This window comes from Kribbella qitaiheensis, assembly GCF_042657745.1.
GTDB lineage: Bacteria > Actinomycetota > Actinomycetes > Propionibacteriales > Kribbellaceae > Kribbella > Kribbella qitaiheensis.
The window spans coordinates 55,743-164,271 of sequence record NZ_JBHSKE010000057.1; the positions used below are offsets into that span (position 1 = coordinate 55,743).

General features: G+C 68.6%; 114 protein-coding genes and 1 tRNA gene (1 of these 115 running past the window's edge). 60 read left to right on the forward strand and 55 right to left on the reverse strand.

Going from position 1 to position 108,529, the window contains the following annotated elements; translation table 11 throughout:
* From ACFPJ1_RS33610 to ACFPJ1_RS33625, 4 genes are all read right to left on the reverse strand, one after another.
* Positions 1-472 carry the 5' portion of a bestrophin-like domain gene (locus ACFPJ1_RS33610; RefSeq protein ID WP_380110218.1) on the reverse strand. 365 nt of this gene lie to the left of the window's left edge, so only the first 472 of its 837 coding nucleotides appear in the window; its start codon is at positions 470-472; its stop codon lies off the left edge, out of view.
* Between the two features lie 163 nt (positions 473-635).
* Complete coding sequence (locus ACFPJ1_RS33615; RefSeq protein WP_380110220.1) at positions 636-989, reverse strand: ArsR/SmtB family transcription factor; 354 nt, start codon at positions 987-989, stop codon at positions 636-638.
* Between the two features lie 188 nt (positions 990-1,177).
* Positions 1,178-1,873 carry a DUF998 domain-containing protein gene (locus ACFPJ1_RS33620; RefSeq protein ID WP_380110222.1) on the reverse strand — a complete coding sequence of 232 codons (696 nt, stop codon included), beginning with the start codon at positions 1,871-1,873 and terminating at the stop codon, positions 1,178-1,180.
* 56 nt (positions 1,874-1,929) lie between these two features.
* The gene (locus ACFPJ1_RS33625) at positions 1,930-3,522 is read right to left on the reverse strand and encodes an HD domain-containing phosphohydrolase (RefSeq protein WP_380110224.1); all 1,593 of its coding nucleotides are present in this window, start codon (positions 3,520-3,522) and stop codon (positions 1,930-1,932) included.
* 110 nt (positions 3,523-3,632) lie between these two features.
* On the opposite strand from ACFPJ1_RS33625, the gene ACFPJ1_RS33630 reads away from it, so the two are divergent.
* The 4 genes from ACFPJ1_RS33630 (at position 3,633) to bfr (ending at position 5,677) form a co-directional block, all read left to right on the forward strand.
* Positions 3,633-4,277, forward strand: a complete 645-nt coding sequence (locus tag ACFPJ1_RS33630; RefSeq protein ID WP_380110225.1) for a hypothetical protein — start codon at positions 3,633-3,635, stop codon at positions 4,275-4,277.
* 108 nt (positions 4,278-4,385) lie between these two features.
* On the forward strand, positions 4,386-4,916 hold the full coding sequence (locus ACFPJ1_RS33635; RefSeq protein ID WP_380110227.1) for a DinB family protein: 531 nt from the start codon (positions 4,386-4,388) through the stop codon (positions 4,914-4,916).
* A 76-nt stretch (positions 4,917-4,992) separates the two neighbouring features.
* Positions 4,993-5,202: a (2Fe-2S)-binding protein gene (locus ACFPJ1_RS33640; RefSeq protein WP_380110228.1), complete on the forward strand. Its 210-nt coding sequence runs from the start codon at positions 4,993-4,995 to the stop codon at positions 5,200-5,202.
* Positions 5,189-5,677 carry a bacterioferritin gene (bfr, locus tag ACFPJ1_RS33645; protein ID WP_380110230.1) on the forward strand — a complete coding sequence of 163 codons (489 nt, stop codon included), beginning with the start codon at positions 5,189-5,191 and terminating at the stop codon, positions 5,675-5,677. The genes ACFPJ1_RS33640 and bfr overlap by 14 nt, the downstream gene beginning before the upstream one ends.
* A gap of 36 nt (positions 5,678-5,713) precedes the next feature.
* Here bfr and ACFPJ1_RS33650 read toward each other — a convergent pair whose 3' ends face one another.
* Positions 5,714-7,081 (reverse strand): FAD-binding oxidoreductase, encoded by a 1,368-nt coding sequence (locus ACFPJ1_RS33650; protein WP_380110232.1) that lies wholly within the window; start codon positions 7,079-7,081, stop codon positions 5,714-5,716.
* Positions 7,082-7,239: 158 nt separating this feature from the next.
* Between ACFPJ1_RS33650 and ACFPJ1_RS33655 the strand changes: the two genes are divergently transcribed.
* Positions 7,240-7,938, forward strand: coding sequence for a winged helix-turn-helix transcriptional regulator (locus tag ACFPJ1_RS33655; protein WP_380110234.1), 699 nt, complete (start codon positions 7,240-7,242; stop codon positions 7,936-7,938).
* 104 nt (positions 7,939-8,042) lie between these two features.
* Here ACFPJ1_RS33655 and ACFPJ1_RS33660 read toward each other — a convergent pair whose 3' ends face one another.
* Positions 8,043-10,343, reverse strand: coding sequence for a CDP-alcohol phosphatidyltransferase family protein (locus ACFPJ1_RS33660; protein WP_380110237.1), 2,301 nt, complete (start codon positions 10,341-10,343; stop codon positions 8,043-8,045).
* 76 nt (positions 10,344-10,419) lie between these two features.
* Here ACFPJ1_RS33660 and ACFPJ1_RS33665 point away from each other — a divergent pair, with 76 nt between their 5' ends.
* From ACFPJ1_RS33665 to ACFPJ1_RS33690, 6 genes are read left to right on the forward strand one after another with little or no spacing between them, the layout of a single operon-like run.
* Positions 10,420-11,400 (forward strand): zinc-dependent alcohol dehydrogenase, encoded by a 981-nt coding sequence (locus ACFPJ1_RS33665; RefSeq protein WP_380110238.1) that lies wholly within the window; start codon positions 10,420-10,422, stop codon positions 11,398-11,400.
* Positions 11,401-11,405: 5 nt separating this feature from the next.
* Entirely contained in the window at positions 11,406-11,804 is a 399-nt protein-coding gene (locus ACFPJ1_RS33670; RefSeq protein WP_380110240.1) for a 6-pyruvoyl trahydropterin synthase family protein, read from the forward strand.
* Positions 11,801-12,835: a glycosyltransferase family 4 protein gene (locus ACFPJ1_RS33675; protein WP_380110241.1), complete on the forward strand. Its 1,035-nt coding sequence runs from the start codon at positions 11,801-11,803 to the stop codon at positions 12,833-12,835. The genes ACFPJ1_RS33670 and ACFPJ1_RS33675 overlap by 4 nt, the downstream gene beginning before the upstream one ends.
* A 4-nt stretch (positions 12,836-12,839) precedes the next feature.
* Complete coding sequence (locus ACFPJ1_RS33680; protein WP_380110242.1) at positions 12,840-13,874, forward strand: lysylphosphatidylglycerol synthase transmembrane domain-containing protein; 1,035 nt, start codon at positions 12,840-12,842, stop codon at positions 13,872-13,874.
* Positions 13,867-14,562 (forward strand): RibD family protein, encoded by a 696-nt coding sequence (locus tag ACFPJ1_RS33685; RefSeq protein WP_380110243.1) that lies wholly within the window; start codon positions 13,867-13,869, stop codon positions 14,560-14,562. Before ACFPJ1_RS33680 ends, ACFPJ1_RS33685 begins: the two co-directional genes overlap by 8 nt.
* A gap of 11 nt (positions 14,563-14,573) precedes the next feature.
* A complete protein-coding gene (locus ACFPJ1_RS33690; RefSeq protein ID WP_465261095.1) occupies positions 14,574-15,233 on the forward strand; it encodes a GTP cyclohydrolase II in 660 nt (219 codons plus the stop codon).
* Between the two features lie 44 nt (positions 15,234-15,277).
* Here ACFPJ1_RS33690 and ACFPJ1_RS33695 read toward each other — a convergent pair whose 3' ends face one another.
* From ACFPJ1_RS33695 to ACFPJ1_RS33705, 3 genes are all read right to left on the reverse strand, one after another.
* Entirely contained in the window at positions 15,278-16,102 is an 825-nt protein-coding gene (locus ACFPJ1_RS33695) for a class I SAM-dependent methyltransferase (RefSeq protein ID WP_380110246.1), read from the reverse strand.
* A 350-nt stretch (positions 16,103-16,452) separates the two neighbouring features.
* On the reverse strand, positions 16,453-18,450 hold the full coding sequence (locus ACFPJ1_RS33700; RefSeq protein WP_380110248.1) for a hypothetical protein: 1,998 nt from the start codon (positions 18,448-18,450) through the stop codon (positions 16,453-16,455).
* Between the two features lie 339 nt (positions 18,451-18,789).
* Positions 18,790-19,149 carry a YciI family protein gene (locus tag ACFPJ1_RS33705; RefSeq protein WP_380110251.1) on the reverse strand — a complete coding sequence of 120 codons (360 nt, stop codon included), beginning with the start codon at positions 19,147-19,149 and terminating at the stop codon, positions 18,790-18,792.
* Positions 19,150-19,708: 559 nt separating this feature from the next.
* On the opposite strand from ACFPJ1_RS33705, the gene ACFPJ1_RS33710 reads away from it, so the two are divergent.
* Positions 19,709-20,221, forward strand: a complete 513-nt coding sequence (locus ACFPJ1_RS33710) for a hypothetical protein (RefSeq protein ID WP_380110252.1) — start codon at positions 19,709-19,711, stop codon at positions 20,219-20,221.
* Between the two features lie 257 nt (positions 20,222-20,478).
* Here ACFPJ1_RS33710 and ACFPJ1_RS33715 read toward each other — a convergent pair whose 3' ends face one another.
* Positions 20,479-21,066: a hypothetical protein gene (locus tag ACFPJ1_RS33715; protein WP_380110254.1), complete on the reverse strand. Its 588-nt coding sequence runs from the start codon at positions 21,064-21,066 to the stop codon at positions 20,479-20,481.
* 178 nt (positions 21,067-21,244) lie between these two features.
* On the opposite strand from ACFPJ1_RS33715, the gene ACFPJ1_RS33720 reads away from it, so the two are divergent.
* Positions 21,245-22,006 carry a class I SAM-dependent methyltransferase gene (locus ACFPJ1_RS33720; protein ID WP_380110256.1) on the forward strand — a complete coding sequence of 254 codons (762 nt, stop codon included), beginning with the start codon at positions 21,245-21,247 and terminating at the stop codon, positions 22,004-22,006.
* Positions 22,007-22,051: 45 nt separating this feature from the next.
* Here the strand turns inward: ACFPJ1_RS33720 and msrA are convergent, their stop codons facing one another.
* Entirely contained in the window at positions 22,052-22,705 is a 654-nt protein-coding gene (gene msrA, locus ACFPJ1_RS33725) for a peptide-methionine (S)-S-oxide reductase MsrA (RefSeq protein WP_380110258.1), read from the reverse strand.
* 87 nt (positions 22,706-22,792) lie between these two features.
* Positions 22,793-24,232, reverse strand: coding sequence for a MocR-like transcription factor YczR (yczR, locus tag ACFPJ1_RS33730; protein WP_380110259.1), 1,440 nt, complete (start codon positions 24,230-24,232; stop codon positions 22,793-22,795).
* A 62-nt stretch (positions 24,233-24,294) separates the two neighbouring features.
* On the opposite strand from yczR, the gene yczE reads away from it, so the two are divergent.
* Positions 24,295-25,008, forward strand: coding sequence for a membrane protein YczE (gene yczE / locus ACFPJ1_RS33735; protein WP_380110262.1), 714 nt, complete (start codon positions 24,295-24,297; stop codon positions 25,006-25,008).
* On the opposite strand, the gene ACFPJ1_RS33740 is transcribed toward yczE, so the two are convergent.
* The gene (locus ACFPJ1_RS33740; protein WP_380110264.1) at positions 24,950-27,115 is read right to left on the reverse strand and encodes an MMPL family transporter; all 2,166 of its coding nucleotides are present in this window, start codon (positions 27,113-27,115) and stop codon (positions 24,950-24,952) included. The two genes, yczE and ACFPJ1_RS33740, sit on opposite strands and share 59 nt — an antisense overlap.
* An 89-nt stretch (positions 27,116-27,204) precedes the next feature.
* On the opposite strand from ACFPJ1_RS33740, the gene ACFPJ1_RS33745 reads away from it, so the two are divergent.
* Positions 27,205-27,819, forward strand: coding sequence for a TetR/AcrR family transcriptional regulator (locus ACFPJ1_RS33745; RefSeq protein ID WP_380110266.1), 615 nt, complete (start codon positions 27,205-27,207; stop codon positions 27,817-27,819).
* A gap of 71 nt (positions 27,820-27,890) precedes the next feature.
* On the opposite strand, the gene ACFPJ1_RS33750 is transcribed toward ACFPJ1_RS33745, so the two are convergent.
* Entirely contained in the window at positions 27,891-28,955 is a 1,065-nt protein-coding gene (locus ACFPJ1_RS33750) for a hypothetical protein (protein ID WP_380110268.1), read from the reverse strand.
* Between the two features lie 8 nt (positions 28,956-28,963).
* On the reverse strand, positions 28,964-29,545 hold the full coding sequence (locus ACFPJ1_RS33755) for a hypothetical protein (protein ID WP_380110269.1): 582 nt from the start codon (positions 29,543-29,545) through the stop codon (positions 28,964-28,966).
* 159 nt (positions 29,546-29,704) lie between these two features.
* On the opposite strand from ACFPJ1_RS33755, the gene ACFPJ1_RS33760 reads away from it, so the two are divergent.
* The 3 genes from ACFPJ1_RS33760 to ACFPJ1_RS33770 are packed head-to-tail and all read left to right on the forward strand — an operon-like array spanning position 29,705 to position 33,545.
* Positions 29,705-30,859, forward strand: coding sequence for a cystathionine gamma-synthase (locus ACFPJ1_RS33760; protein ID WP_380110271.1), 1,155 nt, complete (start codon positions 29,705-29,707; stop codon positions 30,857-30,859).
* Positions 30,860-30,862: 3 nt separating this feature from the next.
* Positions 30,863-32,236: a glutamate mutase L gene (locus tag ACFPJ1_RS33765; RefSeq protein ID WP_380110274.1), complete on the forward strand. Its 1,374-nt coding sequence runs from the start codon at positions 30,863-30,865 to the stop codon at positions 32,234-32,236.
* A gap of 31 nt (positions 32,237-32,267) precedes the next feature.
* The gene (locus ACFPJ1_RS33770; protein ID WP_380110276.1) at positions 32,268-33,545 is read left to right on the forward strand and encodes an AI-2E family transporter; all 1,278 of its coding nucleotides are present in this window, start codon (positions 32,268-32,270) and stop codon (positions 33,543-33,545) included.
* Here ACFPJ1_RS33770 and ACFPJ1_RS33775 read toward each other — a convergent pair.
* The 3 genes from ACFPJ1_RS33775 to ACFPJ1_RS33785 all read right to left on the reverse strand — a co-directional run bounded on the left by ACFPJ1_RS33775 (position 33,537) and on the right by ACFPJ1_RS33785 (position 36,264).
* The gene (locus ACFPJ1_RS33775; RefSeq protein WP_380110278.1) at positions 33,537-34,031 is read right to left on the reverse strand and encodes a hemerythrin domain-containing protein; all 495 of its coding nucleotides are present in this window, start codon (positions 34,029-34,031) and stop codon (positions 33,537-33,539) included. The two genes, ACFPJ1_RS33770 and ACFPJ1_RS33775, sit on opposite strands and share 9 nt — an antisense overlap.
* 80 nt (positions 34,032-34,111) lie before the next feature.
* Positions 34,112-35,722, reverse strand: a complete 1,611-nt coding sequence (locus tag ACFPJ1_RS33780) for an MDR family MFS transporter (protein WP_380110280.1) — start codon at positions 35,720-35,722, stop codon at positions 34,112-34,114.
* Positions 35,719-36,264, reverse strand: a complete 546-nt coding sequence (locus ACFPJ1_RS33785) for a MarR family winged helix-turn-helix transcriptional regulator (RefSeq protein WP_380110281.1) — start codon at positions 36,262-36,264, stop codon at positions 35,719-35,721. The genes ACFPJ1_RS33780 and ACFPJ1_RS33785 overlap by 4 nt, the downstream gene beginning before the upstream one ends.
* 204 nt (positions 36,265-36,468) lie before the next feature.
* Between ACFPJ1_RS33785 and ACFPJ1_RS33790 the strand changes: the two genes are divergently transcribed.
* From ACFPJ1_RS33790 to ACFPJ1_RS33810, 5 genes are all read left to right on the forward strand, one after another.
* Positions 36,469-37,227 (forward strand): SDR family oxidoreductase, encoded by a 759-nt coding sequence (locus ACFPJ1_RS33790; RefSeq protein WP_380110283.1) that lies wholly within the window; start codon positions 36,469-36,471, stop codon positions 37,225-37,227.
* 80 nt (positions 37,228-37,307) lie between these two features.
* Positions 37,308-38,312, forward strand: a complete 1,005-nt coding sequence (locus tag ACFPJ1_RS33795; protein WP_380110285.1) for a hypothetical protein — start codon at positions 37,308-37,310, stop codon at positions 38,310-38,312.
* Positions 38,313-38,412: 100 nt separating this feature from the next.
* Positions 38,413-39,360 carry an ABC transporter ATP-binding protein gene (locus ACFPJ1_RS33800; protein ID WP_380110287.1) on the forward strand — a complete coding sequence of 316 codons (948 nt, stop codon included), beginning with the start codon at positions 38,413-38,415 and terminating at the stop codon, positions 39,358-39,360.
* A complete protein-coding gene (locus tag ACFPJ1_RS33805) occupies positions 39,360-40,145 on the forward strand; it encodes an ABC transporter permease (protein ID WP_380110290.1) in 786 nt (261 codons plus the stop codon). The genes ACFPJ1_RS33800 and ACFPJ1_RS33805 overlap by 1 nt, the downstream gene beginning before the upstream one ends.
* Positions 40,145-40,948 (forward strand): ABC transporter permease, encoded by an 804-nt coding sequence (locus tag ACFPJ1_RS33810; RefSeq protein WP_380110291.1) that lies wholly within the window; start codon positions 40,145-40,147, stop codon positions 40,946-40,948. Before ACFPJ1_RS33805 ends, ACFPJ1_RS33810 begins: the two co-directional genes overlap by 1 nt.
* A 4-nt stretch (positions 40,949-40,952) precedes the next feature.
* Here the strand turns inward: ACFPJ1_RS33810 and ACFPJ1_RS33815 are convergent, their stop codons facing one another.
* Together ACFPJ1_RS33815 and ACFPJ1_RS33820 are read right to left on the reverse strand one after the other, a co-directional pair.
* Complete coding sequence (locus ACFPJ1_RS33815; RefSeq protein ID WP_380110293.1) at positions 40,953-42,227, reverse strand: aminoglycoside phosphotransferase family protein; 1,275 nt, start codon at positions 42,225-42,227, stop codon at positions 40,953-40,955.
* Between the two features lie 39 nt (positions 42,228-42,266).
* A complete protein-coding gene (locus tag ACFPJ1_RS33820) occupies positions 42,267-43,211 on the reverse strand; it encodes an aldo/keto reductase (protein WP_380110295.1) in 945 nt (314 codons plus the stop codon).
* A 39-nt stretch (positions 43,212-43,250) separates the two neighbouring features.
* On the opposite strand from ACFPJ1_RS33820, the gene ilvA reads away from it, so the two are divergent.
* On the forward strand, positions 43,251-44,456 hold the full coding sequence (gene ilvA / locus ACFPJ1_RS33825; protein ID WP_380110297.1) for a threonine ammonia-lyase: 1,206 nt from the start codon (positions 43,251-43,253) through the stop codon (positions 44,454-44,456).
* Positions 44,457-44,467: 11 nt separating this feature from the next.
* Here the strand turns inward: ilvA and ACFPJ1_RS33830 are convergent, their stop codons facing one another.
* Positions 44,468-44,902 carry a MarR family winged helix-turn-helix transcriptional regulator gene (locus ACFPJ1_RS33830; RefSeq protein ID WP_380110298.1) on the reverse strand — a complete coding sequence of 145 codons (435 nt, stop codon included), beginning with the start codon at positions 44,900-44,902 and terminating at the stop codon, positions 44,468-44,470.
* An 88-nt stretch (positions 44,903-44,990) separates the two neighbouring features.
* On the opposite strand from ACFPJ1_RS33830, the gene ACFPJ1_RS33835 reads away from it, so the two are divergent.
* Both ACFPJ1_RS33835 and ACFPJ1_RS33840 read left to right on the forward strand, forming a co-directional pair.
* A complete protein-coding gene (locus tag ACFPJ1_RS33835) occupies positions 44,991-46,490 on the forward strand; it encodes an MFS transporter (RefSeq protein WP_380110300.1) in 1,500 nt (499 codons plus the stop codon).
* 273 nt (positions 46,491-46,763) lie between these two features.
* On the forward strand, positions 46,764-47,909 hold the full coding sequence (locus tag ACFPJ1_RS33840; protein ID WP_380110301.1) for a hypothetical protein: 1,146 nt from the start codon (positions 46,764-46,766) through the stop codon (positions 47,907-47,909).
* A 144-nt stretch (positions 47,910-48,053) separates the two neighbouring features.
* Here ACFPJ1_RS33840 and ACFPJ1_RS33845 read toward each other — a convergent pair whose 3' ends face one another.
* Positions 48,054-49,328, reverse strand: a complete 1,275-nt coding sequence (locus ACFPJ1_RS33845; protein WP_380110303.1) for an MFS transporter — start codon at positions 49,326-49,328, stop codon at positions 48,054-48,056.
* Between the two features lie 226 nt (positions 49,329-49,554).
* Here ACFPJ1_RS33845 and ACFPJ1_RS33850 point away from each other — a divergent pair, with 226 nt between their 5' ends.
* Positions 49,555-50,577, forward strand: a complete 1,023-nt coding sequence (locus tag ACFPJ1_RS33850; RefSeq protein ID WP_380110305.1) for an ATP-binding cassette domain-containing protein — start codon at positions 49,555-49,557, stop codon at positions 50,575-50,577.
* On the forward strand, positions 50,574-51,413 hold the full coding sequence (locus ACFPJ1_RS33855; protein ID WP_380110307.1) for an ABC transporter permease: 840 nt from the start codon (positions 50,574-50,576) through the stop codon (positions 51,411-51,413). The genes ACFPJ1_RS33850 and ACFPJ1_RS33855 overlap by 4 nt, the downstream gene beginning before the upstream one ends.
* A 452-nt stretch (positions 51,414-51,865) precedes the next feature.
* On the opposite strand, the gene greA is transcribed toward ACFPJ1_RS33855, so the two are convergent.
* Positions 51,866-52,378 (reverse strand): transcription elongation factor GreA, encoded by a 513-nt coding sequence (greA, locus tag ACFPJ1_RS33860; RefSeq protein ID WP_380110309.1) that lies wholly within the window; start codon positions 52,376-52,378, stop codon positions 51,866-51,868.
* A 254-nt stretch (positions 52,379-52,632) separates the two neighbouring features.
* The gene (locus ACFPJ1_RS33865; protein ID WP_380110311.1) at positions 52,633-53,073 is read right to left on the reverse strand and encodes a DUF4307 domain-containing protein; all 441 of its coding nucleotides are present in this window, start codon (positions 53,071-53,073) and stop codon (positions 52,633-52,635) included.
* 35 nt (positions 53,074-53,108) lie between these two features.
* Between ACFPJ1_RS33865 and mca the strand changes: the two genes are divergently transcribed.
* From mca to ACFPJ1_RS33880, 3 genes are all read left to right on the forward strand, one after another.
* Positions 53,109-53,972 carry a mycothiol conjugate amidase Mca gene (mca, locus tag ACFPJ1_RS33870; RefSeq protein ID WP_380110313.1) on the forward strand — a complete coding sequence of 288 codons (864 nt, stop codon included), beginning with the start codon at positions 53,109-53,111 and terminating at the stop codon, positions 53,970-53,972.
* A 31-nt stretch (positions 53,973-54,003) separates the two neighbouring features.
* Entirely contained in the window at positions 54,004-54,348 is a 345-nt protein-coding gene (locus ACFPJ1_RS33875; protein WP_380110314.1) for a hypothetical protein, read from the forward strand.
* A 178-nt stretch (positions 54,349-54,526) separates the two neighbouring features.
* Entirely contained in the window at positions 54,527-55,555 is a 1,029-nt protein-coding gene (locus ACFPJ1_RS33880) for a copper resistance D family protein (protein WP_380110316.1), read from the forward strand.
* Between the two features lie 57 nt (positions 55,556-55,612).
* Here the strand turns inward: ACFPJ1_RS33880 and ACFPJ1_RS33885 are convergent, their stop codons facing one another.
* The 4 genes from ACFPJ1_RS33885 to ACFPJ1_RS33900 form a co-directional block, all read right to left on the reverse strand.
* Complete coding sequence (locus ACFPJ1_RS33885; protein ID WP_380110318.1) at positions 55,613-56,968, reverse strand: dipeptidase; 1,356 nt, start codon at positions 56,966-56,968, stop codon at positions 55,613-55,615.
* A gap of 6 nt (positions 56,969-56,974) precedes the next feature.
* Complete coding sequence (locus tag ACFPJ1_RS33890; RefSeq protein ID WP_380110321.1) at positions 56,975-57,418, reverse strand: hypothetical protein; 444 nt, start codon at positions 57,416-57,418, stop codon at positions 56,975-56,977.
* The gene (locus ACFPJ1_RS33895) at positions 57,415-58,875 is read right to left on the reverse strand and encodes an APC family permease (RefSeq protein WP_380110322.1); all 1,461 of its coding nucleotides are present in this window, start codon (positions 58,873-58,875) and stop codon (positions 57,415-57,417) included. The genes ACFPJ1_RS33890 and ACFPJ1_RS33895 overlap by 4 nt, the downstream gene beginning before the upstream one ends.
* Before the next feature lie 369 nt (positions 58,876-59,244).
* Positions 59,245-60,381: a M24 family metallopeptidase gene (locus ACFPJ1_RS33900; RefSeq protein WP_380110325.1), complete on the reverse strand. Its 1,137-nt coding sequence runs from the start codon at positions 60,379-60,381 to the stop codon at positions 59,245-59,247.
* Between the two features lie 184 nt (positions 60,382-60,565).
* On the opposite strand from ACFPJ1_RS33900, the gene ACFPJ1_RS33905 reads away from it, so the two are divergent.
* Positions 60,566-62,539 (forward strand): thioredoxin domain-containing protein, encoded by a 1,974-nt coding sequence (locus tag ACFPJ1_RS33905; RefSeq protein WP_380110421.1) that lies wholly within the window; start codon positions 60,566-60,568, stop codon positions 62,537-62,539.
* A gap of 251 nt (positions 62,540-62,790) precedes the next feature.
* Complete coding sequence (locus ACFPJ1_RS33910; RefSeq protein ID WP_380110326.1) at positions 62,791-64,836, forward strand: M4 family metallopeptidase; 2,046 nt, start codon at positions 62,791-62,793, stop codon at positions 64,834-64,836.
* 230 nt (positions 64,837-65,066) lie between these two features.
* Here the strand turns inward: ACFPJ1_RS33910 and ACFPJ1_RS33915 are convergent, their stop codons facing one another.
* A complete protein-coding gene (locus ACFPJ1_RS33915; RefSeq protein ID WP_380110328.1) occupies positions 65,067-65,585 on the reverse strand; it encodes a hypothetical protein in 519 nt (172 codons plus the stop codon).
* A gap of 44 nt (positions 65,586-65,629) precedes the next feature.
* On the opposite strand from ACFPJ1_RS33915, the gene ACFPJ1_RS33920 reads away from it, so the two are divergent.
* Positions 65,630-66,100 (forward strand): nitroreductase family deazaflavin-dependent oxidoreductase, encoded by a 471-nt coding sequence (locus ACFPJ1_RS33920; protein WP_380110330.1) that lies wholly within the window; start codon positions 65,630-65,632, stop codon positions 66,098-66,100.
* On the opposite strand, the gene ACFPJ1_RS33925 is transcribed toward ACFPJ1_RS33920, so the two are convergent.
* Complete coding sequence (locus ACFPJ1_RS33925) at positions 66,093-67,277, reverse strand: phosphotransferase (protein WP_380110332.1); 1,185 nt, start codon at positions 67,275-67,277, stop codon at positions 66,093-66,095. The genes ACFPJ1_RS33920 and ACFPJ1_RS33925 overlap by 8 nt on opposite strands.
* Before the next feature lie 139 nt (positions 67,278-67,416).
* On the opposite strand from ACFPJ1_RS33925, the gene ACFPJ1_RS33930 reads away from it, so the two are divergent.
* Positions 67,417-67,902: a MarR family winged helix-turn-helix transcriptional regulator gene (locus ACFPJ1_RS33930; RefSeq protein ID WP_380110334.1), complete on the forward strand. Its 486-nt coding sequence runs from the start codon at positions 67,417-67,419 to the stop codon at positions 67,900-67,902.
* Positions 67,903-67,943: 41 nt separating this feature from the next.
* Here ACFPJ1_RS33930 and trhA read toward each other — a convergent pair whose 3' ends face one another.
* Positions 67,944-68,648: a PAQR family membrane homeostasis protein TrhA gene (gene trhA / locus ACFPJ1_RS33935; protein ID WP_380110336.1), complete on the reverse strand. Its 705-nt coding sequence runs from the start codon at positions 68,646-68,648 to the stop codon at positions 67,944-67,946.
* 216 nt (positions 68,649-68,864) lie between these two features.
* On the opposite strand from trhA, the gene ACFPJ1_RS33940 reads away from it, so the two are divergent.
* The 3 genes from ACFPJ1_RS33940 to ACFPJ1_RS33950 all read left to right on the forward strand — a co-directional run bounded on the left by ACFPJ1_RS33940 (position 68,865) and on the right by ACFPJ1_RS33950 (position 73,295).
* Positions 68,865-69,644: an isoprenyl transferase gene (locus ACFPJ1_RS33940; protein ID WP_380110337.1), complete on the forward strand. Its 780-nt coding sequence runs from the start codon at positions 68,865-68,867 to the stop codon at positions 69,642-69,644.
* A gap of 1,446 nt (positions 69,645-71,090) precedes the next feature.
* The gene (locus ACFPJ1_RS33945; protein ID WP_380110339.1) at positions 71,091-72,425 is read left to right on the forward strand and encodes a PhoH family protein; all 1,335 of its coding nucleotides are present in this window, start codon (positions 71,091-71,093) and stop codon (positions 72,423-72,425) included.
* A gap of 171 nt (positions 72,426-72,596) precedes the next feature.
* Entirely contained in the window at positions 72,597-73,295 is a 699-nt protein-coding gene (locus ACFPJ1_RS33950; RefSeq protein ID WP_380110341.1) for an aggregation-promoting factor C-terminal-like domain-containing protein, read from the forward strand.
* Between the two features lie 57 nt (positions 73,296-73,352).
* Here ACFPJ1_RS33950 and ACFPJ1_RS33955 read toward each other — a convergent pair whose 3' ends face one another.
* Positions 73,353-74,207, reverse strand: a complete 855-nt coding sequence (locus ACFPJ1_RS33955) for a hypothetical protein (RefSeq protein WP_380110342.1) — start codon at positions 74,205-74,207, stop codon at positions 73,353-73,355.
* 254 nt (positions 74,208-74,461) lie between these two features.
* Here ACFPJ1_RS33955 and ACFPJ1_RS33960 point away from each other — a divergent pair, with 254 nt between their 5' ends.
* Entirely contained in the window at positions 74,462-75,160 is a 699-nt protein-coding gene (locus ACFPJ1_RS33960) for a spermidine synthase (protein WP_380110344.1), read from the forward strand.
* On the opposite strand, the gene ACFPJ1_RS33965 is transcribed toward ACFPJ1_RS33960, so the two are convergent.
* Positions 75,145-75,537, reverse strand: a complete 393-nt coding sequence (locus tag ACFPJ1_RS33965; protein ID WP_380110346.1) for a DUF3224 domain-containing protein — start codon at positions 75,535-75,537, stop codon at positions 75,145-75,147. The genes ACFPJ1_RS33960 and ACFPJ1_RS33965 overlap by 16 nt on opposite strands.
* A gap of 103 nt (positions 75,538-75,640) precedes the next feature.
* Between ACFPJ1_RS33965 and ACFPJ1_RS33970 the strand changes: the two genes are divergently transcribed.
* The 4 genes from ACFPJ1_RS33970 to ACFPJ1_RS33985 all read left to right on the forward strand — a co-directional run bounded on the left by ACFPJ1_RS33970 (position 75,641) and on the right by ACFPJ1_RS33985 (position 78,560).
* Complete coding sequence (locus tag ACFPJ1_RS33970; protein ID WP_380110348.1) at positions 75,641-77,044, forward strand: class II fumarate hydratase; 1,404 nt, start codon at positions 75,641-75,643, stop codon at positions 77,042-77,044.
* Positions 77,041-77,733 (forward strand): ribonuclease FAU-1 family protein, encoded by a 693-nt coding sequence (locus tag ACFPJ1_RS33975; protein WP_380110351.1) that lies wholly within the window; start codon positions 77,041-77,043, stop codon positions 77,731-77,733. The genes ACFPJ1_RS33970 and ACFPJ1_RS33975 overlap by 4 nt, the downstream gene beginning before the upstream one ends.
* 196 nt (positions 77,734-77,929) lie before the next feature.
* Positions 77,930-78,334: a hypothetical protein gene (locus ACFPJ1_RS33980; protein ID WP_380110354.1), complete on the forward strand. Its 405-nt coding sequence runs from the start codon at positions 77,930-77,932 to the stop codon at positions 78,332-78,334.
* 64 nt (positions 78,335-78,398) lie between these two features.
* Entirely contained in the window at positions 78,399-78,560 is a 162-nt protein-coding gene (locus ACFPJ1_RS33985) for a hypothetical protein (RefSeq protein WP_380110356.1), read from the forward strand.
* Between the two features lie 128 nt (positions 78,561-78,688).
* Here ACFPJ1_RS33985 and ACFPJ1_RS33990 read toward each other — a convergent pair whose 3' ends face one another.
* Together ACFPJ1_RS33990 and ACFPJ1_RS33995 are read right to left on the reverse strand one after the other, a co-directional pair.
* The gene (locus tag ACFPJ1_RS33990; RefSeq protein WP_380110360.1) at positions 78,689-79,114 is read right to left on the reverse strand and encodes a nitroreductase/quinone reductase family protein; all 426 of its coding nucleotides are present in this window, start codon (positions 79,112-79,114) and stop codon (positions 78,689-78,691) included.
* Between the two features lie 149 nt (positions 79,115-79,263).
* On the reverse strand, positions 79,264-80,934 hold the full coding sequence (locus tag ACFPJ1_RS33995) for a fumarate hydratase (protein WP_380110363.1): 1,671 nt from the start codon (positions 80,932-80,934) through the stop codon (positions 79,264-79,266).
* A 194-nt stretch (positions 80,935-81,128) separates the two neighbouring features.
* Here ACFPJ1_RS33995 and ACFPJ1_RS34000 point away from each other — a divergent pair, with 194 nt between their 5' ends.
* On the forward strand, positions 81,129-81,827 hold the full coding sequence (locus tag ACFPJ1_RS34000) for a DUF1707 SHOCT-like domain-containing protein (protein ID WP_380110365.1): 699 nt from the start codon (positions 81,129-81,131) through the stop codon (positions 81,825-81,827).
* Positions 81,828-81,866: 39 nt separating this feature from the next.
* Here the strand turns inward: ACFPJ1_RS34000 and ACFPJ1_RS34005 are convergent, their stop codons facing one another.
* From ACFPJ1_RS34005 to glpX, 4 genes are read right to left on the reverse strand one after another with little or no spacing between them, the layout of a single operon-like run.
* Entirely contained in the window at positions 81,867-82,361 is a 495-nt protein-coding gene (locus ACFPJ1_RS34005) for a hypothetical protein (RefSeq protein ID WP_380110367.1), read from the reverse strand.
* Positions 82,362-82,418: 57 nt separating this feature from the next.
* Positions 82,419-82,919, reverse strand: coding sequence for a hypothetical protein (locus ACFPJ1_RS34010; protein WP_380110369.1), 501 nt, complete (start codon positions 82,917-82,919; stop codon positions 82,419-82,421).
* Between the two features lie 2 nt (positions 82,920-82,921).
* A complete protein-coding gene (locus ACFPJ1_RS34015; RefSeq protein WP_380110371.1) occupies positions 82,922-83,881 on the reverse strand; it encodes a carbohydrate kinase family protein in 960 nt (319 codons plus the stop codon).
* Complete coding sequence (glpX, locus tag ACFPJ1_RS34020) at positions 83,878-84,912, reverse strand: class II fructose-bisphosphatase (protein ID WP_380110373.1); 1,035 nt, start codon at positions 84,910-84,912, stop codon at positions 83,878-83,880. The genes ACFPJ1_RS34015 and glpX overlap by 4 nt, the downstream gene beginning before the upstream one ends.
* A gap of 62 nt (positions 84,913-84,974) precedes the next feature.
* Here glpX and ACFPJ1_RS34025 point away from each other — a divergent pair, with 62 nt between their 5' ends.
* Both ACFPJ1_RS34025 and ACFPJ1_RS34030 read left to right on the forward strand, forming a co-directional pair.
* Positions 84,975-85,559: a DUF4245 domain-containing protein gene (locus tag ACFPJ1_RS34025; RefSeq protein WP_380110375.1), complete on the forward strand. Its 585-nt coding sequence runs from the start codon at positions 84,975-84,977 to the stop codon at positions 85,557-85,559.
* A gap of 116 nt (positions 85,560-85,675) precedes the next feature.
* Positions 85,676-86,347, forward strand: coding sequence for a nucleotidyltransferase family protein (locus ACFPJ1_RS34030; protein ID WP_380110377.1), 672 nt, complete (start codon positions 85,676-85,678; stop codon positions 86,345-86,347).
* Between the two features lie 20 nt (positions 86,348-86,367).
* Here ACFPJ1_RS34030 and ACFPJ1_RS34035 read toward each other — a convergent pair whose 3' ends face one another.
* A complete protein-coding gene (locus ACFPJ1_RS34035) occupies positions 86,368-87,462 on the reverse strand; it encodes an alpha/beta hydrolase-fold protein (protein ID WP_380110378.1) in 1,095 nt (364 codons plus the stop codon).
* An 81-nt stretch (positions 87,463-87,543) separates the two neighbouring features.
* Between ACFPJ1_RS34035 and ACFPJ1_RS34040 the strand changes: the two genes are divergently transcribed.
* Entirely contained in the window at positions 87,544-88,098 is a 555-nt protein-coding gene (locus ACFPJ1_RS34040; protein WP_380110381.1) for a TetR/AcrR family transcriptional regulator, read from the forward strand.
* A gap of 4 nt (positions 88,099-88,102) precedes the next feature.
* Here ACFPJ1_RS34040 and ACFPJ1_RS34045 read toward each other — a convergent pair whose 3' ends face one another.
* Together ACFPJ1_RS34045 and ACFPJ1_RS34050 are read right to left on the reverse strand one after the other, a co-directional pair.
* On the reverse strand, positions 88,103-88,423 hold the full coding sequence (locus tag ACFPJ1_RS34045) for a DMT family transporter (RefSeq protein ID WP_380110383.1): 321 nt from the start codon (positions 88,421-88,423) through the stop codon (positions 88,103-88,105).
* Positions 88,423-89,022, reverse strand: a complete 600-nt coding sequence (locus ACFPJ1_RS34050) for a flavodoxin family protein (RefSeq protein ID WP_380110386.1) — start codon at positions 89,020-89,022, stop codon at positions 88,423-88,425. The genes ACFPJ1_RS34045 and ACFPJ1_RS34050 overlap by 1 nt, the downstream gene beginning before the upstream one ends.
* 57 nt (positions 89,023-89,079) lie before the next feature.
* Between ACFPJ1_RS34050 and ACFPJ1_RS34055 the strand changes: the two genes are divergently transcribed.
* Positions 89,080-89,724, forward strand: a complete 645-nt coding sequence (locus ACFPJ1_RS34055) for a TetR/AcrR family transcriptional regulator (RefSeq protein WP_380110388.1) — start codon at positions 89,080-89,082, stop codon at positions 89,722-89,724.
* Here the strand turns inward: ACFPJ1_RS34055 and ACFPJ1_RS34060 are convergent.
* From ACFPJ1_RS34060 to xseA, 3 genes are read right to left on the reverse strand one after another with little or no spacing between them, the layout of a single operon-like run.
* A complete protein-coding gene (locus ACFPJ1_RS34060; RefSeq protein ID WP_380110390.1) occupies positions 89,665-90,276 on the reverse strand; it encodes a GNAT family N-acetyltransferase in 612 nt (203 codons plus the stop codon). The two genes, ACFPJ1_RS34055 and ACFPJ1_RS34060, sit on opposite strands and share 60 nt — an antisense overlap.
* A gap of 2 nt (positions 90,277-90,278) precedes the next feature.
* The gene (locus tag ACFPJ1_RS34065) at positions 90,279-90,494 is read right to left on the reverse strand and encodes an exodeoxyribonuclease VII small subunit (protein ID WP_132194565.1); all 216 of its coding nucleotides are present in this window, start codon (positions 90,492-90,494) and stop codon (positions 90,279-90,281) included.
* The gene (gene xseA, locus ACFPJ1_RS34070; protein ID WP_380110392.1) at positions 90,491-91,717 is read right to left on the reverse strand and encodes an exodeoxyribonuclease VII large subunit; all 1,227 of its coding nucleotides are present in this window, start codon (positions 91,715-91,717) and stop codon (positions 90,491-90,493) included. The genes ACFPJ1_RS34065 and xseA overlap by 4 nt, the downstream gene beginning before the upstream one ends.
* 419 nt (positions 91,718-92,136) lie before the next feature.
* On the opposite strand from xseA, the gene ACFPJ1_RS34075 reads away from it, so the two are divergent.
* Positions 92,137-92,210, forward strand: a tRNA-Met gene (locus tag ACFPJ1_RS34075).
* Between the two features lie 125 nt (positions 92,211-92,335).
* Positions 92,336-93,367 (forward strand): 4-hydroxy-3-methylbut-2-enyl diphosphate reductase, encoded by a 1,032-nt coding sequence (locus ACFPJ1_RS34080; RefSeq protein WP_380110395.1) that lies wholly within the window; start codon positions 92,336-92,338, stop codon positions 93,365-93,367.
* A gap of 16 nt (positions 93,368-93,383) precedes the next feature.
* Here ACFPJ1_RS34080 and ACFPJ1_RS34085 read toward each other — a convergent pair whose 3' ends face one another.
* The 6 genes from ACFPJ1_RS34085 to ACFPJ1_RS34110 form a co-directional block, all read right to left on the reverse strand.
* Positions 93,384-93,935 carry a DUF1269 domain-containing protein gene (locus ACFPJ1_RS34085; RefSeq protein ID WP_380110397.1) on the reverse strand — a complete coding sequence of 184 codons (552 nt, stop codon included), beginning with the start codon at positions 93,933-93,935 and terminating at the stop codon, positions 93,384-93,386.
* A gap of 107 nt (positions 93,936-94,042) precedes the next feature.
* Complete coding sequence (locus ACFPJ1_RS34090; RefSeq protein ID WP_380110399.1) at positions 94,043-95,158, reverse strand: aromatic ring-hydroxylating oxygenase subunit alpha; 1,116 nt, start codon at positions 95,156-95,158, stop codon at positions 94,043-94,045.
* Positions 95,159-95,165: 7 nt separating this feature from the next.
* Positions 95,166-95,615 carry an SRPBCC domain-containing protein gene (locus ACFPJ1_RS34095; RefSeq protein ID WP_380110400.1) on the reverse strand — a complete coding sequence of 150 codons (450 nt, stop codon included), beginning with the start codon at positions 95,613-95,615 and terminating at the stop codon, positions 95,166-95,168.
* Positions 95,612-95,989, reverse strand: a complete 378-nt coding sequence (locus ACFPJ1_RS34100; protein WP_380110401.1) for an ArsR/SmtB family transcription factor — start codon at positions 95,987-95,989, stop codon at positions 95,612-95,614. Before ACFPJ1_RS34100 ends, ACFPJ1_RS34095 begins: the two co-directional genes overlap by 4 nt.
* A 137-nt stretch (positions 95,990-96,126) precedes the next feature.
* The gene (locus ACFPJ1_RS34105; RefSeq protein ID WP_380110402.1) at positions 96,127-97,317 is read right to left on the reverse strand and encodes a glycoside hydrolase family 64 protein; all 1,191 of its coding nucleotides are present in this window, start codon (positions 97,315-97,317) and stop codon (positions 96,127-96,129) included.
* Between the two features lie 336 nt (positions 97,318-97,653).
* A complete protein-coding gene (locus ACFPJ1_RS34110; RefSeq protein WP_380110403.1) occupies positions 97,654-98,874 on the reverse strand; it encodes a DNA recombination protein RmuC in 1,221 nt (406 codons plus the stop codon).
* 130 nt (positions 98,875-99,004) lie between these two features.
* On the opposite strand from ACFPJ1_RS34110, the gene ACFPJ1_RS34115 reads away from it, so the two are divergent.
* Positions 99,005-99,301, forward strand: coding sequence for a hypothetical protein (locus ACFPJ1_RS34115; RefSeq protein WP_380110404.1), 297 nt, complete (start codon positions 99,005-99,007; stop codon positions 99,299-99,301).
* Positions 99,302-99,314: 13 nt separating this feature from the next.
* Here the strand turns inward: ACFPJ1_RS34115 and ACFPJ1_RS34120 are convergent, their stop codons facing one another.
* Together ACFPJ1_RS34120 and ACFPJ1_RS34125 are read right to left on the reverse strand one after the other, a co-directional pair.
* Complete coding sequence (locus tag ACFPJ1_RS34120; RefSeq protein WP_380110405.1) at positions 99,315-100,106, reverse strand: polysaccharide deacetylase family protein; 792 nt, start codon at positions 100,104-100,106, stop codon at positions 99,315-99,317.
* Between the two features lie 58 nt (positions 100,107-100,164).
* Positions 100,165-101,043 (reverse strand): DUF817 domain-containing protein, encoded by an 879-nt coding sequence (locus ACFPJ1_RS34125; RefSeq protein WP_380110407.1) that lies wholly within the window; start codon positions 101,041-101,043, stop codon positions 100,165-100,167.
* Between the two features lie 109 nt (positions 101,044-101,152).
* Here ACFPJ1_RS34125 and ACFPJ1_RS34130 point away from each other — a divergent pair, with 109 nt between their 5' ends.
* From ACFPJ1_RS34130 to ACFPJ1_RS34150, 5 genes are all read left to right on the forward strand, one after another.
* Positions 101,153-101,680, forward strand: coding sequence for a GNAT family N-acetyltransferase (locus ACFPJ1_RS34130; RefSeq protein WP_380110408.1), 528 nt, complete (start codon positions 101,153-101,155; stop codon positions 101,678-101,680).
* A 111-nt stretch (positions 101,681-101,791) separates the two neighbouring features.
* The gene (ychF, locus tag ACFPJ1_RS34135; RefSeq protein ID WP_380110409.1) at positions 101,792-102,868 is read left to right on the forward strand and encodes a redox-regulated ATPase YchF; all 1,077 of its coding nucleotides are present in this window, start codon (positions 101,792-101,794) and stop codon (positions 102,866-102,868) included.
* Positions 102,869-102,961: 93 nt separating this feature from the next.
* Positions 102,962-103,285 carry a hypothetical protein gene (locus ACFPJ1_RS34140; RefSeq protein WP_380110411.1) on the forward strand — a complete coding sequence of 108 codons (324 nt, stop codon included), beginning with the start codon at positions 102,962-102,964 and terminating at the stop codon, positions 103,283-103,285.
* Between the two features lie 187 nt (positions 103,286-103,472).
* The gene (locus ACFPJ1_RS34145) at positions 103,473-104,279 is read left to right on the forward strand and encodes an SGNH/GDSL hydrolase family protein (protein ID WP_380110412.1); all 807 of its coding nucleotides are present in this window, start codon (positions 103,473-103,475) and stop codon (positions 104,277-104,279) included.
* A gap of 83 nt (positions 104,280-104,362) precedes the next feature.
* The gene (locus ACFPJ1_RS34150; protein WP_380110413.1) at positions 104,363-104,635 is read left to right on the forward strand and encodes a MafI family immunity protein; all 273 of its coding nucleotides are present in this window, start codon (positions 104,363-104,365) and stop codon (positions 104,633-104,635) included.
* 71 nt (positions 104,636-104,706) lie between these two features.
* Here ACFPJ1_RS34150 and ACFPJ1_RS34155 read toward each other — a convergent pair whose 3' ends face one another.
* Complete coding sequence (locus ACFPJ1_RS34155) at positions 104,707-105,033, reverse strand: hypothetical protein (RefSeq protein ID WP_380110414.1); 327 nt, start codon at positions 105,031-105,033, stop codon at positions 104,707-104,709.
* Between the two features lie 107 nt (positions 105,034-105,140).
* Here ACFPJ1_RS34155 and ACFPJ1_RS34160 point away from each other — a divergent pair, with 107 nt between their 5' ends.
* Together ACFPJ1_RS34160 and ACFPJ1_RS34165 are read left to right on the forward strand one after the other, a co-directional pair.
* Positions 105,141-105,428: a hypothetical protein gene (locus tag ACFPJ1_RS34160; protein WP_380110415.1), complete on the forward strand. Its 288-nt coding sequence runs from the start codon at positions 105,141-105,143 to the stop codon at positions 105,426-105,428.
* 112 nt (positions 105,429-105,540) lie between these two features.
* A complete protein-coding gene (locus ACFPJ1_RS34165; RefSeq protein ID WP_380110416.1) occupies positions 105,541-105,906 on the forward strand; it encodes a hypothetical protein in 366 nt (121 codons plus the stop codon).
* Positions 105,907-105,993: 87 nt separating this feature from the next.
* On the opposite strand, the gene ACFPJ1_RS34170 is transcribed toward ACFPJ1_RS34165, so the two are convergent.
* Positions 105,994-106,236: a hypothetical protein gene (locus tag ACFPJ1_RS34170; protein ID WP_380110417.1), complete on the reverse strand. Its 243-nt coding sequence runs from the start codon at positions 106,234-106,236 to the stop codon at positions 105,994-105,996.
* A 449-nt stretch (positions 106,237-106,685) separates the two neighbouring features.
* On the opposite strand from ACFPJ1_RS34170, the gene ACFPJ1_RS34175 reads away from it, so the two are divergent.
* Positions 106,686-107,960, forward strand: a complete 1,275-nt coding sequence (locus ACFPJ1_RS34175; RefSeq protein WP_380110418.1) for an endonuclease/exonuclease/phosphatase family protein — start codon at positions 106,686-106,688, stop codon at positions 107,958-107,960.
* Between the two features lie 344 nt (positions 107,961-108,304).
* On the forward strand, positions 108,305-108,436 hold the full coding sequence (locus tag ACFPJ1_RS34180) for a DUF6881 domain-containing protein (RefSeq protein WP_380110422.1): 132 nt from the start codon (positions 108,305-108,307) through the stop codon (positions 108,434-108,436).
* The last annotated feature ends 93 nt before the right edge of the window (positions 108,437-108,529 follow it).

Consider the following 108,529-nt stretch of genomic DNA (forward strand, 5'->3'; position numbering starts at 1 on the left):
AGCGGTCGTAGGCCGACTGCTCGGTAGCTGTCTTCGGATCGGTTGCCTTGAGCGTGCGGAACATCTCAGCTCCCCACGGATTGATCGAGTCGCCGAGTGTGCCGTGCTCGAGGGCGCTCCACTCGAGCCCGACGACCGATCGCGCGTAGCAGACGAGCTGGCCGGTCAGTTGCTCAGAACTGTCCTTGGGCATGTACTGCGCTGTCTCGACCTGCTGCGCCAGGATGGTCGCCTCCGTCTCGGCGCCCGAACGCGACTGGTCGTAGGAGTCGAACGCGAGAAAGATGATGAACCCGAGGAGCACCGAGAAACCGGTGGCCAGCACCCCGAAGACACCTGACGCACGGTCACCGTCGCTGAAGTAACTACCTTCCGGCGCACGTCGCCGTACGACGAGCATCAGCGTGACGGTGATCGCGGCGACACCTATCACGACGAGTGCGCCGAGGACGAGGTTCAAGTCGACCTCCACGAGCCTGAGGGTCCCGCCGCCTGCCGCCGGTTTGCCTCACCGTAGAGCCCAACTTGCGCAACCTGCGTCATCCCTCCGGGAGGATTCCTGTGCGCATGAGGAAGAGGACGCCACCCGCAGGTGACGCCCTCTGTCAGTCGATGAGCTGAGCCATTAGCCGGGGCTAGCCGCCCTGCTTGCCGGTCGCGATGCTGACCTCGTTACCCACGTTCTGCTCGTCGGCTGCGCTCAGCACCGCCTGCAGCAGGCCGGGGAAGCGCGCGTCCAGGTCGTCGCTCCGCAGCGTCACGTAGCACCGGGTGCCCTCCTGGCGGGTGTGGGTGAGGCCGGCGGTCCGCAGTACGCGCAGATGATGGCTGAGGGTGGAGTTCGCGATGGGGGCTCGCAAGACTCCCCACCCGCGCTCCTGACCGTCCGACAGCACCCGGATCAGCCCGACCCGTATCGGGTCGCTGAGCGCCGCCATCACCTCGGTGAGGGTGATGTCGGCCTGGTCGGGGTGGTGCGTGTTCCGCATGGGATCAATGCTAGCTTCATCGATGATTGACGAACATCGAAGAAAGGATTCGATCGTCAACATCTCGAGCACCTACGGCTGGACTACCTGGCCTCCGAGGTGAGCGAGCTAGAGGGCAGGGATTGGCGATCGGCCAGACGGTAGAAGGCTCTGCTCGTCGTGACGGCTGAACTCGCCGGACTAGCCGATCAACGCCGACCGGTTGCGACCTGCAGCAGCCTGATCGAGAGGACGATGCGGCAGGGGAACAGGACGGCGATGACCAGCACTCGCTGATACAAGCCGGCCCAGTCGTGCAGGGGAGCGCCATCCGGCATCACGAGTCCGCCGCCGACGAGGATGCCGATGACGGCGACAATTCCGGCAGCGAGCGTGTACGTCGCGAGGCTCCGCCACCTTGGGTCACGCGCAACTCGACGCGACACGACGATCAGCCCGACCGCGCTTGTCATGAAGAACATGAACCCGGCGACGATGTGGCCGCCCGGGTCGTACGTCACGCCGGCGGCGTCCTGCCGCAGCGGGAAGATCGCGGCGAGCAGAAGGCCGATCCCGCTGATGAACAGCAACGCGGGCCCGGCGATACCCGCCCTCGTCCGCCGCAGGCCGCGGTGCAGTCCCAGTGCGAAGGCAATCGTGAGCACGCCGAACACGACGAAGTTGACCTGCTGAACCCATCCGTTGGGTCCGGCCTCCAGCGCGCTGACCGGCTCAGCGAGCCGGTCGTACTCGCTCCTGCGGAAAGCCTCCTGGGCCAAGAATGTCGCTGTGAACAGAACAGGGCCGATGATGCCGGCCCAGGCCGACAAAGAGACGGACCGTTCGTGGAGACGGCCGGCGGCCGCCTCTTGGTTTCGCGTGTGCGCTTCCTGCATAGCACTCATGACCGCCTCCGTTCGACGGCATCCGGCCGATCTGCCGGGTGCTCTCGACGGCGACGCTACGGACGGCCGTCAGTTCGAACCATCGGGAGTTCTCCCCATGCGGCGAGACCGTGCTGCATCGCGAACACGGTGGCAGCAGCTCGGGTCGAGATGCCGATCTTGGCGTACGCGTTCTGGATATGGCGGTCCGCCGTCTTGGCCGAGATCCCGAGCAGACGCGCGATCTGCTTTGTCTGCAAGCCGCGAGCGAGTAACCCGACGACCTCGGCCTCTCGCTCGGTCAACCCCGCGGGCCGCGCGACACGCAGTACTCGATGCCCGGCGGCCTCGAGTACTACGGCGACGCTGTCGGCGTCCAGCCGCCCGGCGCGCGCCTCTTGGCCGAGCAGGTCAGCTGCCTGGTCCGGCCTCAGCGAAGTGCGGTGCGGACGCGGCTCCGTCATTGCGTGGTACATGTCAGCGGCGGCGAGCAGGCGCGCCGGTGGCGTGAGGGCAGTCGCTGTCGCCGCGCGGTGGTAGCCGGTACCGTCGAGCCGCTCGTGGTGGAACGTCGCCACCGGCACCAGAGCTGCGAGAAATGGCGATCGGCACAGCACGCGTTCGGAGTGGTATGCGTGCAGCCTGACCTGTTCCCACTCGTGCGACGACAACGGCCCGGCCTTCTGCCAGATGAGGACGGAGACAGCGACGCGCCCAACGTCGTGGACGAGCGCCGCCCGCCGAGTCGCCGTCACGTCGTCAGGTGGAAATCCGCACCGCTGTGCCGCGGCCGCGGCCAGCTCCGCGACACCCGCAGAGTGACCGACCAGGTACTTCGATGCCAGATCGGCGAAGTCGCCCATCGCCGCGAGCGCCCAGTCGATCGCCTCGCCCTGCAACGTCATACGAGGAGTAGGTTCGGCCGCGAGTACGTCGTCCCATGCGGACCGCTCGTCATCGAGCGCCAGGATGTCCGTCGCCTGATCCGCCAGTACCGCGGCTATCGCGGGGTCGAAGGCGCCGCCGGCTCGCTCCCGGACGACGCGTGCGGCATGGTCGACGCCACCGATCATCCGCTGCAGAGCGGCGTCGCGAGCCACGTGGATGATCCGTAACGGGAGCGCGATCTCCTCGCCCCGCAGGCCGGCCAGGCCTTTTCCGTCCCAGCGCTCGGTGAAGTGGACGAACAGTTGTCGCACTTCGGGCGACATGCCGAACCGTTCGCTCAGGAGATGGGCGACCTCGCAAAGCGCGGCGATGTGACGACGATGCCCCCGAATCGCCAGCGGAAGCCGGCCGGCCGCCTGCAGCGCGCGGACAGGCATCGCGCTGTCTGGATCGGCCAACGCCCGCAGGATGCCGGCCACCGTCTGTGCGGGGCTCCCGAACATCGCCGCGTTGAAGTTCATGAGCAGATCACCCTTGAACAACTCGGCGCTGATCTCGGCGTCCACCGTGCACCCGACATAGAACAGCAGACATCCGTAGTAGGTCTGCGACGCGGTCGCGGAGTCGACCCCCAGCCGATCGGCAAGCCGCATCGCGAACTGGGTGCTCTGCAGGCCGTGCTCGAGCGGAAGCCCCATGCCGAGATCCGTCGCCAGGCACAGTGACCCGATCACCTCAGCGGTCCGAACCTCATCCTGGATCCGGCCCGGCTCCCCAACCACAAATCGACCGTACTGCGTCCCCAACTGTCAGCACAGCCCATCCGAAGGCACTGCTGCTGGTAGCGATACCAGCAGGCGATAGCGGCCTGAGCACTATGTAAGGTGCCGCAGTGGGTAGCCTTGAGGTTGTTCCGGCGGAGCGTGCGCGGGACTTAATCGGTGCAGCTTTGCAGCCGGTTGTCGCGGACTTTGAGCATGTTCGCGGTCTGGTGTGGTCCAAGCCGTTGTCTGCCGGGATCCGAGCTGTCCTCGACGTCCAGGCACTTAGAGGTGGACAGTTCGACATCAGATACGGCGTGTGCTGCGACTGGGTGCCGCACCGGCACAGCGACACGTACAGCTGGCATCGGACGCTCAAGCAGACACGACTGGATCTGTGGGTCGATCACTTCACGGTGGATGCTGAACGGCGGCAGTGGATCTCGAGGCTCGAGGGCGAAAGGCAGGTAAGACGCCAGGCCGCGAAGGCTGTGCGGCAGGTCGCCGAGCCCGCGGCCGCTTGGTGGGACGCGACCGGGAGCGAAGCCGGCGTGTTGTCAGAGGCGTATCGGCAAGCGGCCAACGCGTTCGATATTCACGAACCCCGAGCCCGCTTGGTGGTCGCCTTCACCCACGCTCGACTGGGCGATCTGCCCGCAGCGCAGCGGGAACTCGCACTCGCTGTCCCTACTTCGGAAACTCGCCGTTCCAACGATCTCAACGGCAGGCTCACAGAAATTGCCGCTGTCCACCCGTCGAGCGATGCAGGCTCCTGATCCACCGGCGCGGCGTCCCGGTGTTGCTGTGGCAGCGGGGTTCGCAACGCCTCGGATCCGCGGTTGTAGAGGTCAGAAGCTGGCCGCTATGGCTCTTAGGCTGAGTGCATGACAGCGAACGAGCAGATCGTGACCGGTGAGCGCGCCGACATCCTCGACTTCCTGACCAAGCACCGCTACTTCCTGCGCCACACGGCCGCAGGTCTCTCCGCCGAGCAGGCGAACACCCGCAGTACCGTGAGTGCGCTGACGGTCGGCGGCCTGATCAAGCACGTCTCTGAAGTCGAGCGGAATTGGGCCGACTTCGCCCAGACGGGCGGCGGCAAGGACACGCCTGAGGAGATTGAGTACACCCCGGAGCGGATCGCCCAGTGGGAGAACCAGTTCCGCCTCGCCGAGGGCGAGACGCTGGCCGGCGTACTGGCCGAGTACGAGAAGGTCGCAGCGGCGACCGACGACCTCGTCCGCACCCTTGATCTCGACACCAGCTACGAACTCCCGGCTGCCCCTTGGCAGCCCCCGGGCGTCTTCTGGACGGTCCGCCGGGTCTTCCTCCACATCGCCGCCGAAACCGCCCAGCACGCCGGCCACGCCGACATCATCCGAGAAACAATCGACGGCCAGAAGAGCATGGGCTGACCCAGCCAACGCTGGGACGGGGATCACGCTGTCACGAACGTGACTGGCCCAGGCCCGTTAGGGTAGCCTTCCCTGCATGATTGTCTGCCACTGCGAGGTCGTCAGCGACCGGGAGGTCCGCGAGAGCATCGACTGCGGCGCTCGCACGCTCGCGCAGGTGTGCGGGGCGACCGGGGCCGGGCGGAACTGTGGCGGTTGCGTCTTCTCGTTGAAGCGGTTGTTGTGCCAGCATGGGAGGTCGGTCTCGGCAACCTCGTTCACGGAGGTGGCAAGTGCAACCGGTTAACCCACGGGTCGTCGTACTGCTCAACGACGCGCTGACACTCGAGCTGACGGTGATCAACGGGTACTTCCTGGAGGCCAGGATGCTCGACAACTGGGGATTCGGCCGGCTGGGCAAGGCCTTCTACGACCTGTCCATCGATGAGATGAACGACGCCGACGCGCTGATCAACCGCATCCTGTTGTTCGACGGTCACCCGAACCTGCAGAAGCTCGGAGCCGTGACAGTCGGCGAGGACGCCCAGGAGATGCTCCGGCTGGGCCTCGAGGGCGAGCTCGCCGCAGTGGCGCAGTTCAACGCGGCCGCGAAGGAGTGCCACGACCTCGGCGACCACGGCACCGCCGCGGTGTTGGAGGAGATGGTCCGCGACGAGGAGAAGCACGTGGACTGGTTCGAGAGTCAGCTCGACGCGATCGAGCGGGTCGGCGTCCAGCAGTACCTCGCCCAGCAGATCGAGCCGGGGAAGTCACCCGGCTGAACCGCCTCCCGAGCTGAACCGCGAAGGGGGCCACCCTCAAGCAGGGCTGATGTTCTTGTTGTGGTGGAACGCGTTGTCGGGGTCGTACTTGGCCTTGATCTCGGCGACGCGCCGGTAGGTGTGATCCCCGTAGGCCTCTCGAATGCGACTGGCGTCGTCGTCGGCATCAAGGAAGTTGACGTACACGCCCGCACGATCCGGTTCGAGGGCTTCGAGGAACCGCCGCGCCCACGCGGTCTCGGCGGCGGCGTGCTCGCCGGGCTCGTCAGGCAGCCACACTGCGTCGACGATCAAGTTGTGGGCCACGTCGCGACCAGCAAAGGCGGTGGCTTCGCGGGGAACTCGCGCGACTGCGCCGCCCATGTGAAACATCGCCGTGTACGACCGGGGCGAATTGGCGGCGAAGGCGTGATCGGCGATGGCGGCAATGGCGTTGTCGGAGAGGCCGGCGAGGCTCGTGGATTTCCAGTAGTAGTGCCATCCGTGGGGGACGGTGTCGTCTGTGGCGGCCTGGTGGGCGACGTACGGCGTTGGCGCGAGCAGGTCTACGAGCGGCGTCCCGAGCCGGCGGAGGGCCTGCACCGCACGTTCGCCATCTTCCACGGCGCCGGCGTAGCAGGAGATGACGGCGATCGCCGGCTGCCAGTGCAGGTCCTCGGGGATGGCTGGTAGTGGGGGTACGGTGCCGAGCCTGACCACCGTGCCGAGCTCGTCGGGGGCTTCGGCGGCGAAGTCGCGATAGAAGCGCAGCACGTCGACGGTGTCATCGGCCGCCCAGAAGACGGGTCCGGCCACCACGCTCGGGCCGAGGTGATGCAGAGCGAACCGGAACGAGGTGACGACGCCGAAGTTGCCGCCACCGCCTCGCAGAGCCCAGAACAGATCGGGGTGTTCGTCGGTCGACGCCCGGACGATGCTGCCATCGGCGGTGACCACCTCGGCGGCCGACAGGTTGTCGATGCTGAGCCCGTGTTTGCGCATGAGGAAGCCGATGCCACCGCCGAGGGTGAGCCCGGCGACGCCGGTGTGGCCCACGATGCCGCCGGTGGTGGCCAGACCGTGGGCCTGGGTCTCGTGGTCGACGTCGCCCCACAGGGCACCACCCTGCACCCGGGCCGTGCGCCCGACGGGGTCGACCCACACGGCCCGCATCGTCGAGAGGTCGATGACGATCCCGTCGTCGCACACCGCGGTGCCGGCCACGTTGTGGCCCCCGCCCCGTACAGCGATCTCCAGGTCGTGGTCGCGGGCGAAGCGCACGGCCGCGGCCACGTCGCCGGTCCCGCTGCACCGGGCGATCAGCCGGGGGCGCCGGGCGATGGCACCGTTCCACACGGCTCGGGCGGTGTCGTAGTCCGCGTGGTCAGCGGTGATCAGCTGGCCCCGGAACCCGTCGATCTCCATGGCTGTTACCTCCTCGCTCGGGTAGCCGACTTACTCGGTGGCCGATGTCGTCATCGGCCCTTCCGCTGTCGACAGCCCCATCGCATCGCCATCGGCCACGGCGGTGAAGTCAAGAATCTGGACTTCACCGCCGAAGGCAGCGGCGCGACACTGGCGTCGTGAGGACATACGGCCAGTACTGCCCCATCGCTCGTGGCGCCGAGATCTTCGCCGAGCGCTGGACGCCGTTGATCATCCGCAACCTGTATCTGGGGTGCGGCAGCTTCGGTGAGATCCTGGAGGGCGCGCCCGGGCTCTCCCGCACCATGCTCTCGCAGCGGCTCAAGCAGCTCGAACGATTCGGCATCGTCGAGTCAGCACCCAAGCCGGACGGGCGCGGGCGCCATTACGAGCTCGCACCCGCGGGTCACGACCTCTTCAAGGTCTGCGTGTCGCTCGGCGAGTGGGGAGCCGCCTGGCTCGAGATCGCCCCCGAGCACCTCGATCCCTTTGTGGCCCTGTGGTCGATGTGCAACATGCTCCACCGAGACCGGCTCCCGGGTCGGCGCGTCGTCGTCCGCTTCGACTTCACCGGCCGCCAACGCCCCGAACGGTACTGGCTGCTGATCGAGCACGGCGACACCGAGATCTGCAAGACGTACCCCGGCCTCGACGAGGACCTCTACATCACGGCGGAAGCCGAAGCCTTCGTCAAATGGCACGCAGGCCAGCTCAGCTGGGCCGAAGCCACCCGCAACCGCCGCATCCAACTCCACGGCCCCTCGTCGCTCGTCCGAGCCTTCCCCACCTGGAACGCCCGCAGCGCCTTCGCCCACATCAAGCCGGTCTCCCCGACCGCTCCGAGCTCGGCAGCCTGACACCTTCAACCCGACGGGGGTGATTCGTTGGGTGAACAATCGACGGCACTAGCGGGCCCCTGGTTCAGATCCGCTCACGGATATGCCGAGGAGGTGGGCGAGGGCTAGGGGCCGTAGGCGGTGAGGAACCGGTCCCGGAAGGTATCCATCGGCAAGACCGGTGCGCCGTCGCCCGGCCGCAGCCCGTCTCGCCAGCCCCAGTCCGCTACCCGATCCGTCACGGCCGGGTCGGCGGCGATGATGCTCACCGGCACGTCGTGGCTCGCCCCAGCGCCGGAGACGATGCTGGCAGGCTGGTGGTCGCCGAGGACGACGAGCACCAGGTTGCGGTCGTGGAGCTGCTGCACGAACGAGGTCAGGGAGTCGAGCGAGTAGGCGATGGATTGTGCGTAGGCGGCCTTCACTCGGTCCGGCTCCCGCCACACGTCGTCCGGCGAGTCGCCTTCGGCCGGCATCGGGTCGAAGACTGAGCCGTCGCCGACCCGGCTCCAGTCGACGAGCCGGGGGAGCGGTGCCCAGGGCGTGTGGCTGGAGACCAGGTCGACCTCGGCCATGACGGGAGCGCGGTTCCGCTTCCCCAGCTCCAGGCGCTGGAGCGCGGCCAGGGTGTACTGGTCAGGCATCGAGGCGTAGCTGAACGACGGCCCGGCGTACCCCACGTTCCGGCGGTCGTAGACCTGGTCGTAGTGGTAGTACGCCTTCGCCACCGACCAGTCCTCCTCGTTGGACGGTACGTCGGCGACGGTCCGCCAGCCCGCGCGACCGAACGCGTCGGTGAGGGTGAGCCGGTCGCGGGTGACGAGATGGTCGTACCGTCGCTGGCTGTTCACCCAGAGCCCGGACTGCAGGCTGGAGTGTGCCAGCCAGCTGAGGCCGCCGAAGGTCGGCGAGGTGAGGAAGCCGCTGCGCGAGGAGAATCCGGCCTGCTGCAGCCGCCTGTCCCCCGCATCGAGCGCCGACTGGACCACAGGAGAGTCGAGCGCGGTGCGTCCGTAGCTCTCGACGAAGACCAGTAGCACATCCTTGCCCCTCAGGCGGGTCAGCAAGTCGTTGCTTGGGGTGTTGCGGAAGGGATCCTGCTCGAGCGACCGTTCGAACTCCTGCTGGTCGTTGAAGTCCTCACGGACCTGCGTTGCGAGCCGAGCCGCGGCGGCTGAGGCGATGTGTCCGGCCGGCTCCGGCTGGACGCCGATCAGTGCGGGAACCAGCGCGATCACGGCCAGGACGGCGACGATCCGGATCGACGGCCGCCGGTTTCTCGCCACGAGCCGAGTCAGTCGCAACGCCGAGAGCGCCAGCAGGCCGAGCAGGGCCACGCAGAGCAGCGCGGCTCCGATGAGAACTGCGAGGGCGCCTACGCGGCCGATCGAGTCGCCGAGCAGGCCCAGCGCGGAGCCGGCGTACCCCGTGTCGTAGACGGGGTGGAAGGGGCGGTCGAAGGCGAAGTAGAAGCCTCTGTCGAGCAGCCGCACGATCGCGAGCGCCCCGACGAGGAGACCGCCGCCCACTGCGAGGATCCGCGCGAGTCTCGGCGGCAGCATCAGTACGAGGACGACGAACACCAGGCCCTCGACCGGGATCCGGAGGAAGGCGGCGGGCGATAGGTCGCCGGTGTGGTCCGGCACGAGGAGGGCAGCCCAGATCAGGAGCACCGCCAGCACCGACGTCACGGTGGCACGAGGGCCGGGCGGGCTTCCGGCCAGGCGCCACAGCCCCCAGATGTGACGGCCGAACGACTCGGCCAGCAGCCCCAGCGCGATCAGCAGCACCACGGTGGTCACGGCATCGGGCAGGATGCCGGCCGCCGCGAGGGTCAGCGCGATGCCCTGGATCGCGGCGACTACCTTGGCCCAGTAGCGGGGCGGGAGCGAACCGCGCAGCCACGGGAGCGCCCAACCGGCGGCCACGAACACGTAGCGGGCCGCACCGATCGCGAGAACCCACCAGCCCGCCGTAGGTGCGACGTACACGCTCAGGACCAGAATGAGGAACGCGTCGACCTCCATGTCGAAGCGCGCCCCGAACGCCGAGGCGGTGCCGGTACGCCGAGCGATCCGGCCGTCGATCCCGTCGAGGACCAGCGCCACCGTCGAGAGCGCCACGAGGGGCGCCACCCGTGCCTGGCCACCGAAGGAGTCCGCCGTGAGCGCCGCGACCCCACAGACGAGGACCGCGCGAGCCAGTGTCACTTTGTCCGCCGGCGCCAGCCCGTCACGCCGGTGACGCGCCATCGCGCGGGCGAGTAGGGCGGCAAGGCCGGCTCCGCAGGCAACGCCGGTCGCCCAGCCGGCGGCATCGAGGCCGGTGGTCGCCGCGAGTACACCGAGGAGCGCGAGCAGGCAGAGGAACCCTGCGAGCGGGCCGGTCTGGACCCGGCCGCGCACCCGACCCTGGACCTGATGCACGGTGCCTCCGTATCTAGGGGTACGACAGTCACACGACAAATGCCATGCTTCGGTTCATCGGAGAAGGAGGCTGCAGGTGCCTACAGAAGCACGCGCGTTCTGGATCCGCGAACCCGGCCGGGGCGAGATCCGCCCGGTCCGGCTGCCGGAGCCAGGCCCGGGCGAGGTGCTGGTGCGCACGCTGCGGTCCGGGGTGAGCCGGGGCACCGAGGCGCTGGTGTTCCGCGGCGGCGTACCGGCGACCCAGTACGACGCGATGCGGGCCCCGTTCCAGGAGGGGGACTTCCCCGGCCCGGTGAAGTACGGCTACCTCAACGTCGGCATCGTCGAGTGGGGTCCGGACGAGCTGCGCGGGCGCACCGTCTTCTGTCTGTTCCCCCACCAGACGGCATACGTCGTACCCATCGAGGCCGTGACAGTGGTCCCGGACGAGGTCCCACCGGAGCGGGCCGTTCTCGCCGGGACGGTGGAGACCGCGGTCAACGCACTGTGGGACGCCGCGCCACTGGTCGGCGACAGAATCACGGTGGTCGGCGCCGGCATGGTGGGGTGCTGCGTCGCCCGGCTGGTCGGTGGCATACCAGGAGCGAAGGTGACCCTCGTGGACGTCGACGAGACGCGCGCGGACACCGCGACCGCCCTCGGCGTCGACTTCGCGTTGCCCGAGGACGCGGCCGGGGGTCAGGACCTGGTGATGCACGCCAGCGCGACGTCCACCGGGTTGCAGCTCTCCCTGGACCTGCTCGCCGCGGAAGGCACGGTCGTCGATCTCAGCTGGTATGGCGACCGGAAGGTCCAGCTGTCCCTCGGTGGCGCATTCCACTCTGGCCGCCTGGGCATCCGGGCCAGCCAGGTCGGCGTCGTCGCGGCGGCTCGACGTGGACGGCGTACCACCGCCGAGCGGCTCGCGCTCGCGCTGGACCTGCTCCGGGACCCGGCCTTCGACGCGCTGCTCACCGGCGCATCCCGTTTCGACGAGCTGCCCGAGGTGATGGCCCGACTGGCCGCCGGTCAGCTGCCCGCGCTCTGCCACACGCTGACCTACGACGAAGGGTAGGACCGATGTTCAGTGTCACCGTCCGCGACCACATGATGATCGCGCACAGCCTCCGCGGCGAGGTGTTCGGCCCAGCGCAGCGCCTGCACGGAGCGACGTACGTCGTGGACGCGACCTTCGCCCGGGAGGAGCTCGACTCCGACGACATCGTGGTGGACATCGGCCTGGCCGCCGAGGAGTTGCACAGCGCTCTTGCGGACCTCAACTACCGCAACCTCGACGAGGTGCCCGAGCTGGCCGGCCGCAACACCACCACGGAGGTTCTCGCCAGGCTGATCGCGGACCGGCTCGCCGACCGTGTCGCGGCGGGTGGGCTCGGGGAGTCCGCGAGCGGGTTGGCCCGGATCGGAGTGACGCTGCGCGAGTCGCACATTGCCTCGGCGGGCTACGAGCGGTCGTTGTGACAGAGGTGCACGTCGTGGTCCCGGGCGGGATCGACAACCCGCGGCGGCCGAGCGGTGGCAACGTGTACGACCGCCGGGTCTGTCGCGGGCTCGTGGCGCTCGGCTGGTCGGTCCACGAGCACGCAGTGCCCGGCCAGTGGCCCCGTCCTGACGCGGCGGCCCGCATGGCCGTGGCTGCGGCGCTGGCCCGGGTGACGGACGGCGGACAGGTGTTGGTCGACGGCCTGGTGGCGAGCGTGGTCCCGGAGGTGCTGGAGCCGGAGGCCGACCGGCTGCGGCTCGTCGTACTCATGCACATGCCACGGGACGAGCCGCGCGAGGTCGCGGCGCTGTCGGCGGCGTCCGCGATCGTGACGACGAGCGACTGGACCCGACGGTGGCTGCTCGACCACTACGCGCTGCCCGAGGATCGTATGTACGTCGTGCCGCCGGGCGTCGACGTCGCCGACGTTGCACCGCCTTCGCAGTCCGGCGGGCGGCTGCTCTGTGTCGGAGCCATCACCCCGGTCAAGGGCCACGACCTCCTGCTCGATGCGTTGGCCACGATCGACGACCTGGTCTGGCAATGCGCATGCGTCGGCTCACTGGACCTCGACGGGGAGTTCGTCGACGTGCTGCGCCGCCAGGCCGAGGTCAGGGGCCTCGGCGAGCGGCTGTACTTCACTGGCCCGCTCACGGGCGCAGAACTCGAGCGCGCCTACGCGGAGGCGGACGCGCTGGTGCTGGCCTCGCACGCCGAGACCTACGGCATGGTCGTCACTGAGGCGCTCGCCCGCGGGCTGCCGGTCGTGGCCACGGAGGTCGGTGGGGTGCCGGAGGCTCTCGGCCACGCCGCCGACGGCAGCCGGCCCGGCCTGCTGGTCGCGCCGGGCGACCCACAGGCTCTCGCGCAGGCGCTGTGTCGCTGGCTGGGCGACCCCCGAGAGCGCGCGCGGCTCCGCGCGGCGGCCAGGTCCCGGCGACTGACGCTCTCCGACTGGTCGCAGACCTCGCGCGAGCTGTCGGCCGTGCTGACGGAAGTCGCCGGGTGACCGGATGAACCAGCAGCCGGAGACCGCCGTGTCACTGTTAAGGGGACCAATCAGGAGATGGGAGCCCGCTATCAGCAGACGCATCTGGAGCTGGACACGCCTGGCGGGCGGCGCCGCGATCCTCGCCGTCCTCGTTTGGCGGGTGGGCGCCGGCCCGTTGGTGGACGGGCTCCGACTGACGACCGGGTGGGCGCTCGCCGCCGCCCTGGCGATCACGTCGCTGACCACGTTGTGCTGTGCGTGGCGCTGGCGGCTGATCGCGGGCGGGCTCGGCGTTGGGATGCCGCTGAGGACCGCGGTGGCTGCGTACTACCGGTCCCAATTCCTCAACGCCACGCTGCCCGGCGGAGTGGTGGGCGACGTCCACCGAGCCGTGCGCCACGGGCGCGACCTCGGCCACCTGGGCCGGAGCCTGCGGGCAGTCGCGTGGGAGCGGGCGTCGGGGCAGGCGGTACAGCTGTTTCTGACCGTGGGCGTGTTGCTCCTGCTGCCCTTGCGCTCAGGCTCGCTTCTTCTCCTGGTCGCCTTTCCGGTCGCGGTCGTCGCCGGTGTCGCGCTGGTCGCCGTAGCTCTGCGCCTGAACCCACGTCGTCTCCCGGCCCGGATCGCACGCGCCGTCACTACCGACCTCCACGACGCGGTCCTCGCGCGGCGGGCCTGGCCGGGCATCCTGCTCGCCTCCGCCGTCGCCGTGCTCGGCCACGCCGCCATGTTCCTGGTCGCAGTGCGGGCGACCGGGACGGACGTGCCGCTGGGTCGGTTGCTGCCACTGGCACTCGTCGTGCTGATGGCCTCGGCGGTGCCGACGAACATCGCTGGCTGGGGCCCGCGCGAGGGCGCGGCCGCATGGGCGTTCGGGTCGGTCGGGCTGAGCGCGGCGGCGGGCGTCACCGTTGCGGTGGTGTACGGCCTGCTCGCTCTCGTCGCCACGCTGCCCGGAGCCATCGTGCTGGTGGTCGACCGACGGCGTGCCCGGGACCGTGCGCGCACCCCGACCGAGGCGCAGCCGGAGCGAGTCGGGAGCGTCGTACATGGCTGATCGCCCCTACACCCTGCTCAGCTGCAGCATGTCGATCGACGGCTACCTCGACACTGCCACCGATGAACGGCTGCTGCTGTCCAACGATGCCGACCTCGACCGGGTCGACGCTGTGCGCGCGGACAGCGACGCGATCCTCGTCGGCGCCGCCACCGTCCGCAACGACAACCCCCGGCTGCTGGTGCGGGCTCCGGCCCGCCGCGCCGAGCGCGCTGCCCGGGGTCTGCCGCCGACACCGATCAAGGTGACCGTCACCAGCCGGGTCCGGCTGGACCCGCGCGCCGAATTCTTCGTCACCGGCGACACGGAGAAACTCGTCTACTGCCCCAGCGACGCCGTCGCCGCGGCTCGTTGGCGGCTCGGGGCGGTGGCCAAGGTCATCGTCGACGGCGGTCGGCGGGTCGACATGTGCCGGCTGAGCGAGGACCTGCACGAGCGCGGCGTGCGACGGCTGATGGTCGAGGGGGGCGGCAGTGTGCACACCCAGTTCCTCGTCGCCGGCCTGGCGGACGAGCTGCACCTGGTCGTGGCGCCGTTCTTCGTGGGCGACTCCCGGGCGCCGCGGTTCGTCGGCGACGGACACTTCCCGTGGAACCCCGACTGCCACGCGCGGTTGGCGGAGGTGCGCAGGATCGGTGACGTCGTACTCCTGCGCTACGCGCTTTCGGAGCGTTTCTGCCAGGACTGAAGGAGAGCACGATGCAGCTGCCCACGGCGACGATCCGTACCCAGATCATGCTGCCGCTGCGGTTCGCCGACGGGGTCGGCACGACCGCACGCGTCTACTCCTTCGACGGACTCGCCGACGGGCGCGAGCATCTGGCTCTCGGCCTCGGCGACCGAGCGTCGGCGGCCTGCGTGGACACGGGGGCACCGCCGCTGGTCCGGGTCCACAGCGAGTGCTTCACAGGCGACGTACTCGGGAGCGAGCGGTGCGACTGCGGGCCGCAGTTGCTCGAGGCTGTCCGGCGCATCGAGGAGATCGGCGGGTTCCTGCTGTACCTGCGCCAGGAGGGCCGCGGCATCGGTCTGTACGCGAAGCTAGACGCGTACGCGCTGCAGGACGCCGGCCTCGACACGTACGACGCCAACCTCGCGCTGGGCTACGCCGAGGACGGGCGCGACTACACGGTCGCGGCCCAGATGCTTCGTGCCCTGGGCGTGGACCGGGTCGCCCTGCTGAGCAACAACCCGGACAAGGCGGGCCAGCTGGACCGGCTCGGAGTGACCGTCGCGGAGCGGGTGCCGACAGGCCTGCACCTCAACGCGACGAACGCGCGCTACCTGGCCACGAAGGCCCGACGAGGCGCACACACGCTCGACCTCCCGATCGGCGAACGGCTCGACGCAGAGGCGTAGGCCAGGGGCTGGGCGCCACGTTGGTTCACCGGCCGCGCAGGACGTCAACTCGGCCGCGCCAGCAGATCCTGGTGGTGCACGGTGACGGACAGCCGGCCGGTGGCTGCCTCGGCCAAGCGTCGCCTTGCGTACGGGACGGCCTCGGCGCCCAGCTCCGGTCGTTGCTCGCATGCCGCGGCCAGCCAGCCGGTGAACCACTCAGCCGCTAGAGCGGCCTGACTGGGGGCGAGCCGCCACGGGCTCGGGCGGACCAGGACGTCGATGCCCAGCCGGGCGAAGCCGTCCACAGCGGCGCCGACCGCGTCGGGACCGAGCAGCCTTCCGGCGCCGGTTGTGCGTCGCTGGTGGGCATTGAACGCTTCGGTCACGCGTTGGTCGAACGGATCGCTCGGTGTGAGTTCGACGCGACCGGTGACGCTGAGGGTGATCAGCACGGGGCAGCCCGACCCGGCACAGGTGGCGATGAGTCGTCCGAGCTCCTCCGCGGTCATCATGTCCAGCAGCGCAGAGGCAGTGATGAGGGCTGCGCCTGCCAGCTCCCCGGGCCTCAGCAGGGTGATGTCGCGCCGACGGGTTTCGATGGTGACCGGGGCGCCGTCAGAGGCCTTGCCCGGCGGGTCCTCGGCGGCGAGGGTGAGCAGCTCCGCGTCCCGGTCGTACATGACCCAGTGTTGGGGTCCGGTCAGCTGCACGGCGAGCCAGCGGGCCATCGACCCGGTACCGCAACCGAGGTCGTGAATGGCCGCCCCGCCGTCGGTCGGCAGGTACGACCGGACCTCCTCGACGAGCTCGGGCGCCCGGCCTGCCGCGTCGGCCGGCTCCCGCAACTTCAGCCACTCGGAGCTGGCCCGGACCTGTCCGGTCCTCATACCGCCTCCGCACCGACGCGAGAGACCTGTTCCGCCGCACTCGACCAGCCGGACACCCAGAACGCCAACGCCTGACCTCGCACGAGCCAATCACCTCGCCTCCAGTACACCGGACGCTAGCAACACTCGGGCGGGCCGACCTGGTTGACGCTCACCCGGGCCACGTTCGGCTGGTCCTCTGTCGTACGAGAAGCCGTCAGTTGGCGGACGAGTGCGGGGCAGAGTGACCTTCGTGGAGACCGCGACAGGGACAAGGATGGATCAGGTCGTCAGGCGTCGGCACCTGGCCATGAGCGACTTGCGGACCGGACGAGGCGCCCGGTCCGCAGTCGTTCAGGTCACGGCTCAGTTCACTGACTCAGCTTGGTGAGCCTGGTGTACCAGTTTCCGAGACTGGTGCGCGTGCCTCCGCAGCTTCCGAAATTGGCCAGGTTCGGCGAGGGGAAGTATTCCGCCAGTGTGCAGGTCTGGCCGATGTACTCCGACGCCAACCAGATGTTGCCGCCGTCGGTCACGGCGGCGCCGTAGTCACCCCAACGGGTCCGCGGCGGATCCCCGACGAACGCCTTGTACGAGGTGAAACCGTCAGCCGGGCCGAGGCCCGCGGCCGCGAGGTGGATCGGCCCCACCGACCCGCTTTCGTCGATGCGGACGTAGCCCGCGCTCGGGAAGTGGGTCTCGCCGAGGACCGAGAACGCGATCGCGCCCTTGCCGGCCGGGGTGAAGGCGATCGCCGGCATGGTGAGGTTGTTGTTCGCGAGGGCGACGTAACCCTGCTTGGTCACCCGTCCCTCGATCTTGCCGGCGCCGTTGATCTTCGGGCTCACCGCGAACCAGGCGATGCCCGCCTTGAGCTCGCCGTTCACCCTGACCGCGGTACCGGAGGAACCCCACAGGGTGCCGTTGACATACCAGGTCTGCTGCATCCGGGAATCCAGCGAGTCCGGCGTGGACTCCACCTCGTCGTGCGCGGGCTCGTCCTCGGGATCGAAGAACGCCTGCCAGCACCCCGGACCGAACGGTGTCGGCATCGTGGTGTCGTTGACGCACTCACCGAGCGGGATGTTGCCCGGCTTCTGGTCCGACTTCGGCGGGAACACATACGTCTGGCTGTTCGTCAGCCGGCTCGTGATCCCCAGCGCCGGTGCCGCGGAGTTCAACGACGCGGTGTTGGTGATCGCCCAGATGCCCAGCCGACGCGCGGTACCGGTCGGGTTGCCGGTCTCGCTGCCGTCACCGGCGATCGTGCTCAGCGCGTACTCCGTGCCGTTCCGTTCGCTGGAGTACTCCCCGGCCGGCGAGTTGGCCGGCCAGACGGTGAAGCCCGGCGAGCCGTCGACGGCGAGGTTCTCGACCAAGGTCAGGTTGACGCTGGCCGGGTGGCCGGCGAGCTGCGCCTTCGAGAACGCGAAGATCTGCGCGGCATTGAAGTTCGGCCCGAACAGGTCGTACTCGTTGGTCGACACGTACACGCCGTTGGCGTCCTGGCCGATGTGCGGGTAGTCCTGGAAGCAGGGGCCGTGCTCGACACCGTCGGTGGTGCAGCCGTGGTCCGGCGTACCGTCGGTCCCGTCGTTCTGCGCCGGAACGTGGTAGATGGTCCAGGTTCCGAGCGGGCTGCCGGTGTTCGACACGGCGAGGTCGATCGTGTTCTTGCCGGTGAAGTCGCCGTTCGGAAGGCTGCCCAAGGTGGTGAGGACCACCATGAAGCGCTGGTTGCCCGGGTCGTACAGGCACACCGGGTCGATGACCTGCGGCCCGATCGCGCCGGTCATGCGGTTGAACGCGGGCGGGTAGCCGAAGAAGGTGTTGAGGTCCTGGACACCGCTCAGCGCGGCGGCGTTCGCGGAGCTGCGGACCCGCAGCGCGCTGTTGACCGCCTCGACGACGAACCCGTTGCCGACGCACAGTGCCTGGTCGGGCGGTTCGAGCGAGAACTGGTTGCCGCCGTTGGCGAGGCGCTGGTCGCGGTGGGTCAGGCCGTTCACGCTCGCCTGGACATCCGCGTTGGAGCCGGCCACGGCGCTGGACGCGACGACCGGTGCGTCGAGCGGCTTCTTCGGGAACTTGCCGTTCTTGAACCCCGGTCGCGGACGGGTGAACTGACCGGCCTCACCGTCGCCTTCCTCTTCTTCCCTGCCTCCGGGCCGCAGCTCCGGCTGCTGGAGACCGTCGACTCCCAACGGACGCGTCTGGATGCTCGTCGTTCCACCGCTGGGAATCGCCCGCGTACCTCCGGCGGCCGCACCCAACGAGGTGGTCGGGGTGATCAGGCCGGCGGAGATGATCAGGGACGCAGTTGCCAGACCCAACGCTCTGCGGCGGGTCATCTGAGAGGTGAACTTCATGGGTTGCCTCCGTGCTGGTCGCGTGCCACTGGAGTGACGACCGAACGTCAGCACGTCGGCACCCGCGATGCAGTGGTCGGCCTACCGCACCCCGAGTTGCCCGTTCGCCAAGCTTCACCAGCCATTTGAGACCTCATATGTGGTGGAGCGCAAGAACCCGGAACCTTTCAGGGACCGTTGGCGCCATCGGCCGGCTCAGGCATGCCGCTCCGGTCCAGGAGGCGCGCAAATACGCCTGATGCCCCTGAGCTCGAGATTCCAGGGGCATCGCGGTGGATCCGTCAGGCGTCAACCAGGGAAGGTACCCCCGTGTTGCTGTGGCACCTGTAGCCGTTGGGGTCAGTCGTCCTGCTCCGGGTCGAACATGAACTTGCGGACGTCCTGTGCACAGCGGCAGGCGACCGCGATCTTCGCGGCCCACTCCAAGGCGGCCTCGCGGGTAGGTACGTCGACGATCATCCCGCCGCCGATGAGCTCCTTGCTCTCCGGGAAGGGGCCGTCGGTGATCGTCCCGTCGGTCTCCACCACGGCGTGCTCCACGTCGTCGTCGTCGTACCTCAGCCCGCCGCCGAAGATGAACACGCCGGCGTCCTTGGCCTCCTGGACCACGGCGTGGGAGGCCTTGCCCACGTCGGCAAAGTCCTCCTCGGGGATGTGGGCCATCGCGCCCTTCTCGAACGAGATCAGGTATCGCGGCATCTCATCACTCCTTGTCCAGGGCAGCCTCCTTCGGCCACCTCTCACCCGTACTACGAACGCCCCGCTCCGGATCCGACAGGCTACCGACAGAAATTCTCACCGGACCTCCGCCGGGCGCAGTCGAGCGTCGGCACCTGGCCTAGCGACCAGGTCCACGGCGAGCACCGAAACCCTCGGGGGCCAGATAGAACGATCTCCATCCGCCAAGCGGTTCGTGTGGGCGCAGCGCGTCAGCCCGAGATGTGAGTACGGGTGGGCCAAAGACGCCGGCCCCACGCGATGCGGGTTCGATCGGCATCGCGTGGGGCCGCTAGTGGTTCGGGTGGGCGCAATGCGCCCACCCGACAGGTGAGTACGTGTGGGGCTATGCGTCGGCCGGGAACAGGACGCCCGTGTTGCTGTGGCACCTGTAGCCGTTGGGGTTCTTGTACAGGTACTGCTGGTGGTAGCGATACCGGCTGGGCGATAGAAGCCGCGTGTGGCATGGTGCCGGACGTCAACCGGGAACAGAGCACCCGTTTCTGTACGACGAGAGGTTGGGCTTCACTAGGATCGCCGCGTGCCCGATCAGGAACGCATCACCCGGTCAGAGCTTTCCGCGTTTATCAAGTCGATCTCCCGGCCCCGGCGGCTGCCGATTCTGCCGCGCAGGATCTGGTCGGATGATGACTGGGAGCGGATCCAGCTCGGGTACAGCGCCCAGGACATGGACGAGAAGTGGAACGTCTTCGCCGAGGGTGACGTCGTCTTCCTGCACCGGAGTTGGACTGGCGACGGGGTCTACGAAGCGACCTTCGCGTCGGTCGACGGCGGTGGCCGGCAGATCACCCTGGCAGTGACGCAGCGCATGAGGTTCAGCGCGATCAGACGACTGCTGTCCATGCGCTTCAGAGGTGACGACGAGTGGCATTGCCTGCTGCTGGAGTTGGTCCTCAGCGCGATCGTCCTTGGCGAACCGGCCCACGAGCTCCGAACGAAACTGCTGGAGCTGATACGAGAGAGGATACGGGAATCGGAGATTCCCGCGGGCGCCGTCCTACACAGCATCCTCGGCACGCGTTCGGACTCGTGACGCCGTTGATTTCGTAGTCCTACGACGGGCGAGTGGCGTAGACGCGCGACAGCAGCGCCGTCGCTCCGACGGCGCTGCGGTCGACTACGAGTTCAGCTGTCCGCGGGGAAGGGGGACTCCGGTGTTGCTGTGGCACCTGTAGCCGTTCGGATTCTTCGAAGGCGACAGGTACTGCTGGTGGTAGCGATGATGGCGAGGCGATAGAACTCGTCGGGTTGCTTCGCGATGTAGATGAACATCTGGCAATCCGGGCACGGCTACACGCCCTGACCGGTGGACTTCTCGAACCGCACGCGGTCGGCAGTGCCCACGGCCGTCGTCTCATCGATGTACTGCCGGTCTGACCGGGTGAGGAATCGGAGATCGGCGTTCTTGATCTCCCGGTACTCCGTCGGCGTTGCGCCGGTGCGGTCGGCTGCGCCTCCGTTATGGATCCAGTCGGCCACGGCGTTGCCCTGGTCTCGCACGGAGTTCCACCGCCCGCGGGTCAGCGGCCCCATGCCTGCCTCGATCGCGGCAACCACCTCCCGTGGCGTCTCCGGCCAAGAGCACCAGTTATTCACCACTTCGACCAGGCCCAGCGTGAGCGCGTGGTCCAGTTTGGCACTGGGCTCGTGGTCGAGATTGGCACCCGACAGGGCCTCTTCGGTGATGGCGAGGGCGGTCACCACTGGAGCCGCGTCACCCTGCTCAATCGCTGGACACAGCCGATGCTGAGCGAGGTGCCCGAGTTGCAAGTACGGCGTGGGAGCGTCGGCGAGGGACGGCCGGAACCACCGCAGGCTCTTGGACAGGCGTCGGAGTACGTCTTCGGCGGGGTCGGTCGGGCGGCGAAAGATGCTCACCGGCCAACCTTATGGCGCAACGCTCGGTGCGGTCGTGATGGCCGCCGGCAATCTACGGCGCTCAGCCTCCAAGGCCGAGAAGGCTGTCGCCCGGAAGGCCGCGGTAGCCCCCACCGTGTCCGCTCCTCGGCGGGGAAAATGACAAGCGCTGGGGCGTGGAAGGTGCCAGGATGCCGGCATGGTTGCGCGCGCGTTGAGCTTCGGGGCGGTCGCGGAGGCGTACGAACGGTTCCGGCCTGGGTATCCCGTGGAACTCCTCGATCTGGTGATGACGTACGCCGGTGGGCCGATCCGGACCGCTCTCGAGTTCGGCGCCGGGACGGGCAAGGCAACGCGCCTGTTCGCGCAGGGAGGGATCGCGGTGACGGCGACAGAACCTGACGCGGCCATGCTCGCGGAGATGCGCAAACACCTGCCGGCAAACGTCACAACCGTGCAAGCCGCATTCGAGGACCTGCCGCCGGATTCGTCGTACGAGCTGGTGTATTCGGCTGCCGCGCTCCATTGGACCGACCCTGAAGGCCGGTGGGCCCGCATGGCCGCGCTCGTCCAACCGGGTGGCGTGTTCGCCTCGTTCGGTGGACCGATCCAGCTGGCCGACCCGGCTCTCGAGGAGGCCGCGCGCGCGGCACGTGCGCCGTACGTGGAGACCGACGGCATCCCGTCGCCCGACGGCACACCCGCGGATCGCCCGATGCAATGGCCCGGCACGGAGCTCCAGCAGTCCGAGTGGTTCACCGATGTCCGGCAGTCGGTGATCGAACGGCGCCTGACGATGAGCGCTCACGACTACATCGGACATCTCTCGACGGTCTCGGCGTACGTGATCCTCCCGCCCGCCGACCGAGACCAGGTCTTCCGCCGAATCCTCCAGGTCCTCCCCGAAACCGTGGAAATCAACGCCGAGATCACCGCCCACCTCGCCCGCCGCCACCACTAGCACCGAGCGCCCGACCGTGACTCGGTCGGGCGCTCGGGTGCTGATTTACAGCTTGTCCGCGGGGAAGGGGACCCCGGTGTTGCTGTGGCAGCGGTACCCGTTGGGGTTTTTGTAGCTAGAAAGGTACTGCTGGTGGTAGCCCTCGGCGTAGTAGAAGGTGCCGACGGGGGCGATCTCGGTGGTGATGTCGCCGTACCCGAGGGGCTTGATGACTGGGGCGTAGAGGTCGCGGGTGCGCTCGGCCTCGGCCTTCTGCTCTTCGGTGGTGTAGTAGATCGCCGAACGATACTGGGAGCCCAGGTCGTTGCCCTGGCGCATGCCCTGTGTCGGGTCGTGCGTCTCCCAGAAGACCTTCAGCAGGTCGGTGAAGGTGGTCTTGGTCGGGTCATAGACCACCCGCACGGCCTCGGTGTGACCCGTGCCGCCGGTGCAGACCTCTTCGTACGACGGGTACGGCGTGTACCCGCCCGCGTAGCCGACGGCGGTGGTGTAGACCCCTGGCTGCTGCCAGAAGATCTCCTCGGTGCCCCAGAAACAGCCGGTGCCGAACCACACCTCGGCGAACCCCTCGGGGGCGGGTGCGGTCTGCGGCGTACCGAGCACGATGTTCTCCGCCGGTACGGCGTATCCGGGCTGGGGCCGGCCGGGCAGGGCGGCCTCGGGCTCGACCAGGGCTGTCTTGCGGTTGAAGAACGACATCTCACGCCTTTCGCAGAATGACTTTCATAATCTCTCAACGCCACGCCGCAGATGAACCTTCCCCCGGCCGATTACGGGGCGTTGACGTCAAGCGATCATCGCGGCGGTACGGCGAGCGGGCGGCCCTGCGGCAAGTGACCCGTAAGACAGAGCCAGCCGCTGTACTGCGTCACGCAGCGTGTCCGGGTCCAGGGTGTACGGCAGCCGCAGGAAGGACTCCAGCCCACCATCGGGGGAGAACCGCGACCCGGCGACGACCAGTACTCCGTTCCGCTGCGCCACCCCGACCAGGCTGGACCCCACCGGCTCGGGCAATTCGCACCACAGGGACAACCCACCGCCGGGGACCTCGAATCGCCACGACGGCAGCGCAGTACGAAGTTCTGAAGCCAGCGCGTCCCGGCGCAACGCCAGGTCGGCCCGGCGCTCGGGCAGGATCTCGGAGCGGGAGCGGAGCAACCGGGAGACGACAAGCTGCTCGAGCACGGGCGCACCGAGGTCCATCGAGGCGCGGGCATCGAGGATGCGCGCGACGAGGGTCTCCGGAGCCCGCAGCCAGCCGATCCGCAGACCGCCCCAGAACGACTTGCTCACCGAGCCGACGGTGATCACCCCGCTCGGGTCGAACAGCGCGAACGGCGGCGGCGTCTCTTGACCGTCGAGGGACAGCTCGAACAAGGTCTCGTCGATGATCGCGGTGGTCCGGCTCCGGGCGAAGGCGATCGCCAGCCGCTGCCGGTCGGCGGCGGACATCAACCACCCCGTCGGGTTCTGGAAATCCACCACCAGCCAGGCGGCCCGCGGCGCCGACTGCCGGATCGTTGCCTCCAGCAAGGGAAGGTCCCAGCCGTTCGGGCTCATCGGGGCGGCGATCACGCGGCAGCCGCTGCGCCGGATCGCGTCGACGGAGTTCGGGTGGGTCGGGCTCTCGGTCAGCACCCGGTCGCCGATCTGCGTCATCGCCCGGATCGCGATCGAGGTCGCCGCCAGAGCGCCGGCGGTGACGATGATCTGATCCGGCGAGGTCGGCAGTCCTCTTGCCTCATAGGACGCGGCGATCTGCTCGCGAAGTTGTGGCAGCCCCTGCGGGTGGTAGCCGGGCGTCGCCAGGTGCCGGGGGAGATCCTCCATCGCCTCGGCGACCGCAGTACTGATCCCCGGTACTGCGGGCGACGCGGCGCAGGTGAAGTCGTAGAGCCCGTCCATGTCGATCCCCGGCGCGTGGTGGCGCCCGAGTTCGGGCTCGACCCTGGACGGCAGCGAGGTGACACTCCCGGAACCCCGCCGGCTGGTCAGGTACCCACGGTCGCGCAGTTCCCGGTACGCCGAGGCGACCGTGGTGCGGCTGACCCCGAGAGCGTCGGTCAACTCGCGCTCACTGGGCAGCCGCGCGCCCGGCATGATCCGCCCGTCCGCGATCAGCAGTCGGAGCCGGTCGGCCAGCGCGCGGTACGCCGGGCCGGCCGCGTCGGACCAGGTGCCGAGCAGACCGCTCAAGGTGCTCGCGGGGAGATGTTGCCCTGTCATGCAGTCCACTATTGCTCAATTGGCTATCGAGCACCAGGCCAATCAGTCGCAGACTGGGACGTGTGACCGCCACTTCTGAAGCCGTGCCTGCCCAGCGCAGGCAGTTGGCCGCCCTGAACCCGATCCAGCAACTGCAGGCAGGCAAACTCCCGCGCCGCCTGGTCCAGCTCTACCTGGGCCTGTTCCTGTACGGCGCCTCGATGGGCCTGATGATCCAGGGCAACCTCGGCCTGGACCCCTGGGACGTCCTGCATTCCGGCATCACCAAGCACCTGGACGTCAGTTTCGGCACGGTCGTGATCGCGATGAGCTTCGTGGTGCTGCTCGCGTGGATCCCGCTGCGGCAATGGCCCGGCCTCGGCACGATCAGCAACGCCATCGTGATCGGCCTGGTCACCGACCTGACGCTGAACACCGTCGCCCGGCCGGACGAGTTGTGGCTGCGAGCGGTCTTCATGGTCGCCGGGATCGTGGTGAACGGCCTGGCCGGCGCGATGTACATCGGCGCCCAGTTCGGGCCCGGCCCGCGCGACGGCCTGATGACAGGACTCGTACGGCGGACCGGGCTCAGCGTGCGGCTGGTCCGAACCACGATCGAGGTGATCGTGCTCGCGATCGGCTGGCTGCTGGGTGGTGTCGTCGGCCTCGGCACAGTCGCGTACGCGTTGGCGATCGGGCCGATCGTTCACTTCCTGCTGCCGCTGTTCACGGTGAAGCTCAGCGTGCCAGCGGTTCCAACTCCTTCTCCTCGGCCTCAGGAGCAGCCTGAAGCCTGAGCTTGCGCGGCCACCAGGCGCGAGGACCGAGCAGCGCGATGACGCTCGGCACCAGGAAGATCGACATCACGAACGCGGAGATCGCGATCCCCGCCGCGACCGAGAAGCCCATCTCCGTGAGCAACGCCATCCCGGCGAGCATCAGCGACGAGAACGTGCCCGCCAGGATCAGCCCGGCCGCCGCCACCGACGGCCCGCCGTGTTCGATCGCCAGGTCCGCCGCCTCCCGTGGACTCGTACCGCGTTCGGCCTCTTCTCGCAGCCGGGCGATCATCAGGATGTTGTAGTCGGTGCCGATGGCAACGACGAACAGGTAGAGCATGATCGGCAGCGAGAACGTCACGCCGGCGTGCCCGGCCGCGCCCTGGAACACCAGCACCGTCGCGCCGGTGGTGCTGAAGAAGCTGAGCACCACCGCGACCATCAGCAGCAACGGCGCCAGCAGGCTCCGCAGCAGCAGCGCCAGGATGATCGCGATCAACCCGCCCGCCACCGGGAAGATCACCGACAGGTCGCGGCTGTTGGCGTCCCGGATGTCGGTGTAGCTCGCGCTGACCCCTCCGAGCAGCGCGGTCGTACCGGCCGGGGCCTCGGCGTGCGCGGTGTCCCGGAGCGCGCCGTCGACCAGATCCAGCGCCGACTTCGCGTACGGCGGGTCCGCCAGTACGACGTTGATCTGCGCGACGGTCTTGTCCGGATTGAGCAGCGCCAGTGATCCGTCGGGGCCGGCCGGGAGGACCGAACCGACGCCGTCCACCTTCGCCAGCTTTCCGGCGTACGACTGGAGCTCGGCGGGGTTCAGCGGCGTACCGTCGGCGCTCCGGACGTAGACGGTGGTGGGGTTGAGCGCGCCGGCCGGGAAGCCTGCCTGCAGGTCCTTGACGGCGCGGGCGGACTCGGTGTCCTTCGGGAGTTGGCTGAAAGCGTCGTAGTCGACCTTCATCCCGAGCGCGCCGAGCGCCAGGGCGACCATCAGGCCACCCGAGATCAGCGCGACCACGGCGGGACGGCGGGCGGTGAACCGGCCGAACCGCTTGAACATCGCGCCCTTCGGCGTCTTCTGCCAGGACTTCGACGGCCAGAACACCTTCGGGCCGAGCAGCGACACGACGGCCGGGATCAGCGTGATCGCGGCGAAGGCCATCACCGCGACGGCGATCGCGAGGCCCGGACCGAGGCTCTTGAAGCCGCCGAAGACGGCCAGCAGCAAGGCGCTGAACGCCACCACGATGGCGCCCGCGGCCGACACGATCACCTCGGAGACGCGGGCCGTCGCGGAGACCAGCGCCTCCTTCGGCTGCTCGCCGGCACGGAGGCGTTCGCGGTACCGGAACAGCAGGAACAGGATGTAGTCCGTGCCGACCCCGTAGAGCACCACGGTCAGGATGGTCTGCAGATCCTGGGTCACCTGCAGGTCGAACGCCTTCGCCGCCAGCGCGATCAGGCCGGGTGCGATCGCGCTGACCAGGCCGACCGTGAGGATCGGCAGGAACGCCGCGACCGGGCTGCGGTAGATGAACAGCAGCAACCCGATGATCAGCACGACGGTGGCGATACCGACCACCACGAAGGCGTTGTTGAAGGCGTCCTGGTTGTCGAGGAAGAGCGCGGCGTCACCGGTCACGCCGTACTGGAGTCCGCTGTCGGCGACGGCTGGTCCGGTCAGGTCGCGGACGTGCTGCACCGCGTCGAGCACGGCCTGGTCGTCCGGCAGACCCTTCAATCCGACGCTGATCAACTGGACCTGCTTGTTCGGGGAGACCGCCTGCGGGCCGGTCACGGCACCGGTGACCCGATCGATCTTCGCGGCGGTGATCTTGCTCGCGAGGTCAGCGGCCTTCGCCTGGTCGGCGGCGGTCAGCGCGCCGCCGTCGCCCCGCTTGATCACGATGCTCGCGGTCGCGTCGTTGGTCTGGCCGAACGCGTCGGCGGCCAGTTTCTGCGCCTGGACCGACTCGTAGGAGTCGGGCAGGAAGCTCGCCTGGTCCTTGTTGGTGACATCCGCGAGCGTCGGCGCGAACGCGACCACGGCGATGGCCGCGATCACCCACGCGGCGATCACCTTCCAGGGATTGTGGACGACGAATCGTCCGAGCTTGGTGAACACGGGACCCCTCCTGATTCACTGTCTACCTGCCGGTCGGTAGGCAGATTACCTGCCGCCCGGTAGGCAAGTGAAGGTGAGAAGGTGGTGACGTGCAGCACGAGACGAGCCCCCGCGACGGGACCAGAGACCGGGCCCGGGACACCAAGTCCGAGATCCACCAGGCGGCACTCGAGCTGTTCTCCAGTCGCGGCTACGAGAAGACGAGCCTGCGCGAGATCGCCGAACAGGTCGGCATCACCAAGGCGTCGCTGTACTACCACTACTCGTCCAAGCAGGACCTGCTGAAGGCGATCATCGGCACCTTCCTGGACGACATCCTGCAGGTGCTGACGCTCGTCGACCAGGTGGAGTGGTCGCCCGAGTCCGAGCGCGAACTGCTCGGCGCCTACCTCGACGTGGTGATCAAGCACCGCGCGACCGGCCCGACCGTACTGCGGGACGTCGCGGCCGTGCTCGCAGCCTTCGGCGAGGACCTGGAAACGCTGATCGACCGCAGCAGGAACTTCCAACTCTGGCTGGCAGGCCCGAACCCGACAGCCAAGGACCGCGTCCTCGCGGCCGCGTCGGTCGAGGTCATCGGCGCCGCCCTGGCCGCCGGCACGGACCAGACCGAGCTCAGCGACGCCGACCTCCGCACAGTCCTCCTGGACGCCGCAACCGCAGTCCTGGCCCGCCGCTCCACCCCCACCGAGTCCAAGCTCTAGCAGGCACCTGAACGCAGCGACGCCGCCAAGGGATCCCCCTGGCGGCGTCGGCGGTTGGACAGCTCAGTGGGTCAGCGTTCGTGGCCGGTCTCGCGGGGCTTGCCCTGGCCGGTGGTGGCCGTCTCGCTCTGCTGTCCGCCGGGCTTCGTGGCGACGGCCTGACTGGCGGGCGCGGTGCCTTGGAGTGCCCACGCCGGATCTTCGGCCCGGTGCCTCCCGGTGCCCGCCTGCTGCGCTTCCTGGCCCGGCTGACCCGGGGCCTCCTGACCCGGGGCCTGCCCCGGAGCCTGCTGACCCTGACCTGAGGCCTGGGGCTGAGCGGGCTGGTTCGGGGTCTTCAGGCTCTCGGCGGCCTGGACCAACTGCTGAGCGGCAGCCGCCCGCTCCTCCGGGTTCTGGGCGGTGACCAGAGCGTGGAACTTCTGCCCGAGCTCCAGCACCTCTTTCTGCGACATCCCGGACTGGCTGAGGGTCGGGTCGTGCCGGAAGGCCTGGTACGCCGCCCCGGCCGCCTGCGCCCGCGTCGTGGCGTTGGTCCGCTGCTCCTGAACCCAGCGGGAGGCGCTGGCCACGGCCTGCCGCCCACCTTCGGCAACTCGCTGCCCGAAGCCCGCCGTCGCAGCGACAGCCGTCCGCCCAGCACCGGCCACGGCCTCAGCGCCACGCCGTCCAAGATCAGCTGCCTGCTGCCCAGCCGCGGTCACACCCTCGACACCCCGACGACCCAGGTCAACGGCCTGCTGCCCGAGCTCGGTCGCCCGAGCCGCTGCGTCCTGACCGAAATCCGTGACCGCCTGGCGCGCCTCGCCTACCCGGTTCGCTGTGTTCTGCCCGATCTCCGCCGCCCGGTTGGTGGTGGCTTGCCGTACCTCGCCCGCCCGGGTCGCCGTGTTCTGCCCGAACTCGCGCGCAGTACTGGCCAGCCGCTGGGCGTAGTCGCTCAGCCGGGACGCGGTCTGCCGGACGACCTGGCTGACCCGGTTGACCGCGTTGTAGATCGGTCCGAGCGCCTGGTGGGTCTGCATCGAGCGGCGCAGCGCCTGCTGCTGGTTCTGGTCGAGGTTCGCGAGCCAGGCCAGTGCCGCTCGCTCGTCGCCCTGCTGCCACATGCCAGGGCCCTGGTGGGGTGTGCTCATCCGAACTCCTAGTCGATGTAGACCGCGTAGTTGACGCCCACCGCCGGAGTCAGCGGGTCCCGCGTCGGCTTGCTGCTGAACAGCTGGAACTGCGCGCCCGGGCGGACCCAGACGGCGAGGTGCCGCCGATCCGCGCCCGCGCCGGGGGCCCACTCGTCCAGGAACGCCGGGCTGCTCTCGTCGCCGACGTAGTCGGGCTCACCCCAGTGCTTGCGGGCCAGCTCCAGGTGCTCCGGCCAGTGCGCGTCGAGACCCGTCTCGGCCTGCTCGATGTCGTCCGGCCCGATCTGGTACGCCGACCAGCCGCTGTTGCGGCAGTCGGAGAAGACCAGCCCGGCGAACGCGATCATGGTGGTCCCGTGCGGGGTGACGAACCCCCAGCCGGCGGACGACTCGTCGATGGTGTCGGTCGCCTCCAGCGGCCACGGCTGCCAGCCGGTCGCCGCGGCGACCCGGTGGACGAGGGCGCGGACGACCTCCATCCCGGTGTCCTCGGTGTCAGGCCCCGCCACAGCGGTCCAGTCCGGAACCTCGGCGAGGTCCGCCATCGCCTGGGCGTCCTCGTCGAGCGGCCTGTCCTGCGTCTTCATCCGCGTCGTTCCTTCCGGTCCGCGACTACGCGTCATCCCGCAAACCGTAGGGCTCCGGCAGGGTCATCGCCACCCGCTATCCACAGGCTCTCGGGCGGTCGATGTCGCCACTGTGGACGGGCTGCTCGGCCGGATAGGACCAGGCCGTACGCTGGTCCGGTGAATCACGACCACCAGTACGGCTTCGAGACGCTCGCCATCCACGCCGGGAACGAGCCCGACCCCACCACCGGAGCGGTGGTGCCGCCGATCTATGCGACCAGCACCTACAAGCAGGACGGTGTCGGTGGGCTCCGCAACGGCTACGAGTACTCCCGGTCGGCGAACCCGACCCGGACCGCGCTCGAGGAGTGTCTGGCCGCGATCGAAGCGGGCACCCGCGGCTTTGCCTTCGCCAGCGGTCTGGCCGCCGAGGACACCCTGATCCGCTCGCTCTGCGTGCCGGGTGACCACGTGGTCTTCCCCGACGACGCGTACGGCGGCACGTTCCGGCTGTTCTCCAAGGTGCTCGGCGCCTGGGGCGTCGAGATGACCCCGGCCGCGGTGACGCACCCGGACGCGATCCGGGCCGCGATCCGTCCGGGTAAGACCAAGGTGGTCTGGCTCGAGACGCCGACGAACCCGCTGCTGAACGTGGCCGACATCGCGATCGTGGCGCAGATCGCGCACGACGCCGGCGCCCTGCTGGTCGTCGACAACACCTTCGCCTCGCCGTACCTGCAGCAGCCGCTCGAACTAGGCGCCGACGTGGTCGTGCACTCGACCACGAAGTACATGGGTGGGCACTCGGACGTGGTCGGCGGCGCGCTGATCGTCCGCGACGCGGGACTGGCCGAGAAGATCGCGTTCCACCAGAACGCGATCGGTGCCGTCGCCGGGCCGTTCGACTCCTGGCTGGTACTGCGCGGCATCAAGACGCTCGGCGTCCGGATGGACCGGCACAGCGACAACGCGGAGAAGGTCGTCGAGTTCCTGCAGCGCCACAAGGACGTCACCTCGGTGCTGTACCCGGGCGTCGACGGTCACCCCGGCCACGAGACCGCTGCCAAGCAGATGAAGCGGTACGGCGGAATCGTGTCGTTCCGGGTCTCCGGCGGTGAGCAGCACGCGATCGACATCTGCAACAAGGCCGAGGTCTTCATCCTGGGCGAGTCGCTCGGCGGCGTCGAGTCGCTGATCGAGCACCCGGGCAAGATGACCCACGCCTCGGTCGCGGGCACGCCGCTGGAGGTCCCGGCCGACCTCATCCGGCTCAGCGTCGGCATCGAGACGGTCGACGACCTGCTGACGGACCTCGACCGCGCGATGTCCTGAGCAGTGAGCCTGTACGTGGCGGTCGACTTCGGGTCGACCTTCACCAAGGCGATCGCGGTGGACGCCGGCTCGGGTGACCTGGTCGCCCGGGCCGAACACCGCACCACCGTCGACACTGACGTGATGGACGGCTGGCATGCCTGCCGAACTGCGTTGCTGGCGGCGGACTCCGGTGTCGCCAGGGCCGAGGTGCTCGCCTGCTCGAGTGCGGGCGGAGGACTGCGGATCGGTGTCGTCGGCAACGAGGAACTGGTCACCGCCGAGGCGGGCCGCCGGGTCGCGTTGTCCAGCGGCGGCCGGGTGGTTGCCGTGGTCAACGGCGGGCTGACGGCAACGTCATTGAAGCAGTTGCGGGCCGAGCGCCCCGATGTCGTGCTGCTCCTGGGCGGCACTGATGGCGGCAACTCGGCGGTGATCACCCAGGCCGCGTCCGTGCTGGCGAAGTACCGGTGGCGTCGTCCGGTGGTTGCGGCCGGCAACGTCGAGGCGCGGGCGCCGATCGCGGAGCTGTTGTCGGAGGCAAGTGTTCCGCACGTGCTCGCGGACAACGTAGTACCGGAGATCGGTGTGTTCGCTCCGGACAGCGCGCGGGCCGCGATCCGCGAGATGTTCCTGGCCCACGTGATCGGCGGGAAGAACCTGTCCCGCGATCCCGGCTTTGCCGCGATGGTCCGCGCCGCCACGCCGGACGTCGTACTGCGGGGTGTCGAGGTGCTCGCCAAGCTGCACGGGGACGTCGCCGTGGTGGACATCGGCGGCGCGACCACCGACGTGCACTCGGTGATCGAACTGGACCCGGAGGACGCGAACCTCGGCCGCGAGGTGGTGGCGACCCACCCGGTGACCCGCACGGTCGAAGGCGACCTCGGCATGCGGTGGAGCGCAGTACCGGTGGTTGCCGCGGGAATCGAGGCCGGGCTGATCTCCGCGGATGACGCCGGGCTGGCCGAGGCGGCGACGCAACGGCACGACGACCCGTCGTACCTGCCGGGCGGAGCGGTCGAGGCGTCGTACGACGAGACGCTGGCGCGGGTCGCTGCGACGGTCGCGCTGCGGCGGCACGCCGGACGTCAGCGGGTGGTGTTCGGGCCGGGTGGGCGCGTGATCGAGCGGTCCGGGAAAGACCTGCGCGAGGTCGACCTACTGGTCGGGTCCGGTGGAGTGCTGCGGCACAACGGACCCGAGGTGGCGGCCCGGATCCTCGGCTCGGTCAGTGCCGGCGCCCAGGAGGAGGGCTGGCTGGTCCCGTCCGGCGCCCGCACCAGCGTCGATTCCGACTACGTCCTCGCGGGCGTCGGCCTGCTGGCCGACCTCGATCCCGCGGCGGCCGAAGGATTGGCAAGCCACATTCATGGAACCGTCGACGCAGGGCACTAGTCTCGGGGAGAACTGAGACCCGGAGGTGCCAGTGAGCGGACCGGACGAGCCGGTGGGGCGGGATGACTCGGCCGCGGTGCCGGAGGTCGGAGGCGAGGAGCCGAGTCGCGTGGCGGACAGCGTCGCCGAGGAGGTCAGCGACACGGTCGTTCCGGATCCGGAACAGCGCCTGGTCGCAGCGTCCAGCAAGGGACCGGTGGATCTCGGGGTCACGCCCGGGATGCAGATCGCGAGTGCGTGGGCCTGGCGCTTTCTGGTGGTCGTGGCAGCGGTCGTGGTGATCGGCTGGGGGATGCGCTACTTCTCCGAGGTCGTCGTCCCGGTCACAGTCGGAGTGTTGCTGACCGCCTTGCTGGTGCCCGTGACGCTGGGGCTGCACAAGTTGGGATTGCCGCGTGGCCCCGCCGCCGGCATCACCGTGCTCGGCACGCTTGTCGTGATCGCCGGGCTGCTGACGTTGGTCGGTACCCAGATCGCGAACCAGTTCGACCGCCTGTCGACGCAGGTCGGCGAAGGTGTGCAGAAGGTGCGCGACCTGCTCCGCATCAACTTCGGGTTGTCCGAGCAGGACATCACCAACTCCTTGAACAACCTCCGCGAGTCCATCATGAACGGCGGCGCGCTCGGTCAGCGCGCGGCTGAGGTCGGCACGACGGCGACCCACGTGGTGGCCGGGCTCTTCATCGCGCTGTTCTGCCTGTTCTTCTTCCTCTACCAGGGCGAGCAGATCTGGGCCTGGGTGGTCCGGCTGTTCCCGCGGCAGGCGCGCGAGAAGGCGGACTCGTCCGGGCGGAAGGCCTGGGTGTCGCTGACTGCCTTCGTTCGCGCCACCATCATCGTCGCGTTCGTGGACGCCTTCGGGATCGCGCTCGGCGCGGCGATCCTCGGGCTGCCGCTGGTCAGCGCGATCGGGATCCTGGTCTTCGTCGGCGCCTTCGTACCGGTGGTCGGCGCCCTGGTCAGCGGCATCGTCGCGGTGCTGGTCGCGCTGGTCGCCAAGGGCCCGGTCGTCGCGATCATCATGCTCGGCGTGGTGATCGGCGTGCAGCAACTGGAGGCGCACGTGCTCCAGCCCTTCCTCCTCGGGCGCGCCGTCAGCGTCCACCCGCTGGCAGTGATCCTGGCGATCGCGACCGGCGTGGTCGTCGCGGGAATCGTCGGCGCCCTGCTCGCAGTACCAACCGCCGCCGTCGTCAACACCATCGTCAACCACCTGGCCGGCAACGACGTAGACCCAGAACCCCCACGCCACATCCCACGCCGAAGACCCCACAGCCTGCCCCCAGAACCAGCCGACCCCTCAACCTGAGCCAGTACGTCGGAACGGGCGGCTGAGCCGGTCTCTGTCCTCGGGCGTGCCGGTGGTGAGGGCGTTCAGGGCCTCGGTGATTTTCCGTTCCTCGTAGGTGAAGTGGGTTTCTAGGAGGGCTGCGAGGGTGTCGAGTTCTTGACGCAGGTACTGCGGGTCGAGGTGGTCCGGGGTCGCCAGGCGGTGCAGGGCATCCGTCACCAGCTGGTGGTCGCGGGTCAGCTCCTCCAGGACCGGTCGGAGCTCGGGGTAGTGCTCGGCGATCACCGGGAAAGCACCTTCGTCCTCGCCAGTGTGATGAGCGCCGAGTGCCTCGCAGAAGGTAAGGCAGTGGGCGCGGAGGTCCCTGGCAATCGGCCGGATAGCGGCGTCGGGGGAGCGGAGCGCCTCGTCGACGTCGACGTCGGCGCTCAGCTCGTCGAGTTGGTCTCGCAACCACACGTGAAACTCGACCAGTTGGTTGCCAAAGGCCTCTAGGCGCGACATCACCTGCAGCCTATCCGCCAGTCAGACAAACAGCCGCCGCCCGGGGTGTCCCGGGCGGCGGCCGTTCGTAGTACTGCGGGTCAGTGCATCGCGGCGGCCGCGGAGGCCTCCACGTTCTCGTCCTCGGGCTTCGGCGTGTCGTCGGAACGACCGGCCAGCCGCTGCTCGGGGGTGATCACCGCGAGGATCAGGGCGATCGCCAGGAACGGCAGCGAGACCAGGAAGACGTCTCCCATCGCGTCCACCAGACCGTGCAGCGCCCAGCCCTTCATCGGCTCCTTCAGGCTGTGCAGCGCCTGGACGCTGTTCGCCGCCTTGGCGAGTCCGTCGACCATGGTCTGCGTGGCGTTCGGCACGATGTCGCGCAGGTGGACCTCCAGCCGGCTGGTCAGCACCGCGCCGTACACGGCGGTACCGATCGCGCCACCCATGGACCGGAAGAACGTCATCGTCGAGGTCGCTGTGCCCATGTGCTTGCGGGGCACGCTGTTCTGCGCGGCGGTGACGGTGATCTGCATCGACAGACCCAGACCGGCGCCCATGATGAACATGAAGATCGCCAGGTGCCAGTACGGCGTGCTCATCGACAGCGTGGACAGCAGCACCATGGCGCCGCCGACCAGGACCGAGGAGATGATCGGGTAGACCTTGTAGCGGCCGGTCTTGCTCATCAGCTGGCCGCTCGGGATCGAGGCGGAGAAGATACCGACGATCATCGGCAGCAGGGCCAGACCCGAACGGGTCGGGGACAGGTCCTTGACCGCCTGCAGGTAGAGCGGCAGGAAGATCAGCGCACCGAACATCGCGAAGCCGAGGAGGAACGCGTACCCGGCGTAGCCCGAGAAGATCCGGCCCTTGAACAGGTCCATCGGGATGATCGGCTCGGCGACCCGCAGTTCGACGAGCACGAACGCGACGGCCAGGACGACCGCGCCGACCAGCAGGGCGATGGTGGTGCCGTTGCCCCAGCCGTTGCCCGGTCCGCTCCAGGAGATCGCGAGCAGCAGCGTGGTGACCGCGCCGGTGACGATCGCGGCGCCGAGGTAGTCGATCTGGTGGCTGCGCCTCACGTGCGGCAGCTTGAGGACGGCAGCCACGATGCCCAGCGCGACCAGGCCGATCGGCAGGTTGATCCAGAAGATCCAGCGCCAGCCGGGACCGTCGGTGAGGACACCACCGAGCAGCGGCCCGGCGACCGAGGACAGTCCGAAGACGGCACCGAAGTACCCCATGTACTTACCGCGCTCGCGCGGTGGGATCACGTCGCCGATGGTGGCGAACGCGAGTGACATCAGACCGCCGGCGCCCAGGCCCTGGACGGCGCGGAAGCCGATCAGTTCCTCGATGTTCTGCGACAGCGCGGCCAGCACGGAGCCGGCCAGGAAGGTGACGATCGCCGCGATGAACAGCGGGCGGCGGCCGTAGAGGTCGGAGATCTTGCCCCACAACGGAGTGGAGGCGGTCGAGGTCAGCAGGTAGGCGGTGACGACCCAGGACAGCTTGTCCAGGCTGTTGAACTCGCTGACGATCTGCGGCAGCGCGGTTCCGACGATGCTCTGGTCGAGAGCGGCCAGGAACATGCCGGCCATCAAACCGCCGAGAATCACCAGGATCTGCTTGTGTGACAGATAGTTTGGTGCGCTCGGTTCAGGCGCGGCGCCGCCGGCGGTGGCGGGCTCGGTCGTGCTCATTGATTGTTCTCCACGTTCTCTTCGGTATTCAGGTGCGCGGCGGCAACGGCCGGCTTGCGCTGGGCGGCCATCGCGGCGGCCCAGCCCTTGTCGGCCCAGGCGCGTCCGTCGGCGCGGTCGTCGACAAGACTGGTGACCCCTTCGGCGAACCGGGTCATCAACTTCTCGAAGGTCTCTATGTCGGAGTCGGTCCAGCCGTCCATGGCCCGGCTGAGCAACTCCATCCGGCGCTTGGAAGCGGCTTCCCACTCCTGGGTGCCCTGCTCGGTCAGTTCGACCCGGAAGGCGCGGCCGTCGTCGGGGTCGGCGGAGCGGCGGACCAGGCCCGCCTGCTCGAGCGACCGGACGTGCCGGCTGGCGGTCGAGGCGTCGATCTCCATCCGGCTGGCCAGATCCGACAGCCGCAGCGCGCCGTTGCACCGCAGCACGAACAGCGCCAGGTGGGCGCTGGGGTCGATCGTGTCACCGGGTTGCTTCGCCTTCAGCCGGCGGCCGATCCGGGTGAACGCGTGCAGCACGCCCTCCACTGGCGTCTGAGGCATCCATCCGTCATTTACATGCATGGTGCAAGCATATACATGCTTGCGTGATACACGCAAATGAGTTTCCGGCTCTGTTGGCAGTGCTGCAAGTGGTTAACTACAGGTAGTTCACCGGTCACGCACAGGAAACTTCCAGGCTGCCGGAGCCGGTGGGGAAGGGGTGGGGTTTGATGAGTCGGGTCGGCTGACGAGGAGAGGACTGGCATGCAGAAGGTGGCGGTGGTGACCGGGGGTGGGTCCGGGCTCGGGCGGGAGATGGCGCTGGCCCTCGCGGCTGTCGGTTTCCAGGTGACGGTGACCGGCCGGACGGAGACCAGACTCCGCGAGACCGCGGGCGCCGCCGAGGGAGTGGCCGGCGTCGGTGCGGCCGGGGTCGGCGAGGTGCGCACCGCAGTACTGGATGTGGCGGACGGGTCAGCGGTCTCGGCGTTCTTCCAGTCGCTCGATCGGATCGACCTGCTCGTGAACAACGCGGGCACTGGGTCGCCTGCGGCCGCAGTACAGGACGTGACGGACGAGGACTGGCGGCGGGTGATCGACACCAACCTGACCGGCTCGTTCCTGTGTGCGCGGGAGGCCTTCGCACTGATGCTGCGGCAGGACCCCACGGGTGGCCGGATCATCAACAACGGCTCCGTCTCGGCGCACGTGCCGAGGCCGCACGGGATCGCCTACACCGCGAGCAAGCACGCGATCAGCGGCCTGACCAAGGCCCTCGAACTGGAAGGCCGTGCCCACGGCATCACCTGCGGCCAGATCGACATCGGCAACGCCGCCACCTCGATGACCGCCAGGATGGCCCAGGGCGTCCTCCAACCCGACGGCTCCACCGCCGTCGAGCCCACCTTCGACCCCAAGGTCGTCGCCGACTTCGTGGTCCAGATCGCCCAACTCCCCACCACGGTCGCCGTCCCCACCCTCACCGTGATGGCGGCCGGTATGCCGTACGCCGGCCGCGGCTAGTACTCCGACCCGCTTCGCCGCTCCTCTGTCGCGGCTCGAATCAGAGCTCGTGAACGGATGGGCCGTCTACCATCCGACTGATGGGGATTTTCTCTCGGAAGCGGCGGGTCAGTACTGAGGGGCTTCGGCTCGATCAGTCCTGGGATGATCCGGCGCTCGACGCGGCGTACGCGGCTGTTCGTGCGGGGGACGATCTGTCGGCCGGGCTGGGACTGCTGAAGGCGAGCCCGATCAGTACCGATCTGCGGGCGATCCGGATGACCGGGCTGGCGAATGCCGCGATCGGACGGAGCGAGCACCTCGAGTTGCGGTTGCAGGCGTTGCCGGGGGATCCGGAGCTGCTCGTGTGGCTGGCGCAGACGCTGGTCTTCGAGGCGTGGGAGGTGCGGACCGCCCAGCGGGCCGTGAACGTGTCGTCGCAGCAGTTCGCCACCTTCCACGACATCCTGCGGACCGCGAACGACGTGATCACGGCCGCGATCGACGCGGCACCGGACGACGCGACGCCGTGGTGCCCGCTGCAATGGGTTGCGCTCGGCCTGCAGTTCTCGGCCCGGGACAAGGAACTCGTCTTCGCCAACTCGGTGGCGCGGCAGCCGGACTCGTACCTCGTGCACGCGCGGCAGGTGCAGATCCTCGCGCCGAAGTGGACCCGGGGGCCGGTCGAGGATCTCCTCCGGTTCGGCCGGGACACGGCGTACAAGACGCAGCCGTACCGGGCGCTCGGTACCGGGATCCTGTCGCTGGTGCTCGCCGAGGCGATCGTCGACATCGCCCAGGACCAGACGAGGCCGCAGGCGGAGCGGGACGCGCGGCTCCAGTCCCTGATCCTCGATCGCCGCGACATGCTGCTGGACGCCCGTGCGAACTGGTGGCGCCCCGGCCATCAGCCGGAGCCGGCCGACATCGAGGCCCACCAGGCCGCGGCCTACACCCTCCGCCTGCTCAGCCGCCCGGAACTCGCCATGGAGCACGCCGCCCACACCAAGGGCCGCGTCAGCTTCAACCCCTGGGCCATGTCCGCCGAGGGCCACGACGCCCTGACCGGCTTCGCCACCGCAGTCGCCGACAAGATGCGCCTCTAGCCAGTACTCCGACCTACCCGCGCGTCTCCCGCCGACGGAGGGCACCCGGAGTGCTCAAAAGCACAAGAGAATTGTCGGGGGTGGCGTCTAGTGTCCTGGTGTGGATGATCAGCGGGAGTCCTTGGTGCATGCTCGTGGGCTGCGGAAGTCCTACGGGGACTTCGAGGCGGTCGCGGGGATCGACCTGGACGTCCGGAAGGGGGAGGCCTTCGGGTTTCTCGGGCCGAACGGGGCGGGCAAGTCCTCGACGATGCGGATGATCGGGGCAGTGTCGCCGATCAGTGGTGGGGTGCTGCGGATCCTCGGGATGGACCCGGCCACGGACGGGCCGGCGATCCGGGCGCGGCTCGGGGTGTGCCCGCAGGACGACACGCTCGACACCGAGCTTTCCGTGCACGAGAACCTGACGGTCTACGGCCGGTACTTCGGGCTCAGCCGGGCCGAGTGCCGCGAGCGGGCCGACGAGCTGCTCACCTTCGTCTCGCTGACGGAGAAGGCCAAGGAGAAGGTCGACGAGCTGTCCGGCGGGATGAAGCGGCGGCTGACGATCGCGCGGTCGCTGGTGAGCAAGCCCGATCTGCTGCTGCTCGACGAGCCGACCACCGGGCTCGACCCGCAGGCCCGGCATCTGCTGTGGGACAAGCTGTTCCGTCTGAAGCAGAGTGGCGTGACCCTGATCATCACCACGCACTACATGGACGAGGCCGAGCAGTTATGCGACCGGCTAGTCGTGATGGACGGCGGCCGGATCGCGGCCGAGGGATCACCGGCCGAGCTGATCCGCGACTACTCGACGCGCGAGGTGACCGAGCTGCGGTTCGGCCCGGAGGTGATGTCCGCCGACCACGACGCGTTGGCCGGCAAGGTGGAGGACCTCGCCCAGCGCATCGAAGTACTGCCTGATCGGCTGTTGCTCTACACCGACGACGGGGAGCGGGCGGTCGCGGCGATGCACGAGCGCGGGCTCGAGCCTGCCGCCGTGCTGGTTCGCCGATCCACGCTCGAGGACGTCTTCCTGCGGCTCACCGGCCGGACGTTGGTCGACTGATGAGCGTCGTCGCCCTGGAGAACGGCCGCCGCCAGTTCGACTACTGGGCCACCGTCTACAAACGCACCTGGAAGGGCAGCCTGGTCAGCAGCTTCCTGCTACCGCTGCTCTACCTCGCCGCGATGGGGATCGGCCTGGGCTCGTTCGTCGATGCCAACGGGACGGGCGCCCTCGGCGGCGTCAGCTACCTGCAGTACATCGCGCCCGGACTGCTCGCGGCGACCGCGCTGCAGATCGCCGTGGGGGAGTCGACCTACCCCGTGATGGGCGGGATCAAGTGGCAGAAGTTCTACTTCTCGATGATCGCGACGCCGTTGCGCCCGGCCGACGTGATGTACGGGCAGCTCGCCTTCATCGCCTTCCGCGTGTTCACCACCTGCGCGGTGTTCCTGGTCGTGATCGCCGCGTTCGGTGGGCTCGCCTCGCCGTGGGGACTGCTCGGGCTGCCGGTCGCCCTGCTCGTCGGGATGGCTACGTCCGCGCCGGTCTGCGCAGTGGCAACCCGGCTCGACAACGACTCCGGGTTCGCGATGATCTACCGCTTCGGGGTGGTTCCGGCCTTTCTGTTCTCCGGCGCGTTCTTCCCGGTCTCCCAGCTGCCGAACTGGATCGAGTGGCTGGCGTACCTGAGCCCGTTGTGGCACGCGGTCGAGCTGTCCCGTGACCTGAGCCTGAACACGGTCGAGCTGCTGCCGGCGCTGGGCAACCTCGCCTATCTCGCCGCCTGGTTCGCCGTCGGCACCTGGTTCGCGGTGCGCGGCCTGACCCGGAGGTTGATCAGCTGATGGCGACACTCACTGCCCGGGTGCTCCCGGTCCCGCTCCGTCCCGGCAACGGACGGCAGCTGGTCGAGCGGAACTTCCTGGTCTACAAGCGGTCCTGGATCGTCTTCGTGTCCGGCTTCTTCGAGCCGGTGTTCTACCTGCTCTCGATCGGCCTCGGCGTCGCCCAGCTGGTCGGCGACTTCACCCTGTCCGACGGCACCGTGATCGGGTACGCGGCCTTCGTGGCTCCGGCGATGCTCGCGAGCTCGGCGATGAACGGCGCGATCTTCGACTCGACGTACAACATCTTCTTCCGGATGAAGTACGCGAAGCTGTACGACTCGATGCTCGCCACGCCGCTCAGACCGTGGGACGTCGCGACCGGCGAGGTGACCTGGGCGCTGCTGCGCGGTGCCTGCTACTCGGCCATGTTCATCCTGGTGATGCTCGTGATGGGGCTGATCGAGTCGTGGTGGGCGCTGCTGGCGTTGCCGGCCTCGGTGCTGATCGGGTACGCGTTCGCCGGCGCGGGGATGGCGCTGACCACTTTCATGCGGAGCTGGCAGGACTTCGAGTTCGTGCAGCTCGCGACGATCCCGATGTTCCTCTTCTCGGCCACCTTCTACCCGGTCGAAACGTACCCCGACTGGATCCGCTGGCTGGTCGAGATCACCCCGCTCTACCAGGGCGTCGCGCTCGAACGCGCCTTCACCACCGGCAACGTCAGCTGGACCCTCGTGATCAACGCGCTGTACCTCGTTGCGATGGGCACCGCCGGCATGTACGTCGCCTCCCGCCGGCTCGGCAAACTCCTGCTCAAGTGACTCCTCAAGTGACGAGGCTGCGGAGCCACCAGTGGGCGCCGTCGATCATTGCCTCGGCGCTCGGCCCGGAGAGGTGATCAGGGAGGTGGAGCGAGGTCATCACCTGGTGCAGCGCGCCGAGTTCCTGGGCCAGCACGAGAGCCCGGCGCAGGTCGGCCGGCGCGGCGTACTCCTCCCACTCGGCGAGATAGGCATCCGTCAGCCGGGGATCCTCCGAGATCGGCGAGCGCTTCTCCACGAAGGTCACCAGATCGAGGAACGGGTGCGACACCGCCGCGTCCGTCCAGTCGAAGGCGAGCACCGATCCGTCGTGTACGGCGAGGTTCCGTGGATGCAGATCACCGTGCAGCAACGTCTCGGGTACGCCGATCGCAGCGAGCTCGGTGATTGCCTCACGCAACTCCTCCGCACGCCGCGGCAACCGCGCCCGCTCGGCAGCTTCGAGCCGCTCGGTCGCCGGGTTCGGCCCGAACAGCCGGTCGATCTCCCCGTCCAGTACTGCGAGCCGCCGGTCGACGCAGGTGAACTCCAGCAGCCGATCGGCCTGATCCGCATAGCTCCGCTGCAACCGGGCGTGACTCCGCAGCGAGTCGATCCACGCCTCAACCCTCGGCTCGGAGGCGAGCGGCGGCCCGAGATCCGGCAGCAGCATCCACACCCGCTTCTCGTCGATCGCCAGAGGCTCCGGCACGGACCCCGGCCGATCGTCCGCGAGCCGCCTCAGCAGCAGCGGCTCATGCGCGAACAGCAACGGCAACGCGTCCACCCGCGCGGGCCGGATCGTGGTGGAGTGCGCGAGCGCCTTGAAATAGACGTCACCCGTCGCGGTCGGACACCGCAGTACGTTCGACAACCCCCACGATCGCACCTGAGCCGGTACGCCGGTCCGTGGTGATCCCACCGCGTCGAGTTGCTCGTCGATCCAACCGAGCGTCTCGGCGTACCAGCCGGGTTTCGTCCACAGCGGGGTGACCGGGTGGTCGGCCGGCAGGGCAAGGTGCGCCCGCGCAGCGGTGACCAGTGGATCATCGACGTAACCCCAGCGGGCATCGGAAGGGATCGCGCCGATGCTTTCCATCAGGTAGGCCGTCGCGCCGGGTGGGGTGTCGAGGCAGACCAGCACAGTTGCCTCCAGCCCCAATTCCGAGCGCAGCGCCTGCACGGGCGCCTCGACATCGGGGAACCAGAACCTATCCGGGAGCTCCACCTGCGGAAGTCCCGACGGCACCAGGAGCACCGCCTCGTCCTGCGGACGCACCACCACAGCCGTGACCTTCAACGCGATCTCCTCACCGCCGGATCCAACAGCGAGTCTCGGCTACCAGTCCAGATGGCGCTCGCCGAGGCGGTCGGCGTACCAGGCCTGGATCGCCTCGACCGTGGCGGTCGGCAGCGGCTCGGCGGCCGCGGCGATGCTGGTCTGCAGGTGCTTGACCGAGCGGGTGCCCGGGATGACGGTGGACACGCTGTCGTTGGCGAGCAGGAACCGCAGCGACGCGTCAACGGGGCTCAGGCCCGGCGGCAGCAGCCCGCGCAGTTCGTCGACCAGACCGGCTCGCAGTGCGACGTCGTCGGCGGACCAGCGGGCCCGCACATCGTCGAACGTGCTGTCCGCGTCATAGCGACCCGAGAGCCAGCCAGACTCGAGCGGCACCTTCACGATGACTCCGGCACCTCGCCCGGCTGCCTCCGAGACCGCCGGCCAGGTCTCTTGGTAGAGGGCGGACATCCGTACTTCGAGGACCTGCGAATCGGTGTCGGTCAGCACTGTGCGGACGTCGCGGTCGTAGTCGACCGACGCACCATAGGCACGGATCAGCCCCTTGGCACGCAGCGTCTCGAGCGCAGCGTAGTGCTCCGCGCTGTTCAGCACTTCCGCCGGTGGGCTGTGCAGGATCACGAAGTCGATGTAGTCGACGCCCATGCGTTCCGCGCTGCCCTCGACCGACGCCGCGATCGCCGCGGCCGACCAGTCGGTGCGGCCGTCATGGGTGGGACCGACCTTCGTGCAGAGTACGAACTTGTCGCGGGGAACGCTCTTCAGTGCCCGGCCGAGGTTGAGCTCACTCTGGCCGTCGGCGTAGGCGGGTGCGGTGTCCAGGAAGTTCACGCCGGCGTCCAACGCGGCGTGCACGATCCGCACCGCTTCGTCCGGCTCGGGACCGGTCGGCCAGCTCGCGGACCGGCCCAGCTGCCACGCTCCCAGGCCGATCACGCTGACGTCGATGCCGGTGGAGCCGAAGGGGCGTGTCTGCAGTGTCATGCCGCACAACCTAACCGGTTGCGGTCGTAGTGTGAGCAGGTGAGCATCACCGCGGCGGACATCGCCCGAGCAGCGAACCTGCTGCACGACGTGGTCGCGCCTACCCCGCTGGAGTACTCCCGCTGGCTGAGCGAACTCGTCGGCGGCGACGTGTTCCTGAAGTGCGAAAACCTGCAGCGGACCGGGTCGTTCAAGCTGCGCGGCGCGTACGTCCGGATGGCCCGGCTCTCCAAGAAAGACCGGGCCCGTGGCGTGGTCGCCGCCAGTGCGGGGAACCACGCGCAGGGCGTCGCACTCGCCGCGCAACTGCTCGGAATCAAGGCGACGGTGTTCATGCCGCACGGCGCGCCGATCCCGAAGGAGAAGGCGACCCGCGCCTACGGGGCCGAGATCCGCTTCGCCGGTACCTCGATCGACGACTGCCTGAAGGCGGCGCGCGAGTTCGAGGCCGAGACCGGGGCGATCCTGATCCACCCGTTCGACCACGAGGACATCGTCGCCGGGCAGGCGACCACCGGGCTGGAGATCGTGGAGCAGTGCCCGCAGGTCCGGACGGTCGTGGTACCGACCGGTGGTGGCGGGCTGATCGCGGGAATCGCCCTGGCGATGCAGCGCGACGGGATGCCGATCGAGGTGGTCGGAGTACAGGCCAAGGGTGCTGCCGCCTATCCGGCCTCGCTGGCGGCCGGTGCGCCTCTGCAGCTCGACCAGATGGCGACGATGGCCGACGGCATCGCTGTCGGTCTCCCTGGGACGGTTCCGTTCGAGACGATCCAGCGGCACGTCAGCGAGGTGCGCACGGTCGACGAGGATTCGTTGTCCGAGGCCCTCTTGCTGATCCTCGAACGGGCCAAGCTGGTGGTCGAACCCGCCGGCGCGGCCGCGGTCGCCGCGGTACTCGACGAGCCGGCGCGGTTCAAACCTCCTGTCGTGGTGGTCCTGTCCGGTGGCAACATCGATCCGTTGCTGCTGATGCGGGTGATCCGGCACGGCATGGCCGCCGCCGGTCGCTACATGTCGCTCAGGGTGCGCATCCCCGACACCCCGGGCGGGCTCGCGACGCTGCTGTCCCGGCTGGCCGAGGTGGATGCGAACATCATCGAGGTGCTGCACGAACGCATCTCGGAGACGCTGAACCTGGACGAGGTCGAGGTGGCGTTGCAGCTAGAGACCCGGGGTGAGGATCACCGGGAACGGGTCTTGGCCAGCCTGACCGGCAACGGGTACACGTACACGTTGAACTGAGGAGCCCGCGGTCAGCGAGTAGGCGCGTCGCAGGTCTTCGTCAGCGGAGCATGCAGGCGCTCGGCGAGGACGCGGCGCTGAGTCGGCTCGGCCTCGGTCTGCCGGAGCAGGCCGTCGTCCGTGAGGCGGACGTTGATCGCGCGACGGTCCTCCGGGCACATGTGACGCTCGACCAGTCCGGCGGTCTCCAGACGGCCGATCACCCGGGAGAGAGCGCTCTGGCTCAGGTGCACCGACTTCGCGATCTGCTGGACCTTCGCCGACTGCTCGGGCAGTTCCGCCAGCCGCTCGAGCACTTCGTACTCACTCATGCCCAGTTCGTGGCCTGATTGCAGTTCGCGGTCCAGCGCGCAGGTGAGATCCGCATGGCGGGCCAGCAACTGGCGCCACTCGCGGACGTCGGCGCTGATCTCACCAGTCCCAGCGCTGACCTTCGTCTCGGTCATGAGCGGGACGTTATCATGCATGTAAATTTAATGCAAACGCAATTAATGAGTAGACATTAGATGCACGTGCATGCAAAGCTCTCTCCTTGTGACAGACACAACGCAAGCAACCGCACCGACCCGTCTGACCTGGGACGCGCGCCTGTGGGGCGCGCTCCTGGTGGTCTGCGGCGTGATCTTCCTCGACGGCCTGGACGTGTCCATGGTGGGCATGTCGCTGCCCTCCATCGGCGCCGACCTCGGCGTGTCCCTCTCTTCTCTCCAGTGGGTCGTGACCGGGTACGTGCTCGGCTACGGAGGCCTGCTGCTGCTCGGCGGCCGGACCGCCGACCTGCTCGGCCGCCGCCGCGTCTTCCTGATCGCGCTGGCCGTGTTCGCCGTGGTCTCGATGCTGAGTTCCCTGGCCACCAACCCCGAACTGCTCATCGCCGCGCGGTTCGTCAAGGGCATCGCCGCCGCCTTCACCGCGCCGGCCGCGCTCTCGATCATCACCACCACCTTCCACGAGGGTCCGGATCGCAACCGGGCGCTCAGCATCTTCACCACCTGCGCGGCCAGCGGCTTCTCGATGGGCCTGATCCTCGGTGGCCTGCTGACCGAGGTCGGCTGGCGCTGGACCTTCCTGATGCCCGGCCCGGTCGCCCTGATCGTGCTGGCCTTCGCGCTCAAGCTGATCCCGAACAGCCCGCGGGACGATTCCGCCGGCGGGTACGACGTACCGGGGGCCGTCACTGTCACCGCCGGCATGCTGACACTGGTGTTCGCGGTGGTCGGGGCCGAGGGCGCCGGCTGGGCCTCGGTCCGCACGATCGGCCTGTTCGTCCTGGCGGCCGCGCTGCTGACCGCCTTCGTGCTGATCGAACGCCACTCCAAGCACCCGCTGGTCCGGCTCGGCATCCTGCGCAAGGGAAACCTGCGACGGGCGAACCTCGCCATCATGACGGTGTTCGGCGCGTACGTCGCCTTCCAGTTCATCGGCACCCTGTACCTGCAGAACCTGCTGGGCTGGTCGTCGTTCGAGACCGCGCTCGGCTTCCTGCCGGCCGGCCTGCTGGTCGCCTTCCTGTCGCCGAACGCGGGCAAGGTCGCCGACCGGATCGGCACCGAGCGGATGGTCGCGATCGGGATGGCGCTGTTCGTCGTCGGCTACGCGCTCTTCCTGCGGATCGGTACGTCGTCGGACTACGTCGCCACCGTGATGCCAACCATCGTGCTGATCGGCCTGGGCTTCGCGATCACCTTCCCGGCGCTGAACATGCAGGCCACGAACGGGGTGGACGACAACGAGCAGGGGCTCGCGTCCGGACTGTTCAACACCTCCAGCCAGGTCGGCGGCGCGATCGTCCTCGCGGTCACCACCGCGGTGATTGGGGGCCAGACCGGGGGCGACTCCACTCCCAGCAGTGTGCTGGCGTCGTACAAGCCGGCCCTCGTGGTCGTCACCGGCATCACGCTTGCCGGTCTGCTGATCGGGCTCGCCGGTCTTCGCGGCCTCAAGCAGCGTCGCGCCGAGGCTTCGGCCGAAGCCGCCGAACTGAACGCGGTCCAGGAGGAACTGGCCGAGGAGGAGATGACCTCGGCCGCGTGACCGCTCCACGCAGTACCAACCACAACCGGCTCGGTCGAGTCGTGAGGTTATAGAGAAGCAGTGCGGGTCACGGGCTACTCCGCCGTGACCCGCACTGCCGTTAGGGCCGGACCTCCAGGCCATCAATCGACGGGATTCCGCCGCGTCGCGCGCAGGCGGTCGTCGAGGATCGGCCCCATTGATGGCCTGGAGGTCCGGCCGGTCAGGGATGAGCGGGGGAGTTCGGGGCTATCCCCGATTGGTTTCGACCCGTCCGGGTGCTGGACTGGGGGCATGAGCGATCAGAGCAACCAGAGCGACCACGACAGCCGCGTCAAGGACATCCTCGACCGGGTAGCCCGAGGCCACCTGTCCAGCGACGAAGCCGCGACCCTGATCGCCGCCCTCTCCACCCCCCGCCACGCCGCCACTTCCCCCGACGCCACTGCCGGCGACGCCACTGCGGGCGACAGCCCGGCTGGTACTGCGCAGCCGGGGTCGGCCGGTCAGGATGCTGCCGCTGGCGACGCGCCGTCGGCTTCGGTGTGGGCCGATGTCGTCGACTCCCCGTCCGCCGCGGACGCCGCCGACGCCGCGTCGGCCGACACCGGCTCGGCCTCGATCTCGGCACCCGCGGATGCGTCGGCGGCGGCCGCCAGATCGGCTTCCAGCGATGTGCCGCCGCAAGGCAGCGCCGGGGCCCCGTCGGCCGGGGATGTTGCCGGGCAGGGGAGCGGAGTACAGGACAGTGTGGTTGACGATGCGCCGGCCGAGGAGGACGTCGAGGCTGAGCACAGCAATGTGCCGGTACCGGCTGGCGTGCAGCGGGTGACGATCCGGGCGATCGGACGGCGGGTCCGGCTGATCGGTGAGCCGGCGATCAACGGGGTCGCCGTCGACGGTCCGCACGTGATCAAGCGCGACGGCGACACCCTCGCGATCTCCAGCGAGGGCGACATGGGTGTCTCGATCGACGGATTCAGCATGCTGCGCAACCCGACCAACCTGAAGTCGCACGTGAACGGCCTCGCCAAGGAACTCTCGATCCGCGTCAACCCGGCCATGCAGGTGGAGATCGAGGTGACCGGCGGCAGCGTGGTCGCCGAGCGCCTGCCCGGCCTGACCCGAGTCCGCGTCACCGCCGGTACCGCGAAGGTGACCGACGTCGACGGCCCGATCGACCTGCTCGTCCAGGCGGGCTCCGCGAACCTCGACGCCCAGATCACCAAGGGCCGCTCCCGCGTCCGGGTCGAGTCCGGCGCCGCGAACGTCACCCTCCGTCGGGGCTCCGACGTCCGCGTCCACACCGAGGCCCAACTCGGCCGCGTCACCTGGACCGGCGCCGTCAACGGCCAGAGCAAGGACGTCGAGATCGGCCGCGGCCGCGCCGCCCTGGACGTAGAGGTCCTCGTCGGGAGCGCCCAGATCATCTCCGACTGACCACCGAACCCGCACCACTCACCAACTCCTAGCGATCCCCCGGAGCGACGCTCAGACCGCTCCGCCCGGCGCGCGTTTCAGGAGTTGGTGAGTGGTGCGCGTCCGGGCGCCACGGCCGCGGCAGGTTCCCACTCGGCAGCGGCGTCAGGGGATAGCCGGTGGCTCGAGGCCGGCTGGTTGGTTTGGGGTGGGGTCGGGGATGGTGCGGAGGGTTCGGAGCGGGGAGAAGAAGAGCCAGGCGGCGCCCAGGAGGGTGGAGAGGCCGGCTAGCCAGAGGGTGGGGCGGAGGCCCAGGAGGGTGGCGGTGATGCCGCCGAGGAGGCTGCCGATGGGGGCGGCTCCCCAGCTCACGAAGCTCATCGTGGCGGTGACCCGGCCCTGGAGCTCGGGTGGGCAGAGGCGTTGGCGGATGCTCATCTGCAGGATGTAGGCGACGATGATGCAGATCGCGGCCAGCAGGGTCGCCGCGACGTACCAGACGAGTTGCCAGCCCGGGCCGGTCAGTGCTTGGAGCGTGAAGGCGACACCGATGCCGACCGAGGCGATGAGCAGCGCGCGGGCATCGCCCAGCCAGGCGCTCAGGCGTTCGGTGAACCACGAGGCGACCAGCGCGCCGAGCAGGCCGATCATGCTGAGCAGGCCGATGGTGCTGGGGGAGAGGTGGATCTCCCGGACCAGGAAGACGATCATCACGGCGCCGCTCGCCGCCTGGAACAGCATGATGGTGGTCGTGTTCAGCACGATCGGCCGCAGCAACGGGTGCCCGAACACGTACCGCAGCCCCTCGCCGATCTCGCGGCGCAGATCCGGCTGTTCCGCCGGCGCCGGCCGTGGCTCCGGAGTACGGATCGAGCGGAGCCAGAGCGCCGACCAGAGGAAGGTGATCGCGTTCAGGCCGAGCGTGACCGCGGCGGTCAGCCATTGGACGAGGAATCCGCCTGCCCCGGCGCCGACCACCGCCGCGATCGAGTGGTTGCCCGCGAGCTTTGCGTTGGCGGGCAGCAACTGCTCGGGCGCGAGCAACCTCGGCGGGTAGGCGTTGTGCGCCACGTCGAACATCACCGTGAGCAGCCCGGCCACCCCCAGTACGACGTACAGCTGGGTCAGGGTCAGTACTCCGAACCAGGCGGCGACGGGGATCGAGCCGAAGAGCAGAGCTCGGCCCAGATCCGCGATGACGAGGACCGGGAGGCATCGCATCCGGTCGATCCACGCGCCGGCGAACAACCCGAGCAGCAGCCAGGCGGCGGTCTCGCAGGTGCGGAGCAGGGAGACCTGGAGGGTGGTGGCATTCAGCGTGATGACGGCGAGCAGGGGAGCGGCGGTCATGCCGAGGCGGATGCCCAGCTGGCTCAGCAGATCGGCCGTCCACAGGCGGCGGAAGTCGGGGTGGCTCAGGATGCCTTGGCCTGAAGTCATGCGGGGACGGTAAACCGCAGAGTTGAGCCCTGTCGACTCAATGTCAACAAAGTTGAGTCGAAGTCACTCAAGTTTGAGTCTGCAACCAAATAGTGGCAGGCGCTTATATAACTGCTAGCGTACTTATCGGGCATCGCGGGCGAAAACCTGTCGAAACTGTCGGTGGGCTGGTCCACGATGGCCCCTAGTCAAAGTCCGGCGGGGATCCAGGAAGGGGCGGCTGGAAATGGCTGCTATCGAGGCGACCGGCCTCGTGAAGACGTTCAGGACCAGGAAGAACACGGTCAAAGCCCTCGACGGCATCGATCTGGAGGTTCCGGAAGGCAGCGTGCTCGGCCTGCTGGGACCCAACGGAGCAGGTAAGACGACAGCGGTCCGGGTCCTGACGACCCTGATGGCACCCGACGCGGGCACGGCCCGGGTGCTCGGCCACGACGTGGTGACGGAAGCCGACACCGTCCGGGCCCTGGTCGGCCTGTCGGGGCAGTACGCGGCCGTCGACGAACTGCTGACCGGCCGGGAGAACCTGTGGATGTTCGGCCGGCTCTACCGGTTGAGCAGCCAGCAAGCGAAGCAACGGGCCGACGAACTGCTCGACACCTTCGACCTCACCGACGCCGCCGATCGGATCCTGAAGACGTACTCCGGGGGTATGCGGCGCCGGCTCGACCTGGCCGGTTCGCTGATCGCCCATCCCAGGGTGCTGTTCCTCGACGAGCCGACCACCGGGCTCGACCCGCGGAGCCGCCTCGACCTGTGGAAGATCATCCGCGACCGGGTCAGCGAGGGAGTCACCATTCTGCTGACCACGCAGTACCTCGAGGAGGCCGACGAGTTGGCCGACAGCATCGTGGTGGTCGACCAGGGCTCGGTGATCGCCCGTGGTACGGCGGACGAACTGAAGAACAAGGTGGGCGGTGAGCGGATCGAGGTAGTCGTGCAGGACCAGGACGAGACCTATCGCGCGCTGGAGTTGCTCACGGCCGCGCTGGAGGTGACCGACCCGGAGGCGACCACGCTCGACAAGCACAGCAAGCGGCTCACGCTGCCGGCGCCGGGTGGTTCGAGCGCGCTGGTCGAGGTGATCAGGACGCTCGACGGGGCTGGGATCCGGATCGCCGACATCGGGTTGCGGCGGCCGACGCTGGACGACGTGTTCCTGACGCTGACCGGACACGCGGCGGAGAACGCGGACACGGTGCCGGACGAGTCGGCCGGGAAGCCGGCGGGGAAGAAGGTGCAGGCATGAGCGCGACGGACACGCAGGTCAAGCAGAACTCCACGGGCCAGGCGGTGACGGACGCGGGGATCCTTGCCTGGCGGACGCTGAAGCGGATCCCACGGACGCCGGACATGCTGATCTACGCGACCATCCAGCCGATCATGTTCGTGCTGCTGTTCGCGTACGTGTTCGGCAACGCGATCCCGATCCCGGGTTTCCCGGGGCCGCGGGCCTACCGCGAGTTCCTGATGGCCGGGATCTTCGCGCAGACGATGGCGTTCGCGGTCGCGTCGGCGAGCGTCGGGTTGGCCGACGACATGGCGAAGGGGCTGATCGACCGGTTCCGGTCGCTGCCGATGGCGCGGTCAGCGGTGATCGCCGGGCGGGTGATCGGGGACGTGGTCTTCAACGCCTTCGTGATGCTGGTGATGGTGCTCTGCGGGTTCATCGTGGGGTGGCGCTGGCACAAGGGATTCGGTCAGGCGCTGGCGGCGTTCGCGATCCTGTTGCTGTTCGCCTTCGCGATGCTGTGGGTGGGCGCGTTGATCGGCCTGTCGGTGAGTAGCGCCGAGGTGGCCGCGTCGGCGGGGTTGATCTGGTTGTTCCCGTTGACGTTCCTGTCGAACGCGTTCGTGCCGACGCCGAACCTGCCGAGCGCACTGCAGCCGATCGCCGAGTGGAACCCGCTCTCCTCCATCGTCGCCGCCTGCAGACACCTCTTCGGCAACCCGTCGCCGTTCGCGAGCCCCGACGGCTTCCCGGCCCAGCACCCGGTCTGGCTCAGCCTGATCTGGTGCACCGCCATCATCGCCGTCTTCGCCCCCTTGGCCGTCCGCAAGTACAGAAGCTCCACCGCCCACTAAATCCCCAAGCGGACGCCGAGCGTCCCATGGAGGCCGCCCGGCGTGCCATCGAAGCCGCCGGGCGTACCAGCCGTCCGTTGGCGGAACAGCCGAACCCGCGGAGCCACCTCCACACCAACCACCTCATCCGGCTGCCGGGTCCGCCGAGTCGTGGGATTCGGGCCGGGAAAGCGATTGCCGAGAACGCGTTTCCACGAGTGAGTGGACGCTCATGCTCTCGCGCATGTGAGGTGAAGTCGGGCGGCGGCGGGGTCGTGGTGCTGCGCGAACAAACCACGCCTGCGCCGCCGTCGTGGTGGGGGTTGTGGTGCTGCGGAGCTAAGTCGGGACAGGCAGCACCGGATGGCCGCTGGGTGGAGCGGCGGGGCGCCGGAGGTGGGCGTTCGTAGTACCGGGACAAACAACCACCCCGGCCCCCCAAGCGGGGGAGCCGGGGTGGGGTGTCTGGTGGGTCAGCCCTTGAAGGGGACCGCGGCGACGATCTCTACCGTCACCGGCTTGCCGTTGGGCGCCTCGTAGGTCGCCTTCTCGCCCTTCTTCTTGCCCATGATGGCGGCGCCGAGCGGGGACTGCGGCGAGTAGACGTCGATGTCCACCGAGGAGTCCAGGGCGAGGAGTTCGCGGGAGCCGAGCAGGAACGTCTCGACGTCGTCGTCACCGGCGAACTTGATCGAGACCTTCATGCCGGGCTCGACGGCGCCACCGGACTTCGGGGTCTCGCCGACGCGGGCGCGGCGCAGCATGTCCTCCAGCTGGCGGATCCGGGCCTCCATCTTGCCCTGCTCGTCCTTGGCGGCGTGGTAGCCGCCGTTCTCCTTGAGGTCGCCCTCGTCGCGGGCGTCGCTGATCCGCTGCGTGATCTCCGCCCGGGCCGGCCCCTTGAGGTGCTCGAGCTCGGACTTCAGCTGCTCGTAACCATCCTGCGTCAGCCAGACAACGCTGTCCTCGTCGATCTTCTGCGTCACGGGCTGCTCCTTTGTCGATGGGATGGGTAGAAAAGCTTCAGGCCGCCGTCGTCGACGGCGACCAATCCACTGAGCGTAGCAAGATCGGGGTCAGAACCCCACAGTTCTTTGCCCGCTCAAGGGCTTGGCAAACGCTTGCATGGCGCCGGTCGGTAATCGGTGCAGCGGCAAGACCAGTAACCAGACCAATCGCTAGACCACCTGTAGACCACTGACGTGGCTCGAGCTAACCGGTCCGAGCGCTGACTTCGGTGTCAGTTCGGCCGGTGGGCGTCGGCGGTAGTGCACCCGACCAGTACTACGGACGTCGCCGCGCGCTGCGTCGTCAGGGTCGAGGTGACCGTCTGCTGACGGGGTGAGTCGGCCGGCACCGTCACGGTGATCTCGCCGACGATCGAGAAGTCCGCGGCCTTCGCCTGCAGCCGGCAGGCCGCCTCGACCGACTTGCTCCGGTCCACCTGGATCGTCGCGTTCGCCGAGGTGTCCGAGGTGACCTGGAAACCCAGCAGCCGCGAGGACACCGGCGGGTTCGACTGGACGAACGCGACCCACAGCAGCCAGACCAGTCCGAGCAGCACGAGGGTGCCGATGACGCCCAGGACCAGCGGCCTGCGGCGGCGGCCGGTCCGTCCGTAGCGGGCGTCCAGAGCGGCCTGCGCGCTGTCGGTTCGCACGGCCGGGTGTGGGTCGGTCACTGGTTCTCCTCGGGCTTGGAGGACCATTGTCTCTTGTGACTGAAGATCTTCGCCTGCTGCATGTCCATGCTCACCCCGACGACGAGTCCAGCAAGGGCGCCGCGTCGACCGCCAAGTACGTCGCCGAGGGCGTCGATGTGTTGGTCGCCACCTGTACCGGTGGAGAACGTGGCTCGATCCTGAACCCGAACATGGACCGGCCGGACGTGCTGGCCAACATCAGCGAGATCCGCCGCCAGGAGATGGACGCCGCCCGGGAGATCCTCGGCATCCGGCAGGAATGGCTCGGCTGGGTCGACTCGGGTTTCCCCGAGGGTGATCCGCCGCCGCCGCTGCCGGAGGGCTCCTTCGCCTCGCTCAAGGTCGAGGACGCCGCCGCCCCGCTGGTGAAGCTGATCCGCGAGTTCCGCCCGCAGGTCGTCACGACGTACGACGAGAACGGGGGCTACCCGCACCCGGATCACGTGATGTGCCACCAGATCACCGTGGCGGCGTTCGAGGCGGCCGGTGACCCTGACGCGTATCCCGAGTTCGGGGCGCCGTACCAGCCGCTGAAGCTGTACTACCACCACACCTTTCACCGCGAGCGGATGAAGGCGCTGAACGACGCGATGCTCGCCCGCGGCCTGGAGTCGCCGTACGCCGACCGGCTGAAGGACTGGAAACCCGACCCGGAGAACGAGCGCCGGATCACCACCCGGGTGGAATGCTCGGAGTACTTCGCGGTCCGGGACCGGGCGCTGCTCGCGCATGCGACCCAGATCGACCCGGAGGGCGCGTGGTTCGCCGTACCGCTGGAGGTGCACCAGGCGGCCTGGCCGACCGAGGACTACGAGCTGGCCCGCAGCCTGGTGGAGTCCGAACTGCCTGAAGACGACCTCTTCGCGGGGCTGCGCTGACGGCGGGGCGGGACGGTGAGACACTGGCGTGGTGAAAGCGACGACCCATCTTCTGAGCATCAAGCTGCCGGCGACAGAGATCGACCCGAACTCGGTCAAGCCGGGCTGGGTCGCGCTGCTGATCGTGCTGGCGCTCGGTGCCGCCACGGTGCTGCTGTGGCGCAACATGGGCAAGCAGCTGAAGAAGATCGACTTCGACCCGGACGCTGGTGCGCGCGACCAAGCACCGTCCGACGTCCCGCCGACCACGGACAGCTCAGCGGACCAGGCTGGCGCTGTCGGGCCGACGACTGACGGCCCGCAGGCCGACGCGGAAGCCGGGGCTGGGGCCGAGGCCAAGACCGAGGCCGAGAACGGCGCATCGCAGCCGAAATAGGGCCCGGACCAGGTCGGTGCCGGGGGCAACAGCCTGCTCGCCGCGATTGCCGAAAGTCACGCTGAAGCAACCGTTTGCGACACCCGGGTCACGAGATGGTGTCGCGGCGGGACACTGTTAGATAGCTCACCTATAGTGTGCGCGTGTTCAACGAAGGTGCCGAGGGCGGGATCGCTCTGTGACCGCGACCCGCGCCGCCCGGCACCGTATGCCCGGACGTCTGGTCGCGGGTGGCGCGAGCGCGGTGCTGGTGGCCGCGGTGGCGATGGTCGTCGGCCTGTACTCGGCCGGCAGCGAACCGCAGGCGGACCCGCTGGCGATCGGCGGGCCGGGCGTCTTCATCGACTGGCTGCTGCCGTTCCTCCGGCTGCTCTCCACGATGGCGACGGTCGGTTGCGCAGGTGCCCTGCTGGCCGCGGTGGTGCTGCTGCGCACTGACGGCGGTCCGCTCGGACTGCAAGGCCGCCGGGCGATCCGCGACGCGAGCAACTCCGCGATCATCTGGGCCGTCTCGGCGTTCGCCGGAGCGATCGTGACGGCGGCGATCTTGCTCGACACCCCCGTCAATCTGCTCCGGCTCCGGCTGGACGACGCGCTCGGTGTGCCCGAAGTGAAGGCGCTCCTGATCACCGGCATCCTCGTGGTCGCGCTGGCGATCGGCATCCGCCGCGTGCAGACCTCCTCGGCCGCCGGCCTCGGAGTACTGGTGGCCATCGCCGCGCTGATCCCGCCGGCCCTGACCGCTTACCCCCGCAATGAGTCGTACGTCGTCCTCGCCGGCGCCGCTCTGGTCATCCACGTCATTGCGGCGACCACCTGGGTCGGGGGACTGGCCGGTCTGGTCCGGTACGGGCGGGCCAGCCGCAACGGTCTGCCTCTCGTGCTGGAGCGCTACAGCCAGGTCGCCCTCGTCTCGTCGATCGCAGTACTGCTCAGCGGGGTGATCAGCGCGGCCGGTCGCCTCGCGGCCAAGGGTGGCGGCTACGACACAGTCCTCGACGTCCTCACCTCCGACGCGTACGGCGGGCTGTTGCTCGCCAAGACGGTCGCGTTCGTCGTACTGATCATCGGCGGCTGGATCCACCGCCGCCAGGTCGTCGTCAACCTGATCGAGCCCGGCCCCCGGTTCTGGCAACTCGTCATCGGCGAACTCGTCGTGATGGCGCTCGCGATCGGCCTGTCGGTGGCCCTCTCGCAGACCACCTGAGGCGGGGCACATCCTCCGCGGAGGACCTCCTGTCCTCCGCGGGGGATCTCCTAGTGGTCAGCCCTTGTTCGCAGGGCCTGTTGCGTAGCGCTGGAGGAAGAGGGCTTCGGTCAGTGCCATGGCTTCGAGCTCGTTCGGATCGACGCTCTCGTTCGGCGCGTGGATGAGTGCCTGCGGTTCCTCCACGCCGATCAGGATGAGCTCGGTCCCGGGGTATGTGTCCGCGAACACATTGCACAGCGGGATGGATCCGCCCTGTCCCAGCGTGGCCATCGGCGTGCCGTAAGCGTCTTGCATCGCCGTCGCCATGGCTGTGTAGGCAGGCCCGTCGATCTCGGCCTTGAAGGGCGCGCCGGCCGCCTCGATCTCCGTGGTGACGCGGACGCCCCAGGGAGCAGCCGCCTGAAGCTGGTCGATCAGGCTGGTCCCGGCTTGATCCGGGCTCACGCCCGGCGGGATGCGCAGGTTCAGCCGCGCCGCCGCCCTCGGCACGATGGCCGCCGCCGACCCGACCACCGGAGGGCAGTCGATGCCCAGGATGGTCACCGCCGGCCGCGCCCACAGCATGTCCGAAACGCTGCCGTCCCCCGACAAGGAGACGCCCTCCACCACGGTCGCGTCGCGGCGGAACTGGTCGGGCGGATAGGGCTCGCCCGACCAGGTCTGGGTGTTGTCCAGCCCCTTGATCGTGGTGTTGCCGTGCTCGTCGCGCAGACTGGCAAGCATCGCGACCAGGGCCGCGAGCGCGTCCGGCGCGGGACCGCCGAACATGCCGGAGTGGACCTCGGAGCCTAGGGCCTCGACAGTCACGACCACATTCACCATTCCGCGCAGGCTCACCGTGGCCGCCGGGTGGCCGACGGCCGCGTTGCCGGTGTCACAGACGAGAATGGTGTCTGCGCGGAGTAGATCGGCGTGGTCAGGCACGAACGCCTCGAGGCCACCGGTTCCCTGCTCCTCGGATCCTTCGACCACGAGCTTGAGGTTCACCGGCACCTGCTCACCGAGCGCACGTAGCGCCGTGAGGTGCATGACGATGTTGCCTTTGCAGTCGGCCGTTCCGCGGCCGTACCAGCGACCGTCCACCTCGGTGAGCTCGAACGGCGGCGTGCGCCAGGCGTCGTCGTCGAGTGGTGGCTGGACGTCGTAGTGGGCATACAGCAACACAGTGGGAGCGTCGGGATCCGAGCACGGCCGGGACCCGACGACGGCCATACTGCCGTCCGCCGTCTCCTTCAGCTCCGCGTCGGAGAATCCCAGCTCCTTGAACTTCTCGAGCACCCACGTCGCGGCGCGCTCGCATTCCTCAGCAGGGAACTGGCGGGGGTCGGCCACAGACCTGATGGCGACGAGGTCGGCGAGTTCCTCCCGCGCCCGCGGCATCAGGTCCGCGATCCGGGTTCGCAGTTGCATCACCACTCACCCCGCGACATCGCTGGTCTTGAGGTCGTCGACGAACTGCTGGAAGTCTTCGAGCTCGTCCGGACAGTAGATCTTGATGATCAGCAGCTGACCGCGGACGACGCGGCTGTCCGCGATCACGGGCCGCATCCCCGGCCCGCTGGCGCCGTTGGACAGCAGCGACAGCAGGGTCCCGCGGCTGAGGGCCTCGTTCGGATTGTCGCAGGTCGCGCCTCCGTCGTCGCCCAGAACCCTGACGACCTGGTCGCGCGTCGGTGTTCTCGCCCCCTCGGCCTGGAGGGCAGCGATGAACTGGTCAGCCTTCTGCTCGGCCTGCTGGGTGGACTTCGCGGAGCTGAAGGCGATCAGGCCGATGATCAACAGGATCACGAGGACCACCGCGACGACGATGTAGATGGTCCGGCGTTCGCTGCCGGTCTGTGTCTCGACAGGCGTGCTCATGACTCCGTCACCCCCGCCGGCTCAGGCTGCTTCCATGAATCCTTGCGGAACCGGTAGAACAGGAAAGGCACGAGCAGGCCGAGACCGAGGGCGCCGCCGCCGACGATCGCGAGGTACACGCCGGAGTTGCCGGACTCGAACTGCGAGGGCGGGATGAACCCGACCAACAATGCCGCCAGCGAGGCCGCGAACCCGACGCCGCACATCCCGACGAGCATCGGCGCCCGGTAGCCACGGGCGTGGTCCGGGTTCTTGCGGCGCAGCTGGACCGCGGCGACGAACATCAGCAGGTACATGATCAGATACACCTGTGTGGTGATCACCGAGAAGATCCAGTAGGCGCTCGACACATCCGGAATGAACGCGTAGGCGAGGCCGATCACGGTGGTGAGCAGGCCTTGGACGACCAGGATGTTCTGCTGGACGCCGTTCTTGTTCAGGCGCTGCAGGTATGGCGGGAGGTAGCCCTCCTGGCGGGAGATGAGCAGCAGGCCCTTGGACGGGCCGGCCAGCCAGGTCAGCATGCCGGCGACGGAGGCGGTGACCAGCATGATCCCGACGATCGGGGTCAGCCACTGCCAGCCGAAGTTGGCGAAGACGGCGTCGAAGGCCTGCATCACCCCGGCGGTGAGGGAGAGCTCCTCGGCGGGGACGATCCAGCTGATCGCCAGCGCGGGGAGGATGAAGATCGCCAGCACCAGGCCCATGGCCAGGAACATCGACTTCGGGAACTCCTTGCCCGGGTTCTTCAGCGACGACACGTGGACGGCGTTCATCTCCATGCCGGAGTAGGACAGGAAGTTGTTGACGATCAGGACCAGGCTCGAGAGCCCTGCCCAGACAGGGAAAATGTTGTCCGCGGTCATCGGTGCGGCCGACGGGTTGCCTTGGCCGAGGAAGACGACGCCGAGGGTGACCAGGACGACGCCGGGGATCAGCGTGCCGATGATCAGGCCGCCGCTGGCCAGGCCGGCCACGCCTTTGGTACCGCGCGAGGAGACCCAGACACCGGACCAGTAGACGACGATGATGACCGCCGCGGTCCACACACCACTACTGGCCAGCTCGGGGTTGAACACGTACGCCAGGGTGCTGGCCACGAACCCCAGGAGGCTCGGGTAGTAGAAGATCGTCATCGCGAACTGGCACCACACCGCCAGGAAGCCCATCGGCTTCGAGATGCCTTCAGAGACCCACTTGTAGATCCCGCCATCCCAACCCGACGCCAACTCCGCGGAGACAAGCGAGGTGGGCAGCAGGAACACGATGGCCGGAAGCAGGTACAAGAAGACGCAGGCCAGTCCGTAGACCGCCATCGTCGGCGCCGCCCGGAGGCTGGCCACCGAGCTCGTCGTCATCATCGCCAGCGCCACCCACGAGATCCACGCGGTGGCGGGGACCTTGGTTTTGGCGGACGCGGCCGCAAGAGGCTCGACGGGTACGTCTGCTGAGCTCATCGCAACCACGCTCTGAGGGACTTGCTACCGGTCCTGACTCCCTGGCCGGGCGGCCAGCCACAAGATAGAGGAGTGCTTCCAAGTTCCGACACCATCATCGCCCCCTTGGCCACGATGTTGCGCTGGTAAGTGGCCTAAGGCTAGGAATCCGCGGTCGCACGCGGATCATCCGCAGCGGATGAAAGGTGAGACCGGTCATCTCACTCGTGATCCGGGGTGCGGCGGCTCCGCATCCGGCTCCGGATCGCGTTGAGACCGACGGCGAGCATCCGGGTCGAGCAACGCCCGCGTGATGATGCTGAAGACCGTGAAACGGCCAACAGGACAAGGACGATCTGACGCTGTACCCGGTCGACGAACCTCGCGTTCCTACTCGACGACGCGGAGGTGGTGGTCGGTATTGTTGAACCGTCGTCCGGCGTTCTCGGTGACCGTGACGATGTCCTCGATCCTGACCCCGAACCGGCCGGCCAGGTAGATGCCGGGCTCGATGGAGAAGCACATGCCGGGCTCGAGCGGCTGCTCCTCGCCCTCGACCATGTACGGCGGTTCGTGGGTGGTCACGCCGATCCCGTGGCCGGTGCGATGGATGAACTGGTCGCCGTAGCCGGCGTCGGTGATGACTGCCCGGGCAGTGCGGTCGATCTCCTGGCACGGCACGCCCGGCTGGACGGCCTCGAACGCCGCCTGTTGCGCCGCCCTGACGATGTCGTGCACCTTCTGCACCTCGGCGCTCGGTTCGCCGACGCAGACCGTGCGCGTGGTGTCGGACCCGTACCCGTGCATCAGGCCGCCGAAGTCGAGCACGACCGAGTCGCCGGGTTGGATGACCCGCTCTCCTGCCTCATGGTGCGGGTTGGCGCCGTTGGGGCCGGACCCGACAACGGTGAAGTCGACCTGTTCATGGCCGAACTCCCGGAGCAGCCGGGCCAGATCGGCCGCGACCTCGGTCTCGCGCCGGCCGGCGAAGCGGAGCTGGATGATCTCCAGGTACGTCGAGTCGGCGGCCTCGCCTGCCATCGCCAGCCGCGCCAGTTCGTCGGCGTCCTTGACCGCACGCATCATGGGCATGCCCTGGCTCAACGCGTGGTAGCTCGTTGCCGGTCTCGCCTGTTGCAGCCCGAGCAGGTGCATGGCCCAGGCCGAGTCCGAGATCCCGAACCGGCCGTCAGCTGCCAGCAGGCTTCCGGCCAACGGGTAGGGGTCGGATCCATCGGCCCAGTCGATCATGGTGACGGCGCCGGCGCCCTCGGCTGACTCCGCATCGGGCCGCTCGAGTGTCGGCACCACCAGCGTGGGTTCTCGATCGGCGCTGAGCACCAGCATCGTGAGCCGCTCCGTGATGGCTGTCGGCTGATAGCCGGTCAGCCACACCAGGTCCGGTCCGGGCGCGACGATGACGCCGGTGAGTCCCGCTCCGACGGCTTCGTCCACCACTCGACTCATTCGTGCGGCGTAGTCGTCCTGGGTGAACGGGGTGGGTGTCCGCTGCGTGGCTGTCGTCATTTCGCTGCCTCCCGAGTAGCCACGCTAGGACCACCGGTCGCGGCCGGAATCATCCGGAACGGATGATTGCGGCATCGCGTCGCCGCTGTGGCTGGTCGTCCCGGGTGGGTGGGGCTGTCGTGCGTGTGTTGTAGTTGAGCATGGCGTGGAACGCCCGCGCGTGTGATGGGAGACAGCCGCAGTGGTGAACCGCTTGGCGAACGCGACATCGCCGTATCTCCTGCAGCACAAGGACAATCCGGTCGACTGGTGCGAATGGTCGGAGGGTGTGTTCGCGGAGGCGCGCGAGCGGGACGTGCCGGTGTTCCTCTCGATCGGGTACTCGGCCTGCCACTGGTGTCACGTGATGGCGCACGAGTCGTTCGCGGACGAGGAGACCGCCGCCTACCTGAACGAGCACTTCGTCTGCGTGAAGGTGGACCGCGAGGAACGCCCCGACGTGGACGCGATCTACATGGCGGCGACGGTCGCGATGACGGGCCAGGGCGGCTGGCCGATGTCGGTGTTCCTGACTCCGGCGGCCGAGCCGTTCTTCTGCGGCACCTACTTCCCGTCGCAACCGCGGGCGGGGATGGCGACCTTCCGCCAGGTGCTCGAGTCCCTGGTCGAGGCCTGGCGGACCAAGCGCGACCAGATCGACGGGATCGGCACTCAGGTGGTGTCCCAGCTCGGCGCCCGGACGGCGGCGGCGCAGGGTTCGATCGACGAGCAGACGCTGGAGCGGGCGGTCGCGCTGCTCAAGGTGGACTTCGACCCGGTGGACGGCGGCTTCGGGTCGGCGCCGAAGTTCCCGCCGTCGATGGTGCTCGACTTCCTGCTCCGGCATCACCGCCGGACCGGCTCCGAGGACGCGCTGGCGATGGTGGCGCACACCTGCGAGCGGATGGCCCGCGGCGGTATGTACGACCAGCTCGCCGGCGGCTTCGCGCGGTACAGCGTGGACGGGCAATGGGTCATCCCGCACTTCGAGAAGATGCTCTACGACAACGCGCTGCTCCTGGACGTCTACACGCACTGGTGGGCGATCACCGAGGATCCACTGGCGCGGCGGATCGCTACCGAGACGGCCGACTTCCTGCTCGCCGAGCTCCGCACTCCCGAGGGTGGCTTCGCGTCGGCGCTCGACGCGGACACCGAGGGCGAGGAGGGCCTGTACTACGTCTGGTCGCCCGAGGAGCTCCACCAAGTCCTCGGCGAAGACGCCAACTGGGTGATCGACCTCTGCGGCGTGACCGGCACCTTCGAGCACGGCACCTCCGTTTTGCAACTCCGCCGCGACCCCGACGATCCCGCCCGCTGGCAGAAAGTGCAGGCCGTACTGCGCGACGCCCGGCGCGCCAGGACCTACCCGGGCCGCGACGACAAGGTGGTTGTCGCCTGGAACGGTCTGGCGATCACCGCGCTCGCGCGTGCGGGCGTAGTACTGGACAAGCCCGAGTACGTCGAGGCGGCGGTGACCGCGGCCGGATTGGTCCGGGACGTCCACCTCGACGGGTCGGGCCGACTCCACCGGACCTCGCGCGACGGCAAGGTCGGCACCGCACACGGCGTGCTCGAGGACTACGCCGCCTTCGCGCAGGCCTGCCTCACGTTGCTCGGCGTCACCGGTGACGCCGACTGGTTGCGGCTCGGCGAGTCCTTGCTGGACAGGGTTCTCGATCAGTTCGTTGCTGAGGGCACCTTCTATGACACGGCCGCGGACGCCGAGTCGCTGGTCTGGCGGCCGCAGGATCCGACCGACAACGCAAGTCCGGCCGGTGTATCGCTGGCGGCCGAAGCGTTGACCACTGCGGCCTCGCTGACCGGATCGGCCCGGTACGACGCCGCGGCGATGCAGGCGATCAACGCCTCGGCGACGCTGGCCGCGCGGGCGCCGCGGTTCGCCGGCCGGGGACTCGCGGTCGCGGAGACGGCTGCCGCCGGGCCGCTGGAGATCGCCATCGCGGGGGAGTCGGGCGAGCTTCTCCTGGTCGCCTTCAAGGATTCGCCCTGGGGGACGGCCGTGGTGCACGGCGAGCCAGGCCTCGACGTACCGCTGATGGCCGGCCGGGACCTGGTCGGCGGACGGCCCGCGGCGTACGTGTGTCAGAAGTTCACCTGCCGGCTCCCGGTCGTGTTGCCGGAAGACCTTCGACGTGAGTTGACGCCCGGGCGCTGACAACGCGCGCCAGTGCGGGTTTTCCCTGTCGTTTCAGTACTTTCCCTTGACTCGCGGCCTCGCGAGGGACAGAGTCCTCCCTCAGTCGGATGTAACAGAACTCGCATGTCCTGACACGCAGTGTCACAAGTGAGCAGTGGCACTGTTGCGCCAGATCATCCGGCGTCCCCATTTGAATTGGTCGCTGCGCCCAAACAGCGACCACACCGTGAGGAGATGTTGTCTTGAAACGACTGACATCAGCAGGGGCGGTGGCCATCGTCGCAACAGCGGGATTGGCCGGAGCCTTCACAGGGTCGCCCGCAGGAGCCGCCAACCGTACGGCCCCACTTCCGGCCAGCGGGTTCAACCAGCCGGCCGCCGTCCAGGCCGAGCAGGCGCTGACCGCGCAGACGGCCGCAGCCCTCGGCCTGGGCGGCGGTGAGGTGCTCAAGGTCCGCGACGTCGTCAAGGATGCCGACGGCACCGAACACGTCCGCTACGACCGCACCTACAACGGTCTGAAGGTCGTCGGCGGCGACCTGATCGTGGAGCGCAAGAGCGACGCGATCAAGAGCGTGATCTACAACCGCGGCGCTAGCAAGGTGGGTGTCCCGTCCACCAAGCCGACGCTGTCGCAGGCGGCCGCGCTGGCCAAGGGCTCGAAGTCGGCGGACTTCAAGGCCACCAGCAACAAGGGGACGCGGGTCGTCTTCGCGGCCACCGGCAAGCCGGTGCTGGCGTACGAGGTCGTCACCTCGGGCGTCAAGGCCGACCAGACGCCGTCCGTGCTGCACACGTTCGTCGACGCCAAGTCCGGCGCCGTCCTTGCCCAGGACGACGAGATCAAGACCGGTACCGGCAACTCGATGTACTCCGGCACGGTCAGCATCGGCACCTCGGGCAGCTTCTCCATGACCGACCCGAGCCGCGGTGGCAACTTCACCACCGACCTGAACGGCGCGACCTCCGGCAACGGCACCACCTTCACCGACCCCGACGACACCTGGGGCAACGGCAGCACGTCCAGCCGGCAGACCGCCGGTGTCGACGCGCACTACGGCGCCCAGCTCACCTGGGACTACTACAAGAACGTCCACGCCCGCAACGGCATCTTCAACAACGGCCAGGGTGCGCGGTCCCGCGTGCACTACGGCAACGCCTACGTGAACGCGTTCTGGGACGGCACCCAGATGACGTACGGCGACGGCTCGGGCAACGCCCGGCCGCTGACCGCCATCGACGTGGCCGGTCACGAGATGAGCCACGGTGTCACCGAGGCGACCGCGAACCTGAACTACTTCGGCGACGCGGGCGGCCTGAACGAGTCCACCTCGGACATCTTCGGCACCTCGGTGGAGTTCTCGGCGAACAACTCGTCCGACCCGGGTGACTACCTGATCGGCGAGAAGATCAACATCAACGGCAACGGCACCCCGCTGCGCTACATGGACAAGCCGTCCAAGGACGGGGCCAGCCGGGACTGCTGGAGCACCAGCGTCGGCGGGCTCGACCCGCACTACTCCTCCGGCCCGCTGAACCACTGGTTCTACCTGGCCTCCGAGGGCACCGGCAGCAAGGTGATCGGTGGGGTCACGCACAGCAGCACCGCCTGCGACGGCTCGACCGTGGCCGGCGTCGGCCGCGACGTGGCCGCCAAGGTCTGGTACCGCACGCTGAGCACCAAGCTCACCTCCGGCAGCACCTACAAGGACGCCCGTGAAGGGGCGATCAACTCCGCCAAGGAGCTGTACGGCGCCGACTCCAACCAGTGCAAGGGCATCCAGGCTGCCTTCACCGCCATCTCCGTCCCGGCCGGCGCGGCCGCCTGCACCGGCGACCCCGAGCCGCCGACCGGCGACAACCTGCTGCTCAACCCGGGCTTCGAGTCCGGCGCGGTGAACTGGACCGGCACCGCGGGCCCGATCACCAACAACACCGGGCGTCCGGCCCGGACCGGCACCTGGAAGCTGTGGCTGCAGGGCAACGGCCGCACCACCACGGAGAACGTCGGCCAGTCCGTCGCGATCCCGGCGTCCGCGAGCTCGGCCAGCTTGTCGTTCTGGATCCGCATCGACACTGCCGAGACCACCAGCTCCACGGTCTACGACACCGCCAAGATCCAGATCGTCGATGGTGGCACGACCACCACGCTGGCGACCTACTCCAACCTCAACAAGAACACGACGTACGTCCAGAAGACGTTCAACGTGACGGCTTACAAGGGCAAGACGGTGACGGTGAAGTTCCTCGGCCAGGAGGACTCCTCCCTGCAGACCAGCTTCGTCGTCGACGACACGTCGCTGACCGCGAGCTGAATCTCCCGCAGTTCGCTGTAACACCGCAAGTCCCGCTGTGACCAGTCCGGGGCGTACGGCCTCCGCCCAGGCCGTGCGCCCCGGCTGCCTGTTGTGAACATACGTCCAGAAGACGCTGAACTTCCTTGCCTACAAGGGGAAAACCGTCACCGTCAGGTTCCTCGGCCAGGAGGACTCGTCGCTGCGGACCAGCATAGTGATCGACGACGTGGCACTGACGACCAGCTGAATCAGACCGGCTTGCAGAGCTTGCCGGGCGGTACGGCGGCCTCGGTGAGCAGCTTGCTCACCGGGGCCACCATCGGCTTCAGCTTCGGGTCCTCCAGCCGGGCCAGACCACCGCTGGTCGAGACGGCGATGATCATGTCGTCGGGGTGCCGGACGCTCGGCTTGGTGATGCCGACGTCGGCCCAGTCGACCTGCTTCACCGCATCGGTGATGGTGCCGAGGAAGCCCGCGTCCAGCTTGCAGCGCACGGGATCCTTGCCCCGGGTGCTGACGCTGGCGACTCCGTCGGTGTCGATGAAGACCTTGTCGTTGAACCCGGCGAAACCGCCGGTCCTGGTCACCGTCAACGGGAGCGGACCCGCGCCCGTTGACGGAGTACCGGTGGTGGGTGTGTTGGGGGCGGGCGTACTCGTGGCGGGCGCCGAGGGAGTGCTCCCGGCGTCTGGAGTCGATTCGTCGCCGCACCCGGTCAGGACCAGGCCGGCGGCGGCTGCCAGAACTGCGTACCGGATGCTCTTCACACCCTCATGCATACCCGCCTGCGGGGTGACGGCAGACTTCGTGCATGGGCTGGTACACGAATGTCATCCGGTCGTTAGGGCACCGGCCCTGGTTCTCGGCCGTCGGTCGCACAGCGGTACCAGTCGATCGCTGGCTGCAACAGAAGGCCGGTGGGCGTATCACCATTCTCGGCCGTTCCGCCTTGCCCACTTTGCTTCTCACCACCCAGGGCAGGAAGTCCGGCCAGCCGCGGACCGTCCCGCTCATCTACGCGCCGGACGGCGACGCCTTCGTCGTCACGGCGTCGAACTGGGCCCAGCAACACCACCCCGCGTGGTCCGGCAACCTGCTCGCCTGCTCGGACGCCACCGTCGCTTTGTCCGGTGGAAGAGAGGTCCCGGTCCGCGCCACCCTGGCAGAAGGGGCGGAGCGAGACCGGGTCTGGCCTCTGGTCCTCCGGGTCTGGCCTGCCTACGAAACGTACGTCGAACGCAGCGGCCGGGCGATCCGCGTCTTCGTACTGACTCCTAGTTGATCGTCGACACCAGGTTCACCAGGGTGCGGGTGAGCCGAACCCGTTGCTCGAACAGCTCCAGGTCACTCTCGCTCGCCTTGCCGAGTTGCTCGAGTGGCAGGGCAGTGAACGTGGCACGAGCCAGTAGGGATCCCAGGTAGCCGTAGCGCACCTGTTCCTCCGGTACGTCCATTCCTTCGGCGGCCAATCCCTCCATGAACGCCGAAAGAATCACCTCGTGGATCGCGGGCAGTTCCTCCGCCTCCAGCTCGCCGGCATGGGCAAGGCCGACCAGCAGCTGGCCGAGGTCGAAGCCGACGGCCTGCGGGCAGTCGAACCCCCAGTCGATCACCACGAACTCGTCCTGCTTGCCGATCGGGACCAGCAGGTTCTGCGGACTCGCGTCCCCGTGCTGATAGCACTGCGGCAAAGCATCCAGCGCATCCAGTACTGCGGGCAGCCGCTGGCCGAGGTCGAGCAGTTCGTCTCGCAGACTGTGGTCGCCCGCGTTGCAGACGGCCGCCGCGAGCATGGGATGCCGCCAGGTCTGGTCGTCCGCCAGTGCGGGCAGAGCGGCCATCATCACCCGCCCGTTGGTGTAGTACCGCAGCCCGATCCCCGGGGTGGAGACGTCGTCGCGCCGCAAGAACGGCGTGACGAGGTGCGGCTGGCGCCGGGCCGACAACCTGCCGAGCAGGTTCGCTGCCCGCTCGAACCTCTCCAGCTGCCAGCAGCCGGGAGCCTGCACCACGTTCTCCATCCAGAGGGTCGCCCGATCGTCGTCGTGCTCGTTGATCGAGTAGACCGCAGGCAGTCGCAGGCCGTCGGGGAGCACCGACGCGATGTCGCTGCGGTGCACGGCGACCTCGAGCTTCCAGGGCATGTCCCGGATGAAGTCCTCGCGGAGCTGTTCGGGTACGAGCTGGATGATCGGTGAGTGCCGGACCGATTGGAGCTTCTTGACGAAGCAGGACCATTCGACGAACGTCCCGTCGGGCAGCTCGGCGGCGCCGAAGACCTGGAGCAGGGCCTCGGTGCTCGGCGTACCGATCGGGTAGTCGATCGGTACGACCCGCGCGCTGACCGGCTCGGCCCCGGGTTGACCGGTGATGGTCCGGACCAGACCCGCGAGAGTCTGCTCATCTGGTGCGTCCCGGCCGAGCGAGGTGAGCGCCTCGGCGGCGATGGTGCTGATCATGGTTCCCCCCGGAATTGGTGGTCGTGCCTCCGATGCTGCTGCCGAACCTTCAGGTCACCTTCAGATCGATGCCGGTCCCGCCGGCGATCCGGGCCGAAGAAGTAAAGCGGCCTTACCATCGAGATAGTAAAGTTGCCTTATGACTTCCGTCAACGCCCTTTCGGGCAGTTCAGCGGCCTCGCGGGGACTGCACATCGCCGGTCTGCTCGGTCTCGCGCTCAAGCGGCTGAGGGCGGAGATCCTCGAGGATTCCGAGGCCGGGTTCCCGGGGCTGCGGGTGTCGCACTTCCGGCTGCTGGAGTTGATGCCCGCGAGCGGTGCCCGGATCACGGATCTGGCCGAGATCGCCGGAATGACGAAACAGGGGCTCGGGCAGCACGTGGACTACCTGCAGGAACGGGGATACACGGAGTCCGAGAGGTTGCCCGAGGATCGCCGGGTCCGCCTGGTCCGGCGTACGGCCAAGGGGGACGAGGCGGTGGTGTTCAGCCAGGCGGCGATCGGACGGGTCGAGCGGCACTGGAAGGAACAACTCGGCCAGGAGCGGTACGAACTGGTCCGCGAGGCTCTGCTCGAACTGAGCGGACCGCTCGTCGACGAACTGCGCTGGCTGCAGAAGACCTGAGCCGGATCAGCGGGCCAGGCCGAGCGGCGGTTCGGGGCCGGTCAGCCGGCGGTGTAGGTGGCGATGCTGACGGCGACGTAGTGGCAGATGAAGGCGGCCACCGTGCAGGCGTGGAAGATCTCGTGGAAGCCGAACCAGGTCGGTGACGGGTTCGGCCGCTTGGTGGCGTAGACGACCGCGCCGATCGAGTAGAGGCCGCCGCCGACCGCGAGCAGCGTGACCACGGCCGCGCCGCCCAGGTGGTAGAAGTCGTTCATCCAGAAGATCGCGACCCAGCCGAGCGCCAGGTAGATCGGCGTGTAGAGCCAGCGCGGGGCGTGGACCCAGAAGATCCGGAACAGGATGCCCAGCAGGGCGCCGCCCCAGACCATGCTGAGCAGCAGGACCCGGTCGTCTCCGCGCAGCAGCACCATCCCCAGCGGGGTGTAGGTGCCGGCGATGAGCAGGAAGATGTTGCTGTGGTCGAGGCGGCGCAGTACCGCCTCGCCGGTCGGGCCCCAGTAGAACCGGTGGTAGAGCGCGGAGATGCCGAACAGCAGTATCGAGCCGAGGGTGTAGACGGCGGCGGCCCAGCGAGCACTCGCGCTCGGGGCCAGGCAGATCAGCACGATGCCGGCGGCGGTGGCGAGCGGGAAGGTGCCGGCGTGCAGCCAGCCCCGCAGCTTGGGCTTGAGCGGGGCGAGCACGTCGGTCAGGCGATGCCCGACTTCCTGGGTCTGATCGCTGGTTGCGGTGCTTGCCGTCATCGCCATCCTTTCGAGCTCTCGCGGATCGTCCTTACGCAACCGTAACCTACGCAACCGTAGGTTCAATGCTACGTAAGGATGAAATGTAGGCGAGATCACCGCGGCGGACAGTCCTACCGGAGTGTCTGATGCACGAGCCAGGGCAAAAGTTCGAACGCCTCCCGGACCCGAAAACTCCGCTAGCCTCGTAGGCGGGATTCATCGAGGAGAGCACCTGTGCGGACACCTGGCAGAGCAAAGCTGCGCGACGCGGTCTACGGACTGTATGAGCGCCGGCTGGCGCGATCACTGTCGCCGGACCGGATGCCGCGCCACATCGGCGTGATCATCGACGGCAACAGGCGCTGGGCCCGGGCGGTCGGCGATCCGGTGTCGCGCGGTCACGAGGCCGGCGCGACGAAGATCTCGGAGTTCCTGGACTGGTGCGACGAGATCGGCGTCAAGGTCGTCACGGTGTGGATGCTGTCCACCGACAACCTGACCCGGCCGGCCGAGGAGCTGGAGCCGTTGCTGCGGATCATCGAGCAGACGGTCGAGGAGCTCGCCTCGATCGGCCGCTGGCGGGTCCACCCGGTCGGCGCTCTCGACCTGCTGCCGGGCGCCACCGCCGAGGTGCTCAAGGGCGCCGAGGCCGCCACCCAGACCGTGGACGGCATGGTGGTCAACGTCGCCGTCGGGTACGGCGGCCGCCGCGAGCTGGCCGACGCGGTCCGCTCGCTGCTGCTCGAGGAGGCCGCGAAGGGCATCTCGATCGAGGAGCTCGCGGAGCGGGTCGACGTCGAGCACATCGCCGAGCACCTCTACACGAAGGGCCAGCCGGACCCGGACCTGGTCATCCGGACGTCGGGGGAGCAGCGGCTGGGCGGGTTCCTGCTCTGGCAGAGCGCGCTGAGCGAGTTCTACTTCTGCGAGGCGCTCTGGCCGGACTTCCGGCACGTGGACTTCCTGCGCGCGATCCGGAACTACGCCCAGCGGGAGCGCCGCTTCGGGACGTGAGCACGCTGCCCGGTTCGGAGCCACGCCCGCACCGCCGACACGTCGTACGGCGGCGCAGGTAGTAGGCGTAGGTGGCTGCGCCCAGTGCGGCGCCCCAGAGCACCCACAGCATGCCGGGGGTGTTGACGGCCCAGTTCCCGGGCTCGACGGGCATTTGCAGGTTCATCATCCCGGCCGGGATGAGGATGACCGCCACGATCGATGCGGGCACGATCGCCAGCGCCGGTGGAACGCGCCGCCCGGCCTTGAACCAGATCCAGCGCGGGTAGACCTCACCCCAGCGCTGCACGAGTCCGTGCGTGAGGAGACCGCCGCCCAACCCGAGCACGGCCATCCCCAGACCCATCTCGAGCATGCCGGGCGTGTCCGCCATCATCCGGTGGAACTCGTCGGTGATCCCCAGCGGCCAGCCGAAGTACCAGGCGACTCGGGTGAACTCGTAGGGGAGGTTGGCGACCACTGCTGCCGCTACTGCCCAGCGGCCCCACCGCAGGGCCGCAGATGGGGTTGTCCGGGCTCTGTTGGGCTGCTCGCTTCGCCCGCAGCTGATGCAGGCCTGGCGGGCTCTGCGGTGGTATGCGAGCGCTGTAGCGGCCCAGAGAAGGCCGCCGACGAACATGAGGACCAGGTTCACCCGGTGCCAGTACAGGATGTCGCCGACGCCGCCCTGGTCACCCGGTACGCCGGTGAAGGCGAACACCACCAGCGCTGGGGACAGGGCAACGATCGCTAACAGCGTGTAGTCGGGGATCACCAGGGCCAGGCCCACCGCGAGTACTCCGGCGAACGCCTGCAGGAGCCATCCCCGCGGCCGCCGCCTCGTCATCACCACCGCGACGACCGCTCCCGTCAGCCCCAGCACAGCCATCACCGGAGCCACGATGTCGGCGGGTGCCCCCTCCAGCAGAGAACCCGTCGAGTGGTCCTCATCCATCTTGGCGAAGGGGTAGCCGGCACCACCTGCCGCCCAGAAGATCCCCAGTACGCCGTACGCGAGGGACCAGATGGCTGCCGCATAACCGGACCAGGTCGGCCAGTTCTTCCGCATGGAACCAGCCTCAGCCGGCGGGCCGCGGTGCGGGCTCACCCTGGTGGGCGAACGCCGTCCCCCGGTGGAGGGAAGGTGTAACACGCCGTTAACCCCGTGGCCGGGCGTGTCGGGCTGCGGCGTTTGCGGTGCGGTTCTACAGTCCTAAGTGACAGTCGGAGGGGAAGCCGGCTGTCCGGGAGGCCCGATCAGATGAGACGTAACTGCTCGCCGGTAGCCCCATGAGGGGCCGAACGGAGTGCCCGAGACCCTCGGTCTCATCCTCGCTGATTTCCGGTCACGCGCGTGCTGCGTGGCGGAGGGGGTCTGCACCAGATCCCCGGGCCCGGACCCGGTCCAACACCTAACCACTGGTGGACCGGGCGTGGTGCACGCCGCGGTCCGAGAGGACGTGCGACATGGCTGCCACCCACGCCAAGGCGTCAAACACCTCATCCACGCCGGACCAGCACACTTTCGTGCTGGACACCTCTGTGCTCCTTTCCGATCCGCACGCGATGCTGCGGTTCGACGAGCACGAGGTCGTCATCCCGGTCGTCGTCGTCACCGAACTGGAGGCAAAACGGCATCACCCTGAGCTCGGCTACTTCGCCCGCACCGCGTTGCGCTTGATGGACGAGCTCAGGATCCAGCACGGACGATTGGACGCACCCCTGCCAGTGGGGGAGAAGGGTGGAACTCTCCGGGTCGAGCTCAATCACACCGACCCCGAGAGCCTGCCGGCCGGTTTCCGGCTCGGCGACAACGACAGCCGCATCCTCGCGGTGGCCTGCAACTTCCAGGCCGAGGGCCGCGACGTGACCTTGGTCTCGAAGGACCTGCCGATGCGGGTCAAGGCCTCGGCCTGCGGCCTGGACGCCGAGGAGTACCGCGCCGAGCTCCCGCTGGAGTCCGGCTGGACCGGGATGGACGAGCTGGAGGTTCCCACCAGCGATGTCGACTCCCTGTACGAGGACGGCGTGCTGGACATCCCGCAGGGCCGGGAGTTCCCGACCCACACGGGGCTGGTGCTGCTCTCGGAGCGGGGCAGCGCGCTCGGCCGGGTGATGCCGGACAAGCGGATCCGGCTGGTCCGTGGCGACCGGGAGGCCTTCGGCATCCGCGGCCGTTCCGCGGAGCAGCGGGTCGCGCTGGACCTGCTGCTGGACCCGGACGTCGGGATCATCTCGCTCGGCGGCCGCGCCGGTACCGGTAAGTCGGCGCTGGCCCTGTGCGCCGGACTCGAGGCCGTGATGGAGCGCCGGCAGCACAAGAAAGTGGTCGTGTTCCGGCCGCTGTTCGCCGTCGGCGGCCAGGAGCTCGGATACCTGCCCGGCTCGGAGTCGGAGAAGATGGCGCCGTGGGCCCAGGCCGTGCACGACACGCTCGGCGCGCTGACCAGCAGTGACGTGATCGACGAGGTGATGGACCGCGGCATGCTCGAGGTGCTGCCGCTGACCCACATCCGCGGCCGCTCGCTGCACGACGCGTTCGTGATCGTGGACGAGGCCCAGTCGCTGGAGCGCAACGTGCTGCTGACCGTGCTCTCACGGATCGGCGCCAACTCGCGGGTGGTGCTCACCCACGACGTGGCGCAGCGGGACAACCTGCGCGTCGGCCGGCACGACGGCGTCGTCGCGGTGGTCGAGAAGCTGAAGGGTCACCCGCTGTTCGCGCACGTCACGCTGACCCGTTCGGAGCGCTCACCGATCGCCGCGCTGGTCACCGAGATGCTGGAGGATGTGCAGTTGTGACCCGCCGGTACGGGCTTCTGTAAAACAAAAGTAAGACTTTCGTGCTACCCGGTGCGGCCACAAGCCATGTGGCCGCACCGTTCACTGTGACCTGCTTGTGATCACGGTCTGTTTAGGCCAGAGTATGGTCCTGTTGCCAGCCGACGGGGGTCGGGTTTCTCGGAAGGACAGATGAAAGCGAAGCGCTCCGTCGCGGTCCTCGCAGTCAGTGGGATCGCCGTCGTCTCCGTTGTCGCAGGACTTGACCTCTTCAGCTCCCCCGGGAGCAGCGCCGCATCGGATCCGGTCTCCGGCCGGGCCGAGCTGGCCGTGCTGAACAGCGAGAAGGCGCAGAAGGCCAAGTCGCCCTCGCCGAAGCCGCTCAGCGCCCAGGAGCAGGCCGAGGAGGTCACCCGGCTGCGCAACCAGATCGAGGCGGTCGAGGCTGCCCGGATCGCTCTGCAGAACAAAGCCGACCTTCGCCAGAAGGCGAAGAACACCGCCCTCGCGCGGTACAAGGCGCTGCAGAAGACCGACGAGAACTCCCGCGAGGAGCGCGCCAGCCGCGACGCCGAGCGCAAGAAGATCTCCGGCACGCCGAGGGAGATCGCGATGAACCTGCTCCCGGACCACGGCTGGAAGGAGAGCCAGTTCTCCTGCCTCGACAGCCTGTGGACCAAGGAGTCCCGCTGGAAGGTCAGCGCCGACAACCCGACGTCGTCCGCGTACGGCATCCCCCAGGCGCTCCCCGGCAACCGGATGGCCGCCTACGGCTCCGACTGGCGCACCAACCCGGTCACCCAGATCAAGTGGGGCCTCGACTACATCGAGAACACCTACGGCTCCCCCTGCGGCGCCTGGTCCCACTCAAAGGCCAAGGGCTGGTACTGAGTCCCTTACGTCCGAAGGATCGTGGGCTATAGCGCTCGGTTCTTCGGACGTAGTCGTTCAGCCGTGCCAGCCACCGGCGCGGAGGAGCCGGGCGAGTTGGGTGAGGTAGAGGCCGGGGGTGGTGCGGAGGCCGATCACCGGAATTCTGAGCACCCGACTGTCACCGATCGTGAGTTCGTTCTGCCGGAGGGAATCCGCCAGGACCTGGGCCGGCTCGAGGTGATGGACTCCGTCGATCTCGACAACCACGCCGTACGACAGCCACTCGGCGTCGAGGTGGAAGGTCCTGTGGTGGCCGGTACGACGCGTCTGCCGCTCGGGTTCAGGGAGTCCGAAGTCGCGGCAGAGCCGGGCGAACTCCAGCTCGCCGATGGACTCGGCGCCGTCGGCAAGGTCGGCCAGTACCGTTTGCAGGAAGCGGCGCCGGCGATGACGTCGAACGCCGGCAAAGGCGTCGGCCAGGTCGCCGGGGCGGACGATCCGCTGCTGGACGCACATCGCAAGAACGAGAGCCGCCTGCTGGTCCGATCCGGCCCACAGTGCTGCCCGGATCGCCGCGACTACCGGTCGAACCCTCGGCAGGCCGGTCTCGATCAGGTCATCAGGAGCGCGGCGACGAGTCTCGTGGACGATCACTCCCGCCGGATGGCGAGGACGCGCGGATTTCGGCACCGAGACATGGATAGGGTCCGCGAATCCCCGCAGACCGGCGGCGCGCAGCGCGGTGGATCCGTCGATCGCGGCGCCCGACCCTACTTCGAAGATCGCCGACCACCAGAGTCCAGCCTCCGTCAGCTCGCCGGTGTGCAACGCAATCGTTTGACGGAGGTGGGCTGCCCACCGCTTGGCACGGAGCTCCGCCCCGATCTGCCAGCGTGTCAGCCCGGAAGCGAACAACTGCTTCCGGGACACCACGCCACCCTGCTCCCCGGCGATCCGCCCTGCCGCCGCTCGCTGCTGCTCCCGTCGGCGCCGGTTCTCACAGTTGTCGCACGCACCACAGGACCGCCCCGTCTCACATCGTCTTTCTGTCACATCGACAACTTGCCGCGATCCCACCCCTCCCAGCCGCCCACCTCCCCTCCCTGTGGATGACCCCCACGTTGCGTCCGAAGTACCGAGCGCTATAGCCCACAGTTCTTCGGACGCAAGGGGTGTGCGGGAGGATGTTGCGCGTGGAAGAGGTGGCGCGGGCGGTTAGTGGGCGGGGGGAGTTGGTACTGCGGCGGCGTGGGGATGGGGCGCTGGAACTGCGGGTCAACGGGGTGTTCGTGATGGACGACCGGGAGACTTCCAGCGAGGAGTTGCTCGCCTCCGCCGCGCTGGACGCCGTACTGCGGCCGTCGCGCGTACTGGTCGGTGGGCTGGGGCTCGGGTACACGGTGCGGGCCTTGCTCGCGAACGAGCGGGTGCGCGAGGTGGTCGTGGCGGAGATCGAGCCCGACGTGGTGCGGTGGATGCGGGACGGGCTGGTGCCGTCGGTGCTGGACGATCCACGGGTTCGGGTCGAAGTCGGCGATGTCCGTGATGTGGTGATCGGGCAACCAGCCGGGTCGCTCGACGGGATCCTGCTGGATGTGGACAACGGGCCGGATTTCCTTGTTTACAACGAGAATTCGGCGATCTACCAGGTCGGCTTCCTGGTTGAGTGCAGGCGGCGGTTGCGGGCGTCCGGAGTACTGACGGTGTGGTCGTCCTCGGCGTCGGAGGCATTGGCCGGGGCTGTGCGGGACACGTTCGGGGCGTGCGCAGTACGACCTGTTCCAGTGGAGCTGCAGGGACGGGCCGAGACGTACTACGTCTATCAGGGGAGCGTCGGTGAGGGGAGTGGCGGTCCGGGGAGTGCCGGTCAGGGGAGGTCGTAGTCGAGGGTGAGGCGGGGGCCCTTGTCGTCGTGCTCGAAGAGCACTGTGCCGGTCAGGCCGGTGAGGTCACCGACTGCGGCCACGATCTTGCCCGGCGAAGACGTCTGGTCCGCACTCGCGCCATGCACCATCACGAACGACCCGTCGCGGCCGGCCAGCGTGCCCGTGAAGTGCTCCACCGCCGTGTACGCCGCCGGTCCGGCGCTGGTGCCCACCATCAGCAACTCCGCGGAACTGGTGCCATCGAGGCCGCCGCCCTCCTCGTCGCCTGCAGTGAAGGTCTTGGCGACACTCGCCCGGCCGAGCTCCAGGTCGCCGGAGTCGTCGTAGGTCGACTGGTCCCACTTGGTGATCTCGAAAGCCTGGGTGAAGCGCATCCGTACTCCCTCGGGTTTGTCCGTGATCCGTGTCCCATGTGGGGTTGTCCACAACGGTTCTACCAGTCCGGGCCGACAGCGCGGATCGACGTACGCTGCAGGTATGGGTGACAACGTGGAATTCAGGATCGAGCACGACACGATGGGCGAGGTCAAGGTGCCCCGCGACGCGTTGTGGCGGGCGCAGACCCAGCGTGCGGTGGAAAACTTCCCGATCTCCGGCCAACCGCTGGCGCCTGCGCTGGTGCACGCGCTCGCGCAGATCAAGGCGTCCGCCGCCGTGGTGAACGCGGAGCTGGGCGTGGTCGAGGCGAAGCTTGCCGACGGCATCGTCGCGGCCGCAGACAGGGTGGCCGGTGGGGAGTTCGACACCGAGTTCCCGATCGACGTCTTCCAGACCGGCTCGGGCACCTCGACGAACATGAACGTGAACGAGGTGCTCGCCACCCTCGCCACCCGCGAGCTCGGCTCCGAGGTGCACCCGAACGATCACGTCAACGCGAGCCAGTCGAGCAACGACACCTTCCCGTCTGCGATCCACGTCGCGGCCACGGCAGGCGTCGTCCAGGACCTGCTGCCGGCGCTCGAGCACCTGGCGGAATCCCTGTCCCGCAAGGGATCGGAGTTCGCCGAGGTGGTGAAGTCCGGCCGCACCCACCTGATGGACGCGACCCCGGTGACGCTGGGCCAGGAGTTCACCGGCTACGCCACCCAGATCAGCCGCGGTGCCGACCGGGTGCGGGCGACGCTGCCACGGGTCACCGAGCTCCCGCTGGGCGGCACGGCCGTCGGGACCGGTATCAACACGCCGCCCGGGTTCGCCGCCAAGGTGATCACCGAGCTGAACCGCCGGACCGGCCTGGAGCTGAGCGAGGCCGCGGACCACTTCGAGGCGCAGGGCGCCCGGGACGCGTTGGTGGAGCTGTCGGGCCAGCTGAAGACGATCGCCGTGAGCCTGACCAAGATCTGCAACGACCTGCGGTGGATGGGTTCCGGCCCGCGCGCGGGGCTGGGCGAGATCGCGCTGCCCGATCTGCAACCGGGGTCGAGCATCATGCCGGGCAAGGTGAACCCGGTGATCTGCGAGGCGACCCTGATGGTCGCCGCCCAGGTGATCGGCAACGACACCACCATCACCGTGGCCGGTGCCGGAGGCAACTTCGAGCTGAACGTGATGCTCCCGGTGATCGCCCGCAACCTGCTCGAGTCGATCCAGCTGCTCGCCAACGCCTCGCGGCTGCTCGCCGACCGCTGCGTCGACGGCATCACCGCGAACGTGGAGCACGCCCGCGCGTTGGCCGAGTCGTCGCCCTCGATCGTGACACCGCTCAACCGCTACATCGGCTACGAGAATGCGGCCGCCGTGGCGAAGAGCGCCCTCAAGCAGGGCAAGACGATCCGCGAGGTCGTGATCGAGAACGGTCACGTCGAGAAGGGCGACCTGACCGAGGAGCAGCTCGACGCCGCCCTCGACGTCCTCTCCATGACCCGGCCGGCCCAGCCGTGACGGCGGCCGAGGCGGAGACCCGCGTCAGCGAGTTCTGGGAGCCGGGCACCACTATCGAATGGGTGTACGAAGGAACCGGCCGGCATCGCGAGCTGCCCAACGTGCGACCGATGACGGTGATCCGGGACGACGAGGAAGGCCTGGTCGCCTGGCTCGCGCCGGGGACACCGCTGATCAAGCCGGTGCTCGTCGACGGCCGGGAGACCCGGCTCGCCGGTCCCGAGCGCATGTTCACCGAGGACCGCGTGCTCAAGCTCGACATCTGGCACGGCACCGGGATCCTGAAGGTCTCCCCGACCGGCAAGCCCTGGTCGGTGTGGCATTTCTGGGGCGAGGACGGCAGCTTCCGCGGCTGGTACGTGAACCTGGAGGCCGAGCACCGGCGCGACGCCGACGCCCGGCGCACCTCCACGGTCGACTACGTGCTCGACCTGTGGATCAACCCGGACCGCACGATCGAGTGGAAGGACGAGGACGAACTCGAAGGCGCAGTCGCCGCCGGCCGATTCACCCAGGCCGAAGCCGATCGCATCACCGCCGACGCCCACGCCGCAGTACGCGACATCAAGGCCTGGACGACCCCCTTCTCCAACAACTGGCACACCTTCATCCCCGACCCCCACCTCCGCCTCCCCGAAGCCCCCACTGGCTACACCGTCACCCACATAACCCAACACCTCCTCGGCTAACCCGCCGTACTCGCCGCTCCCGCGTCGCCGCTCCCACCCACCCTGGCTTCGCAGTCTCCTGCGTCGCTGCTCGGCGAAGGCGAGGTGGTTGATGGCTGACGGCGTCGCGGGCGGTCGGGGTTATCGCGGTGCACCCGTGCCGCTAGCTGAGGCGGTTGGCGCTGTCGGCGTGTGCTTGCGCTGAGAGGTGGTCGCGGTGGGGCATGGGTTCGGCGTTGCGGGCGGGGTGCTGATGGGTGTCTCTCTGGCCTGGGCGGAATCTGGGGCGGTGTGGGCGACCTACCGGGCGGCGTGGGCGCGGCTTATGGTGGTCAGCGGGATCATCGAGCGCGCCGAGCTGCGTGCTGCGTACGCGGACTGTCTGGTGGGGTGTGACGTTCAGATGGTCAGGCTGGAGACGCCACCCGAGCTGGTGGAGCGGCGTACTCGCGGCACTGTCCGTGGGCCGATGTGGGATCGCCAGGCGGCGCCGAAGGCTCACGAGTCGCTCGCTCACAGCGAGGACTTCACCGTCCGCAACGATCGGCCGCTCGGGGAGGTGCTGCCGAGATTCTGGTCATGGCCGGGTGGATTTCCGGGGAGGACGGCTGATCGGGGATGAGGTCGTGACAACGGGTGGGTCACGGGGTGGCGCTTTCTGTCCCGGACGGATCTACCTTGGAAATATGTACACAATCGAACTCGATGACGAGGAGCTGCGGTTACTGCGATCCGCGCTGGGGTCGTACCTTCAGGCGTTCGGGCACAAAGAGGCCGACGTGCTCCGCGGGGCGAAGCACCTGATGATCAAGCTCCCCGATCCGGCCGCCGTGGCGGCCGCCAGCTGAGCGCTGTCGCGACCGTCGGCTGACCCCGCAGACGGAATAGAGCGTGCGCCGGGGGCGGACGAGAACTACCCGCGTGCTTTAGACGGGCATCAGCAGGTGCCGGCCGTCGGAGTACCGCTGAGCCGGTGCTAGTCCTTGAGAGGTGTGAGTAGGGCTACTGGGATGGTGCGCTTGGCCTTGGTGGCGTAGCGGGCGACGGTGGGGGCTGTTGCCAGGATGACGTCGGTCCAGGCGGCAGCGCGCTCCTTGCCGGTCAGCTCGCGGGCCCGCACCTCCAGGTGGCGTGCGTCGATCTGGACCTCGGCGGTCGCTGCCGCGCGGAGGTTGCGGAACCAGTCGGGGTCGTGCGGTGCCCCTGACGCCGTACCCCAGACGAGGAAACCGTCCGTGGTCGCGAGATAACGCACGCAGGTGGAGCGCGGCAGACCCGTCCGCCGGCCGGGGATGGTGAGCAGCAGGACGTGCGCGTTCTTGGTGCTCGCCAGTCGCCCGTCCAGCTTGCGGTACATCCAGACGCCGATGCGATTCCCGATCCGGGTCATCTCCCGTTTCATCCCGCACCACCCCTGAACCGAGCGTCCTGCGATCGCCCGCGACCGTCAAGCACCCGCAGTACGCCGTACTGCGGGCGTCTCGCCGCGGCTCAATCCCTCAGCCGCGGGCGAAACGGGACCCGCGGGTCAAGCGAGGGGCTCGGGACGGGTCAGCTGCGGGGGCGGACGGTGAGGGGGACGGGCTTGCGGGTGTCGGTGAAGAAGTCGTTGCCCTTGTCGTCGACCACGACGAAGGCGGGGAAGTCCTCGACCTCGATCTTCCAGACCGCTTCCATCCCGAGCTCGGCGTACTCGAGCACGTCGACCGACTTGATGCAGTCCTGGGCGAGCCGCGCCGCCGGTCCACCGATCGAGCCCAGGTAGAACCCGCCGTGCTCCTTGCACGCGGTCGTCACCTTGGCCGAACGGTTGCCCTTGGCAAGCATCACGAAGGAACCACCCGCAGCCTGGAACTGGTCGACGTACGCGTCCATCCGGCCGGCCGTGGTCGGGCCGAACGAGCCGGAGGCGTAGCCCGCGGGGGTCTTCGCCGGGCCCGCGTAGTACACGGCGTGGTCCTTGAGGTACTGCGGCATCGCCTCGCCGGCGTCGAGGCGTTCCTTGATCTTCGCGTGCGCGATGTCGCGTGCCACCACGAGCGGGCCGCTCAGCGACAGCCGGGTCTTCACCGGCAGCTTCGACAGTTCGGCGCGAATCTCGATCATCGGCCGGTTCAGGTCGATCCGGACCACGTCGGCGTCGTCGGCGAGGTGTTCGTCGGTGGTGTCCGGCAGGAACCGCGCCGGGTCGCGTTCGAGCTGCTCCAGGAAGACACCCTCAGGGGTGATCTTCGCGAGCGCCTGCCGGTCGGCCGAGCAGGACACCGCGATAGCGACCGGGCAGGACGCGCCGTGCCGGGGTAGGCGGATCACCCGGACGTCATGGCAGAAGTACTTGCCGCCGAACTGCGCGCCGATCCCGAACTCCTGGGTCAGCTCGAATACCTGCTGCTCCAGCTCGACGTCGCGGAACCCGTGCCCGAGCGGCGATCCCGTCGTCGGCAGCGAGTCCAGGTAGTGGGCGGACGCGTACTTCGCGGTCTTCAGCGCGTACTCCGCGGAGGTGCCGCCGACCACGATCGCCAGGTGGTACGGCGGGCAGGCCGCAGTACCGAGCGAGCGGATCTTCTCGTCCAGGAACTTCATCATCCCGGCCGGGTTGAGCACCGCCTTGGTCTCCTGGAACAGGAACGACTTGTTCGCCGAGCCGCCGCCCTTGGCCATGAAGAGGAACTTGTACGCCGGGTCGGACGTGCCGCCGCCGGGAGTGGAGTAGAGCTCGATCTGGGCCGGGAGGTTGGACCCGGTGTTCTTCTCGTCCCACATGGTCAGCGGCGCCATCTGGGAGTAGCGCAGGTTGAGCTTGGTGTACGCGTCGTACACGCCGCGGCTGATCCACTCCTCGTCCACCGCGCCGGTGAGAACGCCCTCGGACTTCTTGCCCATCACGATCGCCGTACCGGTGTCCTGGCACATCGGGAGCACGCCGCCGGCCGAGATGTTCGCGTTCTTCAGCAGGTCGAGCGCGACGAACCGGTCGTTCCCGGACGCCGCCGGGTCGTCGATGATCCGGCGCAGCTGGGCCAGGTGCGCGGTACGCAGGTAGTGCGAGATGTCGTGCATCGCCTCGGCCGTGAGCGCCTGCAGCACAGACGGCTCGACCTGCAGGAAGGTGCGGCCGCCGGCCGTGAAGGTACTCACTCCCTCGGTGGTGAGGAGCCGGTACTCCGTGTCGTCGGCCCCCAGCGGGAGCAGGTCGGAGTAGGAGAAGTCGGCGGACACCGGGCGTACCTCCAGGCAAGTGGTCTGAGATTTACCCCAAGCCTAGATCGGAGCCGCCCAGCTCGCTGCGACGGGCCGCACACTCACGCCGGATCGGGACCTTGGATCAGGCTCGGGGATCAGGGTCGTGGTCAGGGGTGAATCGGGGGCATAACTCATCTGCGAACAGCCCTCGGCGCGCGTAAGGTTTTGTCGTGGCCCAGGACGAGATTCCCCAGGACGAGACCCCCCAGCCGAACCCGCCTGCTCAGCCGACCGGCGACGAGCTGGCGCTGCGCCGCCGGGTCTCCGACCTCGAACGCGAGGAGGTCGCCGACGTGCTCCGCGAGGCCGCGGGAGAGGGCCGGCTGAGCTACCCGGAGCTGGAGGAGCGGCTGGAGACCCTGTACGCCTCCAAGACCTACGGCGAGCTCGTCCAGATCACCGCCGACCTCCCGAACGGCCTGGCCGTGCCGGCCTCCTCGGACGTGCAGCCGGTGGCGGCGGCCGGTCAGCAAGGTGTCACGCACTACGCGCCGGTGATGAACGTGTTCCTCTCCGAGGGCAAGCGGACCGGCGCCTGGATCGCCCCGCAGCGCCAGGAGGTGAACGCGGTCCTCGGCGACGTGACGCTCGACTACACCGAGGCCCAACTGCCGTACGACGAGGTCTTCGTCGACGTGAAGTCGATCCTCGCGGACGTGAAGATCCGGGTCCCGCAGAACGCCATCGTCCACCTCGACAGCAACCCGATCCTCGGCTCCGTCACGGAGCAGGAGGGCAGCCTAGGCGGTAGCACGACCCAGCCGAACACCGCCGCACCAAAGGTCTTCCACATCCGCGGCACCGCCATCCTCGGCGAGATCAAGATCAAGCGAGGCCCCCGCCTATCCAAACGCCTCGGCCTCACCTGAGCCGGCGCCGGTCCAGCAGCCCGAGAACGTCAGGCCCCTTCAGCTCTGTACGTCGTTCTTGCGCCGCTGAGCGAGGACCTCGGTGAGCCAGCCTGCGAAAATCTCCAGATCCTTCACGTTGTCCTGCTGCACGCTCAGCGATTTCGCCCACGCGTTCCGAGGGATAACGGGCAGGGACCGAAGAACCTGCCAGCCGGTGATCACGCCGACCTCCCGAACCTCGTCCCACGCGAGCTCGCTTCGGCCGAGGCGGATGCCGGTCTGGTCGACTCTGAGCACCGGTCGACGGGTGATCATCGGCCAGAGGCTGCCTGCGACGACGACGAGGGAGATCGCGCACAACAGTGCGGCGAGGAGCGTCCAGCCGACCCCATCCTGGTCGAGGGCGCGCCGAGCGTCGGACAGCACGAGGTTCAGGGCGAACAGCACCATGATCCCCAGCCGGATCGCCACCCGTCGCCTGCGCTGAGGGAACACCACCTGGCCGGTTCGCTGTAGCTCGTCCGTCCAGGTGTCCGGACCTGCATCGCCCATCGACGGCATGTGCTTTCCCCCAAGTCGCTGCGGACCGTCACTGTAAGGGGAAACGGCCTAGTCCGTGGTGGTCTGCCGCTGCGCCAGGAGGGCTCGGAGCCAGTCGGTGAGTTCGGCTAGGTCCTGGACGTTGTCCTGGGGGATGCCGACCGAGGGGGAGCCGTGCTGGTCGAGGGGCTGGACCTGGACGGTGCGGAGGCCCGGGAGGCCGGACGGGGCGTCGATGCGAGCGATCCCCTCCCAGGGGACCAGGCCCTTGGCGCCGTCCTTGCCCGAGGTGATGCCGACCCGGTCGACGGTGACCACGGGCCGGCGGGTGATCAGTTGCCAAACGGTGAGCCCGACGACGCAGACGAATCCCGCGAGCGCCGTGAGCCGCAGTACGCCCAAGGTGCCGGAGACGTCGCCCGCGCGGAGGTGCTGGACATTGCTCACCAGCGACGCGGCCATCAGCAGGGCGAAGAAGACTAGGCGGATCAGTAGGCGGCTGCGGCGCTGGGGGAACACCACCCGGCCGGTGGTTTCGTACTCGCTGGTCCAAGTGGTTGCGGTGCTCATCCTCAACCCCAGGTGGACTTGTGCTCGGCGGCGGTCGGCGGATCTGCGCCGTGCCGCGTGCAGGTGATCGCCGCCGCCTTCACCGCGTAGTCGACGACAGCGGACAGGTTCTCCTCGTCCAGACCCTCGAGCCGTACTGCGCCCAGCAGGCCGCGCGCGTGGAGTCCGGCGATCAGTGCGGACATGAACGAGTCACCCGCACCGACCGTGTCGATCACCTTGATCGCGGGGGCGGCGACCTCGACCCGCGCGGTCCGGCTGATCCCGATCGCGCCCTCGCCGCCCCGGGTGATCACCACGCACCGGGTCCGGTCGACGGCCAGCAGTTCGGCCGCGATCTCGTCAGGCGTAGCCCCGGGCCGCAGGAACTCGCAGTCCTCGTCACTGAGCTTCACCAGATCGGACAACTCGGCAAGACCCCGTACTGCGGTCCAGGTGCTCTCCGCGTCCGGGGTGATCGTCGGGCGGGCGTTCGGGTCCAGCGTGACCGTGACGGGCTGTTCAGCGAGGGAGCCGAGGAAGCGGCGGATCGCCTCGGCGCCTGGTTCGAGCACGGTCGCGATCGAGCCCGTGTGGACCGCCGGGCAGCCGCGCGACAGGGAGAGCGCCGGAGGCTCCCAGGTGATGTCGAACTGGTACGACGCGACCCCGTCCGCGTCGAGGGTCGCGGTCGCGGTACTGGTGCGGAAGTGCGGGTCGACCGAGCCGGGAGCGAGCTGGACGCCGTTGCCGAACAGGTGCGCGCCGAGCTGGTCGCCGTACGGGTCGGTGCCGAAGCGGGTGACCAGTTCGGTCGGCAGGCCGAGACGGGCCAACCCGACGGCGACGTTGGCGGGGGAGCCGCCGGGAGTCGCCTTCGCCCCGTTCCTGCCGTTGCGGCCGGAGCCGCTGCCGTTGGAGCGACCGCCGGTGCCGACGATGTCCACGAGCGCCTCGCCGATGACGAGGACGGGTGCGGTCATCGGGCGTGCTCGAAGTCGATGGCCGAGTAGGCGCGCAGCTTGGACAGCTGGTGCTCGCTCTCGATGCTGCGGATGGTGCCGCTGCGCGAGCGCATCACCAGCGAGTGGGTGCGGGCGATCGAGCTGCGGTAGCGGACGCCGCGGAGCAGTTCGCCGTCGGTGATGCCGGTGGCGACGAAGAAGCAGTCGTCACCGCTGACCAGGTCGTCCGTGGAGAGCACCCGGTCGAGGTCGTGGCCGGCGTCGAGCGCCTTCTGCCGCTCCTCGTCGTCGCGGGGCCAGAGCTTGCCCTGGATCAGGCCGCCCATGCATTTCATCGCGCAGGCGGCGATGATGCCCTCCGGAGTACCGCCGATGCCGATCAGCATGTCCAGGCCGGTGTCCGGCCGGGCCGCCTCCACCGCGCCGGCCACGTCGCCGTCGCTGATGAACTTGATCCGCGCCCCGGTGGCCCGGATCTGGGCTGCCAGGTCCTCGTGGCGCGGGCGGTCCAGCAGGACGACCGTGACGTCGTCGACCGTGGACCCCTTCGCCTTCGCCACCCGGCGGATGTTCTCTCCGACCGGCAGCCGGATGTCCACCACGTCGGCGGCCTCGGGCCCGACCACCAGCTTCTCCATGTAGAACACCGCGGACGGGTCGTACATCGTGTTGCGCGGCGCCACCGCCATCACGGCGATGCCGTTCGCCATCCCCTTGGCCACCAGTGTGGTCCCGTCGACCGGGTCGACGGCGACGTCGCACTCCGGGCCGTCGCCGGAACCGACCTGCTCGCCGTTGTAGAGCATCGGCGCGTTGTCCTTCTCGCCCTCGCCGATCACCACCACGCCGTTCATCCCGACGGTGCCGATCAGCGTGCGCATCGCGTTCACCGCCGCGCCGTCGGCGCCGTTCTTGTCGCCCCGGCCGACCCACCGTCCGGCGGCCATCGCGGCCGCCTCGGTGACCCTGACCAGCTCGAGGGCCAGGTTGCGGTCGGGCGCGTGCTCGTCGACCTCGAGGTGGGCAGGTGGCGTGGACGGGTCGTTCATGCCACGGATCGTAGCCAACGGTCGGTGTCCGGCCGAGATCGGTCTCGGGGGACACTGGTGACATGAGCTCGACGAGTGAGGAGCAGGCGAGGGTCCGCGCGGAGGCCGAGGCCTACCGTGCGCAGAACAAGGTGGACCGGGCGAAGGCCCGCACCCTGACCAACATGTTCTGGGCGCTGCTGGCCTGCTTCATCGTGGTGGCGTTCCTCGCGGTGGTGACGTGGCGGCCGAAGTCGGAGAAGATCAACGCGATCGAGTACTCGGCTCAGCTGGAGGACGCGAAGAAGGTGGCGCCGTGGGTCCGTGGCCCGGCGCCGATGCCGGACGGCTGGACCGCGACCAGCGTGGAATTCCGCGCGCCGCAGCAAAGCCCGATCACCTGGCACCTGGGAATTGTCACCACCGAGAAGAAATACGTCGGCCTGGAACAGTCCAATGTGACCAGCAAACGTTTCCAGTCCGAAGAGCTGGGCAACACCGAGGACGACGGTACGACGACCGTGTCCGGAGTGGTCTGGCAGCGGAAAACCCTGCTGGATCGGGAGAACGAGCACGCGCTCGTTCTGATCGGCTCGGGCGTCACCACGATCGTGGTCGGAAATGCCGGGTATCCCGCGCTGGAAACGCTGGCGGCTACTTTGCGCTGATTGCCGCGAACTTATTCAGACGTTGACACGTTGAGGCGCCTCGGGGTTCGATCAGCTGATCGGCATCGACGAAGGAGCCTGGCGTGTCTGAATACCAGGTCGGGGGTTGATGCGGCGTGTTCGTCACCGGACTGGTGCTTGCCGCCGATGGTTCGCCGCGGCTCGGCGTGCCCAAAGAGTTGCTGTCCTACCAGGGCGAGACCTTGCTCGGGGCATCGCTGGACACCGCCCGCGAGTGTGGGTTCGACCAGTTGATCGTCACGCTGGGGACGGCCTCGGAGCAGGTCCGCGAACGGGTCGACCTAGACGGCGCCTGGGTCGTGGACTCACCCCACGCGGACACCGGTAGCTCGTCGATCGTGCCCGCGCTGGACGTGGTCGATCGCCGTACGGACGGCATCGTGGTGATGCTGGGCGACCAACCGGGCGTGACTTCGGCCACTGTCTGGTCCCTGGTCGCGGAGGTCGCGGGGCCCGCCACGCCGATCGGGGTGAGCCGCTACGACAACGGCCGGGGACACCCGTGCTGGTTCGGCCGCGAGCTCTTCGGCGAGTTGCGGCAGCTCCGCAGCGACCGGGACGTCTGGGGCCTGATCCGGGCCGGGCGCCACCCGATCACCGAAGTAGATGCCGCCGGCAACATCCCGCTCCGGGTGGAGACGTGGGAGGACTACCAGTTCCTGGTCGCCCTGCCCGGCGTCGAGGAGGAGGCCCCCGTCGTCCCACCCGCCGCCGTCCCCACCCGAGGCCGCCCGGCCCGCCGCCGCTCCCGCCGCCCCAAAGTCTGACCTCCGACGACCACGAGGTTTTACTTCGGGAGCAGGGTGACGAGGCCGTCGGAAAGGTCTCCTCGCCAGCAGGCGAAGTCGTGGCCGCCCTGGTACTCGCGGTAGGTGAGGTCGTGGGCGGCGAGGGCGTCGCGCATTCTGCGGTTGCTGGTCAGCAGGTCGCGTTCCTGGAGGCCGGCGGTGAGATGGAATCGGGTCCGCGGACCGGTGGCGACGGCCTCGATCTCCGCCTCACCGCTCAGCTCGCCGTCCTCTTCGGCGCCCGGCCACCAGAACGAGCAGGACTGGCCGAGGACAGCGCCGAAGCGCTCAGGGCGGGTCCGCGCGAGGTGGGTTGAGAGCAACCCGCCCAGGCTCTGCCCGGAGACGACCGTCCTCGCCGGATCCTGGGTCACCTTCCAACCGTCCTCCACGAAGGGGATCAGGTCGTCCACCAATGGATTGAACAGCCGGGGCCGCGTGAGCCCGTGGTACCGGCGGGCGCCGCCGATGGAGCCGACCAACACCACCACGAGCGGTTCGAGCAGTCCGTCCGCGACGAGGTTGTCGAGCATCGTCGTGACGCCGAGGCTGAGCCACTGGACACCGTCGAAGAGCACCACGAGCGGCGCGTCCACTTCGACGCTGGGCGCTTGGTAGACCTGCACCGACGATGTGCCCAGCGCGTGACCGGTCACCCTACCCGCCGGCGTACCGGGTCGGCGGTGCCAGCCTGGTTGGGGCGGTGCGGCAGGCAGTTCGAGTACGGAAGCCGGCCCTGGATTCCCGTAGGTGCAGTCGGCCGGGAGAATCGCCGGATTGGTCGGATCGGCCAGGCCCGCGGCCATCACCGTGCTCCATCGCTCGTCGTCGATCGGCCCTCCGCGCAGTGAACCGTGCCGCACCGGACACAGCTGGTACGACGTACGCAGGTCCGCCGGGAGCCGGAGTGTTCCGCTCCACACGCCGTCGGGTTGCCGGTCCAGCAGGAACGGCTCCAACCGCCCGTCGTCCTGCGCGTGATCGGTGAACGCGATCAACCGCACGAGCACGTCGTCGACCGGGGGACCGGCCGGCTCGGTCCAGCTGAAGGTGACGAGGCAGAAGGCGGGATCGGGGTCGGGCGTGATCAGCATCGGGCACTCCTCCGGACGGTCGATGAAACTGCCGTCGTCGTACCATGAGACTGGTCGTTTCATCCATTGCCAGGAGTCGTCGTGGACCAGAAGCTGGTGGCGGTCGCCGTCGAACTGCTCGACGAGGAGGGCTGGCCGGCGCTGAGCCTGGACCGGATCGCCGAGCGTGCAGGTGTGTCTCGCGCGACCGTCTGGCGCCATGGATTGACCCGGGCCTCGGTCGAAGCCCTGCTCCGCCGGCGACTGGTGGCGGACTACCGCGAACTGATGTGGGCACCGCTCACGATGGACGGCAGCGGCCGGGACCGCCTGACCGCCGCCCTGCACGCCCTCTGCGCCGTCGCCGAACGCAATCTTCCGCTGCTCGCCCACACAGAGGAGGCGTTCCACGGTCCCGACCTGGACGGCGTCGGCGAGCAACTCGACTTCTTCGGCCCCTGGCTCCGCATCCTCGAAGCCGGCGCCGCCGACGGCACCCTCGATCCACCCCAGGACCGCGAACGGTACGTGGTGGCCCTCACCAACCTGACCCTCCTCACCTACGTCCACCTCCGCGCCTTCCACGGCCCGTACGGCTGGACCGCCGCCAGCACGGCCGACTACCTCGTCGACCTCCTCGCTTCGGGTTATCGGTAGGACCTCAGTGGCTGCCGGCCAGGCGGAGGCCCAGGACGCCGGCGACGATGAGGCTGATGCAGGCGATGCGGACTGGCGTGATCGGTTCGTCGAAGAGGATGACTCCGAGCATGACCACCCCGACGGAACCCAGGCCAGTCCAGACGGCGTACGCAGTACCGACGGGCAGGCGGTCCAGGGTCTTCGAGAGCAGGTACACGGATATGACGCCGAAGACGAGGACGCCGGCGGACGGCCAGAAGCGGCTGAAGCCTTCGCTGGGCTTGAGGCTCAGCGCGAACGCGATCTCGCAGGCTGCCGCGGCGATCAGCACCCACCAGGCCATCAGGCCGCCAGCGAACCGCGGAGGTGGCGGATGGTCACCGTGGCGACCCGGGCGCCCAACGCGGCCGCCGTACGCAGGTCGGTCTCCGGCGGCACCTTCTCGGCCGACAGGTCGGCGTCCGATTGCGCCATCGCCCCCAGCCAACTGCCGAGCCGGTTGAGGTCCTCGATGCTGGCGGTCGAAGTCGCCCAGCCCGGGTAGAGGTCCAGGCCGACCCAGATCATCCCGTGCTGAGCGGCGAGTACGGCGAAGTCGACGAGGCTGTTCAGTTTGTCGCCGGACATCGCCTTCGAGTTGGTGAACCCGGCGGCGATCTTGTCGCGCCAGCCGAGGTTGTCGGCCCAGACCGCCGCGCTCGCCTCGGCGAACGCCTTGAAGACCGCGCTCGGGCTGCCCATGTACGTCGGCGCGCCGAAGACGATCGCGTCCGCCTGCGCGAGCCGTTCCCACACCTCGTCGGTGAGTTCGTCCAGCGGAACCAGTTCGGCGACCGCCCCCGGTACTCCGGTCGCGCCGGCGGCGACCGCCTCGGCCTGTTTCGCGGTGTGACCGTAGCCGGAGTGGTACGCGACCGCGATCCGGGCGGTGGTGTTGCTCATGGTGCTTCCTCCTGGAGTAGGTGGCCTGGAGCGGCCGAGCGGACTACAGTCCGTCTTATGAACGACCGTATCGGACCGCAGTCCGCTTTACAACCAGGTCTGCCTGTTCTGGGTGAGCCACGTCCCGAACGTGCCGACGCGCGCCGGAACCGGCTGAAGGTGCTGGAGGCCGCGGATCGGCTGTTCGCCGAGCTGGGCGTGAAGAACGTCTCGCTGGATGCGATCGCGGCGGCGGCGGGCGTCGGGAAGGGCACTGTCTTCCGGCGGTTCGGCGACCGGGCCGGGCTCGCGGTGGCGTTGCTGGACGAGCGGGAGCAGGAGTTGCAGGCGAAGATCTTGACCGGGCCGCCGCCGCTCGGTCCGGGTGCGCCGGCCGTCGAGCGGGTCACGGCGTTCCTCGACGCCTACCTGGATCTGCTGGACCGCCATGTCGAGCTGTTCATGGACAGCGAGAACGCCTCGGACGGCGCGCGCTACCGCATCGGCTCATACCGCCTGTGGCACCGGCACCTCGCGATGCTGGTCGAGGAGGCGCGGCCCGAGCTCGACGCCGACTACACCGCTCACGTAATCCTCGCGCCACTGGCTGCCGACCTCCACAACGCTCTCCGCACCGAGGGCTTCGACCTCGCCCGGATGCAGTCAGGTCTCCGTGCGGTCGCCGCTGCGGTGCTCGGGCCGCGACTCCAGGCGGAGGCGTAGTTCCGGGAGGTCGTTCAGGCTGGAGTGGGTGCGGTCCGGCGTCTCGGTGAAGCCGTAGCGGCGGTAGAAGGCGCGGGCGCGGGTGTTTGCTTCGAGCACCCAGAGCCAGACCTGGTCGCATCCCGCGGCTCTGAGGTCGGCGACCGCGGCGTCAGCCAGGACACGTGCGGCTCCCGAGCCCCACCAGTCCGGGTGCACGAACAGCGCGTACAACTCGCCGACGTGCTCGGGCGCACGGGCGTCCCGCTCGGGGCCGACGCCCGCATATCCCACGATCTCGCCGCCTGCGGCCGCGACGTACAGGCGGGATCGTCCGGCGGCGACGCTGTCGGCCCAGGAGGCGGCGATCTTCTCGGGATCCATGGCGTCGAGGAAGTCCTGCGGCACCAGACCTGTGAACGCGGCTCGCCAACTCGCCACCCGCGCCACGGCAGCGCCGTACAGATCGTCCGAGCGAGCAGCCCGTACGTCGAACGCGGCGCCGGGCTGTACGTCGAATCGGCGGGCGACGGTGGATCGGGCGTGCGTCGCGCCGGCGGGGCGGTCGGGCAAGGTCAGTCGGTCTTCTCCTGGTGGGCGGCCTGGGCCTCGGCGAGTCGTTTGCGGGCGCCGTCGAGCCATTGCTGGCAGGTCGCGGCCAGCTCCTCGCCGCGCTCCCACAGGGCGAGGGACTCCTCCAGCGAGGTGCCGCCGGCCTCCAGTTTGCGGACCACCTCTACGAGCTCCTCGCGGGCCTGCTCGTAGGAAATCTCGGGTCGATCGGCGGTCACTTGCTCTCCTTCGAGCTCGAGGTCACTTCCACATCGAATCGGCCATCGCTGACCCGTGCGTTCAGCAGGTCACCAGCCGTCACCTGCCCGACTTCCCGTACGGCGGTGCCGTCGGCGAGCTGGAGCACGGAGTACCCGCGGTCGAGGGTCGCCTTGGGGGACAGGGCGCGCACACTCGCCAGCCGGTGGGCAAGGTCGTCGCCGGCGCGGTCGAGCCGGTGGGTCAGGGTGCGGCGATTGCGCTCCACCAGCGCGGCGATCTCGTCGGAACGCCGCTGCAGGTCGGTCGTCGGGGCGGCCAGCGCCGGACGGCTCCGGATCGCGGCCAGCGCGTGCAGTTCCCGCTCGAGCCAGCCCCGGACGGCGCGATTGGCGCGCTCGCGCAGCAGGCGAACCCCGTCGAGCTCCTCGCGCACGTCCGGCACGATCCGCTTGGCGGCATCGGTCGGCGTCGACGCGCGCAGATCGGCGACCAGGTCGAGCAGCGGGGAATCAGGTTCATGACCGATCGCACTGACGATCGGCGTACGGGCCTGGGAGACGGCGCGGATCAGGCCTTCGTCCGAGAACGGCAGCAGATCCTCCAGGGACCCGCCGCCGCGGGCGATGACGATCACCTCGACGGCCTCGTCCGCGTCCAGGCGGCGCAGTGCGGTCATCACCTCGCCGGCCGCGGACGGTCCCTGGACCGACGCGTACTCGACGCGGAAGATGACCGCGGGCCAGCGGCGCTTGGCGTTCTCCAGGACGTCGCGCTCCGCGGCCGAGTCGCGGCCGCAGATCAACCCGATCGTGTGCGGCAGGAACGGCAACGCCTTCTTGCGGTACGCCGCGAAGAGTCCCTCGGCGGCGAGTAGTTGCTTCAGGCGCTCGATCCGGGCGAGCAGTTCACCGATGCCGACGTGCCGGATCTCGCTGACCGCCAGAGCGAGCGTGCCGCGCTTGGCGAAGAAGTTGGGCTTGGCGTTCACCACGACGCGGGAGCCGTCGGTGACGGGTGGATCGACCGCGTCGAAGATCCGCCGGTTGCAGGTGAAACGCAGCGAGATGTCCGCGTCGGTGTCCCGCAACGTGCCGAACACCGTCGACATGCCACGCCCCGCCGACACGTCCGTCAGCTGCCCCTCGACCCAGACGGCGCCGAGCTGGTTGATCCAGCCGGCAATGCCGTTCGCGATCGTGCGAACGGCTGCAGGTGCATCCGGCGAGGTTTCCAAAGCCACCCGGCGACTCTACGGCCACCCGCCGACAATCCCTCCCAGCCCCTGTGGATGGCGCGCCGGACGGGACCTGTGCTGGACGGCGCTGAAGCTCACGTGCTGATTGGCGGCGACTGCGGCCCCACCTGCTGAGCAGGCGGGTGACGACTTGTTCGGTGAGGGAGTCGATGGAGTTGGGGCCGAGGACACCCGGGAGGGTCAGGTGTTCGAGCATCAGGCCGCCGATGGCGAAGTAGCAACTGGATCAGCGAGGTGAGGAACTCGCCGGAGGCCTGAAAACCCTTTGCGCACCAGGGGATCCGCCCGCATCCTTGAGGCAGTGAACACCTCCTGGGAAGGAGCCGCCCGGACAGGGCGGGCGGCTCCCGACTCTCCTGCTAGTTGCCAACAGCAACCGCAGTCCCAGTGGCGGCAGTTCCCGCGCCAGGGTGGCGCAGCCGGCTAGCGCGCACCCCTCATAAGGGTGAGGTCGCCGGTTCGATCCCGGCCCCTGGTACGCGTCATCCGGTCATGTCCTCAACACCTCACGCTTGCCGGTGAGGCGGTGGCTGGTGAGGTGGGTCACGCTGTGGCTGGTGATGTCCGCCACGGCTGGGAGGGCGTCCGGCAGGGGCCCGTACCATGGGAGCCGTGACTGTCCAGCCTGAAACCTCCGGTACGCCGACCGCGCTCAAGACGAAGCGGGTGCTGCTCGCGGCCCCACGTGGGTACTGCGCGGGCGTGGACCGGGCGGTCGTCGCCGTCGAGAAGGCGCTCGACCTGTACGGGCCGCCGGTCTACGTGCGCAAGGAGATCGTGCACAACAAGCACGTCGTGCAGACGCTGCAGGCGCGCGGCGCGATCTTCGTGGACGAGACCGTCGAGGTGCCGGAGGGCGAGACGGTGATCTTCTCCGCGCACGGCGTGGCGCCGGTGGTGCACCAGGAGGCGGCCGCGCGGCAGTTGAAGACGATCGACGCGACCTGCCCGCTGGTGACGAAGGTGCACCACGAGGCGAAGCGGTTCGCCGCCACCGACTTCGACATCCTGCTGATCGGCCACGAGGGCCACGAAGAGGTCATCGGCACCAGTGGCGAGGCCCCGGACCACATCCACCTGGTGGACGGTCCCGGCGACGTCCCGAACGTCACCGTCCGCGACCCCGAGAAGGTCGTCTGGCTGTCCCAGACCACGCTCTCGGTGGACGAGACGATGGAGACCGTACGCCGGTTGCGCGAGCGGTTCCCCGCGCTGCAGGACCCGCCGAGCGACGACATCTGCTACGCCACCCAGAACCGCCAGGCCGCGGTGAAGAAGCTGGCTCCCGACGCGGATCTGATGATCGTGGTCGGCTCGCGCAACTCCTCGAACTCAGTGCGCCTGGTCGAGGTCGCGGTCGAGCACGGCGCCAAGGCGGGCTACCTGGTCGACTACGCGGCCGAGATCGACGAGGCCTGGCTGGAGGGTGTCGACTCGGTCGGCGTCACCAGCGGTGCGAGCGTGCCGGAGTTGCTGGTGCGCGACGTCCTCAGCTGGCTGGCCGAGCGCGGCTACGCGGAGGTGCAGGAAGTCACCACCGCGGAGGAGAGCCTGGTGTTCTCCCTGCCCCGCGAACTCCGCACCGACCTGAAGGCCGCCGGTATGGCGACCACCGGCACCTCCGACCACGCCTGACGATCAAGGCCACCGGCTACTTGTCGGCTTCACCTTCCTCGCCGCCCGCGGCGCGAGCGTCACGTTCGATCTCGTCGGTGTCGGCCTTGAGTTCCTTCGCCTGCTTCTTCTTCGCGCGCTCCATGGCCTTGTCGATCTTGGCGCCCATGTCGGCGACCGCGACGACCACCAGCCCTGCTTGACCGGCGTCCAGGCTCTCGCCGAGCTCCTTGAGATCGTCACGACTCATACCCGCGGCGGCATGCCCGGCCACCGCCCCGAGGACCGCACCGCCGGCCGTCGTGGCGGCGAGCAGCCCACCCCCGATCGCGGCGAACGGGAACAACGCGACGACCAGCCCGGTGGCCAGCCCGACACCGCCACCAAGCACCCCTCCGGCCCGGGTCGGCGTCTCATGCTTCTTGCTGATCTTCACCTTGCCGTCCTCGCGGCGCTCGACGATGGCCGCGTCATAGGAATCGATCAGTCCGGCGTCGGTGTGCAGCTTCTTGACGAGTTCGTAATCCGCCTCAGCGTCGGCGGTGTCGTCGTAGACACCGATGTAGGCGATGAAGGTGTCGATGGCCATGCTGGTAGCCCCTTGCGGTCGAAGATGCTCTGCGGACGGCTTCGATCGGAATATCGCAGCTTCAGGGCCGGGGAGAATCACCCGTCAGGGAGGATCTGTCGCCTGGGTTACCGGCTCAGGTTCTTGCCGAGGTAGCCGCGGGCGATCATCGTGACCCATTGGTAGACGGCGTCCTCGGCGGGGGCGAGGGGGCCGGGGCGGAAGTGCGGTGACTCCGCGCCCCGCTGCACCGACTCGCAGGCGGCCCAGTCCTCGCGGTTGGTGACGTCCCAGAACTCGACCGCGTACGACGGGTCGTCCACCTCGTCCGGGAAGTACCACGAGCACTCGATCGCGGTGACTCCCGGCGAGCGCGGCTCCAGCCGGTGCGTCATCACATAGTCGGGGTGCAGCGAGATCAGCAGGTTCGGGAACAGCCCGAGGTAGTTCACCGTCCGCGGATCCACGCCAGGTAGCGGGATCCCGCGAGATCGCCCGTCGAGCGACATCGTCTCGACTCCCGGGCGGAGATCCATCAGCCCGCCGACCCAGGCGCCGGGGAGGTTCCAGTTGTCGCCGGAGGTGGGCGGGGACACCTTGCACAGTTCCGGGTGGATCAGCGGGCAGTGGTAACACTCGTGGTAGTTCTCCACGATCGTCTTCCAGTTCGACTCCACGTCGTAGCTGTGCCGGGCCTTCAGCGACAACGCCTCCGGCCGGTACGGCGCGACGAGGTCGGTGATCCCGCCGAGGTGCTCGGAGAACGGTGCCGCCGTGCCGAGCGCGTTGACGAAGAGCCAGCCGTGCCAGACCTCGGACGGGAGTTCGGTCAGCCCGTACGGCGCGGGGTCGAACGTGTCGCCCATCCGCGGTGCCGCCTTCACCGCGCCGTCCAGTTCGTACGACCAGCCGTGGTACGGGCAGACCACCGAGCGGCGGTCGCTCGTACCACCCTGGCCGAGGAGTTCGTGGCCGCGATGCCTGCAGGTGTTGGCGAACGCGCGCGGTCGCTCCCCGAAGGTCAGGATCACCCCGACGTCGCCGACCACCGTCGCGCGGTACGTCGTACCGGTGGCCAGTTCGTCGGCGCGGCCGAGGCAGGTCCAGGTGGCGGCGAAGAAGTTGCGGCGTTCCCAGGTGAGCACGGCCGGGTCCGTGTACGCCGCCTGCGGCAGCATGACGGACTCGCCGTGCGGGCGGAGTGAGGCGGCCAGGGCGGTGGGGTCGACCGGTGCGTTCGCCATCCAGTCACTATCGGGTGCGGGTCACATAGAAGTCGAGCACGTAGTCCCAGCCGGAGTCGTAGCCTGCGCGCGCCCGGACACCGTCCGGACGGCGTTCCCAGCCGGTGTGCGTCAGGACGACCTCGGTGCCGTCGTCGACGGGCCGGAAGGTGACGGTGACGTGGCCGGCCTCCTTCGGGTCGTTGCCGGGGTGCCAGCTGAAGCTGACCGTCTGGGGCGGGTCCCAGTCCGACACGGTGCCCCAGTAGCAGGTCGGGCCGTCCTTGTCGTACTCCACGATCCGGCCCCCGACGGTACCTTCCAGCCGTACGTCCGTCGCCCTCTCGAGGCCGACCGAGTGCGTGACGAGCGGCCACCACACCCCCATCTCCGCCGTGAACAACTCGAATGCCCGCTCCGGCGCCGTCGGCACCACCACCGTCTTCACCAGCGGCGCGATCTCCTGATTGATGCTCATCGCCCTTCCTCGCTCTCTCCCGTACTCCGCCCGCCGCCGTCTTCGGTACTGCGCGTGCCCGCGGTCTCCGTGGTCCCCTCGACGCGGCGTACGTGCTCCGCGAAGGCGTCCAGCGCATCGCCCCAGAACTGGTCGAGCCAGTCCCGCACCTCGGTGAGTCCGCTCCGGTCGATCCGGTAGATGTGCCGGGTGCCCTGCGGCTCGTGATCCACCAGACCGGCGAGACCGAGCACCTTCAGATGCTGCGAGATCGCCGGGCGGCTGACCGGGACCCGATCGGCCAGCACCGCCACGGAACTCGGCCCTTGCCGCCGCAGCGTGTCCAGGATCGCCCGCCGGGTCGGATCGCCCAGCGCATCGAGCACGGTACCCACTTGGTAAGTCCCCACGAACGGTAAGTTGCCACTAACCGAAGCGCGCGTCAAGGTCCAGGCAGGAAGAGACCCCGGGTCCCGGCCGGGCAGCTGGCGGGGACCCGGGGTGGCTAGTGGGTCAGCTCTGGTGGGACGGGTCAGTTGAAGGGGTCGAGGGTGATGGAGGCCTGCTGCGGGTTGCCGTCGTGGACGAGCGACTCGTGCGCGCCGACGTCGTCGAAGGCGAACGCGTACGCCTTGCCGTCCGCCATCTGCGCGTGGATCTTCCGGGCGTAGTGGTTGGTCACCACGTCCTGGTAGAAGTTCGCGTTGCTGCTGTCCGGCTGGTTCGGGTTGACCAGCAGGGTGGAGCGGTTGAACCCTGCGCAGAGCGTCCGCGAGATCGGCCCGCGGACCAGGTCGTTCGGGGCGTCGAGGAGTCCGGCGCAGCCGAAGATGCTGGGTGCGTTCGGCTTCTGGAACGACGTGACCACCGCGCCCGAGCTGTTGGTGAACTTCATGACGTTGCCGGACACGCGACCGAAGTACTTCGTGTCCGGCTGGTCGGTGAACGGCGTCACCGTCAGCGTCTGCGAGCTGTACTTCGACCAGACCCGGTTGATGTAGTCGTCCATCACGTTGGCGGGCAGCAGACCGGTCTCGACCCCGTACGTCGGGGCCAGTGCGCGTAGTACCGAGCCGTTGGGTGCTGTCTGGATCAGGTTCGCCCAGCCGCCCGGCTGACCGCGAAGCGCGTTGAAGAACCCGTTGTAGCCGCCCGGCTTGAGATGTCCGGTGGTCTTGGTGGAACCGTTTGCGGCCTGCACGCCGACGGCGTACGGGGCGGAGAACATGTCGACCTGGGTGCTGTTGATCCACAGGCCGGAGTCGTTCAGCGTGTACTCGGTCCAGTTGAACAGGATGTTGCGGTTCGGGTCGCTCGGGTTCTGGACCGCGGGCTGCACCAGGCCGCCGGTGGTCAGCTTGAAGACCAGCTTCTGGCCGTAGGAGAAGTAGACCCGGCCGGAGAACTTCGGCATCTGGATGGTGATCGACTGGCCGTTCCCGGGTCCGGCGACCGACGCGTCCGGCGCCGGGGTCGGCGGGTTGCCGCCGGCCGGCCAGGCGTGGAACGTGCCTCCCGCGTCCGCCCAGCCCTGTTGACCGGTCGCGAGGTTGGTGCCCAGGTTGTAGATGTAGACCGGGTCTCCGCGGCCCGAGCTGTTGGTGATCTTCAGCGGAATGGTGTTCGGCACAGCCTCGGCCGGGACCGCGATGATCGCGGTGAGCCCGGCGGCGACAGTGGCCGCTGCGGCGAGGACCGCCAGCAGTTTGTGTTTGACGCGCACAACTCCTCCTCAGGTTTGTCCCATGCGAGAGGAAGGCGGAGCACCGGGGTGGAAGTCGCCGCGTTTACCAGGTCGCAGCAACCCCGAGGTCCCGCGAAGGGCAGGCTTCGCGGGCCGGATGAGCCCGATGCCCACGGCTCATCCGATGAGGGACGGTAGACCACCGGACGAGTGAGAGCGCTCTCATCCTTCCGACGTCCCGACACCGATGTCAACACCTCAGCACTGTCGGCTTTCCGACGCCCCGGGGTGGTTTGCCCTGCGGACGCGGTACGGATGGCCGGCTGCTGCTGCCCCACGGGACGCATGGCCTCAGCGCATGGCCGTTGGTCGGTGTTAGCCGGTTTGGGTGTCTAGGTCGGGGAGGGATAGAGGGTCGCGGTGGGTTTTGTCGGTTGGGGGGAGCCAGCGGTGGGTGGGGGGTGTGGGGTCGTCCAGGGGGAGGAGTTCGGGGGCTGTCAGGGGCCGGACCGAGGCTTCGATGGCTTCTATGGCGGCTAGTTCGGCTTCGGTGACGTGGAGGTCGCGGAGTTTGCGGGCGCTGGTGAAGACGCGGCGTTCGAAGGAGCCGACGGTGCTGTTGTAGGCGTCGACTGCTGAGGTGAGGGACCGGCCGACTCGGCCGAGGTGGTCGCCCATGGTGCCGAGGCGTTCGTAGAGTTCGCGGCCGAGTTCGAAGACCTGCTGGGCTGATTCGGTCAGGGCGGACTGGTTCCAGGCGTAGGCGGCTGCGCGCAGCGTCGCGATCAGAGTGGTCGGGGTGGCGAGGATGACGCGGCGCTCGGCGGCGTACTCGAGGAGGGAGGGCTCGACGTCCAGCGCGGCCGACAGGAACGACTCGCCAGGCACGAAGAGGATGACGAACTCGGGAGTCGACGGCAGCCGCGACCAGTAGGCCTTCGCGGAGAGTTGGTCGACGTGCGTGCGCAGATGCCGGGCATGGGCCCGCAACCGCTCCTCGCGGAAGTCGGCGTCATCGCTCTCGGCGGCTTCGAGGAAGGCGGCGAGCGGGACCTTCGAGTCGACGACCAGATTCTTGCCCTCGGCAAGCCTCACCACCATGTCGGGCCGCAGCATCCCGTCGTCGGTCGTGGTGGTCGTCTGCTCGGTGAAGTCGCAGTGCGCCACCATGCCGGCCAGCTCGACCGTACGGCGCAGGTGGAGCTCGCCCCAGCGGCCACGCACCTGCGGTTTCCGCAACGCGGTGGACAGCGACGCGGTCTCCCGGCGGAGCGCCTCGCCGCTCATCCGCACCTCGTTCACCTGCTGGTGCAGTTGGCTCTGCCAGGCGGCGCGGCCCTTCTCCAGTTGACTCAGCTCGGCGTGCAGCCTGTCGAGGGCTTCCTTCACGACCGCCTGCCCCGACATCTGCTGACCGACGGAGTGCCGCTCCTGGGTCAGTTCGACCACGCGGTCCTCGGCCGCATCCCGCTCAGCCGTGATCCGGGCCAGCTCCGCCCCGTCCTTCCCGCGAGACCAGAGCACGCCGAACACCGCGCCGAGCAACAGCCCGACCACGAGAAAAACGAGCAGCAACAACACCGTCGTACCGGTCATGTCACAGACAGTGGCAGACCCCACCGACAATTTCTGGTCACGGTCTGGGGTGGGCGCGCCGGATGGGGTGTCGGGGCGAGGTGGAGTGGACTAGCTTGCGAGCGAGGTAGGACGTCAGGGAGCTGGGGACATGTTCAAGGCACTCGCCGTGGTCGGCGCGTTGATGATGGTGGTCGGCGCCGCGGCCGGGTTCGGTCCGATCAACGTCGGGAGTGTGTCGTGCGGCTCGAGTCTCAACCGGGCTGATGATCTGCGTCCTGGTCCGGCGGCGACGGAGTGCGATGCCCGGCGGCACGACCGGGAGGGCATCGCGATCGTGCTGCTGATCGTCGGGGCCGCCGCGGCGCTTGGTGGGGCGATGGGGCTGGTCTCGGAAGGCGAGGAGGAGAGCTCCGCCAAGGAGGGCTCCAGCCCGACCGACAGCTGAGCGAAAGAAACTCTCAGCAGTCCATGGCGGGGAAGGTGTAGCCCTGGGACTTGAGGATGCGGAGGGCCTTGTCGAGGGCTGCGACCGTCTGGCTGCGTTCGCCGCCGCCGTCGTGCATGAGGATGATGTTGCGGCGGTGGGCGTGGTGAAGGATGTTGTTGACGATCGCCTGGGTGCCGGGGCGGGTCCAGTCGCGTGGGTCGACGTCCCAGAGCACCTGGACCATGCCGGCCGCCTTGATGTCGGCGCGGACTTTCGGGTTCGACGCGCCGTACGGCGGACGGAAGCACTTGGACGCCGGGCCGTCGAAGATCTCGTGATGCCGTTTCGCCGGCGAAATCGCGGTCAGTTGCGCGTGCGTGATCGAGTGGCTGCCGATCGTGTTGCCTGCGGCAAGGATCTGCTCGCGCAGTCCGGGGTGCTCGGCCTGCAGCTTGCCGAGCTCGAAGAAGGTCGCGTGGGCACTGTGCTTCGCCAGCACCTGCAGGATCCTCGGCGTCCAGACCGGGTCGGGCCCGTCGTCGAAGCTGAAGAAGAGCACCTTCTTGTTGCCTGCGGCAGCCGCTGCGGTCGGGTTGCCGGCCGGAGTACGGGGGCCTTTGTCAGGATCGGTGCCGTTCTTGCCAGGCCCGGTGTCGCCGGTCGGCGTAGACGTGGGTGTCGGGGTCCGTGTCATCGGGGTGACATTGGATGCGACGGTCGGCTGCGGTGGGTTCGAACGTCCCACGGCCAGGGCGATCAGCGAGCCGAGTACCAGGACGGCGGCGGTGCTGGTCGCGATGACGGCAGCAAGCTTTCGGGACATGACGCTCCCTCGATCAGGCGGATAGTTCCCCAGTCGCTCCCGCTCAGGAGCCCCACAGTTAGGAGACGCCCGGAGTCCTGACCTGGTTGGCGTTGGTGTGTTGCGGGGGGATCTCAGTCGCCTTCGGAGTCGCGACCGTGGCGAGGGTGCCGCGGTGGTAAAGCCTGCCCTCCAAGGACTTCACGCTGGCTACGAGGACGAAGCTCATGCTCACCAGCAACGCCCACGCGCCGAACTTCGCCGGGTGGACGAGCCGCCAGACGTCGACCTGGTCGGGGTAGTTCCAAGCGTCCAGGAACGTGCCCGCGTTCTCCGCGACCCAGAGGAAGAACCCGATCAGCAGGAACGACAGCGCCAACGGCATCCGGTACCGCCGTACGCCGACCGTGTAGAAGACCCACGTGCGCCGCAGTACGACGAGCAGCAGCAGCGCGACCGGGATCCGCAGGTCCACGATCCAGTGGTGGGTGAAGAAGTTCGCGTAGATCAGTACGGCGAGCACGGTGGTCAGCACCGGCCGGTATCCGCTCACCCGCAGGTCGAACCGCCGCCACGCCTGGCAGATGTAGCTGCCGACCGCGGCGTACATGAACCCCGCGAACAGCGGCACTCCGGCGAACTTCGTCACCGCGTCGCCCGGGTACTGCCAGGAGCCCACCTGGACCTTGAAGAGTTCCAGCGCGAGCCCCACCAGGTGGAACCCGAAGATCACCGCGATCTCGCGCCACGTCTCGAGCCGGACCACCCAGAACCCCAAGGTGAGGAGCAGGCAGTAGACCAGCAGAGCGTCGTACCGGGCGATCGGGAGGTCGACGTACTTCGAGATCGCGAGCCCGGCGAACAGGGCGGCGGGGAAGAGGCAGGACACCAGTTGCAGACCGCCGAACCTCAGCAACTGCGCGCATCCGAACACGATGCGTGACGGTCGCCCACCCATGGCAGGACTTTAGCTTTCCGTGCGGTCACAGCTTGGCCGGTTCGCTTGCGGCGGGCGGGCCGCGCTGGGTAGACCTCTTGGCTCAGGGCGATGGGTGAGGGAGCGCGTTATGGATCCCAAAGTGGTCTTCGAGACCGACCGGCTGGTAGTGCGCGACTGGGCCGACGCCGACGGGGACCGGGTGTTCGACATCTACCGTCGCTGGGAGGTGTCCCGCTGGCTCGGCGCCGATCCGAAGGTGATGAGCGACCGCAACGCCGCGTCCCGGGTGATCGAACGCTGGAACGAGCGCAACCAGGATCCGGTGTACGGCGTGTGGGCGGTCGAGGAGAAGTCCACCGGGATCGTGGCGGGGACCGTGCTGCTGGTGCCGTTGCCCGAACCTGCCGACGAGACGGGCAAGGGCGAGGTCGAGGTGGGCTGGCACTTCCACCCGGACGCGTGGGGGCGCGGGCTGGCGACGGAGTCCGCACGGGCGGCGATCGCGCACGGCTTCCGGGGCGGGCTCGGCGAGATCTACGCGGTGGTCCGCCCGGACAACCACCCGTCCCTCGCGGTGTGCCGCCGGCTGGGGATGCGCCCGCTCGGCCGGACGGACCGCTGGTACGGCACGGAACTCGAGGCCTTCGTGATCTGACCCGCCGCCGAACCGCCCGTACTGCGTTGCGCCCGGGCTCGGGTGGCTCGGTAAGGGGGTCGGGTGCTCGGATTGGGGTCGGGCGGGTTCGGCCGCGTACCCTTGACCCCCGTGGCACTCACCATCGGAATCGTCGGGCTCCCCAATGCGGGCAAGTCCACGCTCTTCAACGCGCTGACCAAGAACAACGTGCTCGCGGCGAACTACCCGTTCGCGACGATCGAGCCCAACGTCGGAGTGGTCGGCGTGCCGGACGCGCGGCTGGGCAAGCTCGCCGAGATCTTCTCCTCGGCCAAGCAACTGCCCGCGACCGTGCAGTTCGTCGACATCGCCGGCATCGTGCGCGGCGCGTCCGTGGGTGAGGGTCTGGGCAACAAGTTCCTCAGCCACATCCGCGAGTCCGACGCGATCTGCCAGGTCACCCGGGTGTTCCGCGACGACGACGTCACCCACGTCGATGGCAAGGTCTCGCCGGCGGACGACATCTCCACGATCCAGACCGAGCTGATCCTGGCCGACCTGCAGACCGTCGAGAAGGCGATCCCGCGGCTGGAGAAGGAGGCGCGCCTGAAGAAGGAGAGCGCCGTCGTGCTGGAGGCCGTGCGGGAGGCGCAGAAGCACCTCGAGGCCGGTACGCCGATCATCGCGACCCCGGTCGACCGGGACGCGATCCGTGAACTGATGCTGATGACGGCCAAGCCGTACCTGTTCGTCTTCAACTGCGACGCGGACGAGCTCGCCGACGAGGCGCTCAAGCAGCAGATGCGCGACCTGGTCGCGCCGGCCGAGGCGATCTTCCTGGACGCCAAGTTCGAGGCCGAGCTGGTCGAGCTCGGCGACGAGGACGAGGCCCGCGAGATGCTCGCCGAGATGGGTGTGGACGAGCCCGGTCTGGACGTACTGGCCCGGGTCGGCTTCGAGACCCTGGGCCTGCAGACGTACCTGACCGCCGGTCCCAAGGAATCCCGCGCCTGGACCATCCGCAAGGGCGCTACCGCTCCCGAGGCCGCGGGCGTCATCCACACCGACTTCCAGCGCGGCTTCATCAAGGCCGAGATCGTCTCCTACGACGACCTCGTCGAAGCCGGCTCCATGGCCGCCGCCAAAGCCGCCGGCAAAGTCCGCATGGAAGGCAAGGACTACATCATGGCCGACGGCGATGTAGTCGAGTTCCGCTTCAACGTCTGACCCGAAGAAGCCTCAAGGCCAACCACGCGCGTGGATCGCGGCAGATCCGTGCGTCTTCGAGCGGACGTAGGAGCATGAGCAGATAATCGTCGGGTGACCATGCCGACTCCTCCCAGCCGAGCAGAAGTGGAAGCGCTCTGGCAGGCAGTCGCGCGGGGCGATGTCACGCGGGAGTCTGTCAGCGCGTGGGCGGAACCTCTCATGTTCGACACGTACGAGGAAAAGCTCGACCTCTTGGTGATGCAAGCCTTGCAATACCTCCATGGATTCGACATGACACCCCGTTCGCCCGACGGAAACTTGATCGGTCATGGGCCGCCGGGTTCCTACGTACGCAGCCTGGAAGAGATCGGGGAGGAACTCGACGCTTGGCGTGATCGGTGCCAGGCGTACGACGCCGACCCTGAGGGGTGGTAGCAGCGAGGCGCGCAGAGGCGCGAGTTGCGGCTCAACGGGAGCGCGGAGAGGATTGACCGCCACCCGGACGACCACGTGATCTGCGGCGATAGTGTGCGTCTCACGAGCGCGGACAGCGGCAGATCCGGACTTTCGCGTTGCGCGTGGCTGTCCGGCTGGCGGTAGCCAGTGGGGCTACGTTCACGCCATGAACAATCATTCGCGGACAGCGCGATGCGCCGTCGCTGCTCTGGCCCTTGTCGCCCCCCTCGTCCTCGGAGTCACCACCGCCTCGGCCGCGCCGCGGCAGCCCGTCGAGTACGACGCGCTCGGTGACTCCTACGCCTCCGGATACGGCGTCCCGCCCTACGAGGCGTGCGGCCGCTCCCAGTCTGCCTACGCCTTGCAGCTCGACGGCCGGATGAAGATCGACCTCGATGACTTTGTCGCCTGCGCGGGCGCCACGACCGCGTCCCTGGTGGCGGGCGGGCAGCTGAACGCCCTCGACGACGACACCGACCTGGTGACGATCAGCATCGGCGGCAACGACATCGGCTGGTCGACGGCCGTCGTCGCCTGCCTGGGCGGCACCGACGCGCAGTGCGCCGGCGGGCTCGCCGCGACGAGCGGCAGGGTCACGACCGTCCTGCCGGGTCTCCTCGACTCGGTCTATTCGCAGGTGTCGGAGCGCGCCCCCGAAGCACACGTGGTCGTTACCGGCTACCCGCGGCTCTTCACACCCGAGTACGGCGCCTTCCTCGCCGCGTCGGCCCCCGAGCAGGAGGCCCTCAACAACGGGGCCGACCTCCTCAACGGAGTTATCGCCGAGGCAGCGGCCGAGCACGGCTTCCAGTTCGTGGACGTCACCAAGCGGTTCCTGGGGCACGGGGTGAACGCGCCTGATGCGTGGGTCCTCGGCCCGTTCGACCCAGGCGCCTTCCACCCCAACGCCGCCGGCTATGAGGCGTACACGGCCGCCCTGACCGCGTCGATCAACCCCTCGCGGCTGCGGTAGTTCCGGAGGCAGGACTCGCGCGCACAAGCATGACCGCGCGGACAGCGGCAGATGAGTGCGTTTGGTCTGAGACGATGTCTCGCGTGGATCGCGCCCACGACGAAGAGATCGCTGGGGTTCTGCGCGGCCTCCCCATCCGACTGGATGACCGGCTCCCAGGCAAGCACGTCGCCTTGATCACTGGGTTCATTGACGCGAACGAACTCGGCCTAGCACTTGATCAGGTTGCCGATGTCCTCTCCGAGGATGGGCTGCCGCTCGCGCGTGACGAGCGCGCCGACATCCTCGCGCTCGCAGATCGGATGCTTGTGGGTGATCGGGTTCGTTATGCCCTTTCGTTCTGTCCCGAGAGATGACGGCCGGCGCCCGTCCATCGGCATCTCGCACGGCACCGATGGCGGCATGAGCGTGCGGCTGAGGCGTAGGTTTATCTGCTCATGGCTGTCGCGAGCAGTGGCCCTGCGTGTTCTTCAACGAGAGGCACCCACTCCTGCGAGTCCAACGTCCGACCAAGCAGGCGTACTGCAGTCCAGTACTCGATCATGGTGTCCGTGGACTGCAGCAATCGCTCAATCCAGGCGAAGACATCGCGCAGGGCAGCCGGGTCGCCAATGGCGTGGGGCATCACATCGTGGCGGAACACCCAGTCGACGCGCCCCGCGGGATCTGCGCCGTCGTCGGCCTCAACAGCGGCGGCTGCCTGCGGAAAGGTCCTGAGGAACTCCTCTTCGATGTTGTCGCTTGTGAGGAGCACGCCGACACGCTAGCTCAGGTCGCAGTCCACTCGTTGCGAGTGCACCGGACAGCGGCAGATCCGGGCAGGTCACACGTGGCCGGGCAACAATGGGACACACTGACGGCGTGGATATCTCAAAGGGTTGGGAGTTCCGAGCGATCGTGATCGAGGGCGGCCCAGTTGATATTGCCGGCATCAACCCGTGGAAGGTGGAGTGGGAGCCTGTGCCGGTGGGGAGCGTAGTGGTTGCCCACCCGATCTACCCCGCCCAGCGGCACACCATGAGCGTCTACAGGCTCTCGGGAGTTGAGCCCGCTGCCTTCTTCGCAGCTGGGGAGTTCTCGAATGCCGGCTGGGGCTTCTACGAGCCCACGCAATCGATGCGGGAGTTCTTGCTATCCCGCGTCCAGTGAGCGCTCGCTCCGCGGCATGTCCGGATGGTCTCGCGGGGCCATAGTCTCCTGCAATGGGCACCAGCGAGGTCGATTTCCGCGGCATTCGAGTGCGTTGGGCGATGATGCCGTCATGACTCCAGATGACCTCAGGCGAGCGCTGACCGACGCGCACGGACAGGCCGTGGCGACATGCCTGGCGGCCTTGGACGAGCCGGAAGCAAGCGTTCATACCGACTGGGCGGACATGGATCCGGTGGCGACCTCGAACCCTTTGACGATATACCGACGTCGTGCCGGCCATGTTGAAGACATCGGGTTGCCGACTCTGGGGTTCCGGGAGGCCGTTCAACGTCTGGAGGAGACGCCTCATACGTCCTTACCCCTCGCGGGCGTGGAAGGCGCTACGGGCTACCCCGCCTGCGTCGTGTTCCTCGCGCCTGACGAGGCCGCCGTCGTCGCTGCGCTCGCCGTGCTCGGACCCATGCCACCGATCTGATCTTGGTTACCGCTCATCGGCATGAGCGAGAATTGCGACAACCGATCAGCTGCACGAGCCTGTGGATCGCAGGCTGGCTGCGACACGTCAGTCTGACGAGTCCCTCAGGCGCCCACGGGCGGCAGCAACCACATTCAGGTAGTCGTCCCTGAAGGGAGCCGTCAGCGTCGACTCCAGCCTGGCTTCCAGGTCCCACAGGACTCGCCGCTCCGCTTGGTCGACGAACTGATACTCCGTCTTGTTGAAGGTGGCCAGCCACTCAAACAGGACCGGGGCTTCGTCCTGCGTGAGGGAGAGGTTCACGTCGCCGTCGGCTGAGTCAGGACTCATGTCCTCATCATGCCGTCCGTCGTGGCACGCCCTGACATCGGCATGTGCGTGCGACGTGCGGGCCCACTACGCCATCAGCGGGGAACTCGTGCAGGGCGGGCAACTGCTCGCACTGCACGTCCCACCCGGCTAGTTCTGAAGCTGGGTCCCAATGCCAGTCGATGTCGACCCGTGGATCTGGTGCGAACGCACTGATCCGCGGGCCGGCCGGGCGGCCGCCCGCTGGGCAGATGTGGTCTGTCGGACAACGATGTAAGCGGCGGTTGTCATCTGAGAGGTTCTCGGCCCTCGGCATCCGGTCCCCGAAGGTGATCGCAAGCGCCGGGGGCCTCCGGCCGCAGTACGGGCCGCTGCACCGCGCGGTTCAGGCCGTGGTTCACCGCTCGATGTTCCCAAGCCCGACCGGTCGTGCCAGCATCGGGACCAGTCGATTCCGCAAGGAGACAGCGATGGCTTGGCACACTCAGGTTTCGGGTCGTCGGCGGCTGGCCGCCGTCCTCGCCTTCGGCTTGTCAATGCTGGCTGTGGCACAACCGGCCGCTGCGACGCGCGGCGATGCGGACGCGCGCGCTACGGTGCGGTTCGCGACGTTCAATGCCTCGTTGAACCGCGGCGCGGCCGGCCAACTGGTGGCCGACCTGTCCACGCCAGCGAACGCCCAGGCGCAAACCATTGCCGAGATCGTCCAGCGAACCCGGCCCGACGTCCTGCTCATCAATGAGTTCGATTTCGTCGAAGGCGGCGTCGCAGCGCGGCTGTTCCAACAGAACTACCTATCGATTGGACACAACGGCGCGGACCCGATCGAGTACGGCTACCGGTTCGTCGCATCGAGCAACACCGGCATCGCATCCGGCTTCGACCTCAACAACGACGGCCGGATCGTGACCGTGCCCGGCGCACCCGGGTACGGCGACGACGCGCTGGGGTTCGGAGTCTTCCCAGGACAGTTCGGCATGGCTGTCTACTCGCGTTACCCCATCGACTACGAGCGGATCCGCACCTTCCAGCACTTCTTGTGGAGGGACATGCCGGGCGCGCTGCTGCCCGACGACACGGCCACCGCGGCACCGGCAGACTGGTACTCCTCGGCGGAGCTTGACGTCTTCCCGCTGTCGTCCAAGAGCCACTGGGACGTCCCGATCCGGATCGGCAACCACGCAGTGCACTTCCTGGTCAGCCATCCGACGCCACCGGTGTTCGATGGACCCGAGGACCGCAACGGGCGGCGCAACTTCGACGAGATCCGGCTGTGGGCCGACTATGTCAGGCCCGGGCACGGAAACTACATCTATGACGATCAGGGCCGCCGCGGCGGCCTCACCCCGGGGGCGGAGTTCGTCGTCGCCGGGGACCAGAACTCCGATCCGGTGGATGGGGACAGCCTGCCCGGCTCGGCCCAACTCCTGCTCGACAACCCCAGAATCAATGCGGCCTTCACGCCAGCCAGCCAGGGCGCCGTGGAGGCGGCCACGCTCCAGGGCGGCGCGAACCTGACCCACCTGGGCAACCCCGCCTTCGACACCGCGGACTTCGCCGACAGCACACCCGGCAACTTGCGGGCGGACTACGTCCTCCCGTCCCGTCAACTGCGGGTCACCGACGGCGCGGTCTTCTGGCCGTTGCTTGCCGACCCGCTGTCCAGGCTGACCGGCGTGTTCCCATTCCCGAGCTCGGACCACCGACTGGTCTGGATCGACGTCAGCCCGCCCAGCCTCAACTGAGCCGCGCCTGATCCGAATTCTGTAACGCCCATCGGGAGCACGCAGTGCTTGCCTACGGACGTGGGGAAGAGGACGCCGCGAATTAGTGCGACCCGCCGGGCTAGGTCGGCCAGATCTCCGCGGTATCAACGAATCGTGTAACCCGTCCGGCAGGCGGACGGGAAGTCCGCGAGAAGTTGAGCAGCGGACCGGCCGCGAGTGCTCGTCGGACAGCTCGTCTGGCCTGCGTTCGCCAGGCCCGGTCACCGAGCCGGACACCGACCAAGCCGGCGCGTGCCTAACGAGTATTTGCCGGAACATCGGGGGTTCCCCTTGCCAATGCGCTGCGGGACCGAATCAGTGACCTGAGTACAAGCCTCGCCTGGGTACCTGTGCCGCCAGAGGACAAGATCGCCAGCCAACGTGAGTTCGAAGTCCTGCCCCTGAGCGCCGAGGAGTTTGAGGAGGTATGGCGTAGGGCGATCGAAGCGAGCTGAGGGCGAAGGTGCGTGCGGCGGCTCGGCCGCGTGGTGGCCGTGCGTCGGTGGCTGCCCGAGTCGTGCTGCCCGACCGCGTCGTAGGGGGCATCA

Excerpts from the sequence above, each read along its gene's own strand:
- ACFPJ1_RS33945 (WP_380110339.1), top strand. The coding sequence starts at position 71,091 with ATGGCTGCCACCCACGCCAAGGCGTCAAACACCTCATCCACGCCGGAC.
- ACFPJ1_RS34130 (WP_380110408.1), top strand. The coding sequence starts at position 101,153 with ATGGATCCCAAAGTGGTCTTCGAGACCGACCGGCTGGTAGTGCGCGAC.
- ACFPJ1_RS33620 (WP_380110222.1), bottom strand. The coding sequence starts at position 1,873 with ATGAGTGCTATGCAGGAAGCGCACACGCGAAACCAAGAGGCGGCCGCC.
- ACFPJ1_RS33965 (WP_380110346.1), bottom strand. The coding sequence starts at position 75,537 with ATGCGCTTCACCCAGGCTTTCGAGATCACCAAGTGGGACCAGTCGACC.
- ACFPJ1_RS34055 (WP_380110388.1), top strand. The coding sequence starts at position 89,080 with ATGAACGACCGTATCGGACCGCAGTCCGCTTTACAACCAGGTCTGCCT.
- trhA (WP_380110336.1), bottom strand. The coding sequence starts at position 68,648 with ATGACGGCAAGCACCGCAACCAGCGATCAGACCCAGGAAGTCGGGCAT.
- ACFPJ1_RS33635 (WP_380110227.1), top strand. The coding sequence starts at position 4,386 with ATGACAGCGAACGAGCAGATCGTGACCGGTGAGCGCGCCGACATCCTC.
- ACFPJ1_RS34115 (WP_380110404.1), top strand. The coding sequence starts at position 99,005 with ATGTTCAAGGCACTCGCCGTGGTCGGCGCGTTGATGATGGTGGTCGGC.
- ACFPJ1_RS34090 (WP_380110399.1), bottom strand. The coding sequence starts at position 95,158 with ATGGCGAACGCACCGGTCGACCCCACCGCCCTGGCCGCCTCACTCCGC.
- ACFPJ1_RS34015 (WP_380110371.1), bottom strand. The coding sequence starts at position 83,881 with ATGACCGCACCCGTCCTCGTCATCGGCGAGGCGCTCGTGGACATCGTC.
- ACFPJ1_RS33830 (WP_380110298.1), bottom strand. The coding sequence starts at position 44,902 with ATGACCGAGACGAAGGTCAGCGCTGGGACTGGTGAGATCAGCGCCGAC.
- ACFPJ1_RS34145 (WP_380110412.1), top strand. The coding sequence starts at position 103,473 with ATGAACAATCATTCGCGGACAGCGCGATGCGCCGTCGCTGCTCTGGCC.
- ACFPJ1_RS33755 (WP_380110269.1), bottom strand. The coding sequence starts at position 29,545 with ATGAAGACGCAGGACAGGCCGCTCGACGAGGACGCCCAGGCGATGGCG.
- ACFPJ1_RS33720 (WP_380110256.1), top strand. The coding sequence starts at position 21,245 with ATGGTTGCGCGCGCGTTGAGCTTCGGGGCGGTCGCGGAGGCGTACGAA.
- ACFPJ1_RS34120 (WP_380110405.1), bottom strand. The coding sequence starts at position 100,106 with ATGTCCCGAAAGCTTGCTGCCGTCATCGCGACCAGCACCGCCGCCGTC.
- yczR (WP_380110259.1), bottom strand. The coding sequence starts at position 24,232 with ATGACAGGGCAACATCTCCCCGCGAGCACCTTGAGCGGTCTGCTCGGC.
- ACFPJ1_RS33990 (WP_380110360.1), bottom strand. The coding sequence starts at position 79,114 with ATGAAACGGGAGATGACCCGGATCGGGAATCGCATCGGCGTCTGGATG.
- ACFPJ1_RS34165 (WP_380110416.1), top strand. The coding sequence starts at position 105,541 with ATGACTCCAGATGACCTCAGGCGAGCGCTGACCGACGCGCACGGACAG.
- ACFPJ1_RS33810 (WP_380110291.1), top strand. The coding sequence starts at position 40,145 with ATGGCGACACTCACTGCCCGGGTGCTCCCGGTCCCGCTCCGTCCCGGC.
- glpX (WP_380110373.1), bottom strand. The coding sequence starts at position 84,912 with ATGAACGACCCGTCCACGCCACCTGCCCACCTCGAGGTCGACGAGCAC.
- ACFPJ1_RS33695 (WP_380110246.1), bottom strand. The coding sequence starts at position 16,102 with ATGAGGACCGGACAGGTCCGGGCCAGCTCCGAGTGGCTGAAGTTGCGG.
- ACFPJ1_RS34125 (WP_380110407.1), bottom strand. The coding sequence starts at position 101,043 with ATGGGTGGGCGACCGTCACGCATCGTGTTCGGATGCGCGCAGTTGCTG.
- ACFPJ1_RS33920 (WP_380110330.1), top strand. The coding sequence starts at position 65,630 with ATGGGCTGGTACACGAATGTCATCCGGTCGTTAGGGCACCGGCCCTGG.
- ACFPJ1_RS33775 (WP_380110278.1), bottom strand. The coding sequence starts at position 34,031 with ATGTCGCGCCTAGAGGCCTTTGGCAACCAACTGGTCGAGTTTCACGTG.
- ACFPJ1_RS33845 (WP_380110303.1), bottom strand. The coding sequence starts at position 49,328 with ATGACTTCAGGCCAAGGCATCCTGAGCCACCCCGACTTCCGCCGCCTG.
- msrA (WP_380110258.1), bottom strand. The coding sequence starts at position 22,705 with ATGTCGTTCTTCAACCGCAAGACAGCCCTGGTCGAGCCCGAGGCCGCC.
- ACFPJ1_RS33705 (WP_380110251.1), bottom strand. The coding sequence starts at position 19,149 with ATGCCGCGATACCTGATCTCGTTCGAGAAGGGCGCGATGGCCCACATC.
- ACFPJ1_RS34170 (WP_380110417.1), bottom strand. The coding sequence starts at position 106,236 with ATGAGTCCTGACTCAGCCGACGGCGACGTGAACCTCTCCCTCACGCAG.
- ACFPJ1_RS33930 (WP_380110334.1), top strand. The coding sequence starts at position 67,417 with ATGACTTCCGTCAACGCCCTTTCGGGCAGTTCAGCGGCCTCGCGGGGA.
- ACFPJ1_RS34035 (WP_380110378.1), bottom strand. The coding sequence starts at position 87,462 with ATGCTGATCACGCCCGACCCCGATCCCGCCTTCTGCCTCGTCACCTTC.
- ACFPJ1_RS34175 (WP_380110418.1), top strand. The coding sequence starts at position 106,686 with ATGGCTTGGCACACTCAGGTTTCGGGTCGTCGGCGGCTGGCCGCCGTC.
- ACFPJ1_RS34085 (WP_380110397.1), bottom strand. The coding sequence starts at position 93,935 with ATGGCCATCGACACCTTCATCGCCTACATCGGTGTCTACGACGACACC.
- ACFPJ1_RS33700 (WP_380110248.1), bottom strand. The coding sequence starts at position 18,450 with ATGAAGTTCACCTCTCAGATGACCCGCCGCAGAGCGTTGGGTCTGGCA.
- ACFPJ1_RS34005 (WP_380110367.1), bottom strand. The coding sequence starts at position 82,361 with ATGGGCGATGCAGGTCCGGACACCTGGACGGACGAGCTACAGCGAACC.
- ACFPJ1_RS33795 (WP_380110285.1), top strand. The coding sequence starts at position 37,308 with ATGGGGATTTTCTCTCGGAAGCGGCGGGTCAGTACTGAGGGGCTTCGG.
- ACFPJ1_RS34050 (WP_380110386.1), bottom strand. The coding sequence starts at position 89,022 with ATGAGCAACACCACCGCCCGGATCGCGGTCGCGTACCACTCCGGCTAC.
- ACFPJ1_RS33950 (WP_380110341.1), top strand. The coding sequence starts at position 72,597 with ATGAAAGCGAAGCGCTCCGTCGCGGTCCTCGCAGTCAGTGGGATCGCC.
- ACFPJ1_RS34025 (WP_380110375.1), top strand. The coding sequence starts at position 84,975 with ATGAGCTCGACGAGTGAGGAGCAGGCGAGGGTCCGCGCGGAGGCCGAG.
- ACFPJ1_RS33895 (WP_380110322.1), bottom strand. The coding sequence starts at position 58,875 with ATGAGCTCAGCAGACGTACCCGTCGAGCCTCTTGCGGCCGCGTCCGCC.
- ACFPJ1_RS33840 (WP_380110301.1), top strand. The coding sequence starts at position 46,764 with ATGAGCGATCAGAGCAACCAGAGCGACCACGACAGCCGCGTCAAGGAC.
- ACFPJ1_RS33820 (WP_380110295.1), bottom strand. The coding sequence starts at position 43,211 with ATGACACTGCAGACACGCCCCTTCGGCTCCACCGGCATCGACGTCAGC.
- ACFPJ1_RS33855 (WP_380110307.1), top strand. The coding sequence starts at position 50,574 with ATGAGCGCGACGGACACGCAGGTCAAGCAGAACTCCACGGGCCAGGCG.
- ACFPJ1_RS33790 (WP_380110283.1), top strand. The coding sequence starts at position 36,469 with ATGCAGAAGGTGGCGGTGGTGACCGGGGGTGGGTCCGGGCTCGGGCGG.
- ACFPJ1_RS33640 (WP_380110228.1), top strand. The coding sequence starts at position 4,993 with ATGATTGTCTGCCACTGCGAGGTCGTCAGCGACCGGGAGGTCCGCGAG.
- ACFPJ1_RS33615 (WP_380110220.1), bottom strand. The coding sequence starts at position 989 with ATGCGGAACACGCACCACCCCGACCAGGCCGACATCACCCTCACCGAG.
- ACFPJ1_RS33900 (WP_380110325.1), bottom strand. The coding sequence starts at position 60,381 with ATGACGACAGCCACGCAGCGGACACCCACCCCGTTCACCCAGGACGAC.
- ACFPJ1_RS33985 (WP_380110356.1), top strand. The coding sequence starts at position 78,399 with ATGTACACAATCGAACTCGATGACGAGGAGCTGCGGTTACTGCGATCC.
- ACFPJ1_RS33960 (WP_380110344.1), top strand. The coding sequence starts at position 74,462 with ATGTTGCGCGTGGAAGAGGTGGCGCGGGCGGTTAGTGGGCGGGGGGAG.
- ACFPJ1_RS33805 (WP_380110290.1), top strand. The coding sequence starts at position 39,360 with ATGAGCGTCGTCGCCCTGGAGAACGGCCGCCGCCAGTTCGACTACTGG.
- ACFPJ1_RS33680 (WP_380110242.1), top strand. The coding sequence starts at position 12,840 with ATGAACCAGCAGCCGGAGACCGCCGTGTCACTGTTAAGGGGACCAATC.
- ACFPJ1_RS33925 (WP_380110332.1), bottom strand. The coding sequence starts at position 67,277 with ATGATCAGCACCATCGCCGCCGAGGCGCTCACCTCGCTCGGCCGGGAC.
- ACFPJ1_RS33780 (WP_380110280.1), bottom strand. The coding sequence starts at position 35,722 with ATGAGCACGACCGAGCCCGCCACCGCCGGCGGCGCCGCGCCTGAACCG.
- ACFPJ1_RS33785 (WP_380110281.1), bottom strand. The coding sequence starts at position 36,264 with ATGCCTCAGACGCCAGTGGAGGGCGTGCTGCACGCGTTCACCCGGATC.
- ACFPJ1_RS34010 (WP_380110369.1), bottom strand. The coding sequence starts at position 82,919 with ATGAGCACCGCAACCACTTGGACCAGCGAGTACGAAACCACCGGCCGG.
- ACFPJ1_RS33670 (WP_380110240.1), top strand. The coding sequence starts at position 11,406 with ATGTTCAGTGTCACCGTCCGCGACCACATGATGATCGCGCACAGCCTC.
- ACFPJ1_RS34095 (WP_380110400.1), bottom strand. The coding sequence starts at position 95,615 with ATGAGCATCAATCAGGAGATCGCGCCGCTGGTGAAGACGGTGGTGGTG.
- ACFPJ1_RS34080 (WP_380110395.1), top strand. The coding sequence starts at position 92,336 with ATGGGAGCCGTGACTGTCCAGCCTGAAACCTCCGGTACGCCGACCGCG.
- ACFPJ1_RS33850 (WP_380110305.1), top strand. The coding sequence starts at position 49,555 with ATGGCTGCTATCGAGGCGACCGGCCTCGTGAAGACGTTCAGGACCAGG.
- ACFPJ1_RS33885 (WP_380110318.1), bottom strand. The coding sequence starts at position 56,968 with ATGCAACTGCGAACCCGGATCGCGGACCTGATGCCGCGGGCGCGGGAG.
- ACFPJ1_RS33970 (WP_380110348.1), top strand. The coding sequence starts at position 75,641 with ATGGGTGACAACGTGGAATTCAGGATCGAGCACGACACGATGGGCGAG.
- ACFPJ1_RS33685 (WP_380110243.1), top strand. The coding sequence starts at position 13,867 with ATGGCTGATCGCCCCTACACCCTGCTCAGCTGCAGCATGTCGATCGAC.
- ACFPJ1_RS34110 (WP_380110403.1), bottom strand. The coding sequence starts at position 98,874 with ATGACCGGTACGACGGTGTTGTTGCTGCTCGTTTTTCTCGTGGTCGGG.
- ACFPJ1_RS33750 (WP_380110268.1), bottom strand. The coding sequence starts at position 28,955 with ATGAGCACACCCCACCAGGGCCCTGGCATGTGGCAGCAGGGCGACGAG.
- ACFPJ1_RS33650 (WP_380110232.1), bottom strand. The coding sequence starts at position 7,081 with ATGGAGATCGACGGGTTCCGGGGCCAGCTGATCACCGCTGACCACGCG.
- ACFPJ1_RS33690 (WP_465261095.1), top strand. The coding sequence starts at position 14,574 with ATGCAGCTGCCCACGGCGACGATCCGTACCCAGATCATGCTGCCGCTG.
- ACFPJ1_RS34045 (WP_380110383.1), bottom strand. The coding sequence starts at position 88,423 with ATGGCCTGGTGGGTGCTGATCGCCGCGGCAGCCTGCGAGATCGCGTTC.
- ACFPJ1_RS33890 (WP_380110321.1), bottom strand. The coding sequence starts at position 57,418 with ATGAGCACGCCTGTCGAGACACAGACCGGCAGCGAACGCCGGACCATC.